Annotated in this window: 92 protein-coding genes, 1 tRNA gene, 1 other RNA gene and 1 riboswitch (2 of these 95 only partly in view); of the genes, 61 read left to right on the top strand and 33 right to left on the bottom strand. The window is 71.5% G+C overall.

Annotation, left to right across the window (positions count from 1 at the left end; translation table 11 throughout):
* A protein-coding gene (locus CG740_RS31310) for a glycerophosphoryl diester phosphodiesterase membrane domain-containing protein (RefSeq protein WP_100578679.1) crosses the window boundary here: on the bottom strand, nucleotides 1-331 show its 5' portion. It extends 947 nt beyond the left edge of the window; the window shows 331 of its 1,278 coding nt (coding positions 1-331); the start codon lies at nucleotides 329-331; its stop codon lies beyond the left edge, outside the window.
* A 155-nt stretch (nucleotides 332-486) separates the two neighbouring features.
* Between CG740_RS31310 and mtnA the strand changes: the two genes are divergently transcribed.
* From mtnA to CG740_RS31275, 7 genes are all read left to right on the top strand, one after another.
* Nucleotides 487-1,635 (top strand): S-methyl-5-thioribose-1-phosphate isomerase, encoded by a 1,149-nt coding sequence (mtnA, locus tag CG740_RS31305; RefSeq protein ID WP_100578652.1) that lies wholly within the window; start codon nucleotides 487-489, stop codon nucleotides 1,633-1,635.
* A 4-nt stretch (nucleotides 1,636-1,639) separates the two neighbouring features.
* Nucleotides 1,640-2,329: a two-component system response regulator MtrA gene (gene mtrA / locus CG740_RS31300; RefSeq protein WP_189389435.1), complete on the top strand. Its 690-nt coding sequence runs from the start codon at nucleotides 1,640-1,642 to the stop codon at nucleotides 2,327-2,329.
* 1 nt (nucleotide 2,330) lies between these two features.
* A complete protein-coding gene (gene mtrB, locus CG740_RS31295; RefSeq protein WP_199846628.1) occupies nucleotides 2,331-4,340 on the top strand; it encodes an MtrAB system histidine kinase MtrB in 2,010 nt (669 codons plus the stop codon).
* The gene (locus CG740_RS31290) at nucleotides 4,330-6,246 is read left to right on the top strand and encodes an LpqB family beta-propeller domain-containing protein (protein WP_442802864.1); all 1,917 of its coding nucleotides are present in this window, start codon (nucleotides 4,330-4,332) and stop codon (nucleotides 6,244-6,246) included. Before mtrB ends, CG740_RS31290 begins: the two co-directional genes overlap by 11 nt.
* 89 nt (nucleotides 6,247-6,335) lie before the next feature.
* Nucleotides 6,336-7,163, top strand: a complete 828-nt coding sequence (locus CG740_RS31285; RefSeq protein ID WP_100578650.1) for a ComF family protein — start codon at nucleotides 6,336-6,338, stop codon at nucleotides 7,161-7,163.
* A 313-nt stretch (nucleotides 7,164-7,476) separates the two neighbouring features.
* Nucleotides 7,477-8,166: a ribosome hibernation-promoting factor, HPF/YfiA family gene (gene hpf, locus CG740_RS31280; protein WP_100578649.1), complete on the top strand. Its 690-nt coding sequence runs from the start codon at nucleotides 7,477-7,479 to the stop codon at nucleotides 8,164-8,166.
* A 251-nt stretch (nucleotides 8,167-8,417) separates the two neighbouring features.
* A complete protein-coding gene (locus tag CG740_RS31275) occupies nucleotides 8,418-9,176 on the top strand; it encodes a response regulator (protein ID WP_100578648.1) in 759 nt (252 codons plus the stop codon).
* On the opposite strand, the gene CG740_RS31270 is transcribed toward CG740_RS31275, so the two are convergent.
* Together CG740_RS31270 and CG740_RS31265 are read right to left on the bottom strand one after the other, a co-directional pair.
* A complete protein-coding gene (locus CG740_RS31270) occupies nucleotides 9,169-10,338 on the bottom strand; it encodes a winged helix-turn-helix domain-containing protein (protein WP_100578647.1) in 1,170 nt (389 codons plus the stop codon). The genes CG740_RS31275 and CG740_RS31270 overlap by 8 nt on opposite strands.
* Nucleotides 10,339-10,461: 123 nt before the next feature.
* Nucleotides 10,462-11,034: a GNAT family N-acetyltransferase gene (locus CG740_RS31265; RefSeq protein ID WP_100578646.1), complete on the bottom strand. Its 573-nt coding sequence runs from the start codon at nucleotides 11,032-11,034 to the stop codon at nucleotides 10,462-10,464.
* A gap of 197 nt (nucleotides 11,035-11,231) precedes the next feature.
* Here CG740_RS31265 and secA point away from each other — a divergent pair, with 197 nt between their 5' ends.
* Complete coding sequence (gene secA / locus CG740_RS31260) at nucleotides 11,232-14,087, top strand: preprotein translocase subunit SecA (RefSeq protein WP_100578645.1); 2,856 nt, start codon at nucleotides 11,232-11,234, stop codon at nucleotides 14,085-14,087.
* A 99-nt stretch (nucleotides 14,088-14,186) separates the two neighbouring features.
* On the opposite strand, the gene CG740_RS31255 is transcribed toward secA, so the two are convergent.
* A complete protein-coding gene (locus CG740_RS31255; protein WP_100578644.1) occupies nucleotides 14,187-14,594 on the bottom strand; it encodes an Rv3235 family protein in 408 nt (135 codons plus the stop codon).
* A 278-nt stretch (nucleotides 14,595-14,872) separates the two neighbouring features.
* Here CG740_RS31255 and CG740_RS31250 point away from each other — a divergent pair, with 278 nt between their 5' ends.
* Together CG740_RS31250 and CG740_RS31245 are read left to right on the top strand one after the other, a co-directional pair.
* Nucleotides 14,873-15,379, top strand: coding sequence for a DUF6912 family protein (locus tag CG740_RS31250; RefSeq protein WP_100578643.1), 507 nt, complete (start codon nucleotides 14,873-14,875; stop codon nucleotides 15,377-15,379).
* A 75-nt stretch (nucleotides 15,380-15,454) separates the two neighbouring features.
* Nucleotides 15,455-16,150, top strand: a complete 696-nt coding sequence (locus CG740_RS31245) for an HAD family hydrolase (protein ID WP_100578642.1) — start codon at nucleotides 15,455-15,457, stop codon at nucleotides 16,148-16,150.
* Nucleotides 16,151-16,197: 47 nt separating this feature from the next.
* Here CG740_RS31245 and CG740_RS31240 read toward each other — a convergent pair whose 3' ends face one another.
* Nucleotides 16,198-16,764, bottom strand: a complete 567-nt coding sequence (locus CG740_RS31240; protein ID WP_100578641.1) for a DJ-1/PfpI family protein — start codon at nucleotides 16,762-16,764, stop codon at nucleotides 16,198-16,200.
* Nucleotides 16,765-17,246: 482 nt separating this feature from the next.
* Here CG740_RS31240 and CG740_RS31235 point away from each other — a divergent pair, with 482 nt between their 5' ends.
* On the top strand, nucleotides 17,247-22,241 hold the full coding sequence (locus tag CG740_RS31235) for an NAD-glutamate dehydrogenase (protein ID WP_100578640.1): 4,995 nt from the start codon (nucleotides 17,247-17,249) through the stop codon (nucleotides 22,239-22,241).
* 58 nt (nucleotides 22,242-22,299) lie between these two features.
* On the opposite strand, the gene CG740_RS31230 is transcribed toward CG740_RS31235, so the two are convergent.
* The 3 genes from CG740_RS31230 to CG740_RS31220 all read right to left on the bottom strand — a co-directional run bounded on the left by CG740_RS31230 (nucleotide 22,300) and on the right by CG740_RS31220 (nucleotide 25,462).
* Nucleotides 22,300-23,604, bottom strand: a complete 1,305-nt coding sequence (locus CG740_RS31230; RefSeq protein WP_234376574.1) for a glycosyltransferase family 87 protein — start codon at nucleotides 23,602-23,604, stop codon at nucleotides 22,300-22,302.
* Nucleotides 23,605-23,781: 177 nt separating this feature from the next.
* Entirely contained in the window at nucleotides 23,782-24,591 is an 810-nt protein-coding gene (locus tag CG740_RS31225) for an ABC transporter ATP-binding protein (protein WP_100578675.1), read from the bottom strand.
* 10 nt (nucleotides 24,592-24,601) lie between these two features.
* A complete protein-coding gene (locus CG740_RS31220) occupies nucleotides 24,602-25,462 on the bottom strand; it encodes an ABC transporter permease (RefSeq protein ID WP_234376582.1) in 861 nt (286 codons plus the stop codon).
* A 258-nt stretch (nucleotides 25,463-25,720) separates the two neighbouring features.
* Here CG740_RS31220 and CG740_RS31215 point away from each other — a divergent pair, with 258 nt between their 5' ends.
* Nucleotides 25,721-26,347 carry a TetR/AcrR family transcriptional regulator gene (locus CG740_RS31215; RefSeq protein ID WP_100578639.1) on the top strand — a complete coding sequence of 209 codons (627 nt, stop codon included), beginning with the start codon at nucleotides 25,721-25,723 and terminating at the stop codon, nucleotides 26,345-26,347.
* Between the two features lie 496 nt (nucleotides 26,348-26,843).
* Here the strand turns inward: CG740_RS31215 and CG740_RS31210 are convergent, their stop codons facing one another.
* The 5 genes from CG740_RS31210 to CG740_RS31190 form a co-directional block, all read right to left on the bottom strand.
* Nucleotides 26,844-29,093 carry a bifunctional glycosyltransferase/CDP-glycerol:glycerophosphate glycerophosphotransferase gene (locus CG740_RS31210; protein WP_100578638.1) on the bottom strand — a complete coding sequence of 750 codons (2,250 nt, stop codon included), beginning with the start codon at nucleotides 29,091-29,093 and terminating at the stop codon, nucleotides 26,844-26,846.
* Between the two features lie 177 nt (nucleotides 29,094-29,270).
* The gene (locus CG740_RS31205) at nucleotides 29,271-30,152 is read right to left on the bottom strand and encodes a carbohydrate ABC transporter permease (protein ID WP_100578637.1); all 882 of its coding nucleotides are present in this window, start codon (nucleotides 30,150-30,152) and stop codon (nucleotides 29,271-29,273) included.
* 63 nt (nucleotides 30,153-30,215) lie between these two features.
* Complete coding sequence (locus CG740_RS31200) at nucleotides 30,216-31,568, bottom strand: carbohydrate ABC transporter permease (RefSeq protein WP_100578636.1); 1,353 nt, start codon at nucleotides 31,566-31,568, stop codon at nucleotides 30,216-30,218.
* Nucleotides 31,569-31,575: 7 nt separating this feature from the next.
* The gene (locus CG740_RS31195) at nucleotides 31,576-32,973 is read right to left on the bottom strand and encodes an ABC transporter substrate-binding protein (RefSeq protein ID WP_100578635.1); all 1,398 of its coding nucleotides are present in this window, start codon (nucleotides 32,971-32,973) and stop codon (nucleotides 31,576-31,578) included.
* Nucleotides 32,974-33,206: 233 nt separating this feature from the next.
* A complete protein-coding gene (locus CG740_RS31190; RefSeq protein ID WP_100578634.1) occupies nucleotides 33,207-36,365 on the bottom strand; it encodes an FtsK/SpoIIIE domain-containing protein in 3,159 nt (1,052 codons plus the stop codon).
* Between the two features lie 399 nt (nucleotides 36,366-36,764).
* Between CG740_RS31190 and CG740_RS31185 the strand changes: the two genes are divergently transcribed.
* From CG740_RS31185 to CG740_RS31170, 4 genes are all read left to right on the top strand, one after another.
* The gene (locus CG740_RS31185; protein ID WP_100578633.1) at nucleotides 36,765-38,462 is read left to right on the top strand and encodes a serine/threonine-protein kinase; all 1,698 of its coding nucleotides are present in this window, start codon (nucleotides 36,765-36,767) and stop codon (nucleotides 38,460-38,462) included.
* 152 nt (nucleotides 38,463-38,614) lie between these two features.
* The gene (locus CG740_RS31180; RefSeq protein WP_100578632.1) at nucleotides 38,615-39,859 is read left to right on the top strand and encodes a serine/threonine-protein kinase; all 1,245 of its coding nucleotides are present in this window, start codon (nucleotides 38,615-38,617) and stop codon (nucleotides 39,857-39,859) included.
* A gap of 80 nt (nucleotides 39,860-39,939) precedes the next feature.
* Nucleotides 39,940-41,046, top strand: a complete 1,107-nt coding sequence (gene prfB / locus CG740_RS31175; protein WP_100578631.1) for a peptide chain release factor 2 — start codon at nucleotides 39,940-39,942, stop codon at nucleotides 41,044-41,046.
* Nucleotides 41,047-41,481: 435 nt separating this feature from the next.
* The gene (locus tag CG740_RS31170; RefSeq protein ID WP_100578630.1) at nucleotides 41,482-42,417 is read left to right on the top strand and encodes a hypothetical protein; all 936 of its coding nucleotides are present in this window, start codon (nucleotides 41,482-41,484) and stop codon (nucleotides 42,415-42,417) included.
* 83 nt (nucleotides 42,418-42,500) lie between these two features.
* On the opposite strand, the gene CG740_RS31165 is transcribed toward CG740_RS31170, so the two are convergent.
* Nucleotides 42,501-42,692, bottom strand: coding sequence for a hypothetical protein (locus CG740_RS31165; RefSeq protein WP_100578629.1), 192 nt, complete (start codon nucleotides 42,690-42,692; stop codon nucleotides 42,501-42,503).
* A gap of 265 nt (nucleotides 42,693-42,957) precedes the next feature.
* Between CG740_RS31165 and ftsE the strand changes: the two genes are divergently transcribed.
* The 5 genes from ftsE (at nucleotide 42,958) to ssrA (ending at nucleotide 46,936) form a co-directional block, all read left to right on the top strand.
* A complete protein-coding gene (gene ftsE, locus CG740_RS31160) occupies nucleotides 42,958-43,647 on the top strand; it encodes a cell division ATP-binding protein FtsE (RefSeq protein WP_100578628.1) in 690 nt (229 codons plus the stop codon).
* A 46-nt stretch (nucleotides 43,648-43,693) separates the two neighbouring features.
* The gene (gene ftsX, locus CG740_RS31155; protein WP_100578627.1) at nucleotides 43,694-44,611 is read left to right on the top strand and encodes a permease-like cell division protein FtsX; all 918 of its coding nucleotides are present in this window, start codon (nucleotides 43,694-43,696) and stop codon (nucleotides 44,609-44,611) included.
* 102 nt (nucleotides 44,612-44,713) lie between these two features.
* Entirely contained in the window at nucleotides 44,714-45,913 is a 1,200-nt protein-coding gene (locus CG740_RS31150; protein WP_100578626.1) for a S41 family peptidase, read from the top strand.
* Nucleotides 45,914-45,947: 34 nt separating this feature from the next.
* The gene (smpB, locus tag CG740_RS31145) at nucleotides 45,948-46,460 is read left to right on the top strand and encodes an SsrA-binding protein SmpB (RefSeq protein WP_100578625.1); all 513 of its coding nucleotides are present in this window, start codon (nucleotides 45,948-45,950) and stop codon (nucleotides 46,458-46,460) included.
* A 106-nt stretch (nucleotides 46,461-46,566) separates the two neighbouring features.
* Nucleotides 46,567-46,936, top strand: a transfer-messenger RNA (tmRNA) gene (gene ssrA / locus CG740_RS31140).
* Between the two features lie 119 nt (nucleotides 46,937-47,055).
* Here ssrA and CG740_RS31135 read toward each other — a convergent pair.
* Nucleotides 47,056-48,282, bottom strand: a complete 1,227-nt coding sequence (locus CG740_RS31135) for an MFS transporter (RefSeq protein ID WP_100578624.1) — start codon at nucleotides 48,280-48,282, stop codon at nucleotides 47,056-47,058.
* A gap of 102 nt (nucleotides 48,283-48,384) precedes the next feature.
* Here CG740_RS31135 and CG740_RS31130 point away from each other — a divergent pair, with 102 nt between their 5' ends.
* From CG740_RS31130 to CG740_RS31105, 6 genes are all read left to right on the top strand, one after another.
* Nucleotides 48,385-49,395, top strand: a complete 1,011-nt coding sequence (locus CG740_RS31130; protein WP_100578623.1) for a LysR family transcriptional regulator — start codon at nucleotides 48,385-48,387, stop codon at nucleotides 49,393-49,395.
* 152 nt (nucleotides 49,396-49,547) lie between these two features.
* Nucleotides 49,548-50,183, top strand: a complete 636-nt coding sequence (locus CG740_RS41635; protein ID WP_159030437.1) for a hypothetical protein — start codon at nucleotides 49,548-49,550, stop codon at nucleotides 50,181-50,183.
* Between the two features lie 217 nt (nucleotides 50,184-50,400).
* Nucleotides 50,401-52,506 carry a bifunctional polysaccharide deacetylase/glycosyltransferase family 2 protein gene (locus CG740_RS31120; RefSeq protein WP_100578674.1) on the top strand — a complete coding sequence of 702 codons (2,106 nt, stop codon included), beginning with the start codon at nucleotides 50,401-50,403 and terminating at the stop codon, nucleotides 52,504-52,506.
* A complete protein-coding gene (locus CG740_RS31115) occupies nucleotides 52,503-53,660 on the top strand; it encodes an acyltransferase family protein (RefSeq protein ID WP_100578621.1) in 1,158 nt (385 codons plus the stop codon). The genes CG740_RS31120 and CG740_RS31115 overlap by 4 nt, the downstream gene beginning before the upstream one ends.
* Before the next feature lie 144 nt (nucleotides 53,661-53,804).
* Nucleotides 53,805-55,142 carry a nitrate/nitrite transporter gene (locus CG740_RS31110; protein ID WP_100578620.1) on the top strand — a complete coding sequence of 446 codons (1,338 nt, stop codon included), beginning with the start codon at nucleotides 53,805-53,807 and terminating at the stop codon, nucleotides 55,140-55,142.
* 102 nt (nucleotides 55,143-55,244) lie between these two features.
* Nucleotides 55,245-56,411 (top strand): uroporphyrinogen-III synthase, encoded by a 1,167-nt coding sequence (locus CG740_RS31105; protein WP_100578619.1) that lies wholly within the window; start codon nucleotides 55,245-55,247, stop codon nucleotides 56,409-56,411.
* A gap of 6 nt (nucleotides 56,412-56,417) precedes the next feature.
* On the opposite strand, the gene CG740_RS31100 is transcribed toward CG740_RS31105, so the two are convergent.
* Nucleotides 56,418-56,729, bottom strand: a complete 312-nt coding sequence (locus tag CG740_RS31100; RefSeq protein WP_100578618.1) for a type II toxin-antitoxin system VapB family antitoxin — start codon at nucleotides 56,727-56,729, stop codon at nucleotides 56,418-56,420.
* Nucleotides 56,730-56,805: 76 nt separating this feature from the next.
* Between CG740_RS31100 and CG740_RS31095 the strand changes: the two genes are divergently transcribed.
* The 7 genes from CG740_RS31095 (at nucleotide 56,806) to CG740_RS31065 (ending at nucleotide 64,496) form a co-directional block, all read left to right on the top strand.
* Nucleotides 56,806-57,327, top strand: a complete 522-nt coding sequence (locus tag CG740_RS31095) for a GNAT family N-acetyltransferase (protein WP_100578617.1) — start codon at nucleotides 56,806-56,808, stop codon at nucleotides 57,325-57,327.
* A gap of 79 nt (nucleotides 57,328-57,406) precedes the next feature.
* Nucleotides 57,407-57,967 carry a CGNR zinc finger domain-containing protein gene (locus CG740_RS31090; RefSeq protein ID WP_100578616.1) on the top strand — a complete coding sequence of 187 codons (561 nt, stop codon included), beginning with the start codon at nucleotides 57,407-57,409 and terminating at the stop codon, nucleotides 57,965-57,967.
* Nucleotides 57,968-58,143: 176 nt separating this feature from the next.
* Nucleotides 58,144-58,731 carry a sigma-70 family RNA polymerase sigma factor gene (locus CG740_RS31085; protein WP_100578615.1) on the top strand — a complete coding sequence of 196 codons (588 nt, stop codon included), beginning with the start codon at nucleotides 58,144-58,146 and terminating at the stop codon, nucleotides 58,729-58,731.
* On the top strand, nucleotides 58,728-59,489 hold the full coding sequence (locus CG740_RS31080; protein ID WP_100578614.1) for an anti-sigma factor family protein: 762 nt from the start codon (nucleotides 58,728-58,730) through the stop codon (nucleotides 59,487-59,489). The genes CG740_RS31085 and CG740_RS31080 overlap by 4 nt, the downstream gene beginning before the upstream one ends.
* Before the next feature lie 117 nt (nucleotides 59,490-59,606).
* A complete protein-coding gene (locus CG740_RS31075; RefSeq protein WP_100578613.1) occupies nucleotides 59,607-62,000 on the top strand; it encodes a HelD family protein in 2,394 nt (797 codons plus the stop codon).
* Nucleotides 62,001-62,434: 434 nt separating this feature from the next.
* Nucleotides 62,435-63,868 carry an NAD-dependent malic enzyme gene (locus CG740_RS31070; RefSeq protein WP_100578612.1) on the top strand — a complete coding sequence of 478 codons (1,434 nt, stop codon included), beginning with the start codon at nucleotides 62,435-62,437 and terminating at the stop codon, nucleotides 63,866-63,868.
* 346 nt (nucleotides 63,869-64,214) lie between these two features.
* Nucleotides 64,215-64,496 (top strand): HU family DNA-binding protein, encoded by a 282-nt coding sequence (locus CG740_RS31065; RefSeq protein ID WP_003968811.1) that lies wholly within the window; start codon nucleotides 64,215-64,217, stop codon nucleotides 64,494-64,496.
* 336 nt (nucleotides 64,497-64,832) lie between these two features.
* On the opposite strand, the gene murA is transcribed toward CG740_RS31065, so the two are convergent.
* Nucleotides 64,833-66,173: a UDP-N-acetylglucosamine 1-carboxyvinyltransferase gene (gene murA, locus CG740_RS31060; protein ID WP_100578611.1), complete on the bottom strand. Its 1,341-nt coding sequence runs from the start codon at nucleotides 66,171-66,173 to the stop codon at nucleotides 64,833-64,835.
* A 294-nt stretch (nucleotides 66,174-66,467) separates the two neighbouring features.
* Here murA and CG740_RS31055 point away from each other — a divergent pair, with 294 nt between their 5' ends.
* The 9 genes from CG740_RS31055 to CG740_RS31015 all read left to right on the top strand — a co-directional run bounded on the left by CG740_RS31055 (nucleotide 66,468) and on the right by CG740_RS31015 (nucleotide 78,909).
* Complete coding sequence (locus tag CG740_RS31055; protein WP_100578610.1) at nucleotides 66,468-67,067, top strand: YqgE/AlgH family protein; 600 nt, start codon at nucleotides 66,468-66,470, stop codon at nucleotides 67,065-67,067.
* 66 nt (nucleotides 67,068-67,133) lie between these two features.
* Nucleotides 67,134-67,427, top strand: coding sequence for a DUF3039 domain-containing protein (locus tag CG740_RS31050; RefSeq protein ID WP_100578609.1), 294 nt, complete (start codon nucleotides 67,134-67,136; stop codon nucleotides 67,425-67,427).
* A gap of 234 nt (nucleotides 67,428-67,661) precedes the next feature.
* The gene (locus CG740_RS31045; RefSeq protein WP_100578608.1) at nucleotides 67,662-68,960 is read left to right on the top strand and encodes an extracellular solute-binding protein; all 1,299 of its coding nucleotides are present in this window, start codon (nucleotides 67,662-67,664) and stop codon (nucleotides 68,958-68,960) included.
* A gap of 5 nt (nucleotides 68,961-68,965) precedes the next feature.
* The gene (locus CG740_RS31040; RefSeq protein WP_100578607.1) at nucleotides 68,966-69,919 is read left to right on the top strand and encodes a carbohydrate ABC transporter permease; all 954 of its coding nucleotides are present in this window, start codon (nucleotides 68,966-68,968) and stop codon (nucleotides 69,917-69,919) included.
* Nucleotides 69,920-69,975: 56 nt separating this feature from the next.
* Complete coding sequence (locus CG740_RS31035) at nucleotides 69,976-70,821, top strand: carbohydrate ABC transporter permease (RefSeq protein ID WP_100578606.1); 846 nt, start codon at nucleotides 69,976-69,978, stop codon at nucleotides 70,819-70,821.
* An 814-nt stretch (nucleotides 70,822-71,635) separates the two neighbouring features.
* Complete coding sequence (locus tag CG740_RS31030; protein WP_100578605.1) at nucleotides 71,636-73,312, top strand: beta-N-acetylhexosaminidase; 1,677 nt, start codon at nucleotides 71,636-71,638, stop codon at nucleotides 73,310-73,312.
* Nucleotides 73,313-73,646: 334 nt separating this feature from the next.
* Nucleotides 73,647-74,546 (top strand): FAD binding domain-containing protein, encoded by a 900-nt coding sequence (locus CG740_RS31025; protein WP_100578604.1) that lies wholly within the window; start codon nucleotides 73,647-73,649, stop codon nucleotides 74,544-74,546.
* On the top strand, nucleotides 74,543-76,594 hold the full coding sequence (locus CG740_RS31020) for a (2Fe-2S)-binding protein (RefSeq protein WP_234376573.1): 2,052 nt from the start codon (nucleotides 74,543-74,545) through the stop codon (nucleotides 76,592-76,594). The genes CG740_RS31025 and CG740_RS31020 overlap by 4 nt, the downstream gene beginning before the upstream one ends.
* A complete protein-coding gene (locus CG740_RS31015) occupies nucleotides 76,591-78,909 on the top strand; it encodes a xanthine dehydrogenase family protein molybdopterin-binding subunit (RefSeq protein WP_100578603.1) in 2,319 nt (772 codons plus the stop codon). The genes CG740_RS31020 and CG740_RS31015 overlap by 4 nt, the downstream gene beginning before the upstream one ends.
* Here the strand turns inward: CG740_RS31015 and CG740_RS31010 are convergent.
* A complete protein-coding gene (locus tag CG740_RS31010) occupies nucleotides 78,906-79,826 on the bottom strand; it encodes an NAD(P)-dependent oxidoreductase (RefSeq protein ID WP_100578672.1) in 921 nt (306 codons plus the stop codon). The genes CG740_RS31015 and CG740_RS31010 overlap by 4 nt on opposite strands.
* A gap of 224 nt (nucleotides 79,827-80,050) precedes the next feature.
* Here CG740_RS31010 and CG740_RS31005 point away from each other — a divergent pair, with 224 nt between their 5' ends.
* From CG740_RS31005 to CG740_RS30995, 3 genes are all read left to right on the top strand, one after another.
* Nucleotides 80,051-80,413: a hypothetical protein gene (locus CG740_RS31005; RefSeq protein ID WP_199846627.1), complete on the top strand. Its 363-nt coding sequence runs from the start codon at nucleotides 80,051-80,053 to the stop codon at nucleotides 80,411-80,413.
* A 20-nt stretch (nucleotides 80,414-80,433) separates the two neighbouring features.
* The gene (locus CG740_RS31000; RefSeq protein WP_100578601.1) at nucleotides 80,434-82,746 is read left to right on the top strand and encodes a DUF6571 family protein; all 2,313 of its coding nucleotides are present in this window, start codon (nucleotides 80,434-80,436) and stop codon (nucleotides 82,744-82,746) included.
* Between the two features lie 185 nt (nucleotides 82,747-82,931).
* The gene (locus tag CG740_RS30995) at nucleotides 82,932-83,300 is read left to right on the top strand and encodes a hypothetical protein (protein WP_100578600.1); all 369 of its coding nucleotides are present in this window, start codon (nucleotides 82,932-82,934) and stop codon (nucleotides 83,298-83,300) included.
* A gap of 6 nt (nucleotides 83,301-83,306) precedes the next feature.
* Here CG740_RS30995 and CG740_RS30990 read toward each other — a convergent pair.
* Nucleotides 83,307-83,381, bottom strand: a tRNA-Cys gene (locus CG740_RS30990).
* A 182-nt stretch (nucleotides 83,382-83,563) separates the two neighbouring features.
* Between CG740_RS30990 and CG740_RS30985 the strand changes: the two genes are divergently transcribed.
* From CG740_RS30985 to CG740_RS30970, 4 genes are all read left to right on the top strand, one after another.
* Nucleotides 83,564-84,994 carry an MFS transporter gene (locus CG740_RS30985; RefSeq protein WP_100578599.1) on the top strand — a complete coding sequence of 477 codons (1,431 nt, stop codon included), beginning with the start codon at nucleotides 83,564-83,566 and terminating at the stop codon, nucleotides 84,992-84,994.
* Between the two features lie 603 nt (nucleotides 84,995-85,597).
* The gene (locus CG740_RS30980; protein WP_100578598.1) at nucleotides 85,598-87,382 is read left to right on the top strand and encodes a DEAD/DEAH box helicase; all 1,785 of its coding nucleotides are present in this window, start codon (nucleotides 85,598-85,600) and stop codon (nucleotides 87,380-87,382) included.
* Nucleotides 87,383-87,885: 503 nt separating this feature from the next.
* Nucleotides 87,886-88,530 carry an IclR family transcriptional regulator gene (locus CG740_RS30975; protein WP_100578597.1) on the top strand — a complete coding sequence of 215 codons (645 nt, stop codon included), beginning with the start codon at nucleotides 87,886-87,888 and terminating at the stop codon, nucleotides 88,528-88,530.
* Nucleotides 88,531-88,650: 120 nt separating this feature from the next.
* The gene (locus CG740_RS30970; RefSeq protein ID WP_100578596.1) at nucleotides 88,651-89,439 is read left to right on the top strand and encodes a S16 family serine protease; all 789 of its coding nucleotides are present in this window, start codon (nucleotides 88,651-88,653) and stop codon (nucleotides 89,437-89,439) included.
* On the opposite strand, the gene CG740_RS30965 is transcribed toward CG740_RS30970, so the two are convergent.
* From CG740_RS30965 to CG740_RS30930, 8 genes are all read right to left on the bottom strand, one after another.
* Nucleotides 89,372-90,682 (bottom strand): MFS transporter, encoded by a 1,311-nt coding sequence (locus tag CG740_RS30965; protein ID WP_100578595.1) that lies wholly within the window; start codon nucleotides 90,680-90,682, stop codon nucleotides 89,372-89,374. The two genes, CG740_RS30970 and CG740_RS30965, sit on opposite strands and share 68 nt — an antisense overlap.
* A complete protein-coding gene (locus CG740_RS30960) occupies nucleotides 90,679-90,858 on the bottom strand; it encodes a hypothetical protein (RefSeq protein ID WP_100578671.1) in 180 nt (59 codons plus the stop codon). The genes CG740_RS30965 and CG740_RS30960 overlap by 4 nt, the downstream gene beginning before the upstream one ends.
* 130 nt (nucleotides 90,859-90,988) lie before the next feature.
* Nucleotides 90,989-91,609, bottom strand: coding sequence for an ArsR/SmtB family transcription factor (locus tag CG740_RS30955; RefSeq protein ID WP_100578670.1), 621 nt, complete (start codon nucleotides 91,607-91,609; stop codon nucleotides 90,989-90,991).
* A gap of 74 nt (nucleotides 91,610-91,683) precedes the next feature.
* Entirely contained in the window at nucleotides 91,684-92,667 is a 984-nt protein-coding gene (locus tag CG740_RS30950; protein WP_100578594.1) for a glycine betaine ABC transporter substrate-binding protein, read from the bottom strand.
* Nucleotides 92,667-93,566: an ABC transporter permease gene (locus CG740_RS30945; protein ID WP_100578593.1), complete on the bottom strand. Its 900-nt coding sequence runs from the start codon at nucleotides 93,564-93,566 to the stop codon at nucleotides 92,667-92,669. Before CG740_RS30945 ends, CG740_RS30950 begins: the two co-directional genes overlap by 1 nt.
* On the bottom strand, nucleotides 93,563-94,843 hold the full coding sequence (locus tag CG740_RS30940; protein WP_100578669.1) for an ABC transporter ATP-binding protein: 1,281 nt from the start codon (nucleotides 94,841-94,843) through the stop codon (nucleotides 93,563-93,565). Before CG740_RS30940 ends, CG740_RS30945 begins: the two co-directional genes overlap by 4 nt.
* Nucleotides 94,844-94,907: 64 nt before the next feature.
* Entirely contained in the window at nucleotides 94,908-95,555 is a 648-nt protein-coding gene (locus CG740_RS30935; RefSeq protein WP_100578592.1) for an ABC transporter permease, read from the bottom strand.
* Nucleotides 95,556-95,581: 26 nt separating this feature from the next.
* A complete protein-coding gene (locus CG740_RS30930) occupies nucleotides 95,582-96,067 on the bottom strand; it encodes an Lrp/AsnC family transcriptional regulator (RefSeq protein WP_100578591.1) in 486 nt (161 codons plus the stop codon).
* Between the two features lie 136 nt (nucleotides 96,068-96,203).
* Here CG740_RS30930 and hppD point away from each other — a divergent pair, with 136 nt between their 5' ends.
* Nucleotides 96,204-97,340, top strand: a complete 1,137-nt coding sequence (gene hppD / locus CG740_RS30925) for a 4-hydroxyphenylpyruvate dioxygenase (protein ID WP_100578668.1) — start codon at nucleotides 96,204-96,206, stop codon at nucleotides 97,338-97,340.
* Between the two features lie 121 nt (nucleotides 97,341-97,461).
* Here hppD and CG740_RS30920 read toward each other — a convergent pair whose 3' ends face one another.
* The gene (locus CG740_RS30920; RefSeq protein ID WP_234376571.1) at nucleotides 97,462-99,081 is read right to left on the bottom strand and encodes a tetratricopeptide repeat protein; all 1,620 of its coding nucleotides are present in this window, start codon (nucleotides 99,079-99,081) and stop codon (nucleotides 97,462-97,464) included.
* 97 nt (nucleotides 99,082-99,178) lie between these two features.
* Between CG740_RS30920 and CG740_RS30915 the strand changes: the two genes are divergently transcribed.
* Nucleotides 99,179-100,546, top strand: a complete 1,368-nt coding sequence (locus CG740_RS30915) for an FAD-binding oxidoreductase (protein ID WP_100578590.1) — start codon at nucleotides 99,179-99,181, stop codon at nucleotides 100,544-100,546.
* 41 nt (nucleotides 100,547-100,587) lie between these two features.
* Here the strand turns inward: CG740_RS30915 and CG740_RS30910 are convergent, their stop codons facing one another.
* Nucleotides 100,588-101,076 (bottom strand): SsgA family sporulation/cell division regulator, encoded by a 489-nt coding sequence (locus tag CG740_RS30910; RefSeq protein WP_100578589.1) that lies wholly within the window; start codon nucleotides 101,074-101,076, stop codon nucleotides 100,588-100,590.
* Between the two features lie 227 nt (nucleotides 101,077-101,303).
* Nucleotides 101,304-102,470 carry a glycosyltransferase family 39 protein gene (locus CG740_RS30905; RefSeq protein WP_100578588.1) on the bottom strand — a complete coding sequence of 389 codons (1,167 nt, stop codon included), beginning with the start codon at nucleotides 102,468-102,470 and terminating at the stop codon, nucleotides 101,304-101,306.
* A 297-nt stretch (nucleotides 102,471-102,767) separates the two neighbouring features.
* On the opposite strand from CG740_RS30905, the gene CG740_RS30900 reads away from it, so the two are divergent.
* Together CG740_RS30900 and CG740_RS30895 are read left to right on the top strand one after the other, a co-directional pair.
* The gene (locus tag CG740_RS30900; protein ID WP_100578587.1) at nucleotides 102,768-104,228 is read left to right on the top strand and encodes an RDD family protein; all 1,461 of its coding nucleotides are present in this window, start codon (nucleotides 102,768-102,770) and stop codon (nucleotides 104,226-104,228) included.
* A gap of 75 nt (nucleotides 104,229-104,303) precedes the next feature.
* On the top strand, nucleotides 104,304-105,107 hold the full coding sequence (locus CG740_RS30895; protein ID WP_100578586.1) for an RDD family protein: 804 nt from the start codon (nucleotides 104,304-104,306) through the stop codon (nucleotides 105,105-105,107).
* Here the strand turns inward: CG740_RS30895 and CG740_RS30890 are convergent.
* Nucleotides 105,093-105,425 carry a hypothetical protein gene (locus tag CG740_RS30890; RefSeq protein WP_100578585.1) on the bottom strand — a complete coding sequence of 111 codons (333 nt, stop codon included), beginning with the start codon at nucleotides 105,423-105,425 and terminating at the stop codon, nucleotides 105,093-105,095. The two genes, CG740_RS30895 and CG740_RS30890, sit on opposite strands and share 15 nt — an antisense overlap.
* A gap of 421 nt (nucleotides 105,426-105,846) precedes the next feature.
* On the opposite strand from CG740_RS30890, the gene CG740_RS30885 reads away from it, so the two are divergent.
* Both CG740_RS30885 and CG740_RS30880 read left to right on the top strand, forming a co-directional pair.
* On the top strand, nucleotides 105,847-108,237 hold the full coding sequence (locus CG740_RS30885) for an immune inhibitor A domain-containing protein (protein ID WP_100578584.1): 2,391 nt from the start codon (nucleotides 105,847-105,849) through the stop codon (nucleotides 108,235-108,237).
* Nucleotides 108,238-108,372: 135 nt separating this feature from the next.
* Nucleotides 108,373-108,672, top strand: a complete 300-nt coding sequence (locus CG740_RS30880) for a hypothetical protein (RefSeq protein ID WP_100578583.1) — start codon at nucleotides 108,373-108,375, stop codon at nucleotides 108,670-108,672.
* 35 nt (nucleotides 108,673-108,707) lie between these two features.
* On the opposite strand, the gene CG740_RS30875 is transcribed toward CG740_RS30880, so the two are convergent.
* Both CG740_RS30875 and CG740_RS30870 read right to left on the bottom strand, forming a co-directional pair.
* Entirely contained in the window at nucleotides 108,708-109,295 is a 588-nt protein-coding gene (locus tag CG740_RS30875) for an isochorismatase family protein (protein ID WP_100578582.1), read from the bottom strand.
* 114 nt (nucleotides 109,296-109,409) lie between these two features.
* Nucleotides 109,410-110,738, bottom strand: coding sequence for a nicotinate phosphoribosyltransferase (locus CG740_RS30870; protein ID WP_100578581.1), 1,329 nt, complete (start codon nucleotides 110,736-110,738; stop codon nucleotides 109,410-109,412).
* A gap of 269 nt (nucleotides 110,739-111,007) precedes the next feature.
* Here CG740_RS30870 and clpS point away from each other — a divergent pair, with 269 nt between their 5' ends.
* From clpS to CG740_RS30845, 5 genes are all read left to right on the top strand, one after another.
* A complete protein-coding gene (gene clpS, locus CG740_RS30865; RefSeq protein ID WP_100578580.1) occupies nucleotides 111,008-111,313 on the top strand; it encodes an ATP-dependent Clp protease adapter ClpS in 306 nt (101 codons plus the stop codon).
* Nucleotides 111,313-111,894, top strand: coding sequence for a DUF2017 domain-containing protein (locus CG740_RS30860; protein WP_100578579.1), 582 nt, complete (start codon nucleotides 111,313-111,315; stop codon nucleotides 111,892-111,894). The genes clpS and CG740_RS30860 overlap by 1 nt, the downstream gene beginning before the upstream one ends.
* A gap of 319 nt (nucleotides 111,895-112,213) precedes the next feature.
* Nucleotides 112,214-113,677, top strand: coding sequence for an amino acid permease (locus CG740_RS30855; protein WP_100578578.1), 1,464 nt, complete (start codon nucleotides 112,214-112,216; stop codon nucleotides 113,675-113,677).
* 88 nt (nucleotides 113,678-113,765) lie between these two features.
* Entirely contained in the window at nucleotides 113,766-114,188 is a 423-nt protein-coding gene (locus CG740_RS30850; protein WP_100578666.1) for a Mov34/MPN/PAD-1 family protein, read from the top strand.
* 38 nt (nucleotides 114,189-114,226) lie between these two features.
* Nucleotides 114,227-114,358: riboswitch (cobalamin riboswitch) on the top strand.
* A 38-nt stretch (nucleotides 114,359-114,396) separates the two neighbouring features.
* Nucleotides 114,397-115,343, top strand: the 5' portion of a protein-coding gene (locus CG740_RS30845) for an ABC transporter substrate-binding protein (RefSeq protein ID WP_100578577.1). The gene runs 28 nt beyond the window's last position; 947 of the gene's 975 nt are visible here — the first part of the coding sequence; its start codon is at nucleotides 114,397-114,399; the stop codon falls past the right edge of the window.

Below are 115,343 nucleotides of genomic sequence, written 5' to 3'. Positions count from 1 at the left end.
CGCCGGGCTTCGCGGCCGGCGGGCGGCCGTAGTTCTGGTTCCAGTGGCCGCTCGGGGGCTGCCCGGGGACCTGTCCCCAAGCTCCCTGGCCCTGTGGCCCCCCACCCCAGCCGGGAGCCTGCTGCGGAGGCGTCGGGCCGCCGGCGCCCGGCGAGGACCACTGGGCGGCCGGGGGCTGGTCCTGGGACCACTTCGAGGAGGCACGGGCCCGGTCGGAGTGCTCCGGAGTCGCAGGCGTGCCGGAGTTCTCGCCGCCGGTGTGCTCGCCGCCGGTGTTCTCGCCGTCGGAGGAGGGCGATCCGGGCGAGGCCCAGCCCGGAGAGTCGTTCACGGTCGTCCACCTCGTGGATTGGTCGCGGGACCGGCTGCGCACGCCGGCTCCTTCGGGTTGGCTGCCATGGTGTCACGTGGATCCCGGCCATGGACCTGCCCCCGTATCTCGTTGGCACCTTCAATTGTCGGCGGCTTCCGGGGCAGACTGGGCGGATGGCTGATCAGGACGTGCGAACCACGGCAGGGCCCGGCCCTTCGGGCATACCTTCGCTGCGCTGGGACGAGCCGCCGGAGGGCCCCGTACTGGTCCTCCTGGACCAGACCCGGCTGCCCGCCGAGGAGATGGAGCTGGTCTGCACCGATGTGCCGGGCCTTGTGCTGGCCATCCAGAAGCTGGCGGTACGAGGAGCGCCGCTGCTCGGCATCGCCGGGGCCTACGGGGTGGCGCTCGCCGCGGCTCGTGGCTTCGACGTGGACGAGGCGGCGGCGCTGCTCGCGGGGGCCAGGCCCACCGCGGTCAATCTGGGCTACGGAGTGCGGCTGGCGGCCGGGGCGTACCGGGCCGTGGTCGAGAAGGGCGGAGGAGTCGCGGAGGCGGGAGCCGCGGCGCTGGCCGCCGCCAAGGAGCTGCACCGGGCCGACGCCGAGGCCAGCGCGCGCATGGCCCGGCACGGACTCGCGCTGCTGGACGAGCTGCTGCCGGGCGGCAGCCACCGGATCCTCACCCACTGCAACACCGGGCGGCTGGTGTCCGGTGGCGAGGGCACCGCCTTCGCCGTGGCCCTCGCCGCACACCGGGTGGGCCGTCTGCGGCGGCTGTGGGTGGACGAGACGCGGCCCCTGCTCCAGGGGGCGCGGCTGACCGCGTACGAGGCTGCGGGCAGCGGGATGGCGTACAGCCTGCTGAGCGACAATGCGGCCGGCTCGCTGTTCGCGGCCGGGGAGGTGGACGCTGTCCTCATCGGCGCCGACCGGATCGCGGCCGACGGCTCGGTGGCGAACAAGGTGGGGAGCTATCCGCTCGCCGTGCTCGCCAAGTACCACCACGTGCCCTTCATCGTGGTCGCGCCCGTCACCACGGTGGACCTGGAGACTCCCGACGGCGCCGCGATCGAGGTCGAGCAGCGGCCCGGACAGGAAGTGACGGAGCTCACTGTGCCGCAGGCCGCGGGCGGGGGCTGGGGGTCGGGTTCCGGCCTTCCGGTGGCCCCGCTGGGGACCCAGGCGTACAACCCCGCCTTCGATGTGACACCGCCGGAGCTGGTCACGGCGATCGTCACGGAGGAGGGGGTGCTGTCGCCGGTGACAGGGGGCGGTCTGAGGGAGCTGTGTGCCAGGTCACGCCAGGTAACGATTAGCTAATGGGATGATGACGTTTATGAAGGGACGCGTCCTTGTCGTCGACGACGACACCGCACTGGCCGAGATGCTCGGCATTGTGTTGCGTGGAGAAGGTTTTGAGCCGTCGTTCGTAGCGGATGGCGACAAGGCACTGGCGGCATTCCGTGACGCCAAGCCCGACCTGGTGCTGCTCGATCTCATGCTGCCCGGACGGGACGGCATCGAGGTCTGCAGGCTGATCAGGGCCGAGTCGGGTGTGCCGATCGTCATGCTCACCGCTAAGAGCGACACCGTGGACGTGGTGGTCGGCCTGGAGTCCGGGGCCGACGACTACATCGTGAAGCCGTTCAAGCCCAAGGAGCTGGTCGCCCGGATCCGGGCCCGGCTGCGCAGGTCCGAGGAGCCTGCGCCGGAGCAACTCGCCATCGGCGATCTGGTCATCGACGTGGCAGGCCACTCGGTGAAGCGGGACGGGCAGTCGATCGCCCTGACCCCGCTGGAGTTCGACCTCCTGGTCGCGCTCGCCCGCAAGCCGTGGCAGGTGTTCACTCGTGAAGTACTCCTCGAACAGGTCTGGGGCTACCGTCACGCGGCGGACACCCGCCTGGTCAACGTGCATGTGCAGCGGCTTCGCTCGAAGGTCGAGAAGGACCCCGAGCGGCCGGAGATCGTGGTGACCGTCCGTGGGGTCGGTTACAAGGCAGGACCGAGCTGAGATGACCCAAGAAGCTGGGCGCAAGACGTCCTGGGGCGGCCGGCTGCTCCAGGACGGAGCGCCCGGCGGTCCGGTGCTGCGCCTCGTCGTGCGCTGGCTGCGGCGTCCGCTGCTGCCCGCCGCACGGCTGTGGCGGCGCAACATCCAGCTGCGGGTGGTCGCGGCCACCCTGCTGATGTCGCTGGGCGTGGTCGTGCTGCTCGGCTTCGTGGTCATCGGGGCCGTGCGCAACGGCCTGCTCGACACCAAGGAGAAGGCGGCCGAGAGCCAGTCCGCGGGCGGCTTCGCCGTTGCCAAGGACAAGGCCGGCACCCCGGTCTCGTCCGGTGACGACACCGCGTCGGGCGGCCGCGGCTCCGGCTCGTCGGTGAGCTGGCGCAACGACCTGGTGACCCAGCTCGCCAGCAGCGGCCAGGGCGCGTTCTACGTCGTCGCCCTCGGCTCGGCGTCCTCCGACTCGGACTCGGCGTCCAGCAACCGGGGCCCGCGCGCCTCCGGCTACGTCGATCCCCGTGCCAGCGTTCCGCAGAGCCTGCGCGACAGCGTCGACGAGGGCGTCGGCGCGTTCAAGACGTACACCTCGATCAAATTCACCGACGGCCAGGAGGCCGAGCCCGGGCTGGTGGTGGGCACCCGGCTGAAGGACGTCGACGGGCAGTCCTACCAGCTGTACTACCTCTTCCCGCTGGTGCAGGAGGAGAAGTCGCTCACCCTGGTCAAGACGACGCTCGCGACCGCCGGTCTGTTCGTCGTGGTGCTGCTCGGGGCGATCGCCTGGCTCGTCGTGCGGCAGGTGGTCACGCCGGTGCGGATGGCGGCCGGAGTGGCCGAACGGCTCTCCACGGGCGTGCTCAGAGAGCGTATGAAGGTCACCGGCGAGGACGACATCGCCCGGCTCGGCGAAGCCTTCAACAAGATGGCGCAGAACCTCCAGGTCAAGATCAACCAGCTGGAGGAGCTGTCGCGGATGCAGCGACGGTTCGTCTCCGACGTCTCGCACGAGCTGCGCACCCCCCTGACGACCGTGCGGATGGCGGCCGACGTCATCCACGAGGCGCGCGTCGACTTCGATCCGGTGACGGCACGCTCGGCCGAGCTGCTCGCCGGGCAGCTGGACCGGTTCGAGTCGCTCCTTGCCGACCTCCTGGAGATCAGCCGGTTCGACGCGGGCGCGGCCGCCCTGGAGGCCGAGCCGATAGACCTGCGCGAGGTCGTACGCCGGGTCATCGAGGGCGCCGAGCCGCTCGCCGAGCGCAAGGGCACCCGCATACGGGTGGCCGGCGACGAGCAGCCCGTGGTCGCCGAGGCGGATGCCCGCAGGGTCGAGCGGGTGCTGCGCAACCTGGTCGTCAACGCCGTCGAGCACGGCGAGGGCCGGGACGTCGTGGTGCGCCTCGCGGCGGCCGGTGGGGCCGTCGCCGTCGCCGTGCGGGACTACGGCGTCGGGCTCAAGCCCGGCGAGGCGACCCGGGTGTTCAACCGCTTCTGGCGGGCCGATCCGGCGCGCGCCCGTACCACCGGCGGTACCGGGCTCGGCCTGTCGATCGCGGTCGAGGACGCGCGGCTGCACGGCGGCTGGCTCCAGGCCTGGGGCGAGCCGGGCGGCGGTTCCCAGTTCCGGCTGACGCTGCCGCGCACCGCCGACGAGCCGCTGCGCGGATCGCCGATACCGCTGGAGCCCGAGGACTCACGGGCCGCCCGCGAGCGGGCCAGGACCGAGGAGGCGTCCTCGGGGAGCCAGGGCAACCGGCTGTCCACCGTGCCGATACCCCGCCTCGACCGCTCCCCGCTGCCCGTGCCGCCCACGGCGCCGGTGCGTCCGCGCACCTCGGGCCCGGCGGCCAGCCCCGCCGGGCTGCCCGGCGGGGGCGGTGGCGGTGGCCGGGTGGTGGCCCGCCGGCCCGAGACGGAGCCGGGGGCGCGGCCGACGGGGACGCACGAGGACGGTACGGATGCCGCGGAGAGGCTCGTCGAAACGACTGACCAGGAGGGATCGGCCCGTGGGCGCTGACCGGGGGAGGGCCCGTGGCAAGCTGCTGGGGGCGGTGGTCGTCCTTGGCTGCGGCTCGCTGCTCGTGACGGGCTGCGCGTCCATGCCGAGCAGCGGCGATGTGCATTCGGTCTCCGCCTCCCAGCGCGCCGACTCGCAGGTGCAGGTGTACGCGGTGCCGCCGCGGCCGGGCGCCGAGCCCAACGAGATCGTCTCGGGCTTCCTCGAAGCGATGACCAGTGACGATCCCCAGTTCGCGATGGCCCGCCAGTACCTGACGCCGAAGGCCGCCATGGACTGGCGGGCGACCATGGTCACCGTCCTGGCGGACGGACCCGATCCGCAGCCCAACCGCTCCGCGGACCGGGGCGCGGACGCGAACGGCTTCACCTTCACGGTGTCCGGCAAGACCGTCGCGCTCGTCGACAAACAGCACGCCTACCGGCCGGCCAATCCCCAGGACACGTACAACGAGACGATCCATCTGGTCCGCCAGAGCGGTGCCGACGGCACGGGCCGCGAGTGGCGCATCGACGCCCTGCCTCAGGGGCTGCTGCTCGGCCAGTCCGACTTCCAGCGCATCTACCGTTCCGTCAACAAGTACTACTTCGCGGTGGGCCAGGACCGCCTCGTCGCCGACCCGGTCTATATGCGGCTGCGCACCGACCCCGTGACGCAGATGAACCTGATCACGCAGACGGTGCAGTCCGTCCTGGACGGCCCGACGAGCTGGCTGAGCCCGGTGGTCGCCTCGAAGTTCCCCTCGGGGACGGCCCTGAAGGACGGCACCAAGACCCTCGCCCTGGACGACCGCAACGCCCTGAAGGTGCCCCTGAACGAGCGCGCCTCCAACGCGGGCGAGGCGCAGTGCAAGCGCATGGCGGCCCAAGTCCTCTTCACCTTGCGGGACTTGACGACGACGCGGATCGGCCAGGTCGAGCTGGACCGGGCCAACGGCTCCCAGCTGTGTGTGCTCAGCGGCGACCAGGCCGAGACGTACGCGCCGGACCGCATGTCGACCAGCCCCGGCCAGTACTTCGTGGACGCGGAGGGCCATGTCGAGCGGATGCGGGCCGACGCGGGCGGCTCGGACGGCTCGGGCAGCGGCTCGGACGGCGCCGACACCTCGGACAGTGCGGACACCTCGGTGGTGACCGAACCCGTGCAGGGACCGTTCGGCAAGGGCGACCAGCAGGTGCGTACGGTCGCGGTCTCGCGGGACGAGAAGCGCGCGGCCGGGGTGTCGGCGGACGGCAGGTCCCTGCTCGTGGCGCCGCTCGCAGCCGATGGTGCCCTGACGCGTCCACCGGTGAACAGCGACGACAAGGACGCGAAGGACGGCGGCCTCTCGGCGCCGAGCTGGGACGGGCGCGGCGACCTGTGGGTGGCCGACCGCAACCCGGCCAAGCCGCGGCTGTTGCGCCTCGTGCAGGGCACGGGGCAGCCGCAGACGGTCGACGTCGCCGGGCTCAACGGTGCGCGCATCCAGCAGGTGCGGATGTCGGCGGACGGTGTGCGCGCGGCGCTGCTGGTCTCCGACGGCACCCATACGACGTTGCGGATCGGCCGGGTCGAGCGGAGCGGTGAGGGCGCCAAGAGCGTTGTCTCGGTGGTCGAACTGCGCGCCGGGGCGCCGCAGATGGAGGACGTGACGGCCGTGTCGTGGGCCGGGCGCAGCCGTCTCGTGGTGGTCGGCAAGGAGATCGGCGGAGTCTCGCAGCAGCTGCGCTATGTGCAGACGGACGGGTCGACCTCGGCCGCCGGCACCCTGCCGAGCGTCAACAAGGTCACGGATGTCGCCGCCACCGACGACGACCGAATGCCGCTGGTGGCGCACTCGCAGGAGGACGGCATCGTCCGGTTGCCGCCCGGAGCGAACTGGCGCACGGCGGTCAAGAAGGGCTCGGCGCCCGCCTATCCGGGGTAGTTCCCAGGCCTGTCCGGGGAGTTCCGGAGCGGTGGGCGGGTTGTCCACAGGGGTGGCGGTATGCCGCTCCCGGTGGGCACAGTGAAGCCATGCGGGGGTGGTGGCGGGAGTTCTCCGGCCTTGTGCTGCCGACCGCGTGCGGCGGCTGCGGCAGGCAGCGTACGGCGCTGTGCGGGGGGTGCCGGGCGGAGCTGCTCGGGGCGCCCGCGCGCCGGGTGCGCCCGGCACCGGAGCCCGGCGGGCTGCCGGTCGTGTACGCGGCGGCGCCCTACGAGGACGCGGTGCGCGCGGTGCTGCTCGGCCACAAGGAGCGGGGCGCGCTCGGTCTGGCCGGGGTACTCGGACAGGCGCTCGCGGGTGCGACCCGGGCGGCCGCCGGTCCTTGCGGGCAGGGGCCGTTGCTCCTGGTCCCGGTGCCGTCGTCACGCCGCGCGGTGCGGGCCCGTGGGCACGACGCGACCCGGCGTATCGCGCTGGCCGCGGCCGGTGAGCTGCGCCGGGGCGGGACGGACGCGCGGGTGGCCGCGGTCCTGCGCCAGCGGCGCACGGTGGCCGACCAGGCGGGCCTGAGCGCTCCTGAGCGGCTCCGGAATCTGTCGGGGGCCCTGGTGGTGGCAGGGGGCGGCGCAGGGCTCCTGAGGGGCGGCCAGGTGGTCCTGGTGGACGATCTGATGACCACCGGTGCATCCCTTGCGGAAGCGGCGCGTGCGATCCGTGCGGCCGGGGTAGGCGGTCGGGACAAGGACGCTCCGGACGGAGATGGATGCCCCAGGCAGGGAATTCCGGTATTTCCTCCGGCGGGGGCTTCGCATCGTCGGCGAGGCGCCGGGTCGGCACCGCCGTACGGCGATGACCGGCGCCCGCTCGCCGCGGTTGTCGCGGCGACTCCGGAATCGTTCGCAATAAACCGGAACTGACAGAGAACTTGCATCGTTGCAGGTAGTGAGAGGGTGGAAACACCTGAGTGGGGGTACGCGCGAGTAGCGGGTGCCGACATCAGGCCGAGAGAGCTATGTTCGGTTGTGAGGAATGGCGAAAGCCCGTTCACTTAATGCACGACTGAGCTTCGGCGCGTTTTCACTTACCCCCGAGTCGGTGGGGTGGGGATCTTCTCGACGGGGGAGGAGGAGGTGATACGTCACCGAGTCCGACGCCCCGGCACACACCGGGGTCTGGTGCAAAAGGGAGCCACTCCGCGGAGAGCGGAGTGATCCGGGAACGGAGTTCTGCGTGGACATCGTCGTCAAGGGCCGCAAGACCGAGGTGCCCGAGCGGTTCCGCAAGCACGTGGCCGAGAAGCTGAAGCTGGAGAAGATCCAGAAGCTCGACGGCAAGGTAATCAGCCTCGACGTCGAGGTGTCCAAGGAACACAACCCGCGGCAGGCGGACCGCTCGGACCGGGTGGAGATCACCCTCCACTCGCGAGGCCCGGTGATCCGTGCGGAGGCGGCGGCAGCAGACCCGTACGCGGCGCTCGATCTGGCGACCGGCAAGCTGGAGGCGCGGCTGCGCAAGCAGCACGACAAGCGCTACACGCGCCGCGGCAACGGCCGGCTCTCGGCCGCCGAGGTCGTCGACGCAGTGCCGGGTGTGGCGTCGCTGAACGGAAACGGCGAGCTTGTGGACACTTCGGAGGAAGACCGCATCCCCACCACCAGGATCGGCTCGCTCGAAGTGAAGGGCGAAGGGCCGCTGGTGGTCCGCGAGAAGACGCACACGGCAGCCGCGATGACGCTCGACCAGGCGCTCTACGAGATGGAGCTGGTCGGGCACGACTTCTACCTGTTCGTCGACTCGGAGACGAAGAACCCCAGTGTCGTCTACCGGCGGCACGCCTACGACTACGGCGTCATCCACCTGGAGACCGACCCGCTCGCCGGTGAGGACGCGAGCGGTGCGGGCGGTGCGCTGGGCGGCTGACCCGGCCCGGAAGCATCACGGATCGACCCCGCGGGGCGGACGCGCTGAACGTCTGAGGACGGCGCGCCGTATCAGCGGGCGACGGTGCCCCTGGAGCGCGTGTGCGCCCCCAGGGGCACCACCGTGCGACCACTGGAACCCCTTTCTGTCGGCCGGGCATGAAATCATGGCGTCGCACGCCAACCGCAGCTCCCTGGAGCGTGGTTGGTGCAGCACACCAACGCGGGCCACGGCCTTCAGGGGGAGGAACGATGGCGGACAACTTCGGTCCGGTGCACGACGGTTCCCATGCCGACCGCCGGAACGGGGGGGACCGCGAGAGCGGCATGGACATGGGCGGTTCCCGCAAGGAGCCGATCCGGGTGCTGGTGGTGGACGACCACGCGCTCTTCCGCCGGGGACTTGAGATCGTGCTGGCCGCCGAGGAGGACATCCAGGTCATCGGCGAGGCCGGGGACGGCGCGGAGGCGGTGGACAAGGCGGCCGACCTGCTGCCGGACATCGTGCTCATGGACGTACGGATGCCCCGGCGCGGCGGCATCGAGGCCTGCACCTCCATCAAGGAGGTGGCCCCCAGCGCGAAGATCATCATGCTGACGATCAGCGACGAGGAGGCCGATCTCTACGACGCGATCAAGGCGGGGGCGACCGGCTACCTCCTCAAGGAGATCTCCACCGACGAGGTGGCCACCGCGATCCGCGCGGTCGCCGACGGCCAGTCGCAGATCAGCCCCTCGATGGCCTCCAAGCTGCTCACCGAGTTCAAGTCGATGATCCAGCGCACCGACGAGCGCCGTCTGGTGCCCGCGCCCCGGCTCACCGAGCGGGAGCTGGAGGTGCTCAAGCTGGTGGCCACGGGCATGAACAACCGTGACATCGCCAAGGAGTTGTTCATCTCCGAGAACACCGTGAAGAACCATGTGCGCAACATCCTGGAGAAGCTCCAGCTGCACTCCAGGATGGAGGCGGTGGTCTACGCGATGCGCGAGAAGATCCTGGAGATCAGATAGCCGCCAGCGCCGAGGTGAGCGCCGCCGTCTCCTGCGGCGACCCGGCCCGCTCGATACGTACCGCGTCGCAGCCCACCCAGGTAGCGGCCTCCAACAGGGCCTGGGCCATGGGCCGCACGGCCTTCGGCGAAGCCAGCGAGACCTGCTTGGCGACCAGCGTGCGCCCCTCGCGGGCCGGGTCGACCCGGCCGACCAGCCTGCCGCCGGCGAGCAGCGGCATCGCGAAGTACCCGTGGATCCGCTTGGGTTTGGGGACGTACGCCTCCAGGCGGTGGGCGAAGCCGAAGACGCGCTCGGTGCGGGCGCGGTCCCACACCAGCGAGTCGAACGGCGACAGCAGCGTGGTGCGGTGGCGGCCGCGGGGCTCGGTGGCCAGCGCCTCGGGGGCGGCCCAGGCGGGCTTGCCCCAGCCCTGCACGGTGACCGGCACCAGGCCCGAATCGGCGACCACCGCGTCGAACTGCTCGCCCTTGAGGCGGTGGTAGTCCGCGATGTCGGCGCGGGTGCCCACCCCGAGGGACAGGCCGGCCAGCCGCACCAGTCGGCGCAGGCACTCGGTGTCGTCCAGGTCGTCGTGCAACAGTGGCTCCGGAATGGCGCGCTCGGCCAGGTCGTAGACCCGCTTCCAGCCGCGCCGCTCGGTGCAGACCACCTCGCCGTACATCAGGGCGCGCTCGACGGCGACCTTGGAGGCCGACCAGTCCCACCACTCGCCCTGGTTCTTGGCGCCGCCCAAATCCGTTGCCGTGAGCGGGCCTTCGGCGTGCAGCTGCTTGATCACCTGCTCGTAGGCGCCGTCCGGCAACTCGTGCCCCCAGTGCGGCCGGGAGCGGTAGGCGCGGCGGCGGAACGCGAAGTGCGGCCACTCCTCGACGGGCAGGATGCACGCCGCGTGCGACCAGTACTCGAAGGCGTGGCCACCGCTCCAGTACGCCTCCTCGATCAGGGGGCGGCCGACCGCGCCGAGGCGGGCGTAGGGGACGAGCTCGTGCGAGCGGGCGAGCACGGAGATGGTGTCGAGCTGCACCGCGCCCAGCTGGCGCAGCACCCCGCGCACCCCGCCCCGGCGGTCGGGCGCCCCGAGGAAGCCCTGGGCGCGCAGGGCGATCCTGCGGGCCTCGTCGGCGGACAGTTCGGCGGCGGCAGGCGGCAGGCTCGTCATGCTCCGCACGATAGTGGCCGCCACTGACAACGCGGGGGCCGGACAGGTCCGCTGACCACGCGGGGGCGGACAGGCCCGCCGACCGCACGGACGCGATCAGGCCCGCTGACCGTGCGCCGGCGATCAGGCCCGCGCGGGCAGGTAGGGCAGCACACCCGGCAGGCCCAGGTCCGCGGGGAGCAGCGAACCGACCCAGTGGTCGCGGCGGCTGCCCTGGTGCACGGCCGCCGAGCGCAGGATGCCCTCCAGGGTGAAGCCGACCTTCAGGGCGACGGCCCGGGAGGCCTCGTTGCCGACCTCCGCGCGCCACTCAAGACGGTCGACGGCGGCCGCCTCGAAGGCCCAGCGGGACAGCCGGGCAGCGGCCTCCACCACATAGCCGCGGCCCCGGTGCTCCTTGGCCGCCCAGAAGCCGAGTTCCGCGCAGCCGGGGCCGCGCCGCGTCACGCTCATCATGGCGACGAGGACCGAGCCGTCCGCAGTAAGTACTGCGAAGGTGTAGTCGGTGTCGTGGCGCCAGCCGTCCGGGCCGTAGGAGGAGGTGAAGGCCTCCGCGTGCTCGCGCAGATAGGGCGAGGGGACCGTGGTCCAGCGCTGGATGTCGGGATCCTGACAAGCGGCGTAGGCGGCGTCGGCGTCCTGGGGGCCGACCGGGCGTAGCAGGAGGCGGTCGGTGGTGAGCGTTATGGCTTCCATCGCCCGATTCTCCTGGCTCACGGCCGCGGGAACCACCTCATTTCCCCACCCGCCCGGCACCTTCGGCCGGTCCCGTCCGTTGTCGTAACAGCAGACCTCCCGGCGCGGCCGGGTCCTCGCATACGATGACCGTTGCTGTATCCACACCCATAGCCACTCGACCGCGCCAGGCCCGACCGGCAAGGAGACCAACCCCCGTGTCCGTCCTCTCAAAGATCATGCGTGCAGGCGAAGGCAAGATCCTGCGCAAGCTGCACCGCATCGCGGACCAGGTCAACTCCATCGAAGAGGACTTCGTCAACCTCTCCGACGCCGAGCTGCGTGCCCTCACCGACGAGTACAAGCAGCGGTACGCGGACGGCGAGAGCCTGGACGACCTGCTTCCCGAAGCCTTCGCGACCGTGCGCGAGGCCGCCAAGCGCGTCCTCGGCCAGCGTCACTACGACGTCCAGATGATGGGTGGAGCCGCGCTGCACCTCGGCTACGTCGCCGAGATGAAGACCGGCGAGGGCAAGACCCTCGTCGGCACGCTGCCGGCCTACCTGAACGCGCTGTCCGGCAAGGGCGTCCACCTGATCACGGTGAACGACTACCTGGCCGATCGCGACTCCGAGATGATGGGCCGGGTACACAAGTTCCTCGGCCTGGAAGTCGGCTGCATCCTGGCCAACATGTCGCCCGCCGAGCGCCGCGCGCAGTACGCCGCCGACATCACGTACGGCACGAACAACGAGTTCGGCTTCGACTACCTGCGCGACAACATGGCGTGGTCCCAGGACGAGCTCGTCCAGCGCGGCCACAACTTCGCGATCGTCGACGAGGTCGACTCGATCCTGGTCGACGAGGCCCGTACGCCGCTGATCATCTCCGGCCCGGCCGACCAGGCCACCAAGTGGTACGGCGACTTCGCTAAGCTGGTGACGCGCCTGACCAAGGGCGAGGCGGGCAACCCGCTGAAGGGCATCGAGGAGACCGGCGACTACGAGGTCGACGAGAAGAAGCGCACCGTCGCCATCCACGAGCCGGGCGTTGCCAAGGTCGAGGACTGGCTGGGCATCGACAACCTCTACGAGTCGGTGAACACCCCGCTCGTCGGTTACCTGAACAACGCCATCAAGGCGAAGGAACTGTTCAAGAAGGACAAGGACTACGTCGTCCTCGACGGCGAAGTCATGATCGTCGACGAGCACACCGGCCGTATCCTCGCCGGCCGCCGCTACAACGAGGGCATGCACCAGGCGATCGAGGCGAAGGAAGGGGTGGACATCAAGGACGAGAACCAGACCCTCGCCACGATCACCCTGCAGAACTTCTTCCGCCTCTACAAGCGGCACGACCAGCAGGGCAAGGAAGAGCCCGGCCTCTCCGGCATGACCGGTACGGCGATGACCGAGGCCGCGGAGTTCCACCAGATCTACAAGCTCGGCGTCGTCCCGATCCCGACCAACCGGCCGATGGTCCGCATGGACCAGTCCGACCTGATCTACCGCACCGAGGTCGCCAAGTTCGAGGCGGTCGTCGACGACATCGCCGAGAAGCACGAGAAGGGCCAGCCGATCCTGGTCGGCACCACCTCGGTCGAGAAGTCCGAGTACCTCTCGCAGCAGCTCTCCAAGCGCGGCATCCAGCACGAGGTGCTCAACGCCAAGCAGCACGACCGGGAGGCGACGATCGTCGCCCAGGCCGGCCGCAAGGGCGCCGTCACCGTCGCCACCAACATGGCCGGACGAGGCACCGACATCAAGCTCGGCGGCAACCCGGACGACCTCGCCGAGGCCGAGCTGCGCCAGGCGGGTCTCGACCCGGTGGAGCACGTCGAGGAGTGGGCCGCGGCGCTGCCCGCCGCCCTGGAGAAGGCCGAGCTCGCCGTCAAGGCCGAGTTCGAAGAGGTCAAGGAGCTGGGCGGCCTGTACGTCCTCGGCACCGAGCGGCACGAGTCGCGGCGCATCGACAACCAGCTGCGCGGCCGTTCCGGCCGTCAGGGCGACCCGGGCGAGTCCCGTTTCTACCTGTCGCTCGGCGACGACCTGATGCGCCTGTTCAAGGCCGCGATGGTCGAGCGCGTCATGTCGATGGCGAACGTCCCGGACGACGTGCCGATCGAGAACAAGATGGTGACGCGCGCGATCGCGTCCGCCCAGTCGCAGGTCGAGCAGCAGAACTTCGAGACCCGCAAGAACGTCCTGAAGTACGACGAGGTGCTCAACCGCCAGCGCGAGGTCATCTACGGCGAGCGCCGCCGCGTCCTGGAGGGCGAGGACCTGCACGAGCAGGTCAGGCACTTCATGGACGACACGATCGACGCCTACATCCAGGCCGAGACGGTCGAGGGCTTCGCCGAGGAGTGGGACCTGGACCGGCTGTGGGGCGCCTTCAAGCAGCTCTACCCGGTGAAGGTCACCGTGGAGGAGCTGGAGGACGCGGCGGGCGACCGGGCCGGCATCACCGCCGAGTTCATCGCCGAGTCCGTCAAGGACGACATCTACGAGCAGTACGCCTCCCGTGAGGAGCAGCTCGGCTCGGACATCATGCGCGAGCTGGAGCGCCGCGTGGTCCTGTCGGTCCTGGACCGCAAGTGGCGCGAGCACCTCTACGAGATGGACTACCTCCAGGAGGGCATCGGCCTGCGGGCCATGGCGCAGAAGGACCCGCTGGTCGAGTACCAGCGCGAGGGCTTCGACATGTTCAACGCCATGATGGAGGGCATCAAGGAGGAGTCGGTCGGCTACCTGTTCAACCTGGAGGTACAGGTCGAGCAGCAGGTCGAGGAGGTCCCGGTCGAGGACTCGGTGCTCGCCGACGGGCCCTCGCTCACCAAGGAGGACGCCATCCCGGCCGCGCGCCCGGAGATCCGCGCCAAGGGTCTGGACGCCCCGCAGCGCCCCGACCGGCTGCACTTCTCGGCGCCCACGGTGGACGGCGAGGGCGGTGTGGTCGAGGGCGACTTCGACAACGGTGACGACGAGCCGGCCCGCTCGGAGTCGGACGGCCTGACGCGCGCCGAGCGCCGCAAGGCCCAGAAGACCACGGGCGGCCGCCGCCGCAAGAAGTAGGGCGCGAGCAGAAGCAAGGCGCGAGAGACAGCCGGGCGGGACCGCCGTCGGCTGTGCGTCGCAGAGGGGCCCGGCACCGCGATGGTGCCGGGCCCCTCGCTATGCCGGGACCCGCTCGCCGCCCAGCTCCACCGCGGCGCAGCGCCAGCGCAGATCGGCGCCCCGCTCCAGGCGGAAGGCCATGGCGCGCACCTGCTCGCCCGCCGCGATGCAGGCGGCCGCCTCGACGATCCCGCGGTCCAGCGGGGCCGCGCGGCAGGACCGTACGACGGGCCGGGCGCCGCGGGTGCGGAAGGGGGTGCGCGGGGCGAGCCGCACCAGCTGCTCGTAGGCGTCCCCGACGGTCAGGCCGAGCATCCAGTGCACCGGGCGCTCGCCGCTGAGCACCGCGAGCAGCTTCTGCGCGAACAGCTCGTGCGGGGTCAGCCGCTGCGGCCGCCGGGTTCCGGTGCTGCCGGGCCTGCGCTGGTCGCCGCGTCCCGCCGGCCCTGTCGTGGTCCCGCTCATGGCTGCCGTCCCCTTCGATACCAGTGGGTAACTTCTGTTGGGGATCTTGTACGGGGACGGCGGGAGCGGTCGCAAGGACCGGACCCGGGTCGGGTGAGAGTCTGCGGATTCACCTATCCGGATGAGTGGGCCGCGCGTCTTCCCAGGTGGGGGCGGGTGTGGCCGGATCCGGCGGGGAGCGGTGCCGAGGGGGCACCGGCAGCTCGAAGGGGGACTCCCGCGCGTATCCTGAATCCGTCTCACGACCGGATGGGACGACGAGAAGAGAGCGGTCCCTCATGCGCGTCTACGTACCCCTGACCATCTCCGGTCTCGCGACGGCCCACGGCGCCGGAGAACTCGGCCCCGGCCCGCTGACCGCCTACGCCGTCACGCCCGGCCTGCGCGAGTGGTACGTCTCGGACGACATCGAGGAGCTGGAGTACGCGGCGCTCAACCGGGCCGCGGCCGCCTCGCTGCGGCTGCTCGCCGGGCAGCCGGGCACCGCCAGGCGCCGCGTCGTGGTCGCCGTGGACGTGCCGGACAACACCGTGGCCGCCGATCCCGACAGCGCCCTGGACGCGAGCTCGCTCGGCGAGGTGAGGATCGCCGCGGCGGTGCCGCTCGCCAAGGCGGCCGCCGTGCACGTGGACGCCGAGGACGCGGTGGCCGATGTGACGGCCGCGGCCGGGGCGCTCGGCGCCGCCGACCACGGCGACGACGACGCGCAGTTCACCGTGGACGGGGCCGAGGACCACGAACTGCTGTGGTTCGGGGTGCAGGAGATTCCCAACCTGATCGCCTGACCTGACCGTGACCGCCTGACCTGCGGTTATGCCCGTCCGTGGTCGATTGTCAGTGCGGGTGGGTACCTTTTTCGCATGGGGAACGGCAGGCAGGACACGGGGAAGCGCCAGGCCCATCTGGTCTGGGACTGGAACGGCACACTGCTCGACGACAACGTGGCGGTCATCGAGGCGACCAACGCCGCCTTCGCGGAGCTCGGCCTTGAGCCGATCACGCTTGAGCGCTACCGCGATCTGTACTGCGTACCGATACCCCGCTTCTACCAGCGCCTGATGGGCCGGCTGCCCACGGACGCCGAATGGCTGGTCATGGACGCGGCCTTCCACCGGCAGTACTGGTCGCGGGCGGATTCCTGCGGGCTCACCGTGGGCGCGGCCGAGCTGCTCGCGGCGCGCTGGGCGGCGGGCCTGAGCCAGTCCCTGCTGTCCATGGCGCCGCACGAACACCTGGTGCCGATCGTGCGGCGGCACGGCATCACCGAGCACTTCGTGCGCGTCGACGGACGCACCGGGCCCTCGCACGGCAGCAAGGCGGAACACATGGTCCGCCATCTGACCGCGCTGCGGACGGCGGACCCCGAGATATCCGGCGACCGCATCGTGGTGATCGGGGACGCGGTGGACGACGCGGTGGCCGCGGCGGCCGTGGGGGCGCAGGCGGTGCTGTTCACCGGCGGCTCCCACAGCCGCACCAGCCTCGCCGCGGCGGGGGTGCCGGTGGTCGACACCCTCGCGGAGGCGGTCGCCGTCGCCGAGGACCTGGTGGCCTGAGGGACCCGGCCCGGCCCCCGCCCGGCTCCTGCCCGGGGCGGTGCCGGCTACGTCACCGGAGCCTTCGCCCGCAGCACCGTCAAGAACTCCCGCATCCAGCTGGAGTGGTCCGGCCAGGCGCGGGCGGAGACCAGCGTGCCGTCCACCACCGTCTCCGCGTCCTGGAAGGTGGCGCCCGCCGTCTGCATGTCCAGCTCAAGGGCCGGATAGGCGGTGACCCGGCGGCCGCTCAGGCCGCCGATCGCGGCGGTGAGCAGCGGGCCGTGGCAGATCTGGGCGACCGGCTTGTCGGTGTCGAAGAAGGCCTTGAGGAGCTTCCTCAGCTCCGGGTCGTTGCGGAGGTACTCGGGCGCCCGTCCGCCCGGGATCACCAAGGCGACGTACTGGCCGGGGTCGACCTCCGAGAAGGCCAGGTCGGCGGGCCAGGTGTAGCCGGGCTTCTCGGTGTAGGTGTCGAAGCCGGGTTCGAAGTCGTGGACCACGAACCGCAGCTTCTTGCGGGCCGGGGCCGCGATATGGACCTCGTACCCCTCCTCGCGCAGCCGCTGGTAGGGGTAGAGGACTTCCAGGGATTCGGCCGCGTCGCCGGTCACGATGAGGATCTTGGCTGCCATGAGTGCACTCCCTCTCGGGGGCCGGGGCCCAGGTGGCCCGAGGTCGATCGCACCTGCGGATACCACACTGCCGCACCCGCGGATTCCGTACGGTCAACCTGCCCGTACGGCGACCGTTTGCCAAGAGGCGCGTTCCCGCCGCCGCGTCGCTGTCCAGAGTGTCAAACTTCGGGCCCAGCTTTTGTACACATAAGGCTCATGACGGTTCGGGGGGAAGGGGCGATAGCCTTGTCCCGTGATCAGCGCGATATGCCGCGGAGGCACTGCCGCCCCCGCCCTTCGCCCGGAGCGCCACGGCGCCCGGGCAGTCGCTGATTCCCTCCGCCCGGAATCAAGCCTCGAAGCCACAAAATTGGCCGGTAAGCGCCCGGGTATCTCTCATCGCGGCATAGCGTCGACACCGACCGGACACCCCGCGTCGTGGCGTTGCGTCGCTTCTTTCCCCTACGTCACGCAACGGCGCGCGACAGGAGCCAGAGGACATGCAGACCAAGCTGGACGAAGCCAAGGCCGAGCTGCTCGCACGGGCGGCCCGGGTAGCTGAGAACAGCCCGGCCGGGGGGCCCGGAGGCCTGGGGGACACCCCCAGGACCGACCGGGCGGCCACGACTGGGGCCACGAGCGAGGAAGGTCCCGACCAGGGCGTCCTCCTCGGGTACCTCCAGCGCTACTACCTGCACACCGCACCCGAGGACCTGGCCGACCGCGACCCGGTCGACGTCTTCGGCGCAGCGCTCTCCCACTACCGCCTCGCGGAGAACCGGCCGCAGGGCACCGCCAACGTCCGGGTGCACACCCCGACCGTGGAGGAGAACGGCTGGACGTGCAGCCACTCCGTCGTCGAGGTCGTCACCGACGACATGCCCTTCCTGGTCGACTCGGTCACCAACGAGCTGTCCCGGCAGAACCGCGGCATCCATGTGGTGATCCACCCGCAGGTGATCGTCCGCCGCGATCTGACGGGCAAGCTCATCGAGGTGCTCGACACCGGCGCCCAGACCGCCGAGCTGCCGCACGACGCGCTCACCGAGTCCTGGATCCACGTCGAGATCGACCGCGAGACCGACCGCGCCGACCTCAAGCAGATCACCGCCGATCTGCTGCGCGTCCTGTCCGATGTGCGCGAAGCCGTCGAGGACTGGGAGAAGATGCGCGACGCCGCGCTGCGCATCGCCGACGAACTGCCCAAGGAGCCGAAGGCCGGCGACCTGGTCGAGTCGGAGGTCGACGAGGCCCGTGAGCTGCTGCGCTGGCTCTCCACCGACCACTTCACCTTCCTCGGCTACCGCGAGTACCAGCTCACCGACGACGACTCGCTGTCCGCCGTCCCCGGCACCGGTCTCGGCATCCTGCGCTCCGACCCGCAGCACGGCGAGGAGGACGACGGCCACCCCGTCTCCCCGTCCTTCAGCCGGCTGCCCGCCGACGCCCGCGCCAAGGCCCGCGAGCACAAGCTCCTGGTGCTGACCAAGGCCAACAGCCGCTCCACCGTGCACCGGCCCTCCTACCTCGACTACGTCGGCGTGAAGAAGTTCGACGAGCAGGGCAACGTGGTCGGCGAGCGCCGCTTCCTCGGCCTGTTCTCCTCGGCCGCCTACACCGAGTCCGTGCGCCGGGTGCCGGTCGTGCGCCGCAAGGTGGAGGAGGTCCTCAAGGGCGCCGGGTTCTCGCCCAACAGCCACGACGGCCGCGACCTGCTCCAGATCATGGAGACCTACCCGCGCGACGAGCTGTTCCAGACCCCCGCCGACCAGCTGCGCTCCATCGTCACCTCCGTCCTGTACCTCCAGGAGCGGCGCCGGCTGCGCCTGTACCTGCGCCAGGACGAGTACGGCCGCTACTACTCGGCGCTGATCTACCTGCCGCGCGACCGCTACACCACGGGCGTACGGCTGCGTCTGATCGACATCCTCAAGGAGGAACTGGGCGGCACCAGCGTCGACTTCACGGCCTGGAACACCGAGTCCATCCTGTCCCGGCTGCACTTCGTGGTGCGCGTCCCGGCCGGCACCGAGCTCACCGAGCTCACCGACGCCGACTCCGACCGCATCGAGGCCCGCCTGGTCGAGGCCGCCCGCTCCTGGGCCGACGGCTTCTCCGACGCGCTGAACGCCGAGTGCGGCGAGGAGCGCGCCGCCGAGCTGCTGCGCCGCTACGGCCACGCCTTCCCCGAGGGCTACAAGGCCGACCACTCCCCGCGTGCCGCGGTCGCCGACCTCGTGCACCTGGAGCAACTCACGCACGGACGGCGGGACTTCGCGCTCTCGCTGTACGAGCCGGTCGGCGCGGCCCCCGGCGAGCGCCGCTTCAAGATCTACCGGATCGGCGAGCAGGTCTCCCTCTCGGCGGTCCTGCCGGTGCTCCAGCGCCTGGGCGTCGAGGTCACCGACGAGCGCCCCTACGAGCTGCGCTGCGCGGACCGTACGCACGCCTGGATCTACGACTTCGGCCTGCGCATGCCGAAGAAGACCAACGGCAACGGCGACTACCTGGCCGACGACGCGCGCGGGCGCTTCCAGGAGGCCTTCGCCGCGACGTGGACCGGCGCCGCCGAGAACGACGGCTTCAACTCGCTGGTGCTGCGCGCCGGGCTCAACTGGCGCCAGGCGATGGTGCTCCGGGCCTACGCCAAGTACCTGCGCCAGGCCGGCTCCACCTTCAGCCAGGACTACATGGAGGACACCCTCCGCGACAACGTCCACACCACGCGGCTGCTGGTCTCGCTCTTCGAGGCGCGGCTCTCGCCGGACCGCCAGAAGGCCGGCACCGAGCTCATCGACGGGATCCTCGAAGAGCTCGACGGCGCCCTCGACCAGGTGGCGAGCCTGGACGAGGACCGCATCCTGCGCTCCTTCCTCACCGTCATCAAGGCGACGCTGCGGACCAACTACTGGCAGAAGAACGCGGAGGGCAACCCGCACGCGTACGTCTCCATGAAGTTCGACCCGCAGGCGATGCCCGATCTCCCGGCGCCCCGCCCGCAGTTCGAGATCTGGGTGTACTCGCCGCGCGTCGAGGGCGTCCACCTGCGCTTCGGCAAGGTCGCCCGCGGCGGTCTGCGCTGGTCCGACCGGCGTGAGGACTTCCGTACCGAGATCCTCGGCCTGGTCAAGGCGCAGATGGTGAAGAACACCGTCATCGTGCCGGTCGGCGCCAAGGGCGGCTTCGTCGCCAAGCAGCTGCCCGACCCTTCGGTGGACCGGGACGCCTGGCTCGCCGAGGGCATCGCGAGCTACAAGACGTTCATCTCGGCGCTGCTCGACATCACCGACAACCTGGTCGCGGGCGAGGTCGTCCCGCCGGCCGACGTGGTCCGGCACGACGAGGACGACACCTATCTGGTGGTCGCCGCCGACAAGGGCACCGCGACGTTCTCGGACATCGCCAACGACGTGGCGATCAGCTACAACTTCTGGCTCGGCGACGCCTTCGCCTCCGGCGGCTCCGCCGGATACGACCACAAGGGCATGGGCATCACGGCCCGCGGCGCCTGGGAGTCCGTCAAGCGGCACTTCCGCGAGCTGGGCCACGACAGCCAGACCGAGGACTTCACGGTCGTCGGCGTCGGTGACATGTCGGGCGACGTGTTCGGCAACGGCATGCTGCTCTCCGAGCACATCCGCCTGGTCGCCGCCTTCGACCACCGGCACATCTTCATCGACCCGAAGCCGGACGCGGCCGCCTCCTTCGCCGAGCGCCGCCGGCTGTTCGACCTGCCGCGCTCCAGCTGGGCCGACTACAACAAGGAACTGCTCTCGGCCGGCGGTGGCATCCACCCCCGCACCGCGAAGTCGATCCCACTGAACACGCAGGTCCGCGAGGCCCTCGGCATCCCGGCCGGCGTCACCAAGCTGACCCCGGCCGACCTGATGCAGGCCATCCTCAAGGCGCCGGTCGACCTGCTGTGGAACGGCGGCATCGGCACGTACGTGAAGTCCTCCACGGAGTCCGACGCGGAGGTCGGCGACAAGGCCAACGACGCGATCCGCGTCAACGGCGAGGACCTGCGGGTCAAGGTCGTCGGCGAGGGCGGCAACCTGGGTCTGACCCAGCTCGGCCGGATCGAGTTCAGCCGCAGGGGCGGGCCCGAGGGCGAGGGCGGCAAGATCAACACCGACGCCATCGACAACAGTGCGGGCGTCGACACCTCCGACCACGAGGTGAACATCAAGATCCTGCTCAACGGCCTGGTCGCGGAAGGCGACATGACCGTCAAGCAGCGCAACAAGATCCTCGCCGCGATGACCGACGAGGTCGGCCACCTGGTGCTGCGCAACAACTACGCGCAGAACGTGGCGCTGGCCAACGCGGTCGCCCAGTCGCCCTCGCTGCTCCACGCCCACCAGCGCTTCATGCGCCGACTGGGCCGCGACGGACACCTCGACCGGGCCCTGGAGTTCCTGCCCAACGACCGCCAGATCCGCGAACTGCTCAACAGCGGCAAGGGGCTCAGCCAGCCCGAGCTCGCCGTGCTGCTCGCGTACACCAAGATCACGGTGGCGGAAGAGCTGATCCACACGGACCTGCCGGACGCCCCGTACCTGGCCAAGCTGCTGCACGCCTACTTCCCGCAGCAGTTGCGGGAGAAGTTCACCGAGGCGGTCGACGGGCACGCGCTGCGCCGCGAGATCATCACCACGGTGCTGGTCAACGACACCGTCAACATCGGTGGTTCGACCTTCCTGCACCGGCTCCGCGAGGAGACCGGGGCCTCGCTTGAGGAGATCGTGCGGGCGCATGTCGCGGCCCGCGAAATCTTCGGCGTGAACACGGTGTGGGACGCCGTGGAGGCGCTCGACAACAAGGTCGACGCCGAGGTCCAGACCCGTATCCGGCTGCACTCGCGCCGCCTGGTCGAGCGCGGTACGCGCTGGCTGCTCAACAACCGGCCGCAGCCCCTCCAGATGGCCGAGACGATCGAGGACTTCTCGGCCGGGGTGGCCCAGGTCTGGGACGCGCTGACCGACCTGCTGAGCGGCGCGGACCTGGAATGGCACCAGGGAATCCTGGACGAGCTGACCGAGGCGGGTGTGCCCGAGGAGCTCGCGCGGCGGGTCGCCGGGTTCTCCTCGGCCTTCCCGGCGCTCGACATCGTGGCCATCGCCGGCCGCACCGGCAAGGAGCCGCTCCAGGTCGCCGAGGTCTACTACGACCTGGCCGACCGGCTGCGGATCACCCAGCTCCTCGACCGCATCATCGAGCTGCCGCGGGCCGACCGCTGGCAGTCGATGGCGCGGGCCGCGATCCGCGAGGACCTGTTCGCGGCGCACGCGGGGCTGACCCAGGACGTGCTGTCCGTGGGCAACGGCACCACGTCCCCGGAGCAGCGCTTCAAGGAGTGGGAGGAGAAGAACGCGGCGATCCTGGGCCGGGCCCGCTCGACCCTGGAGGAGATCCAGTCCTCCGACGCGTTCGACCTCGCGAACCTGTCGGTCGCGATGCGGACCATGCGGACGCTGCTGCGCACGCACGTCTGAGGCGCCGGCCCGGCCGCCCCGGCGGTCGGACGCCGAACCCGGCGGAACCCCGCACCCCTCAGGGGGTGCGGGGTTCCGCGCGTCCGGCGGTGGCCACCGTGGTCGTGGACGCGGTGACGGTCGAGGCCCACAACCGGCGGCAGGAGACCAGGGCCGCTGCCACCAGCAGGGTGTTGCGCGCGGCCATGACCGCGGTGCCCAGGACACTGCCCGCGATGACGTCCTCGTACAGGCAGGGGAAGGCCAGTGCGCTCAACGCGGCTGCCGGGAGCAGGAGTTGGGCCACCGGACGCTGACTGGTCTGGCGCGAGGTGAGGCAGACGGCGGCCAGGCCGAGCAGCCAGACCAGGTACTGGGGACTGATCACCCGGCTGGTCACCGTGAACAGCAGCACCGCGCACAGCGCCGCGTCCAGCGGCACCGCCACCGTCCAGCGCCGGGCGCGCACCCGCCAGAGCACCAGCCAGCAGAGGGCGAGTCCGGTCAGGGCGAGGCTGGCGGTGGCCAGCGCGGACACATGGCGACCGCTGAACTCCATGGCTCCGTACCGGTAGACGACCCGGCCCGGGTGGCCCGTGACGAGATGGGCGAGCTGGTACGCGGTGCCGCCCAGGGATTCGATCTGGAGGCCCCGGCTGCCCTGCTGGCGCGCGAAGTCCAGGGTGTGGTCGAAGGCCAGCGCGAGCACGGCGAGCAGGGCGGCCACCGAGGCGAGCGCGCCGAGCCCGGCCCGGCGGGTGGCGCGGCCGGGCGGGGCGCCGATCAGGGTGAGCAGCGGCCACACCTTGACCAGGGCGCCCAGGCCCGCGAGTGCGCCGCCGAGGACCGGCCTGCGGCGCAGGGTGAGCAGGGCGCCCACCGCGAGGGCGGTGACCTGGACGTCATAGCGCCCGTACGGGACGTGCAGGAGCAGCGGGAGGCCGCCCACCCACAGCCACGCCCCGGCCTCGCTGCCGCCGGGGCGCGCGCCGGCGCGCAGCAGGGCACGGGCGATCAGCGCGTCGCAGCCGAGGGTGATGGCGGTGAAGGCCTGGAAGAAGGTGAGGAAGGGGAAGAGCGAGGGGACGAGCAGCAGCGCGCCCGCGCCCGGCGGGTACTGCCAGGTGGGGTCGCCGAAGGGGAACGAGCCCGTGCCGAGCTGCTCGTACCAGCGCCGGTAGAGGACGGACACCTCGCCGCTCACCCCGCCGACGCCGAGGCTGTCGCCGACCAGGAGGTGGAGCATCAGGGCGCGGGTGGCGAGCCAGCTCACGGCGAGCGCGGCATACCGGGTGCGGCGGCCGAAGGCGCCCGGGTCGGGCGCGGGCGCGGGGGCCGGGATGCGGACCCGGGAGGGCGGCGGGGGCATCTGAGAGGGCGTCATCGCGCGAAGTTTATGCGCGGTTTGTCCTGATTCTGCGCGGCGCCGCGAGGGGGTGGCGGGTGGTGCGGGGCGCCGAGGTGGGGTGGCCGGAGGGTGCGGGGCGCCGCGAGGGGGCGGCGCGGGTGCGGGGCTTCGTGGGGATGCCCCGCACCGTGCGGGTCCGCCGGGTCCGGTCGGCTACTTCTTCTTCGTGAAGCGCTCGTACTCGGCGAGCACCTCGTCCGTCGGGCCGTCCATGCGCAGGGTTCCCGACTCCAGCCAGAGGGTGCGCTCGCAGGTCTCCCTGATCGAGGCGTTGCTGTGGCTGACCAGGAAGACCGTGCCCGCCTCCTTGCGCAGCTCGTTGATGCGCTCCTGGCTGCGGCGCTGGAACCGGGCGTCACCGGTGGCCAGGGCCTCGTCGATGAGCAGCACGTCGTGGTTCTTGGCGGCCGCGATCGAGAAGCGCAGCCGGGCGCTCATGCCGGAGGAGTACGTGCGCATCGGCAGCGAGATGAAGTCGTCCTTCTCGTTGATCCCGGAGAAGTCGACGATGTCGTCGTAGCGCTCGCGCACCTCCTCGCGGGTCATGCCCATGGCGAGCCCGCCGAGGGTCACATTGCGCTCGCCGGTCAGGTCGTTCATCAGGGCCGCGTTCACGCCGAGCAGCGACGGCTGGCCCTGGGTGTAGATCTTGCCCCGGGCGGTCGGGAGGAGGCCGGCGACCGCCTTGAGCAGCGTCGACTTGCCCGAGCCGTTGGAGCCGATGAGGCCGATGGCCTCGCCCCTGCGGGCCACGAAGGTGACGCCCTTGACGGCGTGCACCTCGCGCATGCCGGGGGTCTCCTTGCGCGAGACGATCCGGTTGAGCGCGGCGGTGGCTCCGCCCTTGCCCTTGGATCCGGTCCCGTGGACCTTGTAGATGATGTGCACGTCGTCGGCGATGACGGTCGGTTCGCCGAGGACGACCTCGTCCTCGGGGCGCCCGTCTTCCAGGGCCGGGGTCAGGATCTGGGTCTCAGCCACGTCCGTACTGCTCCTCTGCCTTCCAGAAGTACATGAAGCCCAGGGCCAGCGCGACGACGGCCCAGCCGCCGGCCACGGCCCACACGTGCGGGGGCAGCTTGTTCGCGTGGAAGCTGCGGATCATCGCGAAGCGGACCAGGTCGATGTAGACCGCGGCCGGGTTGAGTCCGAGCAGCTGGCCCACCAGGGGGTTCATCTTCTTGAGCTGCGGGCCCAGGTTCCACATCACGCCGGACATGTACATCCAGGTGCGCAGGACGAACGGCATCACCTGTGCGATGTCCGGGGTCTTCGCGGTGATGCGGGCCATCACCAGGGACAGGCCCGTGTTGAACATCGACTGGAGGACGAGCGCCGGGATCAGGAGCAGCCACGAGACGCCGGGCAGCTGGCCGAAGCACATGATGATGATGGCGAGCGCGGCCAGCGAGAACAGCAGCTGCTGGAGCTGCTGGAGGGCGAGCGAGACGGGCAGGGAGGCGCGCGGGAAGTGCAGCGCCCGCACCAGACCGATGTTGCCGGTGATCGCGCGGGTGCCCGCCATGATCGAGTTGGCCGTGAAGGTCCAGATGAACACGCCCGTGACCAGCCACGGGATGTAGTCGGGCGTACTGCTCTTGTTGCCCATCAGGATGCCGAAGATGAAGTAGTACACCGCCGCGTTCAGGAGCGGCGTCATCAGCTGCCAGATCTGTCCCAGCTTGGCCTCGCTGTACTGCGCGGTCAGCTTGGCGGTGGCGAACGCGGTGATGAAGTGGCGCCGGGCCCACAGCTGGCTCACGTACTCCGGCAGCGTGGGGCGCGCGCCGCTCACCTTCAGGCCGTACTTGGCGGCCAGCTCGGCCGGGCCCAGGGCCTGGTCGCCGGTGTCCGGGGTGCCGGGGTGTCGGCCGGACTGCGTCGGAATGCAGCCCGACGGGGCCGGGGGTGCCGCGGTCTCGCGCGCGGGTGCGGTCTGGCTCACTGCGGTCGCTTTCGCCGGGGGATCCCGGGAGGCTTCCCGGGGCGGGGGATCACTTGCGACGGGACGGACCCGTATCGTCGCTACGGCGAGACTAGGGCGCCTCTACGTCGCAACGCAACCGTGTCGTCGTAACGCTATGCTCAAGGCATGACCAAGACCGACCCGCAGACGCCCACGAAGCGCCCGCAGCCGCGTCGCGCCCCCGCCGGTGCGGCCGTACTGCGCGAGGACGTGACGGACGCCATTCGGGCGGCCGTCTTCGAGGAGCTCGCGGCGGTCGGGTTCGCCCGGATGTCCATCGAGGGCATCGCGCGTCGCGCGGGCGTGGGCAAGACGGCGGTGTACCGGCGCTGGAAGTCGAAGCTCAGCCTGGTCCTGGACCTGGTGTCGGCCTTCGCGGAACAGGGCCTTCCGGTGCCGCACACCGGATCCCTGTACGGAGACATCCGCGCGCTGCTCGCCGTCGCCTCGCTCGCCCTGCGCCACCCGATCGCCTCGCAGGTCATCCCCGACCTGCTGGTGGAGTCGGTACGCCACCCGGAGATCGCCGAGGCGATCAAGGCGGCGCTGCTCGACGGGCAGCAGGGGGTGGCCGCGGTGGTCGTCCGCGAGGCCGTCGAGCGGGGTGAGCTGCCGCCGGGCGCGGACCCCGACCGGGCCCTCGACCTGATCGTCGGCCCCCTCTACTGGCGGCTCGTCGTGGTCAAGGGCGCGCTGCCGAAGGGCTACCTCGACGATCTGGCCAAGTCCGCGGTGGCAGCGCTGCGGGCGTAGCCCGTCGGGTGGGGGTGCGGGCCGTCCTGGGCGGATTGCGCAGTTCCCCGCGCCCCTTGAGGGGTTGTGTTTCGGCTGCGGGTCGTGCGGGGCTGTTCGCGCAGTTCCTCGCGCCCCTCAATGGGTTGTGTTTCGGCTGCGGGTCGTGCGGGGCTGTTCGCGCAGTTCCTCGCGCCCCTCAATGGGTTGTGTTTCGGCTGCGGGCCGTGTTGGGCCGTTCGCGCAGTTCCCCGCGCCCCTTGAGGGGTTGTGTTTCGGCTGCGGGTCGTTGTCGGGCCGGTCGCGCAGTTCCTCGCGCCCCTGGCGGGGCTTGGCGGGGTTGGCGGCTCTGCTGGGGTGCAGCCCCTGAGGGGCGCGGGGAACTGCGCGATCAGCCACCGGCGGCCCGCACTTGATCAACGACATGCGGAAGCAGCCGGCGGGGCCGTCGGCTCTGCTGAGGCGTGACCCCCTCAGGGGCGCGGGGAACTGCGCGAACTGCCCCCACGGCCCGTGCTCAGCTGCGCGTCAGGGCATCCGTTGCCGCCGGGGCGAACTCCGTGCCCCGCGTGCGCTGTTCGGGCAGGGCGGGGCCGGACTGGGGCAGCCCCGGGTTGCCCAGGAAGACGCGGCGGACCACCCGCTCGGCCGCGTGGCCGTCGTCGTACGGACAGAAGCGGGCGCGGAACGCGGCGCGCAGCTGGGCCGAGCGGGAGCCGCGCCAGTGGCCGGTGGTGAAGATGTCGATCAGCTCGTCCTCGGTGCGGGCGACCGCGCCCGGCGGCCCCCCGCGCAGATCGAAGTAGGTGCCCCGGGCCGCCTCGTACGCCTCTCGGTCGTCGTCCAGGATCACGATGGGCCGGTCCAGGTTGGCGTAGTCGAACATCAGGGACGAGTAGTCCGTCACCAACGCGTCCGCGACCAGGAGGAGTTCCTCGACCGACGGATGTCCGGTGACGTCCAGGACGCGCGGCAGCGGGGCCCGGTTCAGGGGAGCCCCGTAGGCGTGGTGCGCGCGGGTCAGCAGGAAGAACTCCGGACCGAGCGCGCGGCCGAGCCGCTCCAGGTCGAGCGGAAGGTGCCGGCTCCGGCTGTAGTCGCGGTACGTCGGCGCGTACAGGACGACGGTCGAGCGGCCCGGGATGCCCAGCCGGTCGCGCAGCCGGGCGGAGTCGACGTCGGCGGCGCGGCGCAGCACGTCGTTGCGCGGGCTGCCGTATTCGAGCGTGGTGTACGCGGCCGGGAAGGCGCGCTCGCCGGCGAGCGTGGCATGCCGGTTGGCGGACAGGGCGAAGTCCCACTTGTCGGCGTCCGCGAGGAGGCGGGCGAAGTCGATGTCATGCGAGGCCGCCGGACGGTCCATCAGGTCCAGGCCCACCGTCTTGAGCGGTGTGCCGTGATGGGTCTGGAGGAGGATCTGGCCGGGACGCTTGACCAGGCGGTGGTCGAACTCCCCGTTGTTCACGAGGTACTTGGCGCGGGCCAGCGCCGAGAAGTACGCGAAGCCGCCGGGGCGCAACCGGCGCGTGGGAGCGGGCACGGTCGTGTCGTACTCGGGCGTGGTGACCCAGGCGGTGCGCACGCCCGGCGCGAGTTCGCGGAGCTTCGCCTCGATCGCGGCCGGACTGCACGCGTAGCCGCGGTGCCGGTACGCGCTGAACACCGCCAGGTCCTCGCGCAGGGGCAGGCTCCGCTGGACCCGGTAGTGCAGGCGCAGCGCGGCCGTCCGGGCCGGTCGGACCAGCGCCGACACGAACGCCCGGCCGTGGGCGCGCAGCGCGCGGAGCCCCCGCAGCACGCGGTACGTGCGGTACGTACCGAAGCGGACCCCGGCATGGCGCGGCCCGGCCGCGCCCGGCACGCGATGGCGCCCGTAGTGCGCGCGGGCCAGTCGGAAGAACTCGGCGCGGGTGCGTGCGGACAGGCCCGGGGCGGTCAGGACGGCGGCCGAGACGGCCGCCAGGTGGTCGGCCATCCGGCGGGCCAGGACCGGGCGCCAACTGCCCAGTTCTGGACGGGAGTCGAGGAAGCCGAAGACGCGGTCGTACTGCGGGAAGAGGTCGAAGTACCGGCCGCGCGCGACGGCCGGCCCGCGCCGTTCGCGATGGTGCACACAGACCCGCTCCAGGGTGCTGAGCGAGGACGCCGCGAGCAGGGTCGCGTACGACCAGAAGGTGTCCGTGTGCCGGCCGGGCGGGAAGGCGAGCCCCTCGCGTTCGAGGAACTCCCGCCGGTACGCCTTGTTCCAGGACGGGGCCGGCCGCCTCAACAGGGCCGGACGCTCGGCCAGTTGGAAGGAGGCGGGGCCGGACTCGGTGAGCTGCGGCGGCACCGGGGGCTGCTCGGTGGCGCCCGACCAGTGGATGCGGGCATGGCCGAAGACCAGCACATCGGGCTCGCCGGAGGCCTTGAGCCGGTCGGCGATGTCGCGCAGGGCGTGTGGCGCGAGGGTGTCGTCGCCGTCGAGGAACAGCACGTAGTCGCCGGTGGCGCGGGCGAGCCCGGCGTTGCGGGCGGGGCCCGGTCCCTGGCCGGGGTCGGCCGGGTCGGCGGGCAGGTGCACGGCGGTGACCCGGGGATCGCGGGCGGCGAACTCGTCGATGATCTCGCCGCAGGAGTCGGGCGAGCCGGCGTCGACCGCGATCACTTCGAGATCGAACGCCGGGCTCTCGTCGATTTCGTACGTCTGACGCAGTACCGATTCAAGACAAGCGTGAAGACGGGCCTGGAGCTTGTACGCGGGCACGATGACGCTGAATCGGGGCAACGGACGTCCTGGGGCGTGAGAGGGCACGGGCGGATGGCCCGTGAACGTCCGCGGGAGCGATCGGGTTACGGCATCGGTGCCGTCCGGGGTAGTCCCGTGATCATGCCTTTGACGTGGCGTCATGTGCCGTTCGGGCATGATCGTTCGATCGGGTGGCCAAGTCCGTTGTGCGGGCGCTCACTTCACCGCGCCGGCCATCACCCCCGACACGAACTGCCGCTGGAAGGCGAAGAACACGGCGAGCGGGATGACCATCGAGACGAAGGCGCCCGGAGCCAGGACGTCGATGTTGTTGCCGAACTGGCGGACCTGCTGCTGCAAGGCCACCGTGATCGGCGGGTGCTTGGAGTCGGCGAAGATCAGCGCGACCAGCATGTCGTTCCAGACCCACAGGAACTGGAAGATGCCGAGCGAGGCGATCGCGGGCCCCCCGAGCGGCATCACGACCCTGGTGAACACCCGGATCTCGCCCGCCCCGTCGAGCCGGGCCGCCTCCAGGAGCTCCCTGGGGATCTCGGCGAAGAAGTTGCGCAGCAGGAAGATCGCGAACGGCAGGCCGAAGGAGACGTGGAAGATGATCACGCCGATCGTGGTCTCGAAGATCCCGAGCTGCCCGAAGAGCTTGGCGACCGGCACGAGGGCGACCTGTACGGGCACGACCAGCAGGCTCACCACGACCATGAACCACCAGTCGCGGCCCGGGAATTCCATCCAGGCGAAGGCGTAACCGGCCAGCGAGCCGATGACGACGACCAGGACGGTGGCCGGAACGGTGATCGCGACCGTGGAGAGCAGCGAGTTGGTGATCGTGCTGTTGTCGAGCAGGCTCGCATAGTTGTGGAAGGTGAGCCGGGACGGGTCGGTGAACGTCTTCCACCAGCCGGTGGAGGCGATGTCGGAGGGGCTGCGCAGCGAGGAGAGCAGCAGCCCGACGGTCGGCATCAGCCAGAACAGGCCCACCAGGACGAGGAACACGCGCAGTACGCCGCCGCCCGTGCGCGAGGCGATGCGCGCGGGCAGCGACTGCCGGGCCTTGACGATCCCTTCGGCAGCGGTCATCGCCTGGCCTCCTTGCGCGTGCGGCGGTCGGTCATCGCCTGGCCTCCCCTGTCCGCAGGGCCGTCATCGTCGCCCTTCCTTCCGCATGCGCCGGATGTTGAAGAGCATCACCGGGATCACCAGCAGGAGCAGCAGGACCGCGATCGCGCTGCCGATGCCCAGGTCCGCCTCGGTGCCGAAGGAGGAGCGGTACAGCTGGAGGGCCAGGACGTTCGCGTCGGCCTGACTGGAGCCGGGCGCGATGATGAAGACCAGGTCGAAGATCTTCAGGACGTTGATCATCAGCGTGACCAGGACCACCGCGAGGACCGGCGCGAGCAGCGGGACGGTCACCCGGCGGAAGACCTGCCACTCATTGGCCCCGTCCACCCGCGCAGCTTCGAGCAGTTCGCGGGGCAGACCGGCCAGGCCCGCCGCGATGAGCACCATCGCGAAGCCCGCCCACATCCAGATGTACGAGCCGATGATCGCCGGAGTGACGAGCGTCGGGCCGAGCCATTCGACCCCGTTGTACGGCTGGTGGAAGTTGCTCTCGGGGAGCCGGAGTTGGGCGCCGTCGGCACTGGCCGGCAGGGTGAACGTGCCGTCGGACCCGGCGGTCGTCGAGGCGACGGTCCTGCCGTCCTTCACCGCTTCGACCTTGATGCCCTTGAGGCCGAGTTCCTTGGCGTCGATGACGTTCGGCCGCCCGCCGCCGCCCTTGGTGAAGTCGAGCCAGACCGTGCCGGTGACCTTGCCCGGCTCGCTGGGGGCGGCCTTCGCGGTCCCGGCCGAGGCCGGCACGGTGTCGGCGGCAACGCCGACGAGGGGCAGCAGCGCGGGCTGCCCCGCGTGCACCGCGGTCCGGGTGATGAACGCCCCGCCGCCCGCGTCCTTCAGGGGCGCGGCCGGCAGCGGATGCGCCTTGGGGTAACCGGCCGAGGTGGTGAACGTGTCGTGCACACCCACCACCACCGCGTTGGCGACCCCGCGCGCCGGGTCCTGCTCGTACACCAGCCGGAAGATGATGCCCGCGGCGAGCATGGAGATCGCCATCGGCATGAACACGATCAGCTTGAACGCCGTTCCCCAGCGCACCCGTTCGGTCAGCACGGCGAAGATCAGGCCGAGGACGGTGGCGATCGTCGGAGCGCACACGACCCAGATCGCGTTGTTCTTCACCGCGGTCCGGATGGTGTGATCCGTGAACAGCGTCTTGTAGTTGTCGATCCCGGCGAACGAATGACCGGACTGGTCGAAGAACGACCGGTAGACCGAGAAGCCGATCGGATAGACGACGAGCGCACCGAGCAGGACGAGCGCGGGCAGCAGGAACACGGCCGCGATCCACTTGCGGGTATCGGTGACGCTCTTGGCGGGCCTGGGCGCGGGCGAGGCGGCGGGAGGCGGGGCGCCTCCCGCCGTGGCGGTCGTCATCGCCGGATCAGTTCTTGAACGCCGCGGCCGCGTCGGCCTCCAGCTTGGACTGGGTGCCGGCGATGTCCGACGGGTTCTTGAGGAAGTCCTGGAGATCCTTCCACTCGCCCTTGCCCGGGGTGCCGCCGAAGGACTGCGGGGCCTGGTCCGACATGTCGAAGCGGACGTTGTCACCGGCCGCGATCAGCGCCTTGGCGATGTCACGCTGCACGTCGTTGGGGTACGCGGCGGCGTCGAGCGCCTTGTTCGGCGAGATGAAGCCGCCGGACGACGCCGCGATCTTCGCGGCATCGGTGGAGGCCAGCCAGGTCAGCAGCGCCTGGGCGCCCTTGGTGTCCTTCAGGGCCACCGCCGCGTCGCCGCCCGTGACCACCGGGGCCTTGTCGCCGACCGCGGGGAACGGGAACGCCTTGGCGTCCGTGCCGACCTTGGCGGAGGTCTCCGCGATGTTGACCGCCGCGAAGTCGCCCTCGAAGACCATGCCCGCCTTGGGCTGGTCACCGCCGGTGAAGGTCTGCGTCACCGAGGCGGGGAACTCGGTCTGGAGTGCGCCGCTGGTACCGCCCGCGATCAGGTTCGGCTTGCCGAAGAGCTGGGCGAGCGTGGTGAGCGCGTCCTTGACGGACGGGTCGGTCCACTTGATCGCGTGCTTGGCCAGCTGGTCGTACTTCTCGGGCCCGGCCTGGGAGAGATAGACGTTCTCGAACCAGTCCGTGAGCGTCCAGCCGTCCGCTCCGCCGACGGACACCGGGGTCACACCGGAGGCCGAGATGGTGTCGGCGGTGCTCAGGAAGTTCTTCCAGGTCGCGGGCGGGGTGACGCCGGCGTTCTGGAAGACCTTGGTGTTGTACCAGACCAGGGACTTGTTGGCGGCCTTGAAGTACACCCCGTACTGCGTGCCGCCGACCGCGCCCAGGTCCTGCCACACCTTGGAGTAGTTCGCGGTGAGCTGCGCCTTGGCCTCGGGCCCTGCGGGCTTGGCCCACTTCTTCGCCACGGCCTGCTGGATCGCGCCGACCTGGGGGAGCATCGCCACATCGGGCGGGCTGCCACCGGCGATCTTGGTGCCGAGGAAGTTGACGATCGGGTCCTGGGCGGGCACGAAGGTGACGGTGGCCCCGGTCCGCGACTCGAACTCCTTGAGCACCTTCACGAAGTTCGCCTGCTCGGCCCCCGTCCACACGGCGGCGACCTCGATCTTCTCCCCGTTCAGCTTGGGGAGTTGGACCCCGCTGCCCGACTGTCCCGAGGTGGAGGCGCCGGCCGACGGCGTGCTCTTTCCGCCGTCGCTGCTGCCGCACGCGGCCGCGCCGAGCGCGAGACCGCCGATGGCCAGAGCGGACACGAGCGTGCGCCCTGTGGTCCTGGTGACTGTGCTGGTGCGGCCTGTACGAGTGCTGCGCATGCGTGCCCCGTCTCTCCCGTGCGCGTACGAACCGCCGCGCCCGGTGACGCAGGCGCCGCAGCTCTCGTCCCGTGCGACAGTCCTACGCCGGGTGCGGGGGCGCCGCAATACCGTGTTCGCCGTCAACCAGTTGATCGTGATGGGCTTGTGACGTTGGATCCCGCGGGATGTCCCAACTGCCGCCCATTGCAGCCGAGTTGATCACCCGTGCCGTGCCGGGCCGCGGCCCGGCCTCATGACAGGGGCGGCACCGAAGGCGCGTTGACCAAGGAGGCCGCACGATCCAGGGCGCTGGCGAGCAGGGCCAGGTCGGTGGGCCCGTTGCCGAGCTCGCGGACGGGGCGGCGGGCCGGCGGGTCGCCCATCCGCTCCCACTCCAGGACCACCACGGTGGGCCGCTGTGTCGCCGTCCGGGGTATGCGCCCGGTGACCCGGCCGCCCTGGAACGGCACCGACGCCCCGTCCGCCTGGTGCAGCCGGCCGCGGCCCGGCGAGGGCTCGTCCGGCGAGGGCGCGGCGGGCGGCGGGTCGAGCACGACCCGGTGGCGGGCGCCGCGCGCGAGCTCGGTGTCGGCCGTGCGCTCCGGCCGGGCCGAGGCCGCCACCAGATGCACCCCGAGCCGCTCGCCGTCGCGGGCCACCGCTTCGAGGGCCCGCACCACGGAACCCGCGGCGGGCCTGCCCGGACTGCCCAGGGCGGGGGCCACCAGCGCGTCCAAGTCGTCGACGAGGACGACCAGCCGGGGCAGCGAGGGGCCGTCGTCGGTGCGGCTGCGCGAGACCGGGCGCAGCCGCAGGGTGCTGCTGCCCGGCGGATCCAGATCGCTCCCGCCCCGGCTTTCGGCGGCGGGTGCCTGACGCTGCCCGACGAGCCGGCCCGCGACCTCGCGCCGGTCCTGCCACTCGGTGAAGCCGAGGCCGCCGAGCAGCTCGGCCCGGCGCTTGAGCTCGGCTCCGAGCGCCTGCGCGAACGCGCGCATCCGGACCGGGTCGGAAGCGATCAAGTGCGTGGAGACATGCGGAAGTTCGGTACAGGGACGCAGGCCCTCGCCGCGCTCGCCGCCCGCGCCGTCGACCAGGATCAGACCCAGCCGGTCGGGCCGCGCGCCCGCGGCGAGGGAGGCGGCGGCGGCCCGCAGCAGCTCGGTCCGCCCGCTGCCGGGCGGGCCTTCGACGAGGAGATGGGGGCCGTCGGAGACGAGGTCCACGGCGGCCGGGCCGTGCGGCCCGGTGCCGAGCACCACCGCCCCGTCGGGGGCCGACTCCCAACGGGCCATCAGGGAGGCGGGGGTGGCCCGTGCCAGGCCCAGCTCGTCCAGGAGGCGCGAGGAGCGGGGCAGCGAGGAGGCGAGCCGCCCGGACGTGGCGGAGGTGCCGTCCGCGGTGCGCAGCGGGGCGAGCGCGCGGGCGAACCGCTCGGCCCACGGGCGCGACACCGCGTCGACCGCGGCCACCGTGCCGTGCCCGGCGGGCCGGCCGCCCGCGATGCGCAGGAGCCGCAGCGCGGTGGCCACATCGCCGCTGAGCAGCGCGACCGCCCCGCACTCGCGGAACGGGAGCGAGGCCGCACAGGCCGTCTCGTACGTCGCGGCGACCGGGGACGAGGCCGAGGCCGCCGGGGTCTCGGCGAGGCAGAGCAGATGGATCCCGGCCGCCGCGCCCGCCACCGCGAGGCGGGCGGTGGTCTCGCGCAGCGGCGCCGAACCCGGGTCGCCGTCCACGACGACCACGGTGAACGGGCCCTCGTAGCGGGCGGCGGCCTCGGCCACCGCGGCCCGGTCCGCCGAGGCCCAGCCCGGGCCGAGCGGGCCCGCGTCGAGCCGCCGGGTGAGCTCGGCCGTGCGGGCCGTCGCCTGGTCGCGGTCGTAGGCGAGGAGCAGCCGGCAGTCCTGCCCGTGGGCCGGGCGGACCTGGGGGAGCCAGCCGAGCCAGTCCCACTCGGCGGTGCGCGCCTGGAGGCCGCGCGAACGGTCCGTGCTGATGAGGACGATTTCCAGGGTGGTCGGCGCGTGCAGCGCCGCGAGCTGCGCGATCGCCGAGCGGGCGAGGCCGGAGAGCCGCTCGCGCGGGCCCGCGAGGCCGAGCGAGCCCACCTCGCGCAGCCCCACCGTGACCGGCACGGCCGCCAGATCGCCCCGGTCCGCGGTGCCGACGCGGACCGCGAGCGCCTCCGGGTGACCCGGCCGGCGCTCCCACAGGCGGGGGCCCGGGCCGAGCGCGGTGAGCAGGAGCGCGGCCGGATCGGGCCAGCTCTCGGGGGCGGGCTCGGCGGCGAGGCGCTGCGGCTCGGCGGGCGGCTGCTCGGGCTCCGCTTCACCGCGCCCGCCGGCCAGGCGCCTCGCCCATGCGCCTATTCCGCCGCGCCGTCGGCCGCCGTCGGCCTGATCGGCCCGGCTGTGCTGCACCTCGTCGGAACCCGCCAGGTCTTCGGGCAGCCGGGTGCCGCGGGTCGGAGTGCCCTGCCGCCGGCTCGGCGGGGCCGACTCGCGCCGGCCGTCCGGGCCGTCGTGGCCGTACCCGGCCGGTGCTCCGAGGGCGTCGAAACCGCCGTACGGCTCCTGGTGTGCGCCCGGCGCCGTGGACGTACCGAAAGGAGGGGTGGACGTACCGAACGAAGAGGGAGAAGAGGGAGAGGGGGCGGGCGGGGTGGCGTCGAAGGCGTATGCCGGATCGCCGGACGGGGAGCCCAACTGCCCGGCGGCAGACGCCTGTTGGGCGCCCGGTGCGGACGCGGGTACGGCGCTCGGGGTGACCCGGAGGTGGCCCTCGCCGTCGGGCACCGTCGTGAGGGAGGGCTCCGTCGCGGTGCCGCCGGGGGCCAGGCGCAGCGCGGACTCGCCGATCCTGAGCAGCGCGCCGGGGGCGAAGCGGACCGGCTTGGCGCCGATCTCGCGGCCGTCGAGCCGGGTGCCGTTCGTCGAGTTCAGATCGCCCACGGCGACCCGGCCGTCGGCCTCGACCGTCACCTCGCAGTGCTGGCGCGAGACATCGGGGTCGTCCAGCGGGACGTCGGACTCGACGGAGCGGCCGATGCCGATGCGGCCGCCGTGCAGCAGGTGGACGCCGCCCGCGTCCGGTCCCGCCACCACGTGCAGCCGGGCCGGGGCCGGGCCGTCGTGGGCCGGCTCGTCCTCGGCGGGGGAGCCCAGCGAGAGCACCGCTCCGTCCACCAGGGGGGGCTCGCCGAGGATGCGGCGCTGGGCGTCGAGCCGCTCGCGGCCCGCGTACAGCACCACGGAGGCGCCCGAGACCTCCGCGCCGGAGGCGGCCGACGCGAGGCCGGAGGCGACGGCCGCGAGTGCCGTACCCGCCGGGGCGGTCACGAGCACGTCGCAGGCGCGCGCCACAGCATGGCCGCTGCGCGGCGCGAGGACGGTCAGCCGGATCTGCATCGCCTCGGCGGTCCCTTCTGCGCGGGGTGCCGAGAAGGGGGACCGGACCAGCCCTGTGATTCCCCCCACCCGGCACACAATTCGTGCTGGGGGCATCCTCGCACCTGCCACTGACAACACGCCCGTCACCCACCTCGAATCGATCTTGATTGGTCGGCTCGACGCGCAAAAGTGGACGGAAAAGTGGCTGGTTGCGACCGAGTGGGGCATTTCACGGGAGGCGGGGCACGACCGTTCGGCAACCTTCCGTGCGAGGACGGCGTCTTTCCGACGACGATGAGAAGACGGTGAACAACCTGGTGGCGCCGACGCCACGACCCGTCGGCGGTGTCGGCAGCGGCACTAGAGTGGGCCGGAAACCCACACAGCAATGGACGCGAGCAGCAGGGAGCGCATGACGTGCGGCCGGTAGGCAGCAAGTACCTGCTTGAGGAGCCGCTCGGACGCGGCGCCACGGGCACCGTCTGGCGAGCCCGCCAGAGAGAGACCGCCGGCTCCGAGGCGTCCGTGGCGGGCCAGCCGGGCGAGACCGTGGCGATCAAGGTCCTCAAGGAGGAGCTCGCCAACGACGCGGACGTGGTGATGCGCTTCCTGCGCGAACGCTCCGTGCTCCTGCGGCTGCGCCACGACAACATCGTGCGCACCCGCGACCTGGTCGTCGAGGGCGATCTGCTCGCCCTGGTCATGGACCTGGTCGACGGCCCGGACCTGCACCGCTACCTGCGCGAGAACGGCCCGCTCACCCCGGTCGCCGCGTCCCTGCTGACCGCGCAGATCGCGGACGCCCTCGCCGCCAGCCACGCCGACGGCGTGGTGCACCGCGACCTGAAGCCCGCCAACGTCCTCCTGGACGAGCGGGACGGCGCGATGCATCCGATGCTGACCGACTTCGGCATCGCCCGCCTCGCCGACTCCCCGGGCCTGACCCGCACGCACGAGTTCGTGGGCACGCCCGCCTATGTCGCGCCGGAGTCCGCCGAGGGCCGCCCGCAGACCTCCGCGGTCGACATCTACGGCGCCGGAATCCTGCTGTACGAGCTGGTCACGGGACGTCCGCCGTTCGCCGGCGGCACCGCGCTCGAAGTGCTGCACCGCCACCTCAGCGAGGAGCCGCGCCGGCCCACCACCGTCCCGGCCCCGCTGTGGACGGTCATCGAGCGCTGTCTCAGCAAGGACCCCGAGCGCCGCCCCAGCGCCGAGAACCTGGCCCGCGGGCTGCGGGTCGTCGCCGCCGGCATCGGGGTGCACTCCACCCCGGCCCAGGTCGAGGCGGCCGACGGGGTGGGGGCCCTGCTCGCGCCCGACCCGGCGCCCGCCCCGGTCCCGGACGCGCCGGGCGCGGCCGACCCGACCCAGGTGCTGCCGAGCAACGCGGGCTCGTACGACCCGGCCGCGCGCACCTCGGTGCTGCCGCAGACGGGCCGCACCGGCCAGACCCCGAACGCCGACCCGACGGCCGTCATGCCGCCGGTCCCGCAGGGTCCGCCGCAGCCGCAGGAGCCGCATCCCTGGCAGTCCCAGCTCCGGGCGGCGCGCGACCGCAACGAGCAGACCCAGGTCGGCTATCTGCCGCCCGAGCAGGACCCGCTGCGCCGCCGCCCGCACCGCCAGCAGCAGCCCCCGCAGGGCTACGGCCAGCAGGGCCAGCAGCCGCAGGGTTACGGCCAGCAGGGCCAGCCCCCGCAGGGCTACGGCCAGCAGCGCCCGCCGCAGGGGCAGCAGCGTCCGCCCCAGCACCAGCAGTACGCCCCGCAGCCGCAGCAGCCGTACCAGCAACAGCAGCACGCGCCGCAGCGCCAGCAGTACGCGCCTCCGCAGCCTCCGCCGCAGCAGCCGCAGGCGCCGGCGCGCGAGCCGCGGGAGCCCCGCGAGCCGCGCAGGCGCAGCCCGAACCGGATGCGGATTCCGGGTCTCGGCTGTCTGAAGGGCTGCCTGTTCACGTTCCTCCTGCTCTTCGTGGCGGGCTGGCTGATCTGGGAGCTGACGCCGCTCCAGGACTGGGTCGCCCAGGGCAAGAGCTACTGGCAGGCGATCGGTGACGGGATTTCGACGGTATCCGGCTGGATAAAGAGCATCGGGGACTCCGCGAAGCAGTAAAAGGCCGTAGGCAAAGGGCCCCGGCTCGGCGGTCCGGGACGCGACTTCATGGATTTGTCGACTTCCAGAGGGTGATTTCGGCGCCGGAAGTGAAGGTTGGCGTCCCGGCCGCGTAGCCTCAGCGTGCACAGCCAGCCGCTGAGGGAGCAGTCTTGGCACGGAATATCGGCAGCCGGTACACCGCCCACCAGATCCTGGGCCGCGGCAGCGCCGGCACGGTGTGGCTCGGCGAAGGGCCCGAGGGCCCCGTCGCCATCAAGCTGCTGCGCGAGGACCTGGCCGCCGATCAGGAGCTGGTCGGCCGCTTCGTCCAGGAGCGCACCGCCCTGCTCGGCCTCGACCACCCCAACGTGGTCGGCGTGCGCGATCTCGTCGTCGACGGCAACGACCTCGCCCTCGTCATGGACCTGATCCGGGGCACCGACGTCCGCACCCGCCTGGACCGCGAGCGCCGGCTTGCCCCCGAGGCGGCCGTGGCCATCGCGGCCGACGTCGCCGACGGGCTCGCGGCGGCCCACGCGGCCGGCGTGGTGCACCGGGACGTCAAGCCCGAGAACATCCTCCTGGACATGCAGGGCCCGCTCGGCCCCGGCGGCGCCCACCCCGCACTGCTCACCGACTTCGGCGTCGCCAAGCTCATCGACACCCCGCGCCGCACCAAGGCGACCCGGATCATCGGCACCCCGGACTATCTGGCCCCCGAGATCGTCGAAGGCCTCCCGCCGCGCGCCGCCGTCGACATCTACGCGCTCGCCACCGTCCTGTACGAACTGCTCGCGGGCTTCACCCCGTTCGGCGGCGGCCACCCCGGCGCCGTGCTGCGTCGCCATGTGACCGAGACCGTGGTGCCGCTGCCCGGCATCCCCGACGAGCTGTGGCAGCTGATCGTCCAGTGCCTGGCCAAGGCCCCGGCCTCGCGCCTGCGCGCCTCCGAGCTGTCCGTCCGGCTGCGCGAGCTGCTCCCGCTGGTGGCCGGCATGCCCCCGCTCGACGTGGACGAGCCGGACACCGAGGGCGCCGGGGACGAGGAGGCGTACGAGGACCCGTACCCGACCGTCCCCAGCACCCCCCGCCGCGGCGCGGTCCCGCTGGTGCCCGGGGCCGGGCACGACTCCGCGAACCGCGACACCCACACGAGCATGCGGGTGCCCGGGCCCGACGAGCTGGCCGGCGGGCCGCTGGGCACCGCCCGCGCGCCCCGCCCGGCGGGGGCGCCCCGGCCGGGCTCCGCCCGCCACCGGGCCGACCAGGTCCGCAGGCGCCGGCTCGTCCTGACGGCCTCGGCGGTCGCGCTCGCCGCGGCGGTCGGCGTCGGCGGCTGGCTGGCCCTGAGCGACGACTCGGGCAAGCAGTCGCCGCCGCAGGACACCAAGAACTCGGCGCCCGTCGTCCCGTAGGCGGCCCCGCGTCTGCCCGGGGAGGCCCGTGATCGGGCGGCCCGGGGAATGCCGGAGCGCGCAGCCGTTACGCTGGACCCGTGGCAGTCGTCGATGTATCCGAAGAGCTGAAGTCCCTCTCCTCGACCATGGGGTCGATCGAGGCCGTCCTGGACCTCGACAAGATGCGGGCGGACATCGCCGTGCTGGAGGAGCAGGCGGCCGCCCCGTCCCTGTGGGACGACCCGGAGGCGGCGCAGAAGATCACCAGCAAGCTTTCGCACCTCCAGGCGGAGCTGCGCAAGACCGAGGCCCTGCGCGGCCGGATCGACGACCTCGCGGTGCTCTTCGAGCTCGCCGAGGAGATGGACGACCCGGACACCCGCACCGAGGCCGAGGCCGAGCTGGAGTCCGTCCGCAAGGCGCTGGACGAGATGGAGGTCCGTACGCTCCTCTCCGGCGAGTACGACTCCCGCGAGGCGCTGGTCAACATCCGCGCCGAGGCCGGCGGCGTCGACGCCTCCGACTTCGCCGAGCGCCTCCAGCGCATGTACCTGCGCTGGGCCGAGCGGCACGGCTACAAGACCGAGGTGTACGAGACCTCGTACGCGGAAGAGGCCGGCATCAAGTCGACCACCTTCGTGGTCAGCGCCCCCTACGCCTACGGCACGCTCTCCGTGGAGCAGGGCACGCACCGCCTGGTCCGCATCTCGCCCTTCGACAACCAGGGCCGCCGCCAGACGTCCTTCGCGGGCGTCGAGGTGCTGCCGGTCGTCGAGCAGTCCGACCACGTCGAGATCGACGAGTCCGAGCTGCGCATCGACGTGTACCGCGCGTCGGGCCCGGGCGGCCAGGGCGTCAACACCACGGACTCCGCGGTCCGCATCACGCACATTCCGACCGGCATCGTGGTGTCCTGTCAGAACGAGCGCTCGCAGATCCAGAACAAGGCGAGCGCCATGAACGTCCTCCAGGCCAAGCTCCTTGAGCGCCGCCGCCAGGAGGAGCAGGCGCTGATGGACTCCCTCAAGGGCGACGGCGGCAACTCCTGGGGCAACCAGATGCGTTCGTACGTCCTGCACCCGTACCAGATGGTGAAGGACCTGCGCACCGAGTTCGAGGTCGGCAACCCGCAGGCCGTCCTCGACGGCGAGATCGACGGCTTCCTCGAAGCCGGCATCCGCTGGCGCAAGCAGCAGGAGAAGTAACCCCGCCGAGCGCGACGTGAACATCCGACGGCGCCGGTCCCCTTTCCCGGGGGCCGGCGCCGTTCGTTGTGCGGGCCGGGTGCGCGTCCGGCGGCGATTCGATGGAGTGGGCGTCACTGCTGCGTGCCGCCCGGCCGAATTCGCCGGCGCAAGCGGAAATTGAGCGACTCGGAGCTTTGTCGACATCGGAACTTCCTTCTGCGGAGCGCCAGTTAGGTCTTCTGTCACAGTCGTATTCCCGTACGCCCGGCAAGTGAGCTGAAATCGGGCATTGCGTACGCAACGACCTTGACGCCACCTTTAAAACTGGCAAAGCTAACGCGCGGCAGGCGTAATTCTGGGGCGCGTGTGACGGGGAGGGGCCCTGATCGACCTCCCGCGTTGCCGCCCCGGGCGCTGCTCCACGACTCATGAGCTACTGGGGGTAGCAGGCAGATGACCAAGAACACTCGGGTCCGCTTCGCGCGGATAGCAGCCGGTGCGGTGATTGCCGCCGGCGCGTCCCTGACCGCCGCGGGGGCGGCCCAGGCCGTCGGTGCCGACTCCAACGAGAGCAAGACGGCGAGCGTCCTCGACGAGCCGTGCAGCCCGACCAACCCGCTCTGCCTCCCGACCACGGGTGGCCAGTCGACGGGTTCGACCACGGACGGTTCGACCGGTTCGACGACTTCCGAGGGCACCACGGGCTCCACCACCTCCGAGGGCACCACCGGCTCGACCACGTCGTCCGGCACGACGGGTTCGACCACGTCGTCCGGCACCACGGGTTCGACGACCTCCGAGGGCACCACGGGTTCCACCACGTCGTCCGGCACCACCGGTTCGACGACTTCCGAGGGCACCACGGGCTCGACGACCTCCGAGGGCACCACGGGTTCGACCACGTCGTCCGGCACGACGGGTTCGACCACGTCGTCCGGCACCACGGGCTCGACGACCTCCGAGGGCACGACCGGCTCGACCACGTCCTCGGGCACCACCGGTTCGACCACGTCGTCCGGCACCACGGGTTCGAGCACGTCCTCGGGCACCACGGGCTCGACCGGCAGCACGGGCTCGACCGGTTCCACCGGCAGCACCGGCTCCACCGGTTCGACGGGCAGCACCGGGTCCACCGGTAGCACGGGCTCGACCGGGAGCACCGGTTCCACGGGCACCACCGGTTCCACGGGCACCACCGGCAACACCGGCACCAACCCCGACACCGTCGGGTCGCAGCCGGTCGAGCAGGGTCAGCAGAAGGACGAGCTGGCCGCCACCGGTGCGGGCGGGACGACCTTCCTGATCATCGGCGCCGCCACGATGATCGCCGGTGGCATCGGCTTCCGCTTCATGCCGCGTCTGGTCAACAGCGGCCGTAACGTCGCCTAAGCGACTACCTGCGGAAACGCGCGAGGGCCCCGGGTGCGAGCACGCACCCGGGGCCCTCGCGCATACGGCGTAGGGACCGGTTCTCAGACGGTCTGATGGGCCAGCAGGGCCAGCGCCCCCAGCAGCACGATCAGCAGCGTGACCAGGGCCGCGGGGCTCAGGGATCCCCACTGGTTCTCCTGCTGCAAGCGCTCCCGGTTCGCCCGGCAGACACGGCAGCGGCCCTCGCTCACGGGCGCCGCGCAGTTGGCGCACACCAATCGGTCATAGGTCATGCGCTCTCCTCCTCCCGCGCGGCGGAGCCGGCGCATACAGCTGTCAACGCGCTTTCTCTCCGCTCAACGCTCAGGGAAACGCAACCGTTCCCCCTACCACTGTGCCAGCTCGCGCGCGTTTCGGCGCGCCCCGCCTGATTCCTCCGCATCCCGCCCCCGCGACCCAAGGGACATAAGGGGCATCCCCGGACGCGGCCTGCGCGGGCTCGTCCCGTTCGCGTAAGGTCACGCACACCTATACTCCCGGCCGACCCGTGGTGCACCCGTGATCCGATTCGACAATGTCTCCAAGACCTATCCCAAGCAGAACCGACCAGCCCTGCGGGAAGTCTCCCTCGAAATCGAGAAGGGTGAGTTCGTCTTCCTCGTCGGCTCGTCCGGTTCCGGGAAGTCGACCTTTCTGAGGCTCGTCCTGCGTGAAGAGCGCGCCAGCCATGGGCAGGTGCACGTGCTCGGCAAGGACCTCGCCCGGCTCTCCAACTGGAAGGTGCCGCACATGCGGCGCCAACTGGGCACGGTCTTCCAGGACTTCAGGCTGCTCCCCAACAAGACCGTTGCGGAGAACGTGGCGTTCGCCCAGGAGGTCATCGGAAAACCGCCCGGCGAGATCCGCAAGGCGGTGCCGCAGGTGCTCGACCTCGTCGGGCTCGGCGGCAAGGAGGACCGCAGGCCCGGTGAGCTCTCCGGTGGTGAGCAGCAGCGCGTGGCCATCGCCCGCGCCTTCGTCAACCGGCCCATGCTGCTCATCGCGGACGAGCCGACCGGCAACCTCGACCCGCAGACCTCCGTCGGCATCATGAAGCTGCTCGACCGGATCAACCGGACCGGCACCACCGTAATCATGGCGACCCACGACCAGAACATCGTCGACCAGATGCGCAAGCGCGTCATCGAGCTGGAGTCCGGCCGCCTCGTACGAGACCAGGCGCGCGGCGTCTACGGCTACCAGCACTGAGCGCCGTAGAGCACTCGTCGAGCACTGAAAGGCTGAAATAGTCGCCATGCGCGCCCAGTTCGTTCTCTCGGAGATCGGGGTCGGTCTCCGTCGCAACCTGACCATGACGATCGCCGTGGTCGTATCCGTAGCCCTCTCCCTCGCGCTGTTCGGCGGTTCGCTGCTGATGCGGGACCAGGTCAACAACATGAAGGGCTACTGGTACGACAAGGTCAACGTCTCGATCTTCCTCTGCAACAAGGCGGACGCGGAGAGCGTTGCCAAGTGCTCCAAGGGCGCGGTGACGGCCCAGCAGAAGAAGGACATCGAGGGCGACCTCAAGAAGCTGGACGTCGTCCAGACGGTGTCGTACGAGTCGGCCGACGAGGCGTTCAAGCACTACAAGGAGCAGTTCGGCAGCTCCCCGATGGCCGGTTCGATCACGCCGGACCAGATGCAGGAGTCGTTCCGGGTCAAGCTCAAGGACCCGGAGAAGTTCGCCGTGGTCGCCACCGCCTTCGCGGGCCGGGACGGCGTCCAGTCGGTGCAGGACCAGAAGGGCATCCTGGAGAACCTGTTCGGGCTGCTCAACGGCATGAACATGGCGGCCATCCTGGTCATGCTCGTGATGCTGATCGTCGCGCTGATGCTGATCGTCAACACCGTGCGCGTCTCGGCCTTCAGCAGGCGGCGCGAGACGGGGATCATGCGCCTGGTCGGTGCGTCGAGCTTCTACATCCAGGCGCCGTTCATCATGGAGGCCGCCTTCGCCGGTCTGATGGGCGGCGTGGCCGCCGCGGGCTTCCTGGTCGTCGGCCGCTACTTCATGATCGACCACGGGCTCGACCTGGCGCACAAGCTCAACCTGATCAACTTCATCGGCTGGGACGCGGTGCTCGCCAAGCTCCCGCTGGTGCTCGCGGCCAGCGTCCTGATGCCCGCGCTCGCCGCCTTCTTCGCGCTGCGCAAGTACCTGAAGGTCTGACCCGGGCACCCCGAGGTCCGTACCCCGCGTGTGACATACGCCCCGGGCGCCGTAGGAGCAACACCCCCTACGGCGCCCGGAGTCTGTCCTAGACTCGGCGCCATGTCGGGTCCGGATCTCTGTCCCAGGCCCCGCGGGGTGCGCCGCGGGGCGGCTCTGACCTTGGTGTTCGCGAGCGTCCTGCTGACCGCGGCCGCCACCAACTGCCTGCCGCGCACCGAGCAGCACCCCGTCCCGCTCGCGGCCGGCCCCGCCGCGGCCGCCGCCCTCGATCCGCGCGAGGGGCACACCACCCGCGGCGGCGACCGCACCGCGGAGGACGTGCGGCGCGCGGCCGCCGACGCCGAGGCCGACGGGAAGTCCGCGAGCCGGGCCGCCGAGGAGGCCGTGGGCCGCAGCGGGGACCGCTGGGGCGCGGTGTACGACAAGGCGGAGTACGAGCAGTACGCGGACGCCCTCGACGGCCGCTACACCGGCGTCGGCCTGTGGGTCGCCCGGGCCGCCGACGGCCGCACGCAGGTGACCCGGGTCCAGGCCGGCGGCCCCGCCGACCGGGCCGGCATCGAGCCGGGTGACCATCTGCGCAGCATCGACGGCTGGTCCGCGGACGGGCAGCCCGTCACCGAAGTGGTCGCGCGGCTGCGCGGCGACGCGGCCGGCAGCCGGGTGGCCCTAGGCCTCGGCCGGGGCTCGCGCACCTGGACGCAGACCGTGGACCGGGCGGTCCTCGACACCGAGGACGTCTCCGTACGGAACCTCTCCGCCCAGGTCGTGATGATCAAGGTGACCGCCTTCACCAAGGGCACCGGCGAGCAGGTGCGCAGCGCGGTGCGCCGCGCCCCGAAGGGCGCCGGGATCGTGCTCGACCTGCGGGGCAACAGCGGCGGCCTGGTCGGCGAGGCCGTCACCGCCGCCTCCGCGTTCCTGCCCGGCGGCCTGGTCGCCACCTATGACGTGCACGGCGCCCAGCGGGCGCTGTACGCGAGCGGCGGCGGGGATGCCGCGCGGCCCCTGGTCGTGGTGATCGACGGCGGCACGATGAGCGCGGCCGAACTCCTCACCGGCGCGCTCCAGGACCGCGGCCGCGCGGTCACGGTCGGCTCGCGCACCTTCGGCAAGGGCTCGGTCCAGATGCCCACCGGCCTCGCGGGGGGCTCGGTCGCCGAGCTGACCGTGGGCCACTACCGCACGCCGGCGGGCCACGGGCTCGACGGCAAGGGCATCACGCCCGACCTGCCCGTCACCGACCATCCCCTCGAACACGCCGAGACGGTTCTGAGCGGTCTGGGCGGCACGTCTTAAACCTGTTGCGCCGGGGTGCGAAAATGGCCGCACTATGGCTAAGAACACGGGCAAGGACAAAGAGAAGGACAGCAAGCGCAAGCTGGTCGCGCAGAACAAGAAGGCACGCCACGACTACCTCATCATCGACACCTACGAGTGCGGTCTCGTGCTCACCGGTACCGAGGTGAAGTCGCTGCGCCAGGGCCGCGCCTCGCTGGTGGACGGCTTCGTGCAGATCGACGGCGGCGAGGCCTGGCTGCACAACGTGCATGTGCCGGAGTACGCGCAGGGCACCTGGACCAACCACAGCGCGCGGCGCAAGCGGAAGCTGCTGCTGCACCGGGTCGAGATCGACAAGCTGGAGGCGAAGTCCGGGGAGTCGGGTCACACGATCGTGCCCCTCGCGCTGTACTTCAAGGACGGCCGGGCGAAGATCGAGATCGCGCTCGCCAAGGGCAAGAAGGAGTACGACAAGCGTCAGACGCTGCGCGAGAAGCAGGACCGCCGCGAGACGGACCGTGCCATCTCCGCCGTCAAGCGCAAGGAGCGGGCCAGCCTGCGCTAGGCCGGTGGCCGGGCCGGGCGGAATAGGCTGGCACCCTCGGGCGTTGGTCACGTACGATGGCACTGCACCTCAGCGAAGGTGTGGCACCACCTTGAAAAAACAACATGGGGATGATCGGTTTCGACAGCGGATGTCGAAGCAGGGGAAGCGTGTCGAGGAAGCGGCAATGATCTCGTAAACCATATGTCGCAAACAATAATCGCCAACACCAAGCGCGATTCCTTCGCCCTCGCTGCCTAAGTAGCGACTTGCGAAGTGTCAGCCCGGGGCTGTTCCCGACCCGGATACTGGCATCAGCTAGGGAACTAAACTTCTAGACCCGGTCACGGGGTTTGGAAGGAAATCAAACAGTGGCTGGGCCCGTCGGCGACTTGTTCGCGTGATTGCCGGGGCCGAGAAAATCGCAGCGAACTGCACACGGAGAAGCCCTGTTTTTGCACCGTTGGACGCGGGTTCGATTCCCGCCATCTCCACGATCGAGGAGCGCCGGATTTCCGGATCTCCTCGCCCCATGTAGGCACAGGCCCGGTCGCTTTCGAGCGGCCGGGCCTTTGTCGTGTCCGGGACCGGTGTCCCATCCGCCTCGGCCGCTCGCCTATCGGCGGGGCGGGGCGGCGTACCGCCCGTGTACGACGGCGCTCACCAGCAGGGCGAGGGCCGCGGCGCAGAGCGGGACCGAGTAGCCCGTCCCCGCGCCCGCCCGCTCGATGACCTGGCCGCCGACGGCCGAGCCCGCCGCGATGCCGCCGAGGATCGCGGTGACCGCGAGCGTCATGCCCTCGTTCAGCCGGCCCTCGGGGGTGCGCCGCTGGACCAGCGTCATGCCGGTGACCATGGTCGGCGCGGTCGCGGCGCCCGCGCAGAGCAGCGCCGCCGCGAGCGCCGCGAGGGAGCCGGTGGTGCGCGCCGCGAGCAGCGGCAGGCACATCAGCGCGGCCATCGCCGCGACACAGCCCACCAGGCGCCGGGACAGATCGACGGCCGGCCGTGCCGACCCGTACAGGAGCCCGGCGGCGCAGGAGCCGGCGGCCTGGAGCGCGAGCACCCCGCCGGCCGCCGAGCGGTGGCCGAGCCCGTCGGCGTAGGCGATGGTCACCACCTCCAGGGAGCCGAAGACCGCGCCGGTGGCGAGGAAGACGGCGAGCAGCGGGGCGAACCCCCTGGTCCGCACGGGGGACTTGGCGCCCTCCGTGCGGGGCGTGACCGGCGGCTCGGTCGTGCGCTGGGCGGCGAACAGCAGGATGCCGGTCAGCAGCAGCACCGCGCCGATCAGCGTGCCCGCCTCGGGGAACAAGGCCGAGCAGAGGGCCGCCGCGATGACCGGGCCGAGCATGAAGCAGAGCTCGTCGACGGCCTGCTCGAAGGAGTTGGCGGTGTGCAGGGCGCCCGGGTCGTCCCGGTACAGATGGGCCCAGCGGGCCCGGGACATGCCGCCGGTGTTGGGGGTGGTGGCGGTCGCGGCGTAAGCGGCGAACAGGGTCCAGGCGGGGGCGTCGAAGTGCACGCACAGGAGCAGGGCGAGCGAGCCGGAGGCGGCAACAGCCGTCGCCGGCACGGCGATTCGGGCCTGGCCGTAGCGGTCGACCAGCCGGGCCGTCCAGGGCGCGACCAGCGCGGTCGCGGCGAGCCCGGTGGCGGTGACCGCGCCCGCGAGGGCGTAGGAACCACGGGCGCCCGCGATCATGAACACGGCGCTGACGCCGAACATGCCCATGGGCAGCCGGGCGACGAGATTGCCCAGCGTGAAGGCGAGGGCGCCGGGGGCGCGGAACAGGCGTATGTACGCGTTCCGGCGGCGGGCGAGCGGGGTTGTCTGCGGCATGCCCCGATCCTTTCGGGGGCCGCGTGCGGGGGTCCAACACCTGATCAGCGCCCATTCACCCACTCTTGTTGTGGGTGTCGGTGCTGCTGTTGACTGCCGGGTGTGCCCCACGACATCGACCCGCGCCTGCTGCGCTCCTTCGCCGCCGTCGCCGAGGAGCTGCACTTCACCCGCGCGGCCGCCCGGCTCTTCGTCGCCCAGCAGGCGCTGAGCCGTGACATCCGGCGCCTGGAACGGGAGTTGGGCACCGAACTCTTCGTGCGGACCACCCGGGCCGTGGCGCTCACCGCCGACGGGACACGGCTGCTGCCGTACGCCCGCGGAGTGCTCGCCGCGCACGACGAACTGCGCGCCGCGTGGGTGGACCGGGGCGCCGGGCGGCCGCTGCTCGTCGACATCTCGGCGCCCGTCGGCACCGGTGCGCGGGTCCTTGCCGGGGCCCGGGAGCGGGCGCCCGGCGTCGAGTTCGTGGCCCGGTTCATCAGCGGGCTCAGCGGGGCCGCCGCCGAGATCCTCGCCGGGCGCCTCGACGTCTCCTTCGGCCGGGTGGCCGGGCTCGACCCCGCGGTCCTCGCGGGGCTCGGACACCAGCCGGTGCGCTACGAGCGGATGGCGGTGCTGCTCGACGCGGGGCACCGGCTCGCGGGCCTGGCCGAGGTGCCGCTGGCCGCCCTGGCCGGCGAGACGCTCTACACGGCTGCGGGCAACCCGGCCACCACCGAGTGGACCGATCTGGCCGAGCGGCTCTTCGCCGGGCGCGGCATCCGGGCGGCCGCGCCCTTCCCGGAGATCGCGGGCGAGGAGGAGTTCGTCCGGGTGGTGCGCAAGCAGGGCTGGTCGGTGCTGGCCAGCACCGAGTTCATGGACGTGCCCGGCATGGTGGTGCGCCCGCTGACCGGACCCGTACCGCTGGCGCCGGTCTCCCTGGTGTGGCGCAGGGGACTCGCGCATCCCGGCGTGCGCGTCCTGCGCGAGGTCGCGCGCGAAGCGGCGGCGGCACACGGTTGGTTGGACAGGCCCCGCGGAAGCTGGCTTCCGGCGCCCGACTTGTCCCTGATGGCGGCCGATGCCCCACAAGTGGACGGGCCAGGGCGAACATCACTCGATACGTGAACACATGTCCACAGGCTCGTGCGCTACATTCATCGCCCGGGTGCGGCGGGATATGGGGGCGCGCGGAACGAGTGGGGTCTCCTCGTTCCGGATGTGGCGCCCGGGAGTCGTGCGCGCAACCCGCGAAACACATTCAGGGAGTGCGTACGAACATGGACAGTCGGATAACCAACGGGCCGGGCGGACAGCCCCGCTCCGGCCGGCCGGGGGATCGCCGGCCCTCGCCCGACGCGACGATGCAACTCGGCGTCTCCGCAGCGGAGTTGATCAAGAAGCAGGAGCCGGTCGAGCGGTCCGCGACCGTCGAGATCCCGATCTTCAACCCGCTGCCGGGCATCCCCGCCCAGCAGGGCCACGACCGGCCCGTGTTCGTCGACGCCAGCGGGCGGCGCGGCAAGAAGCTGCGCGGGCTCGGCTGGCTCTGCGGGCTCGCCGCCACCGGCTTCGCGGTGGCCCTCGTCGGCTCGCTGCTCGGCGGCAACTCCCAGGCCCCCGGCCTGAACCTCCCCGACGGCGGCAAGGCCGACGCCGTCACGGCGCCGCCCCGGGCGGCCGCCTCGCAGGTCCCGCAGCCGAAGGCCTCCCCGAAGCAGGCCGCGGCCCCCACGCACAGCGTGCCCAAGGCCCCCCTGGCCAAGGCGTCCAAGCCCGCCAAGGCCGTGCACAGCGCCGCGCCCGTCACCGGGCACAGCCCGGTGGGCAGCAAGGCATCCCCGCACCCCGGCGCCTCGCACAAGCCGGCCGCCAACGGCGCGATCACCCCCACCGCCGGCAAGACCGGCGCCTGAGCCCCGCTGTCCCCGGCCCGCCCGTGCCGGCCCGGGAGCAGCGGCCCCGAGCAACCCCGTCCCCCGGGCCCGCCCGCAGTGGTCCGGACGGCGGTCCGAGCACCCTGAGCACCAACCCCGTACGGCCACCTCGGCGTACCGCCCCGAAGGCGTAACGACACCTGCCATGAGAACCACCCAGGCCAAGCCGCGGCCGTCGCGGCGCAAGCGGCTGCCCATGCGCTATCTGCTGCCGCTGCTCCTGCTCGTCGCGCTCGTCGCGATGCTGATGCTGCGCGGCTATGTGCACAGCGAGATCTCCGCGGACCACCGCGTGCGCGATCCCGCGCCCACCGACAAGGTGCCCGAGAAGATCATCGACGGCGGCCCGGTCATCGACGCGCGCACCCCGGACAAGCCGGTCAGCCTCCGGATACCGGACCACAAGATCGTCATCACCTTCGACGACGGCCCGGACCCCACCTGGACGCCGAAGGTCCTCGACGAGCTGAAGAAGTACCACGCGCACGCCGTCTTCTTCGTCACCGGAACCAACGCCTCGCGCTACCCCGACCTCGTCAAGCGCATGGTCGCCGAGGGCCACGAGGTGGGTCTGCACACCTTCAACCACCCCGATCTGTCCTACCAGTCGAAGTCGCGGATCGACCGCGAGCTCTCGGAGAACCAGCTGGCGCTCGCGGGCGCCGCGGGCGTGCACAGCTCGCTGTTCCGGCCCCCGTACTCCTCGTTCGCCGACGCCATGGACAACGACACCTGGCCGGTCGTCCAGTACGTCGGCAGCAAGGGCTATGTCGTGGCGCTCGACTCCACCGACAGCGAGGACTGGCAGCGGCCCGGCGTCAAGAAGATCATCCACAACGCCACCCCGGAGGACGACAAGGGCGCCATCGTCCTGATGCACGACTTCGGCGGCGACCGCTCGCAGACCGTGGCCGCACTCGACAAGTTCCTGCCGGACATGCAGGAGTCGGGCTACACCTTCGTCAACCTCACCACCGCCCTCGGCGCACCCAGCGCGCTGACCCCGGTCAGCGGCATGGACCTGTGGAAGGGCGAGGCGTTCGTCGGGGCCGTCCAGGTCGCCGAGCACACCACCGACTTCCTGGTCGTCGGCCTCGCCGTCATCGGCGTGCTCGTCTTCACCCGCTTCGGCCTGATGCTGGTGCTGTCCTTCGTGCACGCCCGCAAGGTGCGCCGCAAGGACTTCGCGTGGGGGCCGCCGGTCACCGAACCGGTCTCGGTGCTCGTGCCCGCGTACAACGAGCGCGAATGCATCGCCAACACCGTTCGTTCGCTCATGGCGAGCGATCATCCGATCGAAGTGATCGTCATCGACGACGGTTCGAGCGACGGCACCGCCGACATCGTCGAGGCGCTCGGACACCCCAACGTGCGCGTGGTGCGCCAGGAGAACGCGGGCAAGCCCGCCGCCCTCAACAACGGTATCGCGCACGCCCGTTACGAGATCGTCGTGATGATGGACGGCGACACCGTCTTCGAGCCCGGCACCGTCCGCGAACTCGTCCAGCCCTTCGGCAGCTCGCGCGTCGGCGCGGTCGCCGGCAACGCCAAGGTCGGCAACCGGGACTCGCTCATCGGCGCCTGGCAGCACATCGAGTACGTGATGGGCTTCAACCTCGACCGCCGCATGTACGACCTGATGGGCATCATGCCCACCATCCCCGGCGCGGTCGGCGCCTTCCGCCGCCAGGCCCTGGAGCGGGTCGGCGGCATGAGCGAGGACACCCTCGCCGAGGACACCGACATCACCATGGCCATCCACCGCGACGGCTGGCGCGTGGTCTACGCCGAGAACGCCCGCGCCTGGACCGAGGCCCCCGAGTCGGTCCAGCAGCTCTGGTCGCAGCGCTACCGCTGGTCGTACGGCACCATGCAGGCGATCTGGAAGCACCGCGGCGCCATCAAGGACCGCGGTGCCTCGGGCCGCTTCGGCCGCGTCGGCCTGCCGCTCGTCGCCCTGTTCATGGTGGTGGCCCCGCTGCTCGCCCCGCTCATCGACATCTTCCTGCTGTACGGGATCGTCTTCGGCAAGACCGGGCAGACCATCGTGGCCTGGCTCGTCGTGCTCGCGATCCAAGGGGTGTGCGCGGCCTACGCGTTCCGGCTCGACAAGGAGCGGCTCACCCATCTGCTGTCCCTGCCGCTCCAGCAGGTCCTGTACCGGCAGCTGATGTACGTCGTGCTGCTCCAGTCCTGGATCACCGCGGTCACCGGCGGCCGGCTCCGCTGGCAGAAGCTGCGCCGCACCGGCGTGGTCGAGGCTCCGGGCAACCCGGCCGAGCGGAAGGCGGTCGCCGGATGACCGCGTACGTGGAGGTGCCGGAGGCGGCGGCCACCCCGCCCGCCCCGGCGCCCCGGCCGCCCGCCCGCGACCGCTACTTCGACTTCCTGCGCGCCCTCGCCCTGTTCCGGGTGGTGCTCTACCACCTGATGGGCTGGGCCTGGCTGCCGATCGCCTTCCCCTCCATGGGCGTGATGTTCGCGCTCGCCGGAAACCTGATGGCCCGCTCCCTGAAGCGGCCCGCCGTCCAGGTCGTCCGCGGCCGGCTGCGCCGGCTCCTGCCACCGATGTGGCTGCTCGGCGCGGTCGGCATCACCGGCATGCTCGCCCAGGGCTGGGGCCCCGCATCCGACGGGCACCCGGCCTGGTGGTGGGGCCACCTGCTGTTCTGGGTGGTCCCGCTCAGCGACCCGCCGTACGCGGCCGGCCTGCCCGGCATCCACCACGTGCTCGGCGACAACTGGGGCGCCAACCTCGCCGAACCGCTCTGGTACCTGCGCGCCTACCTGTGGTTCGTGCTGCTCTCGCCGCTCTTCAGGACGCTCCTCCGGCGCCTGCCGTGGCCGACGGTCTTCGCGCCGGTCGCGCTGTCGGCGCTCCTGGAGTTCGTCGACCTCGGGCTGCCCGAGCGGATCGACTCCGCGCTCACCGACTTCGCCACCTTCGGCGCCTGCTGGATCCTCGGCATGGCCCACCAGGCGGGCGTGCTGCGGAAGTTGCCGAACTACCTGGTGCCCTCGCTCGCGCCGATCGTGATGGCCGTCGGCTTCTGGTGGGCGGTGCACGGCGGGTTCTCCCTCTTCGGCGACACCGAGCTGGACTCGATCCCGCTCGCGCAGACCCTGTGGTCGCTCGGTGCGGTCTTCCTGCTGCTGCACATCAGCCCCTCCTGGGCCACCTGGCCCGCCCCGCTGCGCCGCTGGGACCGTCTGATCACCCTGCTCAACTCGCGGGCCGTGACGGTCTATCTGTGGCACAACCTGTGCATCCTGGTGGCCGCCACGGTCTGGGACGACCTGTGGAGCATCGACGCACTGGCGGGCTTGGGCCGGTTCCTCGACAGCTCCTGGCCGGTGCTCCTGGTGACCTGGGTCCTCATCGGCCTGTGCGTGCTGTGCTTCGGCTGGGTCGAGGACGTGGCCGCCAAGCGCCGACCCCGGCTCTGGCCCGCCTGACACCACCGGGCGGGCGGCGGTCTCACCGCCGCCGCCCGCCCCGCGTGAAGACAAGGTTGCACCCCGGTCACCCGCGGGCACCCGGCCGAAACCCGCCGTCCGTAAGGTCGCTGTCACGACAAGCGCTACGACCGTGGAGGCACGATGGCCGGCCGTTGGATCGAGCGGTGGGAACCGGAGGACGACGCCTTCTGGCGCGAGACCGGCAGGCGCGTCGCCCGGCGCAACCTCTACCTGTCCGTGTTCTGCGAACACGTCGGATTCTCCATCTGGACGCTGTGGTCGGTGATGGTCCTCTTCATGGGCCCCGCCTACGGAGTCGACCCCGCGGGCAAGTTCTTCCTCATCTCGGTGTCGACCCTCGTCGGTGCCCTCGCCCGCATCCCCTACACCTTCGCCGTCGCCCGCTTCGGCGGCCGCAACTGGAGCGTCTTCAGCTCACTGCTGCTCCTGCTCCCGGCGGGCGCCGCGTGGTTCGCGATGGAGCCCGGCACCTCGTACACCACGTTCCTGCTGGTGGCCGCGCTCGCCGGGGTGGGCGGCGGCAACTTCGCCTCCTCGATGACCAACATCAACGCCTTCTTCCCGCTCCGCGAGAAGGGCTGGGCGCTCGGCCTGAACGCGGGCGGCGGCAACATCGGCGTCCCCGTGGTGCAGCTAGTCGGGCTGCTCGTCATCGCGACCGCCGGCGCCACCCACCCGCGCCTCGTGCTCGCCGTCTACCTGCCGCTGGTCGCCCTCGCCGGGCTCGGGGCGGCGCTCGGCATGGACAACCTGGCGCCCGTCCGCGAGGACAAGGGCGCTGCCGGGGAGGCGCTGCGCGACGGGCACACCTGGATCATGGCGTTCCTGTACGTCGGCACGTTCGGCTCCTTCATCGGCTACGGCTTCGCCTTCGGCCTGGTGCTCCAGACCCAGTTCGGCCGGACCCCCTTGCAGGCCGCCTCGCTCACCTTCATCGGACCGCTGCTCGGCTCCCTGATCCGGCCCGTCGGCGGCCGCCTCGCCGACCGCTGGGGCGGCGCCCGCATCACGCTGGGGAACTTCGCCGCGATGGCCGCCGCCACCGGGGTCGTCCTGTACGCCTCCGCGCAGAAGTCGCTGCCCGTCTTCCTCACCGGCTTCATCGCGCTGTTCGTGCTCAGCGGGCTCGGCAACGGGTCCACGTACAAGATGATCCCCGCCATCTTCCAGGCCAAGGCCCTGGCACGCGGCCTCGCGGGGGAGGCGGCGGCGGCCCACGGGCGGCGGCTCTCGGGGGCGGCGATGGGGATCGTCGGTGCGGTCGGCGGGCTCGGCGGGCTCGCCATCAACCTCGCCTTCCGCCAGTCCTTCCAGACCTCGGGCACCGGCACCGCCGCCTTCGCCGCCTTCCTCGTCTGCTACGCGGCGTGTTTCGCGGTGACCTGGGCGGTATACATCCGCGAACCGGCCGCCGTGCCCGCGTCCGCCGCGCCCGCGCCCGCCTACGGCGAGGTGTGATCCTGGCCGTGCCGGGTCACGTAACACCCGGGAAACCAGGGTGAACCCCGGGCGTCACGCCCCCTTGGCAGGCTCGGACGCCACCGCACCACCGGGAGACTCATGTCCGCAGAAGCAGAAGCAGAAGCAGAAGCGGCCGCACCGCACGGGCCGCTCGCCGGGTTCACCGTCGGGGTCACCGCCGCCCGCCGGGCCGACGAGCTCGCGACACTGCTCGTCCGGCGGGGGGCCGCCGTGCTGCACGCGCCCGCGCTGCGGATCGTGCCGCTCGCCGACGACCGCGAACTGCTCGCCGCGACACGGGAGTTGATCGCCGAGGCACCCGACACGGTGGTGGCCACCACCGCCATCGGGTTCCGCGGCTGGGTCGAGGCCGCCGACGGCTGGGGGGTGGGGGATGACCTCCTCAAGACCCTGGCGGGCGTCGAACTCCTCGCGCGGGGACCCAAGGTGAAGGGCGCGGTACGGGCCGCCGGGCTCACCGAGCGCTGGTCGCCGTCGTCCGAGTCGATGGCCGAGGTCCTCGACCGGCTGCTCGCCGAAGGCGTGGCGGGCCGGCGCATCGCGATCCAGCTGCACGGAGAACCCCTGCCCGGCTTCGTGGAGGCGCTGCGCGCGGCCGGTGCCGAGGTCGTCGGGGTGCCGGTCTACCGCTGGCTGCCGCCGCGGGACCCGGCGCCGCTCGACCGGCTCCTGGACGCCACCGTCACGCACGGCCTGGACGCCCTCACCTTCACCAGCGCCCCCGCGGCGGCCTCCTTCCTGAAGCGGGCCGAGGAACGCGGCATGCTCGCCGAGCTGCTGCTCGCCCTGCACGACGACGTGCTCGTGGCCTGCGTCGGACCGGTCACCGCGCTGCCCCTCCAGGCCCATGGTGTGACGACGCACGCCCCCGAGCGCTTCCGTCTGGGCCCGCTCGTCCAGCTCCTGTGCGCCGAACTGCCGACCCGGGCAAGGGGGTTGCCGCTGGCGGGGTGCCGGGTCGAGATCCGCGGCCAGGCGGTCGTCGTGGACGGCGAACTCAGGCCCGTCCCACCCGCGGGCATGGCCCTCCTGCGCACCCTCGCCCGCCGCCCCGGCTGGGTGGTGCCCCGCGCCGAGCTGCTGCGCGCGCTACCGGGCTCCGGCACGGACGAGCACGCCGTGGAAACGGCAATGGCCCGCCTGCGCACGGCAGTTGGCGCCCCGCGCATCATCCAGACGGTGGTCAAACGCGGCTACCGCCTCGCCCTCGACCCGGCGGCGGACGCGAAGTACGGGGGTGGGTGAGGGCGGTCAGCGGGGTGCGTGGGTGACGTTGTGCTCCCGGATGCCGGGGAGGAGGTCGGCCGCGGCGACCTCGCCGAGTGGGGGGCCTGTTGAAACCGCCGGACGGCGGTCGGGTCCCGGGTGGCGGGCATGCTCAGGAGATGTCCTTCTCGGCGGCGTGCAGACGCCAGAAGCGCACGTCGCCCCAGTCCCGCGCCGCCGTCGCGCGGCGTACTCGCGCAGGGCGAGGTTCACCATCTCGCTCTGCGCGCGGATGCCGGACAGTCGCATCGCCTCGGCGAGCGCCTCGTCGTCGATGGCGATCCGGGTGGCGGACATGGGGGCCTCCGGGCGTCGGCTTCCGCAAGGATGGCCCACGACTCCTACGGCGCCCCCGAATCGCTACCGTACGCCCATGACGACACTGCGCCCCGCCGAGTTCTCCGACGCCCCTGCCATAGCCGCCGCCCTGGTGCGCAACCGTGAGCACATGCGGCCCTGGGAGCCGTTTCGGGACGAGTACTTCTACACCGCCGACGCGCAGCGCGAGCGGTTGTCCGAGGCGGGGGCGCGGCGCTGGCTGTGGGTGGACGGGGAGCGGGTGGTGGGGCAGTTCACCCTCTCCTCGATCGTGCTCGGCCCGCTGTGCAGCGGGAACCTCGGGTACTGGGTCGACGCCGAGTACAACGGCCGGGGCCTCGCCACGAGCGGCACCGGGGAGATCTGCCGCATCGCCCGCGACGAGCTGGGCCTGCACCGGGTCGAGGCGGGCACGGTGCTCCACAACCACGCCTCCCAACGGGTGCTCCGCAAGGCCGGGTTCGAGGAGTTCGGCCTCGCGCCGCGGTTCCTGCACATCGACGGCGAGTGGCGCGACCACCGGCTCTTCCAGCGCATCCTGCACGACGGGCCGCCCATCGGCGTGCCCGGGCGGTAGGAGGTCTTCCGGGGGCGGCCCCGGGCGGGCACTCTGGGGGGAGGCACTCACCGGTAACCCCCTAGGCGGTGACAGGCGCATGGTGCGGTTCGACTCCGGGCGGATCTGTCTGGATCTGGTGGCGACCGGAGCGCAGGAGAGCGAACAGCTGTGCGGGGTCGCAGAGTTGGGGCGTTGGCTGCTCGGTGCCGGACTCGTACCGGGCGGCACCCGGCTGGCCGGGCTCGACGCTGACTGGCTCGCCCGTTTCGTCGAACTGCGGTACTGCATAGCCCAGTTGGTGAATGCGGAGCTCGGGACGTCGGTCGAGGGTGCGTCCACCGCCCTCGACCGGGTCAACGTGCTGGCCGCCGCCCCGCCCCCGGGCGTCCGAGCGATCAGGGGTGCGGACGGCGGGCTCGTCCGCACGCTGAGCCGGGCCCCCGAGTGCGGCGCGCTGCTCGCCGTCGTCGCCCGGGACGCCGTCGACCTGCTCACCGACCCCGAGGCCAGGGCCCGGCTCCGCCAGTGCGAGGGCGACAACTGCCGGCTGCTCTACCTCGACACCTCGCGCGGCCGGCGGCGGCGCTGGTGCTCCAGCGAGGTGTGCGGCAACCGGGAACGGGTGGCCCGGCACCGGCGCCGCGTCGCCGCGCTCTGAAAGCTGCCGTCGGGAAGGGCTGTCGAGGGTGGCCGTCGAGAAGGGGCCGTCGCAACTGCCCCGCGCCCCTGAAACCGTGGATAAAGCAAGTTCGTTGAGAAATCCGGCGCGCCTTTGAATGGTTCCCGACAACCGTCCGTATGGAGGGGCGAACCGGCGCGCAGCCGCGCACCGGGATGGTCTCGACCTGGAGGTGCCGGTTGCGCAAGGATGCCGCCGTGGCCGATGACCGTCCGCGAGGGGCCAAGCACCGCTCCGTGCCCGACGAGGAGCTGATGCGGGCGCTGTACCGCGAGCACGCGGGGCCGCTGCTCGGGTACGTGATGCGCCTCGTGGCCGGCGACCGCCAGCGGGCCGAGGACGTGGTGCAGGAGACGCTCATCCGTGCCTGGAAGAACGCCGGTCAGCTCAATCGGGCCACCGGTTCGGTCCGCCCCTGGCTGGTGACGGTCGCGCGCCGCATCGTCATCGACGGCCACCGCAGCCGGCAGGCCCGGCCGCAGGAGGTCGATCCGTCGCCGCTGGAGGTCATGCCCGCGGAGGACGAGATCGACAAGGCGCTGTGGCTGATGACCCTCTCCGACGCACTCGACGACCTGACCCCGGCGCACCGGGAGGCACTCGTCGAGACGTACTTCAAGGGACGTACCGTCAATGAGGCGGCCCAAGTGCTCGGCGTGCCCAGCGGGACCGTGCGGTCCCGGGTGTTCTACGCCCTGCGCTCCATGAAACTCGCACTGGAGGAACGGGGGGTGACGACATGACGACCGGGGAGCACGCGGAAGGCTCGCCGCACGAGGCTGTCGGCGCGTACGCGCTGGGCATCCTCGACGACGCCGAGGCCTCCGCCTTCGAAGCGCACCTCGCGGGCTGCCCGGCGTGCGGCGCCGAACTCGACGCGCTGGCGGGAATGGAGCCGATGCTCGCCACGCTCAGGGAGTTCCCGGGCCCCGCCGCCCAGCCGCTGCGGCCCGCCCCGCCCGGCCTGTCCACGGCCCTGATCAGCGAGGTCGCAGCCCAGCGCGCCAAACGTCGGCGGCGCACCACGTACCTGGTGGCGGCCGCGGCGGCGCTGATCGTGGGCGGGCCCGCCGTCGCGGTGGTGGCGACCTCCTCGTCCACCGGCACCCAGCAGAGCGCCGAGGCGCATCCGACCAGCCCGGCCGAGGACGCCTTCTTCAACCACATGAGCCAGAAGGTCTCCGCGACGGACCCGAAGACCCAGGTCACCGCGACCGTCGGCACCGAGCCCAAGGCCTGGGGCACCCATACGGTCCTGGAACTGAAGAACGTCAAGGGCCCGCTGAAGTGCAGCCTGATCGCCGTGGGCAAGAACGGCGACCAGGAGACCGTCACGTCCTGGGCGGTGCCGAACTGGGGCTACGGGATCGAGGACAGCCCGCACGAATCGGCGAAATACCCCCTGTACGTGCACGGCGGCACCGCGATGACCCGCGAGCAGATCGACCACTTCGAGGTCCGTACGTTCGACGGGAAGGCGCTCGTGGACGTCCCCGCGTGAGCCGCGGGGCGGGACAGGCGTCCCGACATGCGGTTCGGCACCGAATTGTGGCCTGACATCGGGTCCCCCTTCGCGTACGGTTGACGGCTGCCCAATGCACGTCAGAAGGGGGCCTCGGTGGCCGCGCAGGATGCCGCTGTCGATACCGCTTCCGGTACCGCCGAATCCGCTGTGGATTCGGTCCGGGAACGCGAGATCGCTGGGGAACAGGTACATCTCGACCAGGTGTACCGCCGCCTGGAGGAGAAGATCCACGAGGCGGAGTTCCTGATGAACGACGCCGCCAAGCGGGGTCAGGTCGGCACGCCCGGCGCCCTCGCCGAACGCGACGCCCAGGTCTTTCGGGCGGGGGTCCATCTCAACCGGCTCAACAACGAGTTCGAGGACTTCCTCTTCGGCCGGATCGACCTGCTGCTCGGAAAGGACGGCAAGAAGGGGCCGGACGGCGCGTACACCTCGGTGGAAGCGGCCGAGGACGCCGTGCGCCCCGACGGCACGGCCGACATCGCCGAGACGCTGCACATCGGCCGGATCGGCGTCCTGGACGCCGACTACTCGCCGCTGGTCATCGACTGGCGGGCGCCGGCCGCGGCCCCGTTCTACCGCTCGACGCCGGTCGACCCGGGCCGGGTCGTGCGCCGCCGGGTCATCCGGTCCAAGGGCCGCAAGGTGCTCGGCGTCGAGGACGACCTGATGCGCCCGGAGCTGAAGGCGACCCTGGACGGCGCCGAGCTGCCCGTCATCGGCGACGGCGCCCTGATGGCGGCGCTCGGGCAGGCCCGCAGCCACACCATGCGGGACATCGTGGCCTCCATCCAGGCCGAGCAGGACCTGGTGATCCGGGCGCCCGCCGCCTCCGTGACGTACGTCGAGGGCGGTCCGGGCACCGGCAAGACGGCGGTCGCGCTGCACCGCGCGGCCTACCTGCTCTACCAGGACCGGCGCCGCTACTCCGGCGGCATCCTGATCGTCTCGCCGACGCCGCTGCTCGTCGCGTACACCGAGGGCGTGCTGCCCTCGCTCGGCGAGGAGGGCCAGGTCGCGATCCGGGCCGTCGGCAACCTCGTGGACGGCGCGGAGGCCACCGAGTACGACGACCCGGCGGTCGCCCGCATCAAGGGCTCGTCCCGCATGCTCCACGTGCTGCGCAGGGCCGCCAGGGGCGCCCTGGAGGGCCCGGGGGAGCAGCCCAGGCGGTCCCGGCGGCGCGGCGGCGAGCAGCTCGCCCTCGGCGAGCAGGCTCCCGCCCCGCACCCCGGCCAGCGGCTGCGCGTGGTCGCCTTCGGCGCGCGCGTCGAGCTGGAGGGCGAGGAACTGCGCCGCATCCGCCAGACCGTGCTCGGCGGCACCGCGCCCGTCAACCTGCTCCGCCCGCGCGCCCGCAGGCTGCTCCTGGACGCGCTGTGGTCGAAGTCGGGCGCCTCGGGCCGGCACACCGACCCGGAGCTGGCGGCCGAGCTGCGCTCCTCCTTCGACGACGACATCGCCTCCGAGGACGCCTTCATCGCCTTCCTCGACGCGTGGTGGCCGGAGCTGACCCCGCGCGGGGTGCTGGCCGCGATGGCCGACGAGAAGAGACTGGGGCGCTGGGCCCGCCGCGTCCTCAACCAGGGCGAGGTGCGGCGCCTGGCCCGCTCGCTGGCGCGGGCCGCCGAGGGCGCCTTCTCGGTCCACGACGTGGCCCTGCTCGACGAGTTGGAGACGCTGCTCGGCGCCCCGGCCCGGCCGAGGAAGAAGCGCGAGTACGACCCGATGGACGCGCTGACCGGCCTCGAAGAGCTGATGCCGCACCGCGAGGAGACCCAGCGCGAGCGCGCCGAGCGGCTCGCCCAGGAGCGCACCGAGTACGCGCACGTCATCGTCGACGAGGCGCAGGACCTCACGCCCATGCAGTGGCGGATGGTCGGCCGGCGCGGGCGCACCGCCACCTGGACGGTGGTGGGCGACCCCGCGCAGTCGTCCTGGTCCGACCCGGACGAGGCGGGCGAGGCCCGCGACGAAGCCCTGGGCAGCCGCCCGCGCCGCCGCTTCGAGCTGACCGTGAACTACCGCAACCCCGCCGAGATCGCCGAACTGGCCGCCCGCGTACTGGCGTTGGCGATGCCCGGCATGAAGTCCCCGGCCGCCGTGCGCTCCACGGGTGTCGAGCCCCGGTTCGCCGTGGTGCGCGGCGGCGACCTCGCCCGCGCGGTGCGCGAGGAGGCGGCCCGGCTGCTCGACCAGGTGGACGGCACGGTCGGCGTGGTCGTCGCGATGCGGCGCCGCGAGCAGGCGGCGCGCTGGCTCGCGGGGCTTGGTGACCGGGTGGTGGCGCTGGGCAGCCTGGAGGCCAAGGGCCTTGAGTACGACGCCACGGTGGTCGTCTCGCCGGCCGAGATCGCGGACGAGTCCCCGGCCGGACTGCGGGTGCTCTACGTGGCGCTGACCCGGGCGACGCAGCAGCTCACGGTCGTCTCGGGGGACCGGGACGAGCCGGACGCGAACGGGGTGCCGGATCTGCTCCGCGATTAATTTCGGAGTCAACTCGCGATGCTGGGATCACTTGGCGGAGTGGTTTGTTAGCCTGGTTGTGACACCGGCTCGATCCAAGCCCCCGGGCCCAACCTTAGTCGCTTAGAGCGACCACTTGCCGCGAGGCGAGCATGGCGGGTCGGTGTCTTAACGTGAGCGACAGGCCCACGTCATCTTCGGATGGCGTGGGCCTGTTGTCGTTGGTGCGGAGTCGTTGGTGCGCAGTCGTGGGTGCGCGGGGCCGGCCGTCGGGTCCCGGGTACACGTTGGGTCTTCCGCCGGACCACCACTTTCTCGTATGGTGGAAACAACTTTCCGAAAAGTGTTGCCCATTATCGGCTACCAGCCAGTAGGTGCGACCATCGGATGGCACCGCCGCGCCACAGCCGGGGCGGTGCTAGCAACGAAGCTAGGGAAAGCAGAGGAACACGGTCATGGCAACGGCGCCCAGCGTCTCGTACTCGATGACGGTCCGCCTTGAGGTGCCCGCCAGCGGCACGGCGGTCTCTCAGCTCACCACGGCCGTGGAGTCCTCCGGCGGATCGGTGACCGGCCTCGACGTGACCGCCTCCGGCCACGAGAAGCTGCGCATCGACGTCACCATCGCGGCCACCTCCACCTCGCACGCCGACGAGATCGTCGAGCAGCTGCGCGGCATCGAGGGCGTCACCCTCGGCAAGGTCTCCGACCGTACCTTCCTGATGCACCTCGGTGGCAAGATCGAGATGCAGTCGAAGCACCCCATCCGCAACCGTGACGACCTCTCGATGATCTACACCCCGGGTGTGGCCCGGGTCTGCATGGCGATCGCCGAGAACCCCGAGGACGCCCGGCGCCTGACCATCAAGCGCAACACCGTCGCGGTCGTCACCGACGGCTCCGCGGTGCTCGGCCTCGGCAACATCGGCCCGATGGCCGCCATGCCGGTCATGGAGGGCAAGGCGGCGCTCTTCAAGCGGTTCGCCGACATCGACGCCTGGCCGATCTGCCTGGACACCCAGGACACCGACGCCATCGTCGAGATCGTCAAGGCGATCGCCCCCGGCTTCGCGGGCATCAACCTGGAGGACATCTCCGCGCCGCGCTGCTTCGAGATCGAGGCCCGGCTGCGCGAGGCCCTCGACATCCCCGTCTTCCACGACGACCAGCACGGCACCGCCATCGTGGTGCTCGCCTCGCTGACCAACGCGCTGCGCGTGGTGAACAAGAACATCGGTGACGTACGGGTCGTCATGTCCGGTGCGGGCGCGGCCGGTACGGCCATTCTGAAGCTGCTGATCGCGGCCGGCGTCAAGAACGCCGTCGTCGCCGACATCCACGGTGTGGTGCACGCGGGCCGCGAGGACCTGGTCGAGGCGAGCCCCGAGTCCGCGCTGCGTTGGATCGCCGACAACACCAACCCCGAGGGCCTCACCGGCACCCTCAAGGAGGCCGTGGTCGGCGCCGACGTCTTCATCGGCGTCTCCGCCCCCAACGTCCTGAACGGCGACGACGTGGCCGCGATGGCCGAAGGCGCGATCGTGTTCGCGCTCGCGAACCCGGACCCCGAGGTGGACCCGGCGATCGCCCGTCAGACGGCGGCGGTCGTGGCCACCGGCCGCTCGGACTTCCCGAACCAGATCAACAACGTGCTGGTCTTCCCGGGTGTCTTCCGCGGTCTGCTCGACGCCCAGTCCCGCACCGTCAACACGGACATGATGCTGGCCGCGGCCGGCGCGCTCGCGGACGTCGTCGCCGAGGACGAGCTGAACGCCAACTACATCATTCCCTCGGTCTTCAACGACAAGGTCGCCGGAGCCGTCGCGGGAGCCGTCCGCAACGCGGCCAAGGCCGCCGGAGCCGCTGTGACGGGTCCCACGTCGGTCTGAGCTACGGCGCGTCGCGGGATGCGGGCCCAGTAACGCCCCCTTAGGGTGGCGGACCATGACCCGCATCCGTACCGGCTACGTCCCGGGAGTTCTCACCCTGTCGACGGAGCGTCACCTTGATGAGGCAGTGGCGCTTTTCGTGTGACTCAGGGTGACTCGGGAGGGTGCCGGATTGGCTTTCCCGCCATAGGTGGGGGCAGGATGCTTAACCGGGCGCGAGGGTCTGACACAGACCCGGGTCCGGGGACTGTCCGAGAGCCCTGGCAGCATCGGCTTCGCTGTATCCAACATGCGGCTTCCGCCGCGTGGCACGCCTCACAGGCAAGAAGAACACGGGAGTAAGAACATGAACCGCAGTGAGCTGGTGGCCGCGCTGGCCGACCGCGCCGAGGTGACCCGCAAGGACGCCGACGCCGTGCTGGCCGCTCTCGCCGAGACCGTCGGCGAGATCGTCGCCAAGGGCGACGAGAAGGTCACCATCCCCGGCTTCCTGACCTTCGAGCGCACCCACCGTGCCGCTCGTACCGCTCGTAACCCGCAGACCGGCGACCCGATCAACATCCCGGCCGGCTACAGCGTGAAGGTCTCCGCGGGCTCGAAGCTCAAGGAAGCCGCCAAGGGCAAGTAAGCGCTCTTGGCTTTGCAAGGCGCTTAGCAGCAACGCGAAGGGCGGCCACCCCGGGTTTCCGGGGTGGCCGCCCTTTTCGCGTGCGCGGGCTTGTGGGTGCTGGGGGCTGCGAGGACCGTTCGCGCAGTTCCCCGCGCCCCCTGAACCCGCTTTCGTCCGTCCACCGTGCGTGGCTGGTCGCGCAGTTCCCCGCGCCCCTAACAGCCTGGGTGCCGGCCCGCATCGGGCATTTCAGCCCGTCATGGGGGTCCCCCCCCGGCCCTTGAGGCCTTGGGGGAGTTTGAGGACGAGCGCCGTTCAGGCGCGAAACGGGGTCTGGGGCGGAGCCCCAGGGGGTTAGACCAGCGAACCGTTGGGGAGCTCGACCTTCGCGCCGAGGCTCTCCAGCTTCTCCATGAAGTTCTCGTAACCCCGGTTGATCAGGTCGATGCCGTGGACCCGGGACGTGCCCTGGGCCGCCAGCGCGGCGATGAGGTACGAGAAGCCGCCCCGGAGGTCCGGGATGACCAGATCGGCGCCCTGGAGCTTCGTGGGGCCGCTCACGACCGCGGAGTGCAGGAAGTTGCGCTGCCCGAAGCGGCAGTTCGAGCCACCGAGGCACTCGCGGTACAGCTGGATGTGCGCACCCATCTGGTTGAGCGCCGAGGTGAAGCCGAGCCGCGACTCGTACACCGTCTCGTGGACGATGGACAGGCCGGTGGCCTGGGTGAGGGCGACGACCAGCGGCTGCTGCCAGTCCGTCTGGAAGCCCGGGTGCACGTCGGTTTCGAGCGCGATGGACTTGAGCGAGCCGCCCGGGTGCCAGAAGCGGATGCCCTCGTCGTCGATCTCGAAGGCGCCGCCCACCTTCCGGTAGGTGTTCAGGAACGTCATCATCGAGCGCTGCTGGGCGCCCCGGACGTAGATGTTGCCCTCGGTCGCCAGCGCGGCGGACGCCCACGAGGCGGCCTCCAGGCGGTCCGAGAGGGCCCGGTGGGTGTAACCGCCGAGGGCGTCGACACCGGTGACCCGGATGGTCCGGTCGGTGTCCATGGCGATGATCGCGCCCATCTTCTGCAACACGCAGATGAGGTCCTCGATCTCCGGCTCGACCGCCGCGTTGGAGAGCTCGGTCACACCCTCCGCGAGCACCGCGGTGAGCAGCACCTGCTCGGTCGCGCCGACCGACGGGTACGGCAGCGTGATCTTGCAGCCGCGAAGCCGCTGCGGGGCCTCCAGGTACTGGCCGTCCGCGCGCTTCTCGATGGTCGCGCCGAACTGGCGGAGCACCTCGAAGTGGAAGTCGATGGGCCGGCCGCCGATGTCGCAGCCGCCGAGGCCCGGGATGAAGGCGTGGCCCAGGCGGTGCAGCAGCGGGCCGCAGAGCAGGATCGGGATCCGCGAGGAACCCGCGTGCGCGTCGATGTCGGCGACGTTCGCGGACTCGACGTGGGAGGGGTCGAGGATCAGCTCGCCGGGCTCGTCGCCGGGGCGGACGGTGACGCCGTGCAGCTGTAGCAGGCCCCGTACGACGCGTACGTCGCGGATGTCGGGCACATTGCGCAGTCTGCTCGGGCCGCTGCCGAGGAGGGCGGCGACCATCGCCTTCGGCACGAGGTTCTTCGCGCCGCGGACGCGGATCTCGCCCTCAAGCGGGGTTCCGCCGTGGACAAGCAGTACATCGTCTGTGCCGGTCATGAATCTCGCGTTCCGGAGTGGTCGGGCAAGGGGCAGGGATAAAGGGTAAGGGGCTTTCACCCCTGCCCCATAAGGCCTAGGAGGGTTCACGAAGGTAATGAATTCGCTACAGCACGCTCCGCGCAGGAAGACCTGCACAGTGTCACGTGCCCCGGATCACTCCCGGGGGCGCACGGTGAACCGTGTCCTGTTGCTGCCGTGCGCCCGCCCGTCTCCCGGTCGCCACCCCTCATTGACGCGCTTCGGGCGGTGCATTCCCCCTCGGTTCCCCCGAATGTGCGGGATCATGTCCGCATGACCGAGGTGTCCTCGCTCACCGGGCGACTGCTCGTCGCCACCCCCGCGCTCGCGGATCCGAACTTCGACCGCGCGGTGGTGCTGCTCCTCGACCACGACGAGGAGGGCGCGCTCGGCGTGGTCCTGAACCGTCCGACGCCGGTAGGCGTGGGCGACATTCTGGAATCATGGGCGGGCCTCGCGGGCGAGCCCAGGGTCGTCTTCCAGGGCGGTCCCGTCTCGCTCGACTCGGCGCTCGGCGTGGCCGTCATCCCCGGCGACGAAGGCCCTTCCCCAAGCTCTCGGCTCCGTTCGGGCAGGGGAGACCCCATTGGCTGGCGCCGGGTGTACGGGGCGATCGGCCTGGTCGATCTGGAGGCCCCTCCGGAGCTGCTCGCCGCGGCCCTCGGCTCGCTGCGGATCTTCGCGGGGTACGCGGGCTGGGGCCCGGGTCAGCTGGAGGATGAGCTGACCGACGGCGCCTGGTACGTGGTCGAGTCGGAGCCGGGTGACGTCTCGTCCCCGCAGCCGGGGAGCCTGTGGCGTGCGGTGCTGCGCCGCCAGCGCAGCGAGCTCGCGATGGTGGCCACGTATCCGGACGATCCCTCGCTCAATTGACGGCGTGACGAACGGAGGGCGACGCCCCTCCACCCAATCCGGTTGCCTTCAGTACCCTTGGTGGTTATGAGCACTCTTGAGCCCGAGCGCGGGGCAGGTACGGGGACCCTCGTAGAGCCGACACCCCAGGTGTCGAACGGCGACGGCGACCACGAGCGCTTCGCCCACTACGTCCAGAAGGACAAGATCATGGCGAGCGCGCTCGACGGCACCCCCGTCGTCGCGCTCTGCGGCAAGGTCTGGGTGCCGGGGCGCGACCCGAAGAAGTACCCGGTCTGCCCGATGTGCAAGGAGATCTACGAGTCCATGGGCGCCGGTGGCGACAAGGACAAGGACAAGGGCGGCAAGGACAAGAAGTAGGCCCGCCGGAAGGTCCGGGAGGCGGCAGGTCCGCTTCCGTACAACGGCCCCCGGGGTGTGCGTCACGCACACCCCGGGGGCCGTTCTGTGTGGGCCGGGCTGTCCGGATCGGGTGGGCCGGGTTGTCCAGACCTCTTGCCGTGGCCTTTGCCTCCGCCATAACCTCCTCCCTGTTCTGCAGTATGCGAAACGCTCGTTGCGTATGTTGCAACGGCCATGGGGAGGATCTCCGCAGTGAAGCTCTCTGCCCGAACCGCCTTGCCGCTGGCGGCACTTGCCCTCGCCGGGCTCTCCGCCTGCGCCCCTCAGACGTCCGACAACAGCGCGAAGAGCGACGACAAGAGCGGCACCCTGAGGGTCTGGCTCTTCCAAGAGGTGAGCAACGGCCCCAAGCAGCAGGTCGTCGACAAGGCCGTGGCCGCCTTCAAGCAGTCCCACAACGGCGCCGACGTGCAGGTCGAGTACATCCCGGTCGAGACCCGCGCCCAGAAGATCAAGGCCGCCTTCAACGATCCCGGCTCCGCGCCCGACCTCATCGAGTACGGCAACACCGACACGGCCGGATACGTGAAGGACGGCGGACTCGCGGACGTCAGCGCCGAGTTCGCCGCCTGGAACGAGGCGAAGGACACCGACCCGACGGCCAAGCAGTCCGTGACGGTGGGCGGAAAGGTGTACGGCGCCCCGCTGTTCGTGGGCGTACGCGCGCTGTACTACCGCACGGACGTCCTCAAGGACCTCGGCGTCGCCGTGCCGAAGACGCAGGACGAGCTGATCGCGACCGCCAAGAAGATCCACCAGGCCAAGCCCGACCTGTACGGGCTCGCGGTGGGCGGCGCCTACACCTACGGCGCGCTGCCGTTCCTGTGGGCGAACGGGGGTGAACTGGCCACCGAGAACGGCGGAAAGTACACCTCGGCGCTCGACAGCCCGGCCGCGCGCAAGGGCATCACGGCCTACACCTCGCTCTTCGGCGACGACAACTGCCCCGCCGCCAAGTGCGCGCAGATGGGCGGCAACGCCACGGTCACCGCCTTCGCCAACGGCAAGGCCGCCATGGCGATCGGCGGCGACTTCAACCACGCCGCCGTCGAGGCCGGCACCGTCAAGGGCAAGTACGCCGTCGTACCGCTGCCGGGTCTGGCGCCCGGTTCGGTCGCCCCGGCCTTCGCCGGCGGCAACAACATCGGCGTCCTGAAGAGCAGTTCGCACCGAACGCTCGCCGTCGCCCTCATGGAACAGCTCGCCGGCAAGACCACCCAGCGCGCACTGTTCGACGCGATGGGCTTCCTGCCGACGTACACCGACGTGCGCGCCGAGGTCGCCAAGAAGCAGCCGTTCGTCGAGCCCTTCGTCCGCAGCCTCGCCTCGGGCGCCAAGTTCGTTCCCGCGTCGCCCGGTTGGGGTCAGATCGACTCCTCGCTCGTGCTGCCCACGATGTTCCAGGAGATCGTCAGCGGCAAGAAGGACGTCGCGAAGGCGTCGACGGACGCGGCGAAGAAGATGAACGACGTGTTCGGGGCGGCGGGTTGAGCCCCGTGACCGCCGAGCCCGGGACGGCCCCGGCGCCCCTGGCGGCGCCGGGCCCGGCCCGCCGCACGCGCCCCCGCACGCTCCGCCGGGCCGGCTGGACCCCCTGGCTCTATCTGGCACCCGCGCTCGCCGTGCTCGGCGCGCTGCTCGTCTACCCGATCTACCAACTCGGCCTGATCTCCTTCCTGGAGTACACCCAGGCCCAGGTCAGCGGCGGCGAGCCCACCAGCTTCCAGGGCCTGGCGAACTACACGGCGCTGTTCTCGGACAGCCAGTTCTGGTCGGTGCTGCTCGCCACCGTCGTCTTCGCGGCGGCCTGCGTCGTGAGCACCCTCGCGGTCGGCTGCTCGCTCGCCGTGCTCCTGACGCGCGTACGGGCGCTGCCCCGGCTCGCCCTCATGCTGGCCGCCCTCGGCGCGTGGGCGACGCCCGCGATCACCGGCTCGACGGTGTGGATGTTCCTCTTCGACCCCGATTTCGGCCCGGTCAACCGGGTGTTGGGGCTCGGCGACCACTCCTGGACGTACGGGCGCTACAGCGCGTTCCTGCTCGTGCTGCTCGAAGTGGTGTGGTGCTCCTTCCCGTTCGTGATGGTCACGGTGTACGCCGGGATCCGGGCGATCCCGGGCGAGGTCCTGGAGGCGGCCGCGCTCGACGGGGCCTCGCAGTGGCGGATCTGGCGCTCCGTCATGGTGCCGATGCTGCGCCCGATCCTGACGGTCGTCACGATCCAGTCGGTCATCTGGGACTTCAAGGTGTTCACACAGATCTACGTCATGACGAACGGCGGCGGCATCGCGGGCCAGAACCTGGTCCTCAACGTGTACGCGTACCAGAAGGCGTTCGCCTCGTCGCAGTACAGCCTCGGATCGGCGATCGGCGTGGTGATGCTGCTGATCCTGCTGGCGGCGACGCTGGTGTATCTGCGGCTGCTGCGGAGGCAGGGGGAGGAGCTGTGATGACGGTGGCGTCCGTGAGGTCGGAAAGTCCCGCGAAGTCCCCGATGAGCCCACGGATGCGCCCACGGATACGGCTACGGGTGCGTCGGCCCGGGCGGCTGGCCGCCGAGGGGGCCGCGCTCCTTGTGGCCGTCGTGGTGGCCTTCCCGCTGTACTGGATGGTGCTCTCGGCGTTCAAGCCGGCGGGGGAGGTGCAGTCCAGCCACCCCCGGCCGTGGACGCTCTCCCCCTCCCTCGACTCCTTCCGACGGGTCTTCACCCAGCAGGACTTCGGGCGGTACTTCCTCAACAGCCTGGTCGTGGCGGGGTCGGTGGTGCTGCTCTCTGCCCTGATCGCCTTTCTCGCGGCGACGGCGGTGACACGGTTCCGGTTCAAGTTCCGCACCACGCTGCTGATCATGTTCCTGGTGGCGCAGATGGTGCCGGTCGAGGCGCTGACGATCCCGCTGTTCTTCCTGATGCGTGATCTGGGCCAGCTCAACACGCTGGGTTCGCTGATCCTGCCGCACCTCGCGTTCTCGCTGCCGTTCGCGATCTGGATGCTGCGGGGGTTCGTGCGGGGGGTGCCGGTCGCGCTTGAGGAAGCGGCGGCGCTGGACGGGGCGAGCCGGACGCGGTTCCTCTGGCAGATCCTGTTCCCGCTGGTCTTTCCGGGGCTGGTGGCGACGAGCGTCTTCTCCTTCATCTCCGCGTGGAACGACTTCCTGTTCGCGAAGTCCTTCATCATCAGCGACACGTCGCAGTCCACGTTGCCGATGGCGCTGCTCGTCTTCTTCAAGCCGGACGAGAACGACTGGGGCGGGATCATGGCGGCGTCGACGGTCATGACCGTGCCGGTCCTGGTCTTCTTCGTGCTGGTGCAGCGGAGGTTGGTTTCGGGGGTGGGGGGTGCGGTCAAGTGACCTCGCGGTGTGGGGTCGGTGGGTTCCGGCTCCCCCTGGGGCTCCGCCCCAGACCCCGGGCATCCTGCCCACCCACCCGCCCGCACAGGAAGTCGAAGGGCTCGGCCCCTGGGGCTGCGCCCCAGACCCCCTTGAGGGGCTGCGCCCCTCGAACCCCCGCAGGGGGCTCCGCCCCCTGCCCCCCGGTTCGGGGCTCCGCCCCGGACCCCGTATCCCGCCTGAACGGCGCTCGTCCTCAAACGCCGGACGGGCTGGGGATGCCTGCGTCGCCCCGTACCGATCCTGCTGGGCAGACCGCCTGGGGATGCCCGGACCCGGCGCTCTTAGGGGCGCGGGGAACTGCGCGAACGGCCCCCGCGACCCGCGGACGAGAACGGGGTTTGGGGGCGCGGGGAACTGCGCGACAGGCCACGCACGGTCCGCAGCCGAGCCGAGTTGCCCGGCCAGGTGAACACCGAGACCGCGTAGGGGCGCGGGGAACTGCGCGACAGGCCACGCACGGTCCGCAGCCGAGCCGAGTTGCCCGGCCAGGTGAACACCGAGACCGCGTAGGGGCGCGGGGAACTGCGCGACAAACCCCCACGGTCCGCACCCGACGAATTCTCCCCCGGAGGGTTTAGGGGAGGGGCGGGGCGGGGCGAAAACAGACCCGGACACCACCCACCACCCACCACCCACCACCCCCACGAAAGGAACATCACCACCCCCATGGACATGGACCCGCACGCAGGATCGCCCACTCACACGCCCGCCCAAGTGCCCACCCGCACCCCCGCATCCACCCCCACCCCCACCCCCACGGACGTGAANGGACGTGAACACGCACAGCCACCTCATCCCAGCCCCCCGCACCACCCGCCATGGCGCCACCCCCACCCGCCTGACTCCCCGCACCACCCTCCACACCGCCCCCGGCACCGAGGCCCTCGCCCCCCTCCTCCGGGGAACGATCGGCGCCGCGACCGGGCTCGCCCTGGCCGAGGGCGGGGGAGGCGACCAGGGCGACGGCGACGGCGGCGACGCGGACCGTGTCGTGCTGCGGCTCGAACCCGGCCTCCCCGGCGGCCCGGAGGCGTACCGGCTCTCCACCGACCGCACCCTCCACAACGCCGCCGCCCTCATCGAGGGCGCCACCCCCGCCGGCGTGTTCCGCGGGATACAGACGCTCCGTCAGCTGCTGGGGCCGGAGGCATTCCGGCGGGCCCCGATCGCAGCCGGTCAGGACTGGGCGCTGCCCGGCGTCACGATCGAGGACAGCCCCCGCTTCGGCTGGCGCGGGCTCATGCTGGACGTGGCACGGCACTTCATGCCGAAGGACGGCGTGCTGCGCTACCTCGACCTCATCGCCGCCCACAAGCTCAACGTCTTCCACTTCCACCTCACCGACGACCAGGGCTGGCGGATCGAGATCAAGCGCTACCCCCGCCTCACCGAGGTCGGCTCATGGCGCAGCCGTACCAAGTGGGGGCATCGGGCCTCGCCCCTGTGGGACGAGAAGCCGCACGGGGGTTACTACACCCAGGACGACATCCGCGAGATCGTCGCGTACGCCGCCGAGCGGCATATCCGCGTCGTCCCCGAGATCGACCTCCCGGGCCACTCGCAGGCCGCCATCGCCGCGTACCCCGAACTCGGCAACACCGACGTCATCGACACCGCCTCCCTCTCCGTCTGGGACACCTGGGGCGTCAATCCGAACGTACTCGCCCCCACTGACAACACCCTCCGCTTCTACGAGGGGGTGTTGGAGGAGGTGCTCGACCTCTTCCCCGAGGACGTCTCGCCGTTCATCCACATCGGCGGCGACGAATGCCCCAAGGAGCAGTGGCAGAAGTCGGACATCGCGCAGGACCGCATCCGCGAACTCGGGCTCGCCGGCGAGAACGAGCTCCAGTCCTGGATCATCCGGCACTTCGACACCTGGCTGAGCGCCCGCGGGCGCCGCCTCATCGGCTGGGACGAGATCCTGGAGGGCGGCCTCGCCCCCGGTGCCGCCGTCTCGTCCTGGCGCGGCTACGGCGCCGGGATCGCCGCCGCCGAGGCCGGGCACGATGTCGTGATGTGCCCGGAGCAGTACGTGTATCTCGATCACCGGCAGGCCGCCGGGGCCGAGGAGCCCGTGCCCATCGGGTTCGTCCGCACCCTGGAGGACGTCTACCGCTTCGAGCCCGTTCCGCCGCAGCTCGGTCCCGAGGCCGCTGCCCATGTGCTGGGCACCCAGGCCAACGCGTGGACCGAGGTGATGGAGAACCAGTCCCGCGTCGACTACCAGGTGTTCCCCCGGCTCGCCGCCTTCGCCGAGGTCGCCTGGAGCGCGCTGCCCGCCCCGGCCGAGCGTGACTTCGCCGACTTCGAGCGCCGAATGGCCGCCCACTACAGGCGCCTTGACGCGCTCGGCGTCGACTACCGGCCGCCCGCCGGGCCGTTGCCGTGGCAGCAGCGCCCCGGAGTGGTCGGACGCCCGATCGAGGGGGCGCCCCCAAACAGGTGAGCCCGGCGGCAAGGGCGGTGCCCGGCGGCCGTGTGCCTGGGAGCGTGGGCCCGGGTCACGGCCGCCCGGCCGCGACCGGCTGCGAGGAAGACCGCTGTGACGAACACCCGGCGTGCGGAACGAGGCGTACCGCATAAGTCGTACAACGCCCGCGAAACCGGAACATTCCCCAGGTCGGGTACGGAAGCGCGCTTCAAGGACCCTGCCGTCGGCCGGTCCGGAAGATGTGCCAGAGTTGCCACGTCCGGGCTGTGAGCACGTACGGTACGGCCATCAGCAGGTGGCCACAGACGGCACAGTCGTACGGCCGGGACACCGGGAAGGGGCAGCTGGGTTGACCACGCACGCACCGCAGGCGGCGCAGTCCGTGACGCTGCCTGCCTCACTGGACGAGGCCGTGGCGGCGCTCGCGGCCATGCCTGCCGCCGTGCCCGTCGCGGGCGGCACCGATCTGATGGCGGCCGTCAACCGGGGCCTGTTGCGCCCCGCCGGGCTGGTCGGACTCGGCCGGATCAACGAGATCCGCGGCTGGCAGTACCAGGACGGCCACGCCCTGCTCGGCGCCGGTCTCACCCACGCCCGGATGGGGCGCCCGGACTTCGCGGCGCTCATCCCGGCGCTCGCCGCGGCCGCGCGCGCCGCCGGCCCGCCGCAGATCCGCAACGCGGGCACGCTCGGCGGCAACATCGCTTCCGCCGCCCCGACCGGCGATGCGCTGCCGGTGCTCGCCGCGCTCGAAGCCACCCTCGTCATCGCGGGCCAGGACGGCGCCCGACGTGAAATTCCCGTGTCGCATCTGCTGGCCGGGCGGGACATGCTGGCCCCGGCCGAGTTGATCGGATATGTCCGGGTGCCGCTGCTGCACGCGCCCCAAGTTTTCCTCAAGGCCACCGGCCGCACCGGCCCCGGCCGGGCCACCGCCTCGGTCGCCGTCGTGCTCGACCCGGCCCGGCGCGGGGTGCGCTGCGCCGTCGGCGCCATCGCGCCGATGCCGCTGCGGCCCCTGGAGGCCGAGCGCTGGATCGCCTCGCTCATCGACTGGGACGGCGAGCGCGCGGCCCTGGCCCCGGAGGCGCTCGGCGCGTTCGGTGAGTATGTGGCCGCCGCCTGCATCCCGGATCCGGAGCCACCCGCGGACGGCTCACCGCCCCCGCCCCTCTCGCCCGCCGTACTGCATCTGCGGCGTACCGTCGCCGCGTTGGCCCGACGAGCACTGGGGAGGGCGCTGTCGTGACCAGCCAGCACAACGACCGGAACCACGACCGGAACAACGACCGAAGCAACGGTCGCAACGGCGGCCGGAACAACGCCCCGCACGACGACTGGAACGACGACTGGAACGGCCCGTACGAGCCCGAGCGTGCGCCCGAGCGCGAGAACGAGCACGGTTACGGGCAGGTGCCCCGGCACGGCGGCTGGGAGCCGGTTCCGCACGGCGGCGAGTACGAGCCGGACGCGACCGCGTTCGTTCAGCTGCCCCCGGACATGGACCTGATGGGCGCCCCCCTCGCGGCGCCCGGCCACGGTTACGTACCGCCGATGATCGTGCCGCTCACCCCGGCCGCCGCGACGGACCCCGGGGCCACCGGCGTCTGGCGGATCCCGACCGAGCCGACCGGCCAGGGCGCGCCCGGCGGGTCCGAAGGCGAGCCCGCGCCCGGCGCGCAGACCGTGGTGTGGCCGGAGCCCCCCGCGCCCACCCCGGTGCCCGCGACCCCGACGCACCCCGCTCACGACCCGTCCGCGACAGCCCAGTGGAACTTCGCGGACGAGCCCTCCCTCGCCGGTACCGGCCAGTGGACGATTCCGGTCGCCGACGGCGAACTCCCCGAAGAATCGGGCGAGTTCACCACCTCGTCGCTGATCGAGCAGTGGGGTTCGACACCGCCCGCGACCCTTCCCGGTGGCGCCCCCGCCCCCTGGGCGAACCAGCTTCCCGTACCGCCCGCGCCGGAGCCGGTGGAGGCACCGGCCCCCGCCGCGCCGGAGGCTCCCGAAGCCCCGGCGGCGCACGCGACGGCGCCCATGACGGCTTTCGCGCCGGAGCCGCCCCCGGAAGCACCGCTGACCGTCGAGCCCCTCGCCGAAGCGCTCCCGGAGACGTCGGCACCGGCCGGGCCCGAGGCCCATGGGACCCGTGAGGCGCACGAGACCCATGGCGTCCACGAGACCGATGGAGTCCACGAGGACTATGGCGTCCACGAGGCGCGTCGTGTTCACGAGACCGATGGTGCCCACGCGGCCCACGCGGCCCACGCGGCCTACGAGGCCAGCGAGGCCTCCGAGGCCTCCGAGGTTCATGGAGCCGGTAACGCTCCCGAGAACCCCCAGGTGCCCGAGAACCCCGAGCCGCCGATGGCGGCCGAGTCGTCCCACTCCGTCCCCGCAGCCCCCTCCGTCCCCGCAGTCTCCGTCCCCGCAGCGGGAGTTGAGCCGGGAACCGAGCCCGGCATCGAGCGCGGGATCGAGCCCGAGCCCCAACCGGAGGCCGCGCTCCAGCGCGCACACGTGCCCGCGCCCGCACCCGCGCCCGAAGCCGAGACCGCACCCGAGCCGGGGCCGGAAGGCGCCGCACCGCGACCAGACGGCGCCGCACCCGACCCCCAGCCCGGGCCCGAAGGCGTCGCACCCGGGCCCGAAGGCGTCGCACCCGAGGCCGAAAGCGCCGCACCCGAACCCGCGCTCACCGGCGCGCCGGACCTCGAACACCCGCGCGCCTCCTACGTGTTGCGCGTGAACGGCGCCGACCGGCCCGTCACCGAGGCGTGGGTCGGTGAGTCGCTGCTCTACGTGCTGCGTGAGCGGCTCGGGCTCGCCGGGGCCAAGGACGGCTGCTCGCAGGGCGAGTGCGGGGCGTGCAACGTCCAGGTGGACGGGCGGCTCGTCGCCTCCTGCCTGGTGCCTGCGGCGACCACGGCCGGCAGCGAGGTCCGTACCGTCGAGGGGCTCGCCACCGACGGCGAACCCTCCGACGTGCAGCGGGCCCTGGCCGCGAGCGGGGCCGTGCAGTGCGGCTTCTGCATCCCCGGCATGGCCATGACCGTGCATGACCTGCTCGAAGGCAACCACGCACCCACCGAGCTCGAAACGCGCCAGGCGCTCTGCGGCAACCTCTGCCGCTGCTCCGGCTACCGCGGTGTGCTCGACGCCGTGAAGGACGTCGTCGCGGGCCGCGAGGCGGCCGGCGCGGCCCTGGCCGACGAGGCCCGCATTCCGCACCAGGCACCCCCAGGGGCCGGCAGTGCCAAGCCCCCGCACACGCACGACGGAGGCATGGCGTGAGCAACGACGCAGCCACCGCGACGGCCGAAGGCGCCACTCCGGTGGCGGGGCCGGAGCCGGAGCCGCCCGCGCACGGGATCGGCGCGTCCCTCGCGCCGGGCGACGCGCGGGCCAAGACCGAGGGGACGTTCCCCTACGCGGCCGATTTGTGGGCCGAGGGCCTGCTGTGGGCAGCCGTGCTGCGCGCCCCGCACGCGTCCGCGCGCATCGTCTCCATCGACACCGCGGCCGCCGTCGCCATGCCGGGCGTACGGGCCGTGGTGACCCACGCCGACGTGCCGGGGGACCCCGCGTTCGGCCGCCGGATCGCCGACCGTCCGGTCTTCGCGTCCGAGTACGTACGCCACCAGGGCGAGCCCATCGCCGCGGTGGCCGCCGACCACCCCGACACCGCACGCCTCGCGGCCGCCGCGATCGCCGTCGAGTACGAGGTGCTCGAACCGGTCACCGACCCGGAGAAGGCGTTCGCGGCCGAACCGCTGCACCCCGACGGCAACTTGATCCGGCACATCCCGCTCCAGTACGGCGACCCCGAGGCGACCGGCGAGGTCGTGGTCGAGGGCCTGTACCGGATCGGCCGCCAGGACCCGGCGCCGATCGGTGCCGAAGCGGGCCTCGCGGTGCCGCGCCCCGACGGCGGCGTCGAGCTGTACACCGCCTCCACCGACCCGCACAGCGACCGCGATCTGGCCGCCGCCTGCTTCGGTCTGGAGCCGGACCGGGTCAAGGTCGTCGTCACCGGAGTGCCCGGCGCGACCGGCGACCGCGAGGACCTCGGCTTCCAACTCCCGCTGGGGCTGCTGGCGTTGAGGACCGGCTGCCCGGTGAAGCTGACCGCGACCCGCGAGGAGTCCTTCCTCGGCCACGCCCACCGCCACCCCACCCTGCTGCGCTACCGCCACCACGCGGACGCGGAGGGCCGCCTGGTCAAGGTCGAGGCGCAGATCCTGCTGGACGCGGGCGCCTACGCCGAGGCATCCTCCGAATCCCTGGCCGCCGCCGTCGCGTTCGCCTGCGGCCCGTACGTCGTGCCGCACGCCTTCGTCGAGGGCTGGGCGGTGCGCACCAACAACCCGCCCTCCGGACACGTCCGGGGCGAGGGCGCACTCCAGGTGTGCGCGGCCTACGAGGGCCAAATGGACAAGCTGGCAGGGAAGTTGGGGATCGACCCGGCCGAACTGCGGATGCGCAACGTGCTCGCGACGGGCGATCTGCTGCCCACGGGGCAGACGGTGACCTGCCCGGCGCCGGTGGCCGAACTCCTGCGTGCCGTACGGGACTTCCCGCTCCCCACGCTCCCCAAGGACGCCCCCGAGGACGACTGGCTGCTGCCGGGCGGCCTTGAGGGCGCGGGCGAGCCGGACGCGGTGCGGCGCGGGGTCGGCTACGCGCTCGGCATGGTCCACATGCTCGGCGCCGAGGGCACCGACGAGGTGTCCACCGCCACCGTGAAGGTCCAGGACGGCGTCGCCACGGTCATCTGCGCGGCCGTCGAGACCGGCCAGGGCTTCACCACCCTCGCCCGCCAGATCGTCCAGGAGACCCTGGGCATCGACGAGGTGCACGTGGCGCCCGTCGACACCGACCAGCCCCCCGCCGGCCCCGCCACCCACGGCCGCCACACCTGGGTGTCCGGCGGCGCGGTCGAGCGCGCCGCCAAGATGGTCCGCACCCAGCTGCTCCAGCCGCTGGCCCACAAGTTCGGCATGTCCACGGAGCTGCTCCAGATCGCCGATGGCAAGATCACGTCGTACGACGGCGTCCTGTCGACCACGGTCAGCGAGGCCATGGACGGCAAGGAACTCTGGGCCACCGCGCAGTGCCGCCCGCACCCCACCGAGCCGCTCGACGAGGCGGGCCAGGGCGACGCGTTCGTCGGCCTGGCGTTCTGTGCGATCCGGGCGGTCGTGGACGTCGACATCGAGCTCGGCTCGGTCCGCGTCGTGGAACTCGCCGTGGCCCAGGACGTCGGCCGCGTCCTGAACCCCCGTCAGCTCGCCGCCCGTATCGAGGCCGGTGTCACCCAGGGCGTCGGCGCGGCCCTGACCGAGAACCTGCGGACGGTACGCGGCCAGATCCGCCACCCCGACCTCACGGGCTACGCCCTGCCGACGTCCCTGGACGCGCCCGACATCCGCATCGTGAAGCTGGTCGAGGAACGGGACGTGGTCGCCCCCTTCGGCGCGAAGGCCGCGAGCGCGGTCCCGGTCGTCACCTCCCCGGCCGCGATCGCCTCCGCGGTCCGCGCCGCGACCGGCCGCCCGGTCAACCGCCTCCCCATCCGGCCGCAGGCGGCGGTGGTCCAGCAGGGCTAGGCGGCGGCCGCCGGCCGAGGACGTACGAGGAGGTCGACCACGCCGGTCAGGTCCTCCTCGGGGCTGCCTTCGGCGAGGCGTCGGCGCATCAACGCGAAGTAGGGGGCGAGCAGTTCGGTACTGACGCCCTGCTGTTCCGCGGTGTCGAGGAAGGTCGGCACCCCGCCGGCCTGCATGCCGAGGTTCGACACGACGCCGGTCGTGTAGTCGCCGCTGTTGAGTTGCTCGGCGGTCTGGTGCACCGCCGGGCTCATCGCGTTCAACCAGTCGGCGAGCAGCGGGGCCAGCGCGGCGGGGTCGATGTCCTCCGAGCGGATCAGGGCGAAGGCGTGCGCGGCCCCGGCGAACATCCCGTACATGGCGCTGAGCAGAGCCACGTCGTACAGCGCGGCGAAGCCGTCGTCCTCGCCGACATAGGTGGTGCCGGCCGGTACGGCCAGGGTCGCGCGGTGCTGCTCGAACAGTTCGGGGGAGCCGCTGTAGAAGGCGTAGCCGCCCGCTCCCGGTACGCCGATCATCGGCGGTACGGCCATGATCCCGCCGTCCAGATAGCGGGCTCCGCGCTCGCGTGCCCAAGCGGCGCGGGCGCGGGCCAGGGCCGGGGTGCTGGTGGTCAGGTTGACCACGTCCTTGCCGGCCAGATCGACGTCGTCGAGCACCTCGCCCACCGAGGCGTCGTCCAACAGGCACACCACAACAAGGGAGTTGACGGCCACGGCGGCGGCGGCACTGTCGGCGGTCCGGGCCCCGTCGGAGGTGAGCGCCGCGGCGCGGGCGGTGCTGCGGTTCCACACGGTGAGCGGATGCCCGGCGGCCATCCACGCACGGGCCAGGGCCGTGCCCATGGCCCCGAGGCCGAGGAGGGTGAGAGGAGTGGCGGCGGGCCGTGACTGCGTCTCGGATCCATTCAGTGCCATCTGGGTCTGCGTCGGTGTCGGTGTCTGTGTCGGGGTCTGCGTCTGCTTCTGTGCCATGTGGATCAGGCTCGCCGCGGCGCACCGGATGATCAAGTACGCACTAAAAAGTGCGTGGTTGCCCAGGATGTGAGCGCGTCGGCAGGCGAGACCGGAACCGCGAGTCCCCATCCCCTATGCTGCCGGCAAAGAAAAGGCAATGGGCTTACAGAGCAAGGGAGTTGAGGATGGCGTCAGGAGAAGTCGGGACTCGGGGGCCGGGTGGTTCGGACCTGGTCGCGCACACCGACGACCTCGGCGTGGTCGGCGGGGACGCCCACAAGCTGTACGACGCCCTGCGGGTGGACGGCGATCACGCCCGGCAGTCCACCTTCGAGGCGGCGCGTGCGCTGAGCGCCGACAACTTCTCCAGCGGGGCCGCGCTGATGCGCGTCCACGACCGGTGGCAGAGCCAGTTCGCCACGCTGAAGGACGCCTGCGCGCAGATCTCCAACCACCTCGACTACTCGGTCGCCCAGCACGCCAAGGACGACGCCGCGGTCCTCGGCTCGCTGGCCCCCGTCTCCGTGATCAGCGGATACCTCAAGTAGGGGCGGGGGGAACGGGATTCATGCTGACGTACGCGGATGTCCTGAACGCTCCGGTGGACAAGCTGAAGACGGCGGTCGACGACTGGTCGGAAACGGCGACCCGGCTCGCGAAGCTGGCCCGGGAGGCGCACGACGGCATGCGCGCACACGCGGACCGGGCCTCCTGGGCAGGGGTGAACGCGGGCGTCACCCGCGCGTTCATCACCCGTACGGCCAAGGAGTTCGACGACGCGGCCAAGGAGGCGTCGGGGGTCCATGGGGTGCTCCTCGACGGGTACGGGGCGTTCAAGAGGGCCAGGGACGAGCTCCGGGCGATCGTGGACGAGGCCGGGAGGAAGGGCTTCGTGATCGACGCGTCCGGGACCGTCGCCGCCCGCCATCCGCTCCAGGACGACGCGGCGGCCCGCCACGACCCCGAGTATCCGCAGGCGCTCCAGCAGCAGAACAGCGCGTTGGAGGCCTGGCAGCAGCGGGTCAGGGCGGCGGTCGGGACGTGCGCCGAAGCGGACGAGGCGCTGCGCCTCGCGCTGGCGGGGAACGTCACCGACGCCCATGACTTCAGCGCCCCGAAGTTCACCGGCCTCGCCGACGAGGAGGCCGCGCGGGCGGCGGACCTGGCGAGGAAGGTCACGGGTGACGGCGGCACCGCGCGCAACCCGGAGGCGCTCAAGGCACTCCAGGAGCTCCTTGACGACCATCGCGGCGACCCGGCGTTCTCCACGGCCTTCTACCGCCGCATGGGCGCGGAAGGCACCCTGGACTTCTACGCCCGGCTGTCCCTGGACGCGACGGCCCTCGGCCCGGCCGGCGCGGACCGGCTCGCCTCCGTGCACCGCATCCAGGACGACCTGGGCCCGATGCTCGGCCTCGCCACAAGCCCGCGCACCCCGGGCCACCTCGACGCGAGCTGGACGCTCGCCCTGATGCGGGCCGGCCGCAAGCCGATCGACGTCGGCGGGTTCGCCGGTGTCACCACCCGGGTGTACGGCTACCAGGCGCTGGGCGCGCTGCTGCGGCACGGCACGTACGACAGGGAGTTCCTGCTCCCCGTCGCCCGCGACATGGTGGGCTTCGAGCACCAGCACCCGAAGGTGTTCCAGCAGGGCATGCCGTACGACACGGCGAGGGCCTTCAACCTGGACAGGGAGGGCGGCCGCGGCTTCGACCCCCTCACCGGGCTGATGACGGCGTTGAGCAACAACCCGCAGGTCGCTTCGGAGTTCTTCGACGAGCCGGTGCGCGAGGACACCGACGGCAACGGCATCGTCACCACCGACGACGGGCCGGTGACGGTCAAGGACGACGAGGGCCAGTCCTCGTCGCTCGGCATGGTCGCCTACATGCTGGACAAGAGCCCGTCCGACGACTGGTACGACACGGCGCCGGGCGCCGGCGACACGACCCCGTTCCAGTCGGCGCTGGGCAACGCGCTGGAGGCGGCCGTAACGGGCCGCACCCCGGGCACCGACGCCCCACCGGTGGAGCACACGGCGATGATGTCCCACGTGATGGAGCAGGTCGTCGAAAAGATCGGCTCGGACCCGTCCCTCCTGAAGGAGGCCGACGACGGCACTCCGGGCAGGCTGGCGGGTCTTTCGGGGCACTTCGGGGACATGGCTGCGGAGTACATGCCGGATTTGCAGGCGATCTCGGAGAACGGCGCACATCAAGCCAAGCCGTTCGGAGTGCTCGCGGAGTTCAACAGAGCCCAGGTGGGGCAGTTCCTCGGCGTTGTGGCTCAGGACCCCGGAGCGTATGGCGCGATCACCAACGCCCAACAGGCCTACACGACGCTCCTGGTGCGAGATGTCTTCGCCCACCCCGAGAACCACGGCCACGACGTGGGCGAGGCGGTCCGCAACGCGGTGCACCCGGGCGGCCAGATCGCCGGGATGATGGCGGAAGCGCGGGTGGAGGCCGTGTATGAGAAGCAGGCCGCCGCCGACGAGGATTTCAACAAGGCCGTCGAGGACAAATCCAAGTGGGTGAATCGGGTCATCGACTCGGTGGGCGGCAAGTACATCGAGTTGCTACCTGTCGGAGGTGACGCGGTCGGCTGGCTCAAGGAGGACATCTCCGAACGCTTGGTGGATGAAGGCAAGGAGAACTCCTCGGACAAGGCCAGCCAGGAAGCCGGTGCCGCCTACACGAAGGCTGAGTCGAATGCCAAGCAGTCCGCCGCGAATGCTGTGCGCAGCGCGGGGATCAGCGCGGGCCTGGAGGAGCGGGACGTCAGGGAGTTCGAGGGAACGGCATCCACCAGCATTGCCGGCGCCTACTCCGCCGGGCGTAGTGCCACCAGGGCCATTACGCCCCAGGGCGGTGGAGAGTGATACGTGCCGGTACTCGGCGGACCGTCGCCGCTGGGATCGTGCTGTTGTTGTGCGGCTGCTCGCAAAAGCCGTCCGTGCCGAGCATTCCCAAGAGTCTGTGCTGGGGTGCGTTCAGCGGCAGTTCCGTCGTGCCGCTCCTCCCGAAAGGTGAGTCGGCCCATCAACGGAATGAGCTTCCCTTCGACGTGTTCGAGAAGCAGGGCGACACGTATTGCTCGCTGTTCGTGGACGACCACGCTGCCCTGGTCGTTCAAGCCGTACGAAGGAACAGCGGCAAGGGCACCGAATGGAACCGCTACGTGCAGAAGCACGGAATTCCCGTCCAGGCCGGTGACGAGGGCCACGTCTGGAGCGGGGGCGCGGGAACGGTCTTCCTGTGCGAGCGTCCGGACCTGCCGAGGGGCCCCGCGCTGCCGCCGTCGCAGAAGTACGTCGAGCTGGAACTCACGACCGACCGGGCCCCGGACACGCCACGCACCCGAGAGGTCCTGACCGGCCTGCTCAAGCAGTACGTCCAGTTCGCGAAGCAGAAGCTCAAGTGCGCGAATACATAAGGAATGTGGAGGCCGTGGCGGGAATCGAACCCACGTAACTCGCTTTGCAGGCGAGCCCCTGAACCACTCGGGCACACGGCCGTGTGCTGGTGCGTTGGTACGAACGTAGAGGGCGGGGTGGGGGAGGGGAAGAGGGGCGGGCGGGTTGCAATGCGGCTGCCATGTTGCGTTCACGAGGGGCGTGGGGACTACGACCATCGGCGTAGCCGGAGTCCCGTCCTTTGACAGGGGTCAGACCGTAGGACGCCTCTTACTCTGAGCGGATGAGCGCCCTTGAACCGTCCGATGCCCGCCTCGCCGACCTCCCCTCGGAGGGCGTCGGTGAGGGCGGGATTCTGGGGCGGGAGCATCGTGCGCTGAGCTTCGGGATCATCACCGTCGTGCTGCTCATCGCCTTCGAGGCGACGGCCGTCGGCACCGCGATGCCCGTCGCGGCGCGCGAGCTCGACGGGGTCTCGCTGTACGCCTTCGCCTTCTCCGCGTACTTCACGACGAGCCTGTTCGGCATGGTCGTCGCGGGGCAGTGGGCCGACCGGCGCGGGCCGCTCGGGGCGCTGGCCGTCGGTATGTCGGGGTTCGCGGCGGGGCTGCTGCTGTCCGGGACGGCGCTGAACATGTGGACGTTCATCGCGGGCCGGGCCGTGCAGGGGCTCGGCGGCGGGCTCGTGATCGTCGCGCTGTACGTGGTCATAGGCCGGGCCTATCCCGCGCGCCTCCAGCCGACGATCATGGCGGCGTTCGCGGCGGGGTGGGTGGTGCCCTCGGTGGTCGGGCCGCTGGTGGCAGGGACGGTCACCGAACAGCTGGGCTGGCGTTGGGTGTTCATCGGCATCCCGGCGCTCGTGGTGTTCCCGCTGGCGCTCGCACTGCCCGCGACGCGGCGGATGGCTTCGGGGCCCGCCGATCCGTCGGCCCCGCCCGAGCCGTTCGAACGGCGCCGGATCGGGCTGGCGCTCGCGATCTCGGTCGGCGCGGGGCTGATGCAGTACGCGGGGCAGGAGCTGAGGTGGCTGTCGTTGCTGCCGTTCGCGGCGGGGGCGGCCCTGCTCGGGCCGGCCGTGACGGGGCGGCGGGCCCTGCTGCCGCACGGCACATGGCGGGCGGCGCGCGGGTTGCCGGCCGTGGTGCTGCTGCGCGGGCTCGCGGCGGGATCCTTCATCGCGGCGGAGTCGTTCGTGCCGCTGATGCTCGTCACCCAGCGGGGCCTGAGCCCCACGATGGCCGGGCTCTCGCTGGCCGTCGGCGGGGGCACGTGGGCGCTGGGTTCGTACGTCCAGGCCCGGCCGCGGATGGAGGCGCACCGGGAGCGGCTGATGGTGGTCGGGATGGTCCTGGTCGCCCTCGCGATCGTGGCCGCGCCGAGCGTGCTGTTCGAGGCGGTGCCGGTGTGGGTGGTCGGCGTGGCCTGGGGCGTGGGCTGTTTCGGCATGGGCATGGTCATCGCTTCGACGAGCGTGCTGCTCCTGAAGCTCTCGGCTCCGCACGAGGCGGGGGCCAACTCGGCCGCCCTCCAGATCTCGGACGGGCTGTCCAACGTGCTGCTGCTCGCGGCGGGCGGGGCGGGGTTCGCGGCGCTGGGCGGGGGTGCGGTGGCGGCTGCGCCGCATCCCGGGGCGTTCGCTGTGGTGTTCCTGCCGATGGGGGTGGTGGCGGGGGTGGGGGCGTTCGTCGCGGGGCGGGTTCGGGGGGCGTGAGCGCTGCTGGGCTCTGCTCCGGGCCCGGGGGTTTGCCCCTCCCCGCCCCTTCCCGCAACCCTCCGGGGGTGGACTGGGGGCGGGTGAGCTTCCAGGGGCTGCGCCCCGGGGTCGGCGCTGGGGGCTGCGAACCGGGCGCCGCTTGTTCGGGTGCGGATCGTGCGTGGCTGGTCGCGCAGTTCCCCGCGCCCCCAACCCCGTTTCGGTCCGCGGACCGTGGTCGCTTCTCGCGCAGTTCCCCGCGCCCCTGTAGGTGGCCCCGAATGCCTCGGTACGGGCCAGCGCAGCCATCCTCAGCCCGTCCGGCGTTTGAGGACGAGCGCCCTTGAGGCGCGATCGGGGTCTGGGGCGGAGCCCCAGGGGGACCCGGAACCTACCAACCCGGGGCAAGGGGCGGGCGGGTGGGCAAACCCCCCGGGGCCCCGGGGCCAAGCCCCGGACATTCCTGTGAGCCCGCTCTCACAGCCGCCCCGCCGGGAGGCGATCCGTCGGGTACCCGACCCCGCGCCGGTAAGGTGGCCCGGTTGTCGTACGTAAGCCCCGCCGGGCCTCCGGCCCGGATGCCCGAGAATCCCGTACACCGAGAGACCCGAACCGGAGACCGTGACTACTACCGCCTCCCACCACCTCTCACCCGCCTTCCCCGGCCGCGCCCCCTGGGGCACGGCCAACAAGCTGCGTGCCTGGCAGCAGGGTGCCCTGGAGAGGTACGTCCAGGAGCAGCCGCGCGACTTCCTCGCCGTCGCCACCCCCGGCGCCGGCAAGACGACCTTCGCGCTGACACTCGCGTCATGGCTGCTGCACCACCACGTCGTGCAGCAGATCACCGTCGTCGCGCCGACCGAGCACCTCAAGAAGCAGTGGTCGGACGCCGCCGCCCGGGTCGGCATCAAGCTCGATCCGGACTACAGCGCCGGGCCGCTGAGCAAGGAGTACCACGGCGTCGCCGTCACCTACGCCGGTGTCGGAGTGCGCCCGATGCTGCACCGCAACCGGTGCGAGCAGCGCAAGACCCTGGTGATCCTCGACGAGATCCATCACGCGGGGGACAGCAAGTCCTGGGGTGAGGCCTGCCTCGAAGCGTTCGACCCGGCCACCCGGCGGCTCGCGCTCACCGGCACCCCCTTCCGGTCCGACACCAACCCCATCCCCTTCGTCGCGTACGAGGAGGGCAACGACGGCATCCGCCGCTCCTCCGCCGACTACACGTACGGCTACGGCAACGCGCTCGCCGACGGCGTAGTGCGGCCGGTCATATTCATGAGCTACAGCGGCAACATGCGCTGGCGCACCAAGGCCGGGGACGAGATCGCCGCCCGGCTCGGCGAGCCCATGACCAAGGACGCCATCTCGCAGGCCTGGCGCACCGCGCTCGACCCGCGCGGCGACTGGATGCCCAACGTGCTGCGCGCCGCCGACCAGCGCCTGACCGAGGTCCGTAAGGCCATCCCGGACGCCGGCGCGCTCGTCATCGCCTCCGACCAGGACGCCGCCCGCGCCTACGCCAAACTGATCCGCGAGATCACCGGCTCCAAGGCGACCGTCGTCCTGTCCGACGACACCGGCGCCTCGAAGCGGATCGACGAGTTCGCCGAGGGCGACGACCGGTGGATGGTCGCCGTCCGCATGGTGTCGGAGGGCGTCGACGTGCCGCGTCTGGCCGTCGGCGTGTACGCCACCACGATTTCGACGCCCCTCTTCTTCGCCCAGGCCGTCGGTCGTTTCGTGCGGTCCAGGCGGCGCGGTGAGACCGCATCCGTTTTCCTGCCCACCATTCCGATGCTGCTCGGCTTCGCCAACGAGATGGAGGTCGAGCGCGACCACGTGCTCGACAAGCCGAAGAAGGACGGCGAGGAAGAAGACCCGTACGCCGAGTCCGAACAGGAAATGGACGAGGCGAACAAGCAGGAGGACGAGGACACCGGGGAGGACATGCTCCCCTTCGAGGCGCTGGAATCCGACGCCGTCTTCGACCGGGTCATGTACAACGGCGCCGAATTCGGCATGCAGGCCCACCCGGGAAGCGAGGAGGAGCAGGACTATCTCGGCATTCCGGGGCTCCTCGAACCCGACCAGGTGCAGATGCTGCTCCAGAAGCGGCAGGCCCGGCAGATCGCGCACAGCCGTCAGAAGCCGGCCGAGGAGGCCGACCTCCTGGAGATGCCCGCGGAGCGCCGGCCCGTCGTCTCGCACAAGGAGCTGCTTGAGCTCCGCAAGTCGCTGAACACGATGGTCGGCGCGTACGTCCATCAGAGCGGCAAGCCGCACGGCGTGATCCACACCGAGCTGCGCCGGGTGTGCGGCGGTCCGCCGAGCGCGGAGGCGACGGCCGGGCAGCTCCGCGAGCGGATCAAGAAGGTCCAGGAGTGGGCCACCCGCATGAAGTAGCGGCTCGTGCCAGGGGGGCGGACCCCCGGACAGCGAACGGGGCCCGGCGTGCGTTGCCGGGCCCCGTTCGGGATCCCAAGGGATCGGGATGTGTACGAGGACCGGCCCCCACGGACGCCCCTCGAACGTCTGCCACAGTAATGTCCCGGCAAATCCGTGTCGGTCGGCCAAGGTCCCCGCTAAGACGGACTTAGGTCCCGAACAGGCGCGAACAGGGACCAAATTCTTCGGCCACGGGCATTATTTGTCCATCTGCCGGGGCGGTTCCGTCCATTCCGCCGACTCCGGAATTCCGCTCACGCCCGGATTCTGGACGAGGTCTTCCGCTCAGCGGTGTCCGCTCGCTACTGTCCCCGCCATGCAAACGCCCCGTGGCAGCGTCGCCGCGGAGCGCAGCCGGTGCCTTGGCCTCGCCGGCGGGCTCTGCGCGCGATGCCGATGGGACCGGCGCCGCGAACCACGTGAGAGTGCCGCCGCGACTCACCACTTAAGGAGTGGGTGTCGTGACCGCGGAGACCTCCCAGACCCTCGACCGGGGACTACGTGTCCTCAAGCTGCTCGCCGACACCGATCACGGTCTGACGGTCACCGAGTTGTCCAACAAACTCGGCGTCAACCGCACGGTCGTCTACCGCCTGCTCGCGACCCTGGAGCAGCACGCCCTGGTCCGCCGTGACCTGGGGGGCCGGGCCAGGGTCGGGCTCGGCGTGCTGCGCCTGGGCCGCCAGGTGCACCCGCTGGTCCGCGAGGCCGCGCTGCCCGCGCTGCGTTCGCTCGCCGAGGACATAGGCGCGACCGCCCACCTCACCCTCGTCGACGGCTCGGACGCGCTCGCCGTGGCGGTGGTCGAGCCGACCTGGACGGACTACCACGTGGCCTACCGGGCCGGGTTCCGTCACCCCCTGGACAAGGGTGCGGCCGGCCGCGCGATCCTCGCCGCCCGCCAGTCCGGGGGCCTCACCGAGCCCGGCTTCACGCTCACCCACGGCGAGCTGGAGGCCGGGGCGAGCGGCGCGGCGGCGGCGCTGGTCGGGGTCACCGGGATAGAGGGCAGCGTGGGCGTGGTGATGCTCGCGGACGCCGTACCCGAACGGGTCGGGCCCCGGGTCGTCGACGCGGCAAAGGAAGTCGCCGACGCCCTGCGCTGAGCCGGCATGGCGAGGGAGGTCGCCGACGCCCTGCGCCGAGCGGCGGCCCGAGCCCGGCCGCACCCCGCGCCCGTACGCACCCGACCCGGGCGGCCCAGCGGGTACGGATAGATTGGTGGCGTGCTCACTCGTCACTCCCGCCTCCGCAACCTCGCCATCGGCGCCGCACCGGTCGTCGCGCTGCTCGCCGTCGCCTGCTTCGCGCCGCTGCCGTTCGCGGTGGCGCAGCCGGGTCCGACCGCGAACGTGCTCGGGAACGACGAGGGCAAGCCGGTGATCACCATCTCCGGGGCACCGACCCGCCCCACCACCGGCCAGCTGCGGATGACCACCATCGTGGCGACCGGACCCAAGCAGGACGTCGGCATCTCCGACGTCGTCGACGGCTGGTTCCGCACCGACCGGGCCGTGATGCCCCGGGACTCGGTCTATCCGGGCGGCGGCAGCGAGAAGGAGATCTCCGCGCACAACCAGGCCCAGATGAAGCAGTCGCAGGACGCCGCGTCCGTCGCGGCCCTCGGCTATCTCGGTCTGAGCCCGGACAAGGTCAAGGTCGATCTGCACCTCGCCGATGTCGGCGGCCCGAGCGCCGGGCTGCTCTTCACCCTCGGCATCATCGACAAGCTGAACGGCGACGGATCCGGCGGCGACCTCACCGGCGGGCGCACCATCGCCGGAACGGGGACGATCAGCGACGGCGGGGACGTCGGCGCGGTCGGCGGGGTCGCGCTCAAGACGCAGGCCGCGGCCCGGGACGGGGCGACCGTCTTCCTCGTGCCGGAGGCCGAGTGCTCGGACGCCAAGTCGGAGCTGCCCAAGGGGCTGCGCCTGATCCCCGTGACTACGCTGAAGGGTGCGGTGTCCGCGCTCCAGGCACTGCACAAGGGCGCCCCGGTTCCGTCCTGCTGACGGCCGTCGCGTCCATGTCCTTCCACGCCGGGAGGACCAGCGGGCTCAGCGTGGCGAGCAGATACACCCCACCGACCATCAGCAGCGCGCCGCGCAGCCCCGCGCTCTGGACGAGGAGGCCCGCGGCGAGCCCGCCGAGCGGCATCGCCAGTTCGCAGCCCGCGGTGAGCACCCCCGCGACCCGGCTGCGCAGCGCGTCCGGCACCGTCTCGTAGATCACCGTCGTGAGGATCGGGTTGAGCGTGCCGCTCGCGAGCCCCGCCACCACCATGGTGACCGCGAGCGGCGCGCTGGTGCCGGTCAGCGCGGCGACCGCGTACCGGGGCGCCCCGCACAGGAGCACACAGGCCGTGAAGACCGTCCGGCGCCCGAAGCGGTGGCCGATCAGGCCGTAGAGCAGGGCACCGGACAGGCCGCCCGCCGCGAACAGGGCGGTCAGCAGGCCGAGTTGGGACGCACCGCCCAGGTTCCGCTCGGCGTGCACGGGGAGCAGTACCGCGTTCCAGCCCTGATCGGTGCCGTTCATCAGCATCACCATGGCGACCACCGCGAGCAGCAGTCGAGTACGCGCCAAGTAGGCGTAGCCCTCGCGCAGTTCGGCCCGGTAGCCGCGCAGGGAGACCGGCGGCGCGTCTCGCCGGGGCCGGGCCTCGCGCACCCCGCGCAGGCCGGTCGCGACGAGCGCCGCCGAGACGGCGAAGGTGGCCCCGTCGATGAGCAGGACGTTCCCGGCCCCAGTCACCGCGATCAGCACCCCCGCGAGGGCCGCGCCGGTCATCCGGGCGCCGCGCGAGACGGCGTCGTAGACGCTGGCCGCCCGCGCCAGGGTGGTACCCGAACGGCGGGCCAGGTCGGGCAGCAGGACGTAACGGGCGGAGGCGCCCGGGGTGTGGGCGAGGCCGCCGAGTGCCATCAGGGCGCAGAGCAGCCAGAACGCCAGGAGTCCGGCGTGGTGCAGGAGCGGGATGGCGGCGACCGCCAGCCCGCACACCGCATCGGATCCCACCGAGATCCGGCGGCGCCCCACGCGGTCGATGACCGGGCCGCCGATCAGCGCGGAGACCACGATCGGCAGCGTCGCGCAGAAGGCGACCATGCCGGCCCGGCCCGCGCTGCCCGTGGTCTGGAGCACGAACCACGGCACCCCGATCAGGGTGAGTGAACTACCGCTCGCCGAAACGGCGTTGGCGGCGAGCACGGCCACGAGCGGCCGTCTGTCGCGGTGTCCCCCCGGGGTGCTCATGCGAGGCGGGCTTGCCTGCGGGGCGCTTGTTCGGCCAGTCGCAGGCCCAACTCGACCAGAAGCCAACCCAGTTGGACGCGCAGGTGATGCTTGCGGGGGAGCGCGGCGGCGGAGGCCCGGGCCGCCAGTTCGGCGGCGCGCTGGTGGTGCAGCAGGAGGTGGATGTCGCTGTGCATGGCGCGATTCCCTTCGGCGTGTTCGGGTGTCGGCGGTGCGGACTTCAGCGCTGCGGGTGCGGGCGGTGCGGGTGCGGGCGGTGCGGGTGCCGGCAGTGCGGGTGCAGGCGGTGCCGGTGGGCGCTCGGGCTCAGTGGGGCGGGGTCGAGCGCGGGAAGGAGTGCAGATGGACGCGGACCTGGGCGGCGTCCGCGGCCGACGCCGGATCCTGTGCCAGGGTGCGGTACGTCTCGACGACGGCATGCAACTTGTCGTTCAGTTCGGCAAGTTGATCCGGCGTCAGATTGAGCGTGAAGTCACTCAGGTCGAAGCTGGTGGACCAGCTCTCCGGCCAGTCGCCCATGGTCGCGAGCCAGGTCGAGACCTCCTGTGTGTGGATGTCGGCGATCTCGTGGCGGAACAGGCTCGCCGCGCCCCGTACTTCGGGGTCGCTGTTGCCGTGCAGATCGTCGCCGAAGGACACGCCACTGTGCACGGCCTTCCACCATCGCTCCCGGCCCTTGCCGCGCTCCGGGTCGTCCTCGACGAAGCCGTGCGTGGCGAGCTGGCGCAGGTGATAGCTGGTCGCGCCGCTCGACTCGCCCAGCCGCTCGCCCAGTTGGGAGGCGGTGGCCGGTCCGTCGTGGCGCAGCGACTTGAGGAGCTGGATCCGCAGGGGGTGGGCGAGACCGCGCAGCGAGCGCGCGTCGAGGACGCGTTCCCCGCTCGCGTTCGTGGCGGAGGGGGCGGCCGGCCGCTTGTTCTCGGGCATGGTCCAAAGATAGCTCTGCAAAGAGAGCCTTGCAACGCTTCCTTTGCATCGACTGCTTTGCACCCCGCCGACCCTCACCCCTTCTTGATGAACCCCTCCCGGATCAGCCAGTCGAGCGCCACGTCGTGCGGGTCCTGGCCGTCCACGTCGACCTTGGCGTTCAGATCCCGGGCGACCTGCGTGGTCAGCTTGGCGCTGAGCGGGTTCAACAGGTCCGCGATCGCCGGGTACTTGTCGTACGTCCTGCTGTGCAGCTCGGGCGCCGCGTTGTAGTTCGGGAAGAAGTGCTTGTCGTCCTCGACGGTCGCCAGGTCCATCGCCTTGATGCGGCCGTCGGTGGTGAACACCTCGCCGAGCAGGCAGGAGTTGGACTTGGACACCTGGGTGTAGACGATCCCGGCGTCCATCTTCTGGATGTGGGAAGCGGGGATCGACATCCCGTACGCCTTCTCCATGCCGGGCAGCCCGTCCTCGCGCGAGGCGAACTCGTTCTCCACGCAGATCGTCACCGCCGAAGGGTCCTTCTTGGACAGCGCGGCCACGTCCGAGAGGGTCTTCAAGTGGTACTTGGCGTTGTTGGCCTGGCTGATGCCCAGCGAGTAGGTGTTGTTGAGGGTGGACTGGGGCAGCCAGGTCACGCCGTTCTTCCGGTCCGCGTCGCGCACCGCCCGCCACTGCGCCTGCGGGTCGACGATCGGCTTGCTGTTGCCGAGATAGGTGATCCAGGCCGTGCCGGTGTACTCGTACATCGCGTCCGCGTCGCCCTTCACGATCGCCTCGCGGGCGCTGATCGAGCCGGGCAGGTTGGTGCGGTCCAGGACCTCGGCGCCGGCCGCCTTGAAGACCAGGCCGACCATCTGGCCCAGAATGATGTTCTCGCTGAAGTTCTTCGACGTGACCGTCAGGGACGCACCCTTGAGCGGCAGCCCCCTGCCGACCGAGCCGGGCACCACGTCGTCCACCAGCGGGGAGCCGGACTTGAGCCCGCAGCCGGCCAGCGCGGCGAGCAGCGCGAGCGCGCCCCCGGCGGCGCCCAGAGCCGTACGCGGATGCCGCATCACTCCACCTCCAGTCCGCGCGGGGTCAGCGCCACCTCGGCCAGCGAGGCCAGCCAGTCCACGAGCAGGGCGAGCGCCACCGTGAGGATCGAGCCGAGCACCAGGACCGGCATGCGCTGGGTCTGGATGCCCGAGGTGATCAGGTCGCCGAGCCCGCCGCCGCCGCCGAAGGTGGCGAGCGTGGCGGTGCCGACGTTCAGGACGAGCGCGGTCCGCACCCCCGCGAGGATCAGCGGTACCGCGAGCGGCAGTTCGACCTTGCCCAGGGTGCCGGGCGCCGACATGCCGATGCCCCTGGCCGCCTCGACGAGCTGGGGGTCGATCGCCTTCAGGCCGGCCACCGTGTTGGAGAGGACCGGCAGGACCGCGTAGATCACCATGCCGACGATCGCGGTGCCGGGGCCGATGCCGAGCCAGATCACCAGGAGGGCGAGCAGGCCGATGGCGGGGGTGGCCTGGCCGATGTTGGCGATCGCGGTGACCAGCGGGGCCGCCCGGCTCACTCCGCGCCGGGTCAGCGCGATGCCGAGCGGGATCGCGATGATGAGCACCCAGAAGGTGGAGATCGCGGTCAGCTTCACGTGCTGCCACAGGCGCAGTTGGACGTTGCCGTGGTCGATCGAGTTCCGCGCGATCGCGTCCAGATGGACGTGGGTGATCCAGAAGTAGGTGAGGAGGAGGATCACCGCGAGGACGGCCGGCAGGAAGACCAGCTTCCGCCAGGTGATCCGGCGGGCCGTTCCTCCGGGCGCCGGGCCCGCCGCGTCCTCGGGCTCCGCGAGCGGGTCGGACAGCGGGTCGGACAGCGGGTCGGACAGTTCGTCGCGGAAGGCGTGGCCCTTGACCTCGTGCTCGCCCGGCGGGCGTTCGGCGGGGGCGGGGCTCCTGGGCGGCGTCATGACTTCTCCGCACCGCCCTCCAGCTCCTGTTCGGTCTGGTGGTGGCGCAGCTCCGCGAGGTCGTGCTGGTGCTCGATGGCGGCGAGCCGGTCGGCCTCCAGGAGTTCGTGCACGGAGTTCATCAGCGTCTCCATGTCGACGACGCCGATGTACTCGCCGCGCCGCCCGGTCACCGCGACCCGGCCGCCCGAGTCGATGAGCACCGCCTCCAGGGCGTCGTGCAGGGTCGCGTCCCGGGTCACCGTGTCGTGCACCATCTGCCCGGCCCGTGCCAGCGAACCCTTGGCGCGCATCAGGTCGCCGCGCCGCAGCCACTTGTAGGGGCGGTTCCTGCGGTCCAGCATGAGCAGCTCGTTGTGCGGGCCGCTGCGCAGCTTGTTGAAGATCGACTGGAGCGGGTCGTCGACGGTGACCGTGGGGAACTCGGCCATCTCCACGTCCCGTACGCGGGTGAGGTTGAGCCGCTTGAGGGCCGCGCCCGCGCCCACGAAACCGGAGACGAAGTCGTCGGCCGGGTTGGTGAGAATGGCCTCGGGGGTGTCGAACTGGGCGATGTGCGAGCGTTCGCGCAGCACCGCGATGCGGTCGCCGAGCTTGATCGCCTCGTCGAAGTCGTGGGTGACGAAGACGATCGTCTTGTGCAGCTCGTGCTGGAGCCGGATCAGCTCGTCCTGGAGGTGGTCGCGGGTGATCGGGTCGACCGCGCCGAACGGCTCGTCCATCAGGAGTACCGGCGGATCGGCCGCCAACGCCCGTGCCACGCCCACCCGTTGCTGCTGTCCGCCGGAGAGCTGGCGCGGATAGCGGCCGTGGAACTCGCGCGGGTCGAGCCCGACCAGGTCGAGCATCTCCTCGACGCGGTCCTTCACCTTCGACTTGGACCAGCCGACCATCTTCGGCACCAGCGCGATGTTCTCGGCGACCGTCATGTGCGGGAAGAGCCCGGAGGACTGGATCGCGTAGCCGACCTTGCGGCGCAGCTTCACCGGGTCGATGTCGGTGACGTCCTCGTCGTTGATGCGGATGCGGCCGGACGTCGGCTCGATCAGCCGGTTGATCATCTTGAGCGTGGTCGACTTCCCGCAGCCGGACGGGCCCACGAAGATGACGGTCTCGCCCGCCTTGATCTCCATGCTGACGTTGTCCACGGACGGTTCGGGGTTGCCCGCGTACCGCTTGGTGAGGTTCTCCAGCTGGATGGCGGCCCCGGAGGTCGCCGCGCCGCTCGGCGCGGGCGCGGCCCCGGCCCGCTCGTGCTCGGTCCGCTCCTCGGCGATCCGCTCGTGCTCGCCCCGGCCGTACCCGGGCCGTTCGTCCTCCGACCGCTCGTGCTCGAATCGCTCAGACACGGATCCCCCTCGGGATGGTGAGACGGCCGATCAGGACGTACGCCGCGTCGAAGAGCAGGGCGAGCACCACGATGCCGAGGGTGCCCGCGAGCACCTGGTTGATGGCGTTGGCGCTGCCCAGCGAGGCGATGCCGCGGAAGATCTCGTTGCCGAGGCCGGGGCCCGAGGCGTACGCCGCGATGGCCGCGATGCCCATCAGCATCTGCGTGGAGACCCGGATGCCGGTCAGGATCGGCGGCCAGGCCAGCGGGAGTTCCACCCGCAGCATGCGGGCGGCCCGTGACATCCCGATGCCCTTGGCCGCGTCCACCAGGGCGGGGTCCACTCCGCGCAGGCCCACGATCGAGTTGCGCACGATCGGCAGCAGCCCGTACAGCGTCAGGGTCACCACGGTGGGGGCCACACCCAGGCCGACCAGCGGGATCAGCAGGCCGATCATGGCGAGCGAGGGGATCGTGAGGATCGACGACGTGGTGGTGATCGCCAGGCCCGCCGCCCAGCCGCTGCGGTACGTGACCACGCCGATCAGGACGCCGAGCACGGTCGCGATCACCATGCACTGGAACACCGCGCTCGCGTGCTGGTAGGCGTCGGTGAGGAGCTGCTGGTGCCTGCTGGACAAGTAGTCCCAGAAGCCCATCCGCGCTCACCCCTGTCGGTCGCCGGTCAGCCGCCGCCGGGGACGGAGTCCTGTGCCGCCTGCTCCACCAGCGGGATGATCCGCAGCGGGACCGGGTTCTCCATGACGATCGCCGTGGCGGCCCGGACGATGCCATCAAAACCGACAACCCGGTCGATCACACGTTGGAGATCGGCGTTGGAGCGGGCCACGAGCCGGCACAGCATGTCGCCCTGGCCGGTGGTGGTGTGCAGTTCGAGGACCTCGGGCACGGACGCCAAGTGGGCCCGCACGTCCGCCCCCTGGCCCTGTTTGATCTCCAGCGTCGCGAAGGCGGTGACCGGGTAGCCGAGCGCCGCCGGGTCGACATCGGGACCGAGGCCCCGGATGACTCCATTCGACTGAAGCCGGTCGAGCCGCGCCTGGACCGTGCCGCGTGCGACCCCGAGCCGGCGCGAGGCCTCCAGGACCCCGATCCGGGGCTCCCGGGCGAGCAGCACGATCAGACGCCCGTCCAAATGATCGATCGACATGGCCGCCTCCGGATGGTCATCGTGTACAAGTCGCCCCTAGATACTGCCCATTCACTGCACAGATTGACCAGTGAAAACGCGAACTATTGCGCAGCTTGCCGGATAGCGAGACTCTGCGGCCATGGCAGACAACTCGATGATCATCGATCCCACCCCCGAAACCGCGCGGCAGGCCGACCCCTTCCCGGTGAAGGGCATGGACGCGGTCGTCTTCGCGGTGGGCAACGCCAAGCAGGCCGCGCACTACTACTCGACGGCCTTCGGCATGAAGCTGGTCGCGTACTCCGGACCGGAGAACGGCAGCCGCGAGACCGCCAGCTACGTGCTGACCAGCGGCGCCGCCCGCTTCGTCTTCACCTCCGTCATCAAGCCGGCGACCGACCGGGGCCGCTTCCTGGCCGAGCACGTCGCCGAGCACGGCGACGGCGTGGTGGACCTCGCCATCGAGGTGCCGGACGCGCGCGCCGCGTACAAGTACGCCACCGAGCACGGCGCCACCGGCATCGAGGAGCCGCACGAGGTGGGCGACGAGCACGGCACCGTCGTCCTGGCCGCGATCGCCACGTACGGCAAGACCCGGCACACCCTGGTCGAGCGCACCGGCTACACCGGCACCTACCTGCCCGGGTTCGTCGAGGCCGCGCCGCTGGTGGAGACGCCCAAGAGGTTCTTCCAGGCGATCGACCACTGCGTGGGCAACGTCGAGCTCGGCAGGATGAACGAGTGGGTGGCGTTCTACAACAACGTCATGGGCTTCACCAACATGAAGGAGTTCGTGGGCGACGACATCGCCACCGAGTACTCCGCGCTCATGTCGAAGGTCGTCGCCGACGGCACCCTCAAGGTGAAGTTCCCGCTCAACGAGCCGGCCATCGCCAAGAAGAAGTCGCAGATCGACGAGTACCTGGAGTTCTACGGCGGCCCCGGCGTCCAGCACATCGCGCTCGCCACCAACGACATCGTCGCCTCGGTGCGCTCCATGCGCGCGGCCGGCGTCCAGTTCCTGGACACCCCCGACTCGTACTACGACACCCTCGGCGAGTGGGCCGGCGAGACCCGGGTGCCGGTCGAGACGCTGCGCGAGCTGAAGATCCTGGTCGACCGCGACGAGGACGGCTACCTCCTCCAGATCTTCACCAAGCCGGTCCAGGACCGCCCCACCGTCTTCTTCGAGATGATCGAGCGGCACGGTTCGATGGGCTTCGGCAAGGGCAACTTCAAGGCCCTGTTCGAGGCGATCGAGCGCGAGCAGGAGCTTCGGGGCAACCTCTGACCTGCAACGCACCACGCGCGTACGGTATGTGAGTTACCGTCACTAGTCTGCGGCCCCACGGACCTGACCCGTGGGGCCGCGGCCTCTTCAGCTCCGCTCCCGCCCCTCTGCCGCGTCGCGCTCAGCCGCGCCGCGAGGGCTTCGCGGGGCGGGGCCTCGCCGGGCGCTTGGAACCCTGGCTGGACGACTGGCCCGACGAAGAGCCCGACGACGCGGAACTGCCGCCCCCGCCCCCGCCGCCGCCGGACCCCGACTGCGCGCCGGCCACATGGCCGTACACGTCCCTCGGTCCGCCGTCCGCCGGTTCACCGAGCGCCGCGAGCGCCTCGGTCGCCTTCGGTGCGAGCACCGGCGAGAACTGCGGATTGGTGCGCAGCGCGTCCTGGAGATGGCGCCGGGCCGCGCCGGACTGGCCCAACTCCCGTTCGATGGTGGCCTGGTGATAGGAGAACAGGGCGCTGCGCACCCCCGAGTCGGTGGCCTTGCGCACATGGACGAGGCCCTCCTCCGGCTCGCCCGCCCGGTACATCGCCCAGCCCAGCGCGTCCTCGGCCGCCGCGCTGGGGTGGGCCCTCCACTCGGCTTCGAGACGGTCCACGGCCGCGTGCGCGGCCCCGTGGTCGGCCTCGAACCGGCCGAGCACCAAGGCGTCGTCCACACCGTTGGACCCGTCCCGCGCGGCCAGTTCGCGCAGCTTGTCGAACCAGGCGCGGGCATCGCCGTCCAGCCCCTGCGACTCGTACAACTCGCCCAGCTCCAGCAGGTATTCGGGGCGTGGCAGGACCGCGACCGCCGCCAGGTAGTCCCGCTGGGCGTCCGCCTTGCGGCCGAGCGCCACCTTGGCCCTGGCCCGGCCCGCGAGCGCCGCGTGGGCGCCCGGATCGGTGCGCAGGGCCGCCTCGTAGTGCGCGAGGGCCGCGTCGGGCTCGCCCCGCTCCCACGCCAGGTCGCCCGCCGAGACCAGGGCGGCCGCCTTCTGCACGGGCGAGGTGGCGTGCGCGACCGCCTCGTCCAGGGCCACCAGGGCGTCCTCCCGCCAGCCGTGCTGCCGGTAGACCTCGGCGGCCTCGGTCAACGCCGGTGTGCCGGAGCGCAGTTCGAGCATCTGCTCCACCGCCTTGGCCGCCGCCTTCGGGTCGCCGAGCCCGTTGTAGGCCTCGATCAGCGGCGGGTAGAGCGTCCAGCGGTCCGCCTTGCGGGTGCGTACGGATTCGGCCAGGGTGCGCGCCGCCGCGTAGTCGTGCCGGGCGTTGGCGAGGGCCGCGAGCCCGGTCTCCGCGTCCAGGTTGTCCTTCGGACGCACCTGGAGCGAGCGCTTGAGCGCCCACTCGGCGCGCGGGTAGTACGAGGAGTCGGCGCCCCGCACGCCCCGCTCCAGATAGGCGGAGCCGAGCACCGTCCACGACGCCTCGTCGTTCGGGTGGGTGCGCACCCAGGCGGCACGGTCCGTGATCAGCGCCGTCACATCGGCCACCGAAGCGGGCGCGCCGCCGGTCACCGCCGTCAGGGCCCGGGCCGCCGGGCCCGGGGCGGGCGGCGGGGCCTTCGCTTCCCGGCCGTCCGGCATGATCAGCAGGACGCCCCCGACCAGCACGCCCGCCGCGAGGGCCACCAGGACCGCCCGCTTCAGGGCCCGGCGCGGCCCGGACCGCGGCGAGGTCCGCTGGGCCGCGGCCGCGGTCGACTGCCACGCCGCCCGCCGGGCCGCGTCCGCATCGTGTTCGGTCTTCGCGATCTCCATGGCGCTCACTGTGCGTCAATACGAAGACCACACCGGCCCCGCCCGACCGGCCGGGGAAAGGGTTCACACCGATGGCCCCGGGTGCCAGGCTGAAGACATGGACGATCTTCTCGAACGGCTGCGCGAGCACCTCCCGGCGGACGCCGTCGTCAGCGACCCCGACATCACCGCCTCCTACGCCCACGACATGGCGAGCTTCTGCGCGGCGGGCAGCCCGGCCGTGGTGGTGCTGCCCCGCACCGTCGAGGAGGTGCAGCACGTGATGCGCACGGCGACCGCGCTGCGGGTGCCCGTCGTGCCGCAGGGCGCGCGCACCGGCCTGTCCGGCGCCGCCAACGCCAGCGACGGCTGCATCGTGCTGTCCCTGGTCAGGATGGACCGCATCCTGGAGATCAACCCGGTCGACCGGGTCGCGGTCGTGGAGCCCGGTGTCGTCAACGCCGTGCTGTCCCGCGCCGTCCACGAACACGGGCTCTACTACCCGCCGGATCCGTCCAGTTGGGAGATGTGCACCATCGGCGGGAACATCGGCACCGCCTCCGGCGGCCTGTGCTGCGTGAAGTACGGAGTGACCGCCGAGTACGTCCTCGGCCTGGAGGTCGTGCTCGCGGACGGCCGGCTGATGAGCACCGGCCGGCGCACCGCCAAGGGCGTCGCCGGATACGACCTGACCCGGCTGTTCGTGGGCTCCGAGGGCAGCCTAGGCATCGTTGTCAAAGCGGTGCTCGCGCTGCGGCCCTCACCGCCGCCCCAGCTCGCGCTCGCCGCCGAGTTCGGCTCCGCCGCGGCCGCCTGCGACGCGGTCGTGCGGATCATGGAGCGCGGGCACGCCCCCTCGCTGCTCGAACTCATGGACCGCACCACCATCCAGGCGGTCAACCGCATGGCGAACATGGGCCTGCCCGACACCACCGAGGCGCTCCTGCTCGCCGCCTTCGACAGCCCCGACCCGGCCGCCGACCTCGCCGCCGTCGGCGCGCTGTGCACGGCCGCGGGCGCCACCGAGGTCGTCCCGGCCGAGGACGCTGCCGAGTCCGAACTCCTGCTCCAGGCAAGGCGGTTGTCGCTCACCGCCCTGGAGACGATCAAATCGGCCACGATGATCGACGACGTGTGCGTGCCGCGCTCGAAGCTCGCCGCGATGCTCGAAGGGACCTCGGCGATCGCCGCCGAGTACGGGCTGACCATCGGCGTCTGCGCCCACGCGGGCGACGGCAACACCCACCCGGTGGTCTGCTTCGACGCGGCCGACGAGGACGAGTCGCGGCGCGCCCGCGAGTCCTTCGACGAGATCATGGCGCTCGGTCTGGAGCTGGGCGGCACCATCACCGGCGAACACGGCGTCGGCGTCCTGAAGAAGGAGTGGCTGGCCCGCGAGCTGGGCCCGGTGGGCATCGAGATGCAGCGCGCGGTCAAGCACGCCTTCGACCCGCTGGGTCTGCTGAATCCCGGCAAGCTCTTCTGAGCCCGCCCCCGCACGCCTCGCCCCCCCGACGCCCCGCCCCCTCACGCCCCCTCCTCCGGCCGGGACTCGTCGGACGGCCAGGGGTCGCGCAGCCACAGCTCGTCGACCATGCCACCCGTGGTCGGCGCGAGCAGCTCGGCCAGGCCGTCGTCCAGGCCGAGCTGCTCGCTCTCGGAGCCCGGCGGCACCGCCCGCAGCGTCCGCTCAAGCCACGCCGACACCTGGGCCGCGGGCGCTTCCAGCAGCGCGTCGCCGTCCGGCGAGCTGAGCGCCATCAGGACCACGCTGCGGCCCTCCACCTTCGTCGGCCAGATCCGCACGTCCCCGTGGCCGCACGGCCGGAACACCCCCTCGACGAGCAGCTCGCGCGCGAAGGTCCAGTTGACCGGCGACTCGGAGCCGATGTGGAAGGTGATGTGCACGGCGTAGGGGTCGTCGGTGCGGTAGGCGAGCCGGGCCGGGACGGGGATGCTGCGCTCGGGCGACAGCACCAGCTTGAGCTCCAGCTCGCGTTCCACGACGGTGTGCATGGGGTCCCTCTTCTCTTCCCTGTACGCCCGGGTGCGGGGCGCATACGTCTGCGTGCTGCGGTACGGGCCCGTGCGGGGCCGTACAGGGTGAGAGCGCGTTCCCCCGGGGTCATTACGCGACTTCGGGAAGTTTTTCTCAGCGGGCTTTCGCGGCCGGCCCGGCCGCAGGTGCCCCGCGGGTCGCCCGGCCTCTCCTACGGGTCCTACGGCGGGCCACCCGGCCTCTCCTACGGCGGGCCCGAGCCGTTGAGCCAGCTCGCCCCGTACACCGCGGAGCCCAGCGCGAGCACGGCCACCACCGCCGCCGCCCGGGCGCGCCGCACCCGTGACAGGGCGAGCGCCAGCGGAAGCAGCAGCGGGAACGCGGGGAGCAGCAGCCGTGGTTTGGAGCCGAAGTAGCCCGACGAGCACAGCGCGAGGGCCATGACGATGCCGGTGTAGACGAGCAGCGGCAGCGGCTGGCGCCCGCGCACACAGGCCCCGAACGCGCCGAGGGCGAGCACGGTCCCCGCGATCAGGGCGATCCCGGCGAGCGCGACGGGCCACCCCCCGAGGTGGTCCAGGATGAACTCCCCGTACGCCAGGCCCCCGTCGAAGCCGTTGCCCCACTCGCCCTGCACATCGAGATAGGCGAACGGACTGCCTCGCCGCACCCCGACCCACAGGACATAGCCGGCCGCGCCGAGCGGGGCGAGCACCATCCCGATGAGCATCCGCGCGTCCAGGCGCCGGGTGCGCCGCGCCTCCACGACGGCCCCGGCCCACAGCGCGGCGGCCACCGCGAGCCCCACCGGGCGGGTGAGCCCGGCGAGCGAGGCGAGCAGCCCGGCCGCCACCCAGCGCCGCCGCAGCACCGCGTACAGCGCCCAGGCGGCGAGCGCCGCGAAGAGGGCCTCGCTGTACGCCATCGACTGGACGATCCCGACGGGCATCGCCGCCCACAGCGCCACCAGGAGCAACCCCGCCCGGTGCCCGTACAGGTGATGGCCCATCAGATACATGCCCCAGGCGGCGAGCAGCCCCGCGAGGCCGCTGATGAGCAGGCCCGCGTCGCCGGGCCCGAGCGGGCTCACCGCGGCGACGGCCTGCTCCAGCCAGGGCAGCAGCGGGAAGAACGCCAGGTCGGACAGGACCCGCCCGTCGGGCGCGGTCAGCGTGAAGTCGTAGCCCGACTCGGCGACCCGTACGTACCAGATCGAGTCCCAGCGCGCCGAGAGCAGGTCGTGCGCGTCGGAGCCGGCCAGGCGCGACCACAGGGCGAGGACCAGCAGGCCGAGCGCGCGGATCGCCGCGAAGACCGCGACGGCCGACCAGGCCCGCCGCGGCGCGGACGCCGCCGACAGGGAGCCGGTCGCCGGATCGTCGTGACCGGTTCGGCCAGGCCCCACGCGCATTCCCCACTCACTTTCCTGACCGGCCTGGCACGTTCCTGACCGGCCGGGCCGGGTGCACCAGTTCGATCGGCAACGACTGTACGCACTCGCGGGACCCCGCCGCGCGGTCCGGTCCCGGGGTGCGCGGAGGGGGCCGGAGTCGCTCGTACGCGGTCTTACTCCCCGGCTTCCTGCTACCGGCCGCGCGTTCTTCGTTACTGTCCTCCTGGGACAAGCGGAAGCGCGCGGTCGGTGCCCGGTCCGGCCGGGCCGCCGCGGCAGAGATCAAGTGTGCTGGATCGGAACGGAGTTGGGGACATGGCGACGGTTCCTCCTGACAGCGGCGGGAGCGTAGCCCGGGAAGGGTATTACCCGGACCCCTCCATTCCGGGATATGTCCGGTACTGGAACGGGGTCTCCTGGGTGCCCGGCACGAGCCGGCCCGCCCCCGCCGCGGGCGAGGCGCCGCCCACCCCGCCGCCGGGCGCGGCTCCCGCCCCGGCTCCCTCGCTCGCCGCCGCCCCGCCGGTCCAGGCCGCCCCCGCCGAGGAGACGGGGCCCGTCTTCCTCGACGAGCCGGGGCCCGGGTCCGCGCTCGCGCAGGGCCAGGGCGTCCGGCCCGAACCGGCCTGGCACGCGGACGCCGCCCACCAGTCCGGCTTCGGCGGCGACCAGGACCGCCGGGTCTCCTGGGGCCGGCCGGTCGATCCGCGCGGACTGCCCGAAGCGGCCGACCCGCGTCTGCCCGACCCCCGGCGCGCGGAGCCGGCGCAGTCCCCGCAGCCGGTACCGCCGACGGCTTCCGCGCGGCCCGGCACCTCGGTGCCGCACCAGAACCAGCAGCAGCCCGGGCGCCCGGCGGGTGCCATGCCGCCCGCCGTGGAGCCACCCCCTGCCCGCGCCCAACTACCGTCCTCGGCAAGCCCGTTGGGGTCGTCGCCGACGGGCCGCGCGGACGGCGCTTACTCGGCACCCGTACAGCCGCAGCCCGTACAGCCACGGCCTGTGCAGCCCCAGCCCGCCCAGCCGAACCCCGGGCAGCCGCAGCCCTCGCACCACCAGCCCGTGCAGCCGCAGCCCTCGCAGCCCCAGTCCGGGCAGCCGCACTCGGCCGTGCCCGGGTCGCCGATGACGGCGGGGCCCGGGGGAGGGGCCGCCTCCTGGGCGCAGCAGGTGCACCGGCTCGCGCAGCCCGATCCGCAGGCGCAGGCGCAGGTGCAGTCGCAGGAACCCGTCGTGCCGTGGAAGCCTCCGGTCTCCGACCCGTTCCTCGCGGCCGCGCAGGCGCAGGCCTCGGCCCGGCCCGCCGGGCTCGGCAGGCGTCTGATCGCGCGGCTGGTCGACACCGTGCTGCTCGGCGCCCTCGTCGGGGGCCTCGCCGTACCGCTCCTGACGAAGGTGGGCGACCACGTCCAGGAGAAGATCGACGCGGCGAAGCTGTCGGGCCGGACGGTGACCGTCTACCTCCTCGACGGCACGACGGCCGGCCTCCTCGGCATCGTGCTCGGCGGCTTCCTCGTCCTCGGTCTGCTGTACGAGGCGCTGCCCACCGCCAAGTGGGGCCGCACGCTCGGCAAGCGGCTCTGCGGGGTGCAGGTGCGCGGCATCGAGTCGTACGAGCCGCCCACCTTCGGGCAGGCGGCGCGGCGCTGGCTGGTCTACGGGGTGCTCGGGCTCTGCGCGGTCGGCGTGGTCAATGTGGTGTGGTGCGTCTTCGACCGGCCGTGGCGCCAGTGCTGGCACGACAAGGCGGCCCGCACCTTCGTCGCGCAGGGCTGAGGTCCGGGGCCGGGGCGTCCCCCGAACGGCGTCCCCCCGGTCGCGGGGGCAACGCGCGCGCGTTGCACTACCGGCATGAGCACCGATCAGCCGCCGCCCGGTCAGCCCCCCGAGGACGACCCGTTCCTCAAGAAGCCGTCAGAGCCTCCGGGGAGCGGGTCCCCCTACGGGGGCGCGCAGCCGCCGCCCGCGGGGCCGCCGCCCGGTGACTCCCCCTACGGCTCGGGCCCGCCGCCCGGTGGCGCGGGCCGCTATGGCGCGCCCCCGCCCCCCGGCGGCGCAGGCCCGTACGGCGGACCGCCTCCCCCCGGTGGCGGCTCGCCGTACGGAAGCGCGCCGCCACCGCCCTCCGACCCCTATGGGGGCGGCTACGGCGGTGTCGACCCGCTGGCCGGAATGCCGCCGCTCGCCGACTACGGCAAGCGGTTCCTGGCCCGTGTCATCGACTTCCTGATCATCGCGGTCCCGCTCGGCCTGATCGAGTGGGCGACCAGCAACCGGGTCGTCATCTCCACCACGGACAACGGCGACTCCGGCACCGAGGTGATCAGCAAGGCGTACTCCGGTACCGGTCTGCTCTGGCTGCTGATCACGCTCGTCGTCTACGTCGGCTACGACACCCTGATGGTGTCCAAGTCCGGTCAGACGCTGGGCAAGAAACTGCTCGGGCTGCGGGTCGCGATGCTCAACGACGGCAGCGTGCCCACCACCAATGCCTCGCTCGCCCGGGCCGCCGTGCTGTGGGCGCCGTTCGTGCTGTGCTGCTACTGCCTGTGGGACATCGTCCTGGCCATCACGATCGTGGCGGACAAGCCGTACCGGCAGGGCTGGCACGACAAGGCCGGCAAGACGGTGGTGGTGGTCTCAACCCCGCAGTGAGTGCTCGCGCGTGACCGCCCGCCGCTCGCGGGGGGCGGGAACCCGCACGGCGGAGCTCCCGCCGACGGCCGCACGGCTCTCCGGTGTCGCACCAGCGACCGGGGCCGTGCGGCCGTCGGCGTTGGCTTCGGCGCGGGCCCGGCGGGGCAGCGGCATGGGGACCGTCACGGCGACCAGGAGGCCGAGCAGCAGCGCGGCCAGGACGATGACCGCGACTCCGACGCCGGACTCGGTGCGGGAGAGCAGCAGCATGGCGACGGTCGAGAAGACGACGGTGGCCGAACCGTAGGAGAGCTGTGCGGCAGTGGGACGCGGCATGGCGTTATCCGTCCTGAAGGTTCGGATAGGGGGTGAGCCTCTCGACCGTTCTCAACCGGCGGGCCTGGCCACCGGATCGCACTGCCAAGCGACTCTACGTCGGTCCATGCCCGAGGGGAACTGTTGGTAAGCGTGACCTAACCCGCAGTGCCGGTGCACGGGGGGCGCACGGAGTCATTCCGCGAAGCGACCCGGTCCACATGCCGAGATGTGTGCACCTGTTGTCCCGGTCTGTTACCACGTTCGTCATGTTCGGATAACGGAACTGGCCTTCTGCATAATGTACTTGGCACGAACAAGTCAAGATCTGTCTTTTCTTTGGTAACTCCGGTCCAATGTCGTCACTTGAGACGCGTGTCGAGCACCGGAGCCAACCCCTCACCCCCCGGTTCCTGCCGGCCGCGGGGGAGGAAATCGTCAAGTGACCAGCAGCAGGAGGGCGGCCAGAGCCGCCGCCGTGCTCGTGGCTCTCGCCACGGCCGGCGCCACGGGCTCGGTGTACGCCACCGCCCAGGCGGATTCGAAGGCTCCGGTGGCGGTCCAGCGCCAGGACCCGTCGACGGCCAACGGCCAGGAGCACAACCTCAAGGGCCCGTTCACCGACCAGCAGGCCCAGCAGCGCCAGGCCGCGCTCGAAGGCGTGCTGTCCGGCAAGAAGCAGGTCGAGAAGCGCGGCGGCTCCGACGTCGTCAAGCTCAGCGACAAGAAGTACGTCGAGCTCGGCCGGCAGAAGACCGACAAGATCTTCACGATCCTGGTGGAGTTCGGCGACCAGGTCGACAACACCACCATGTACGACCCGGACGGCCCCGACGGCCCCAAGCCGCCGCAGCCCAAGTACGGCGGCAACCCCGGCCCGGCGCACAACCAGATAGCCAAGCCGGACCGGTCGAAGGACAACTCGACCGCCTGGCAGGCCGATTACAACCAGAAGCACTTCCAGGACCTGTACTTCGGTACGGGCAAGAACGTCAACTCGCTGAAGACGTACTACGAGAAGACGTCCTCGGGCCGCTACTCGGTCGACGGCCAGGTCACCGACTGGGTCAAGATCCCGTACAACGAGGCCCGTTACGGCTCCAACTACTGCGGCCAGACCAACTGCGCCAACGTGTGGGACACCGTCCGCGACGGCGTCAACGCCTGGGTCGCCGACCAGAAGGCCAAGGGCCAGACGGACGCGCAGATCAAGGCGACCCTGGGGCAGTACGACCAGTGGGACCGCAACGACTACAACAACAACGGCAACTTCAACGAGCCCGACGGCTACATCGATCACTTCCAGATCGTGCACGCCGGCGAGGACGAGTCCGCGGGCGGCGGCGCCCAGGGCACCAACGCCCTGTGGGCGCACCGCTGGTACGCCTACGGCACCGACGCGGGCAAGACCGGCCCCGCCTACAACAAGGCGGGCGGCACCCAGATCGGCGACACCGGGATGTGGGTCGGCGACTACACCATGCAGCCGGAGAACGGCGGCCTCGGTGTCTTCGCCCACGAGTACGGCCACGACCTCGGTCTGCCGGACCTCTACGACACCACCAACACCGCCGAGAACTCGGTCGGTTTCTGGTCCCTGATGTCGGCGGGCTCCTGGCTCGGCACCGGCAAGGACTCCATCGGAGACCTGCCCGGCGACATGACCGCCTGGGACAAGCTCCAGCTGGGCTGGCTCGACTACGCCTCGGTGAAGGCGGGTTCGAAGATCACCGCCAAGCTGGGCGTCTCGGAGTACAACACCAAGAACAACCAGGCGCTCGTCGTCGAGCTGCCGAAGAAGGAAGTCACCACCACCGTCGTGAAGCCCGTCGAGGGCTCCAAGCAGTGGTGGAGCGGGATGGGTGACAACCTCAACAACACCCTGACCCGGTCGGTCGACCTGACCGGCAAGTCCAAGGCGTCCCTGGACCTTTCGGGCTGGTGGGACATCGAGAAGGACTACGACTTCCTCTACACCGAGGTCTCCACGGACAACGGCGCCAGCTGGACCGCGCTCGACGGCACCGCCGACGGCAAGGCCATCCCGCGCGACTCCAGCGACAAGCCGGCCCTGACCGACGCCTCGGGCGCGTACAAGAAGCTGTCGTACCCGCTGGACCAGTTCGCGGGCAAGCAGATCCAGCTCCGCTTCCGCTACCAGACGGACGGCGGCGCGGGCGGCAAGGGCTTCACCGCCGACGCGATCACCGTCACCGCCGACGGCACCGCAGTCGTCACCGACGGCGCCGAGGGCGGCGACAACGGCTGGACGGCGAAGAACTTCTCCCGCATCGGGGAGTCCTTCACCAACGACTACCCGCAGTACTACCTCGCGGAGAACCGCCAGTACGTCTCGTACGACCAGACCCTCAAGGTCGGCCCGTACAACTTCGGCTTCTCCACGACCCGTCCGAGCTGGGTCGAGCACTACCCGTACCAGCGCGGTCTGCTGATCTGGCTCTGGGACACCTCCCAGAAGGACAACAACGTCTCGGCCCACCCGGGCCAGGGCCTGATCCTGCCGGTCGACGCGCACGCCAAGCCGCTCAAGTGGGCCGACGGCACGCTGCTGCGCAACAAGATCCAGCCGTTCGACGCGCCGTTCAGCCAGTACCGGACGGACGCCTTCACGCTGCACAAGGCGGACGTGGCGACGAAGATCAAGTCGCAGCCCGGCGTCCCGGTCTTCGACGACCACAAGGGCACGTACTGGTACGCCGAGAACCCGACGGGCAGCGTCAAGGTTCCTGACACCAACACGCGGATCTCGATCGTCGACCAGCCGTGGAACGGCCAGACGATCACGGTGAAGGTCGGCACCTCCACCAAGTAATTTTCAAAACCGCAGGTCAAACCATGATCGGCCGTCGCCCTCTAGCGGGCGGCGGCCGATCGTGTTTAGGTGCGTCCTACGAGTCCTTATTGACAGCGAGTCCAACGCGTCGTCTTACAGGGGGAGTGGTCCGGCATGCCCGGCGGAGGTTTCTGCAAGCTGCCAGGCGGCAGCGTGGTCGTCGCGCTCACGCTGCCGAACCCGGCCGCGCCGGGTACGAACGTGCGTGTCCTGGTGCACGCCGTCAACCGGGCGCGGGCCCTGACCCGGCTCCGCAATCTGGGCCTGCGCGCCGTCTATCTGCGCGGCCAGACCGAGCCCCCGACCCTGGACGAGATCACGGCCGTCCTGCACCACCCCGACGGCCTGCTGTGGCGCACGGCCCCCGAGACCACCGAAGAGCTCTGGCACCCGATACGCGCCCTGCTCAAGTAGCCGGGCTCCCGCAGTACCGCTCACGTGGTCGCCCGCTACACCACGGGCTTGCCGGACAGCTCGACGCCGGCCGCCCGCAGCTCCTCCAGGGCCAGCGAGGTGGTGTGCTCGGCCACCCCGGCCGTCAGGTCGAGCAGCACGGTCGTGGCGAACCCGGCCCGCACCGCGTCCAGGGCAGTGGCCCGCACACAGTGGTCCGTGGCGATACCGACCACGTCGACCTCGGCCACCTGCCGGGCCCGCAGCCAGTCCGCGAGCGAGAGCCCGTTCTCGTCCAGCCCCTCGAAGCCGCTGTAGGCGGCGGCGTACGCGCCCTTGTCGAAGACCGCGTCGATCGCCCCGGAGGCGACCGCGGGAGCGAAGTTCGGGTGGAAGCCCACGCCCTCGGTGCCGGCCACGCAGTGCGGCGGCCAGGAGTGCTCGAAGTCGGGGGCGTCCGAGAAGTGCGCGCCCGGGTCGATGTGGTGGTCGCGGGTGGCGACCACATGGCGGTAGGCGGAGCCGGCCGCCTGGCCCACCAGGTCGGTGATCGCGGCGGCGACGTCCGAGCCGCCCGCGACCGCGAGGGAGCCGCCCTCACAGAAGTCGTTCTGGACGTCCACGACGATCAAGGCGCGGTGCATGTCGTCTTTCCTTCGGTCTGCGGGCCCGTCACGGGCGCTGTTCCTTGAGCGTAGAGACTTCGCGCGGCGCACGGCAGGGGGCAAACGGGGGCGGAAGACCCCGCCGGGCGCGGCTCACACGTACTCGGTCGGGATGACCGGCTCGCCGCGCGAGAGCTGGCCCGCGGACATCGGAAGGGCGGCCAGCGCGTCGATGTGCCGCTCGCGGGCGGTGTCCAGCGGCTCGCGGGCCACCACCGTGCCGCCCTTGACCAGCTCGACCAGGAGCTGGCGGTCGGCGAGTCCGGACGGTACCGCGCCGGTGCCGATGACCTCGGCCTCGGCGATCCCGTACGCGTCCGAGCGGCGGGCGGCCCACTTGCGGCCGCCGACCGAGGACTTCGCGCCGAGCGACTTCTTGGCGACCGGTTGCAGCGGGGCCTTCGGGTCGGCGGACTGGGCGCGGGCGACCAGCTTGTAGACCATCGAGCAGGTCGGGTGCCCCGAGCCGGTGACCAGCTGGGTGCCGACCCCGTACGCGTCCACGGGGGCCGCGGCGAGCGAGGCGATGGCGTACTCGTCGAGGTCGGAGGTGACCACGATCCTGGTGTTGGTCGCGCCGAGCTCGTCCAGCTGCTGGCGCACCCGGTGGGCGACCAGGAGCAGATCGCCGGAGTCGATCCGGACCGCGCCGAGCTCGGGCCCGGCGATCTCCACGGCGGTGCGCACCGCCTCGGCCACGTCGTAGGTGTCGACGAGCAGGGTGGTGCCGCGGCCGAGCGAGTCGACCTGGGCCCGGAAGGCGTCCCGCTCGCTGTCGTGGAGCAGGGTGAAGGCGTGCGCGCTGGTGCCGACGGTGGGGATGCCGTAGCGGAACCCGGCCGCGAGGTCGGAGGTGGTGCTGAAGCCGCCGACGTAGGCGGCCCGCGCGGAGGCGACCGCGGACAGCTCGTGGGTGCGGCGCGCGCCCATCTCGATCAGCGGGCGCCCGCCGGCCGCGGCGGACATCCGCGATGCGGCGGCCGCGATCGCGGAGTCGTGGTTGAGGATCGAGAGGATCACGGTTTCGAGCAGCACGCACTCGGCGAAGGAGCCCTCGACCCGCAGGATCGGCGAGCCCGGGAAGTAGACCTCGCCCTCGGGGTAGCCCCAGATGTCGCCGCTGAAGCGGTAGGAGGCGAGCCATCGCAGGGTGGGCTCGTCGACGATCTTGCGGTCGCGCAGGAAGCCGAGCACATCCGCGTCGAAGCGGAAGTTCTCGACGGCGTCCAGGACGCGTCCGGTGCCGCAGACCACGCCGTAGCGGCGGCCCTCGGGCAGCCGGCGGGTGAAGACCTCGAAGACCGAGCGCCGGTCGGCCGTGCCGGCCTTCAGGGCGGCCTGGAGCATCGTGAACTCGTACTGGTCGGTGAAGAGCGCGGTCGACGGCACGTCCACCGGCAGCCCGAGGTCCGGGGCATTCACAGCGAGCCACCTCGCACTTTCGTCCGGGCCGGGCACACGCCGGCCGGGTATTCGGTCACCGGCCCCGAAAGCTGGGGCCTGGGGGGATGCTACCCCGAATACTCGTCACTCTGACGATTTCTAGGGTCCGTTTGTGCGATGACCGGCCCCGGGTGGCAGCATGGAGGCCGTGGCTGTCATTCCCGGGGGGCCTCTCCCGGGCCCCCGGCGTCGCACTTCCCCGGGGGCAGTCCCCGGACCCGGCACAACAGACAAGGTCGCCCAGAGTCGTGAGCGTTGCCCCGGTAGAGATCGAACGCCCCGAGTCGGCGGAGTCGAGTCTTCCCGTCGCCGAGCCGGACGTGCCCTGGGTGACGCTCGTGCACAACGATCCCGTCAACCTCATGAGCTATGTGCAGTACGTCTTCCAGTCCTACTTCGGCTACTCGAAGGACAAGGCCCACAAGCTGATGCTCGATGTGCACCACAAGGGACGGGCCGTGGTCTCCAGCGGCAGCCGCGAGGAGATGGAACGCGACGTGCAGGCGATGCACGGCTACGGCCTGTGGGCCACGCTCACCCAGGACCGCGGCTGATGGCCGGGCACTTCGAGGCGCTGCCCCGCGGTGGCGCGGCCGTCGCGCTCGACGAGGTCGAGATCGCCATCCTGCGCTCGCTCGCCGTCCAGCTGCTCGAACTCATCGGGCCGGGCGACGAGCCGGCCGAGGACGAGGACCCGCTGGCCGCCCTGTTCGCCGAGGGCCCGAGCGAACCGCCCGCCGACCCGGCGCTCGCCCGCCTCTTCCCCGAGGCCTACGCGAGCGAGGAGAGCGATGAACTGCGCGCCAAATCAAGCGAGTTCAGGCGGTTCACCGAGAACGACCTGCGGGCCCGCAAGCGCGCCGACGCCCTCGCGGTGGTCCACGGCCTCGACTCGCTGACCCCCGGGGGCGACGGCGGGGCGGTCCTGAAGCTGGCCGCCGAGGACTCGCGGCACTGGCTGGGCGCGCTCAACGATCTGCGCCTGACCATCGGCACCCGCCTGGACGTGACCGACGAGGACGAGAGCGGCGAGCTGTACCGGCTGCCGGACGACGATCCGCGCAAGCCGATGGTGATGGCGTACCTGTGGCTCGGTGTGCTCCAGGAAACACTCATCGAAACGCTCATGCCCTGACCGATCGGCCTCTGGATGGCCGTTCGCTCAGCGGACGCTCAAATCCGTATAACGATCGCATCACCACATCGACCTGCTTTGTCATGTCGAGGGACTTTTGTCCGCTTCTTCCTGTGGTGTGCGCCACAAAGGCAACTGGGGATCACCCATAAGCCCGTGATAAATCTTCACGACCACCCGGGGACGCCACCCATGTTCCCGGGGGCGCTTCGACCGGCTGACCGCCGGTGGCACTCCATCCATATCCGGGGGGATCAGGACCTGATCCGTCGCTTCGTGACCGAGGCGGACGGGTCGGCATGGAGAAAGGCGCACCACCATGACCTCAGCGCAGGTCGACAAGCACGACGACCGTCCTGCCGGCAATGAGGCCGCGGGGACCGCCCACGGCTCGGGCGAAGGCTCGGGCGAGGGATACCAGCGGGGCCTCGGGGCCCGGCAGATCCAGATGATCGCGATCGGCGGTGCCATCGGCACCGGCCTGTTCCTCGGCGCGGGCAAGGCCATCTCGAAGGCCGGCCCCAGCCTCATCCTGGCCTACGCCATCGCGGGCCTGGTCATCTTCTTCATCATGCGCGCCCTCGGCGAGCTGCTCATGTACCGCCCGGTGTCGGGCTCCTTCTCGGAGTACGCCCGTGAGTTCATCGGCCCGTTCTGGGGCTTCGTGACCGGCTGGACGTACTGGCTCTTCTGGGTCGTCACCGGCATCACCGAAGTGACCGCGGCCGCCCAGTACATGTCCTTCTGGACCCACGGCAGCATCCCGCAATGGGCCTACGCGCTGATCTTCACGCTCATCCTGTACGCCGTGAACCTCATCTCCGTGAAGCTCTTCGGCGAGCTGGAGTTCTGGTTCTCCATGGTCAAGGTGACCGCCATCGTCGGCATGATCCTGATCTGCGCCGGCATCCTCACCGTCGGCTTCTCGGACGCCGCGGACACCGCCACCGTCGCCAACCTGTGGAACGACGGCGGGTTCTTCCCCAAGGGCATCGGCGGCACGCTGATGACCCTCCAGATCGTCATGTTCGCCTTCCTCGCCGTCGAGCTGGTCGGTGTGACGGCGGGCGAGTCCAAGGACCCCGAGAAGACCCTGCCCAAGGCCATCAACACCGTGCCGTGGCGCATCGCCGTCTTCTACATCGGCGCCCTGATCATGATCCTCTCGGTCGTCCCGTGGCACGAGTTCCAGCCGGGCGTCAGCCCCTTCGTCGCGGCGTTCCAGAAGATGGGCCTCGGCGTCGGCGCGGGCATCGTCAACTTCGTCGTGCTGACCGCCGCGCTCTCCTCCTGCAACTCGGGCATGTACTCCACCGGCCGCATGCTGCGCGACCTCGCGCTCAACGGCCAGGGCCCGAAGGTCTTCACCAAGCTGACCAAGAGCGGCACGCCGCTGGTCGGCACCACGGTCTCCGCCGCCCTCATGCTGGTCGGCGTGTGGATCAACTACGTGGCGCCCGGCAAGGCCTTCGACTACGTGGTCTCCTTCGCCACCATCTCCGGCATGTGGGCCTGGATCATGATCCTCGTCTGCCAGATCCGCTACCGCCGCCAGGCGGACGCCGGAGCGCTGCCGCAGTCCAGCTTCCGCGCCCCCGGCGCCCCGTACACCAGCTGGTTCGCACTGCTCTTCATCTTCATGGTCATCGTGATGATGGGCATCGACAAGGACTCCCGCGTCTCGCTGTACTGCGCGCCGCTGTGGGCCCTGATCCTCGGTGTCTCCTACCTGGTCCTCAAGGCCAAGAACCCCGAGAACAAGGCGTTCGCCAAGCGCAGCTGATGCCAGGCTGACCTGCGCGTTCTCATCATGCGGGCCGTTCCGTATCGCACCTCGATACGGAACGGCCCGCATGCTTATCCTTGCCGACATGCTGACCATCACCCAGGCCCTGTACGACCAGCTCGTCGCGCACGCCCGCGCCGACCACCCCGACGAGGCGTGCGGTGTGGTCGCGGGCCCGGCGGGCACCGGCCGCGCCGAGCGCTTCATCCCGATGCTGAACGCCGCCCGCTCGCCCACGTTCTACGAGTTCGACTCGCAGGACCTGCTGAAGCTCTACCGCGAGATGGACGACCGCGACGAGGAGCCGGTCATCGTCTACCACTCCCACACCGCGACCGAGGCCTACCCCTCGCGCACCGACGTGACGTACGCCAACGAACCCGGCGCGCACTACGTCCTGGTCTCGACGGCGGACACCGACGGGGCCGGGGAGTTCCAGTTCCGCTCGTACCGCATCGTGGACGGCGTGATCACGGAGGAAGACGTAAGGGTCGTAGAGGCCTACTGACGGATACGCGCGCCCGGTGATCCCGCATACTGTGCCTACGCACTTTTCGATCATCGGGCGGCAGGACCAGGAAGCCGGTGCGAATCCGGCACGGTCCCGCCACTGTGACCGGCCCCGCGGCGAACCCGCGGAGCCGGAAGCCAGGAACTGACCTGCCGCCTTCTCCCGACGACAGGGGACGTGGAAATCCCCTTGGAGGAGCTCAGTCATGCTCTGGCGCCGTGCGGCCCTGGCCGCCGCCCTGCTGTTCCCGCTCGCCGCGTGCACCACCCAGGCGAAGCCCGAAGCCGGCGGCGCGTCCGCCCCCGGCTTCCCCTACACGGTCACCAACTGCGGGGTGACCACGACGTACACCGCGCCCCCGAAGCGGGCGGTGACCATGAACCAGCACGCCACCGAGGTGATGCTGGCGCTCGGCCTCGCCAAGTCCCTTGCCGGGACTGCCTACTTGGACGACAAGGTGCTGCCGCAGTACGCGGCGGACTACCGCTCGGTCCCGGTCCTGGCCGCCGAATACCCCTCGTACGAGAAGCTCCTCTCGGTGAACCCGGACTTCGTCTACGGCGGCTACGCCTCCGCCTTCGCCGCGGGCGAGGGCCGCGCGCGCGAGGCGCTCGCCAAGAGCGGCATCAAGTCCCGCCTCAACGTGGAGAACTGCCCCAAGGGCGCCGCGACCACGATGGACGACGTGTACCAGGAGGTCCGCGAGGTGGGCCGCACCTTCGGCGTCGGTGACCGCGCGGAGTCCTGGATCCGCTCGGCCGAGGCCACCAACGACCGCACCCGCACGGCACGCAAGGACAAGACGCCCACCCCCGTCTTCGTCTACGACAGCGGCGACAAGACGGCGTTCACCGTGGGCGGCAAGGGCATAGGCAACGACATCGTGACCCGCGCGGGCGGCCGCAACGTCTTCGCCGACGACCTGAAGACGCGGTCCTTCGGCGACGCGAGCTGGGAGAACGTCGTCGCCCGCGCCCCCGAGACCATCCTGATCCTCGACTACGGCGGCACCAGCGTGGACGCCAAGAAGAAGCGCCTGCGCGACGACCCGGCCCTCGCCTCCGTCCCCGCCGTCAAGAACAACCGCTTCGCCGTCCTGCCGCTCTCCGACATGGTCACCGGCGTACGGGCCCCGGACGCGGTCGCCAAGCT

Source organism: Streptomyces sp. CB01201 (assembly GCF_002803085.1).
In the GTDB taxonomy this organism is placed as follows: domain Bacteria; phylum Actinomycetota; class Actinomycetes; order Streptomycetales; family Streptomycetaceae; genus Streptomyces; species Streptomyces hundungensis.
This window is presented reverse-complemented; position numbering and strand designations above follow the sequence as displayed.

Coding starts and splice junctions, on each gene's coding strand:
- CG740_RS31055 (WP_100578610.1), top strand. CDS start 66,468: ATGACCGAGGTGTCCTCGCTCACCGGGCGACTGCTCGTCGCCACCCCC.
- CG740_RS31065 (WP_003968811.1), top strand. CDS start 64,215: ATGAACCGCAGTGAGCTGGTGGCCGCGCTGGCCGACCGCGCCGAGGTG.
- CG740_RS31085 (WP_100578615.1), top strand. CDS start 58,144: ATGGTCTCGACCTGGAGGTGCCGGTTGCGCAAGGATGCCGCCGTGGCC.
- CG740_RS30895 (WP_100578586.1), top strand. CDS start 104,304: ATGAGCACCGATCAGCCGCCGCCCGGTCAGCCCCCCGAGGACGACCCG.
- CG740_RS31270 (WP_100578647.1), bottom strand. CDS start 10,338: ATGACGAGCCTGCCGCCTGCCGCCGCCGAACTGTCCGCCGACGAGGCC.
- CG740_RS31285 (WP_100578650.1), top strand. CDS start 6,336: ATGCGGGGGTGGTGGCGGGAGTTCTCCGGCCTTGTGCTGCCGACCGCG.
- CG740_RS30915 (WP_100578590.1), top strand. CDS start 99,179: ATGGACGATCTTCTCGAACGGCTGCGCGAGCACCTCCCGGCGGACGCC.
- hppD (WP_100578668.1), top strand. CDS start 96,204: ATGATCATCGATCCCACCCCCGAAACCGCGCGGCAGGCCGACCCCTTC.
- CG740_RS31215 (WP_100578639.1), top strand. CDS start 25,721: ATGACCAAGACCGACCCGCAGACGCCCACGAAGCGCCCGCAGCCGCGT.
- CG740_RS31230 (WP_234376574.1), bottom strand. CDS start 23,604: ATGACGCCCTCTCAGATGCCCCCGCCGCCCTCCCGGGTCCGCATCCCG.
- CG740_RS31120 (WP_100578674.1), top strand. CDS start 50,401: ATGCGCTATCTGCTGCCGCTGCTCCTGCTCGTCGCGCTCGTCGCGATG.
- CG740_RS30950 (WP_100578594.1), bottom strand. CDS start 92,667: ATGCGGCATCCGCGTACGGCTCTGGGCGCCGCCGGGGGCGCGCTCGCG.
- CG740_RS30920 (WP_234376571.1), bottom strand. CDS start 99,081: ATGGAGATCGCGAAGACCGAACACGATGCGGACGCGGCCCGGCGGGCG.
- murA (WP_100578611.1), bottom strand. CDS start 66,173: ATGACCGGCACAGACGATGTACTGCTTGTCCACGGCGGAACCCCGCTT.
- CG740_RS31190 (WP_100578634.1), bottom strand. CDS start 36,365: ATGCAGATCCGGCTGACCGTCCTCGCGCCGCGCAGCGGCCATGCTGTG.
- CG740_RS31255 (WP_100578644.1), bottom strand. CDS start 14,594: ATGAGCGGGACCACGACAGGGCCGGCGGGACGCGGCGACCAGCGCAGG.
- CG740_RS31010 (WP_100578672.1), bottom strand. CDS start 79,826: ATGGCACTGAATGGATCCGAGACGCAGTCACGGCCCGCCGCCACTCCT.
- CG740_RS30955 (WP_100578670.1), bottom strand. CDS start 91,609: ATGCCCGAGAACAAGCGGCCGGCCGCCCCCTCCGCCACGAACGCGAGC.
- mtrB (WP_199846628.1), top strand. CDS start 2,331: ATGACCCAAGAAGCTGGGCGCAAGACGTCCTGGGGCGGCCGGCTGCTC.
- CG740_RS31105 (WP_100578619.1), top strand. CDS start 55,245: ATGTCCGCAGAAGCAGAAGCAGAAGCAGAAGCGGCCGCACCGCACGGG.
- CG740_RS31205 (WP_100578637.1), bottom strand. CDS start 30,152: ATGACCGCTGCCGAAGGGATCGTCAAGGCCCGGCAGTCGCTGCCCGCG.
- CG740_RS31035 (WP_100578606.1), top strand. CDS start 69,976: ATGCGCCCACGGATACGGCTACGGGTGCGTCGGCCCGGGCGGCTGGCC.
- CG740_RS30965 (WP_100578595.1), bottom strand. CDS start 90,682: ATGAGCACCCCGGGGGGACACCGCGACAGACGGCCGCTCGTGGCCGTG.
- CG740_RS31245 (WP_100578642.1), top strand. CDS start 15,455: ATGGGGAACGGCAGGCAGGACACGGGGAAGCGCCAGGCCCATCTGGTC.
- mtnA (WP_100578652.1), top strand. CDS start 487: ATGGCTGATCAGGACGTGCGAACCACGGCAGGGCCCGGCCCTTCGGGC.
- CG740_RS31135 (WP_100578624.1), bottom strand. CDS start 48,282: ATGCCGCAGACAACCCCGCTCGCCCGCCGCCGGAACGCGTACATACGC.
- CG740_RS31265 (WP_100578646.1), bottom strand. CDS start 11,034: ATGGAAGCCATAACGCTCACCACCGACCGCCTCCTGCTACGCCCGGTC.
- CG740_RS31200 (WP_100578636.1), bottom strand. CDS start 31,568: ATGACGACCGCCACGGCGGGAGGCGCCCCGCCTCCCGCCGCCTCGCCC.
- CG740_RS31090 (WP_100578616.1), top strand. CDS start 57,407: ATGGTGCGGTTCGACTCCGGGCGGATCTGTCTGGATCTGGTGGCGACC.
- CG740_RS30960 (WP_100578671.1), bottom strand. CDS start 90,858: ATGCACAGCGACATCCACCTCCTGCTGCACCACCAGCGCGCCGCCGAA.
- CG740_RS41635 (WP_159030437.1), top strand. CDS start 49,548: ATGGACAGTCGGATAACCAACGGGCCGGGCGGACAGCCCCGCTCCGGC.
- CG740_RS31080 (WP_100578614.1), top strand. CDS start 58,728: ATGACGACCGGGGAGCACGCGGAAGGCTCGCCGCACGAGGCTGTCGGC.
- CG740_RS30935 (WP_100578592.1), bottom strand. CDS start 95,555: ATGGGCTTCTGGGACTACTTGTCCAGCAGGCACCAGCAGCTCCTCACC.
- CG740_RS31100 (WP_100578618.1), bottom strand. CDS start 56,729: ATGTCCGCCACCCGGATCGCCATCGACGACGAGGCGCTCGCCGAGGCG.
- CG740_RS31170 (WP_100578630.1), top strand. CDS start 41,482: ATGACCAAGAACACTCGGGTCCGCTTCGCGCGGATAGCAGCCGGTGCG.
- CG740_RS30860 (WP_100578579.1), top strand. CDS start 111,313: ATGGCCGGGCACTTCGAGGCGCTGCCCCGCGGTGGCGCGGCCGTCGCG.
- CG740_RS31235 (WP_100578640.1), top strand. CDS start 17,247: ATGCAGACCAAGCTGGACGAAGCCAAGGCCGAGCTGCTCGCACGGGCG.
- CG740_RS30890 (WP_100578585.1), bottom strand. CDS start 105,425: ATGCCGCGTCCCACTGCCGCACAGCTCTCCTACGGTTCGGCCACCGTC.
- CG740_RS30945 (WP_100578593.1), bottom strand. CDS start 93,566: ATGACGCCGCCCAGGAGCCCCGCCCCCGCCGAACGCCCGCCGGGCGAG.
- CG740_RS30905 (WP_100578588.1), bottom strand. CDS start 102,470: ATGCGCGTGGGGCCTGGCCGAACCGGTCACGACGATCCGGCGACCGGC.
- CG740_RS30910 (WP_100578589.1), bottom strand. CDS start 101,076: ATGCACACCGTCGTGGAACGCGAGCTGGAGCTCAAGCTGGTGCTGTCG.
- CG740_RS31150 (WP_100578626.1), top strand. CDS start 44,714: ATGTCGGGTCCGGATCTCTGTCCCAGGCCCCGCGGGGTGCGCCGCGGG.
- ftsX (WP_100578627.1), top strand. CDS start 43,694: ATGCGCGCCCAGTTCGTTCTCTCGGAGATCGGGGTCGGTCTCCGTCGC.
- CG740_RS31000 (WP_100578601.1), top strand. CDS start 80,434: ATGCTGACGTACGCGGATGTCCTGAACGCTCCGGTGGACAAGCTGAAG.
- CG740_RS31050 (WP_100578609.1), top strand. CDS start 67,134: ATGAGCACTCTTGAGCCCGAGCGCGGGGCAGGTACGGGGACCCTCGTA.
- CG740_RS30930 (WP_100578591.1), bottom strand. CDS start 96,067: ATGTCGATCGATCATTTGGACGGGCGTCTGATCGTGCTGCTCGCCCGG.
- CG740_RS30855 (WP_100578578.1), top strand. CDS start 112,214: ATGACCTCAGCGCAGGTCGACAAGCACGACGACCGTCCTGCCGGCAAT.
- CG740_RS31240 (WP_100578641.1), bottom strand. CDS start 16,764: ATGGCAGCCAAGATCCTCATCGTGACCGGCGACGCGGCCGAATCCCTG.
- CG740_RS31250 (WP_100578643.1), top strand. CDS start 14,873: ATGCGCGTCTACGTACCCCTGACCATCTCCGGTCTCGCGACGGCCCAC.
- smpB (WP_100578625.1), top strand. CDS start 45,948: ATGGCTAAGAACACGGGCAAGGACAAAGAGAAGGACAGCAAGCGCAAG.
- CG740_RS30880 (WP_100578583.1), top strand. CDS start 108,373: ATGCCCGGCGGAGGTTTCTGCAAGCTGCCAGGCGGCAGCGTGGTCGTC.
- CG740_RS31275 (WP_100578648.1), top strand. CDS start 8,418: ATGGCGGACAACTTCGGTCCGGTGCACGACGGTTCCCATGCCGACCGC.
- CG740_RS30850 (WP_100578666.1), top strand. CDS start 113,766: ATGCTGACCATCACCCAGGCCCTGTACGACCAGCTCGTCGCGCACGCC.
- CG740_RS30875 (WP_100578582.1), bottom strand. CDS start 109,295: ATGCACCGCGCCTTGATCGTCGTGGACGTCCAGAACGACTTCTGTGAG.
- CG740_RS31165 (WP_100578629.1), bottom strand. CDS start 42,692: ATGACCTATGACCGATTGGTGTGCGCCAACTGCGCGGCGCCCGTGAGC.
- mtrA (WP_189389435.1), top strand. CDS start 1,640: ATGATGACGTTTATGAAGGGACGCGTCCTTGTCGTCGACGACGACACC.
- CG740_RS30985 (WP_100578599.1), top strand. CDS start 83,564: ATGAGCGCCCTTGAACCGTCCGATGCCCGCCTCGCCGACCTCCCCTCG.
- CG740_RS31195 (WP_100578635.1), bottom strand. CDS start 32,973: ATGCGCAGCACTCGTACAGGCCGCACCAGCACAGTCACCAGGACCACA.
- CG740_RS31115 (WP_100578621.1), top strand. CDS start 52,503: ATGACCGCGTACGTGGAGGTGCCGGAGGCGGCGGCCACCCCGCCCGCC.
- CG740_RS31095 (WP_100578617.1), top strand. CDS start 56,806: ATGACGACACTGCGCCCCGCCGAGTTCTCCGACGCCCCTGCCATAGCC.
- CG740_RS31110 (WP_100578620.1), top strand. CDS start 53,805: ATGGCCGGCCGTTGGATCGAGCGGTGGGAACCGGAGGACGACGCCTTC.
- CG740_RS31005 (WP_199846627.1), top strand. CDS start 80,051: ATGGCGTCAGGAGAAGTCGGGACTCGGGGGCCGGGTGGTTCGGACCTG.
- CG740_RS30900 (WP_100578587.1), top strand. CDS start 102,768: ATGGCGACGGTTCCTCCTGACAGCGGCGGGAGCGTAGCCCGGGAAGGG.
- CG740_RS31070 (WP_100578612.1), top strand. CDS start 62,435: ATGGCAACGGCGCCCAGCGTCTCGTACTCGATGACGGTCCGCCTTGAG.